Raw genomic sequence first — 115,343 nt, 5'->3', positions numbered from 1 at the left:
TGGTGTCAGAATTCGATAAGGATGAAGAGGGCAATGTGAACAATCCTCCAGAGGTTGGGAACGATATCGTACAGTTTGGTAATTCGGTAGACAAAAACCGACAGTCGGCTATCTATATCCACGCTGATGAGAGTGGCCAGCCTGCTATTGATATCATGTTCGACATTGATAGTAAGGACTGGACTGGTAAAGTTAAAACCCGTCTTGGCGGTGATATTCCCGGTGGAGATGGTGCTCGTGGATTTTACTGCGAAAACGGCATGATTAAGGGTACGGATTCCAGCGGACATACGGTTTATTGTATTCATCCTGACGGATCAGCTGAATTTGGTGACGGTTCCGCTCAATTCAACCGTGACAAGTCGGGTTATCTTGCAGGGGGTGCCATATCGTGGCGATGGGATGCAGACAAGAAAAAGTATGTGTGCACGATGGGAGATGTGATCCTTGGCTGGGATAATCTTTCCCCTGAAGTCAAGGAAAACCTGAAAGGTGCAGACGGAAAGGATGCGGTTCTATTGCAGATTGAATTCTATATGAACAATATCCGGATTAATGATATCCCGTGTGACATACATAGTGTTCCTGTTTCTGGAAATGCTATTACAGCTAGGTTGTATCGTATTAGTGGAAGTACTAAGGAAGATTATGCTCCTGACAGATGGCGTGTGTCTTATTTAAAGGAAGGTGTTGAAGTACTTTCCAGTCAACCTTTAGAATCGCTTAACTTTATAAATATATCCCTCGACATATCATCGGCATATGACAGTATTGCGGTGAAGACCTATGAAAAGTCAATTCCTGATTATGTGTTGCTCACTGAGGGTTCAATCTCCAAAGTTATGTCAAATGTACCTGATTGGCTTGTAGGATGGGATACCAATAAAGTGCAGATAGGCAGCGAGTATATGATATCTCCGAAGCTGTTTACGGGGAAGAATGCCGGAACAGCCGAGGAACCGATTTTGACCGGCATAGTCCAGGGGGATAAGTGCATTACAATTGATGGAGTTGAACGATCCGGTATCTTCGCTTTGGTGGATAATGAAGTCATTTTTGAGCTTGATCCTGAAAACAGGAAGTATAAATTCAATGGTGAGGTAAATGCGACAAGTGGAGTCTTCAAGAATATAAAGTCCCCCAATGATTCTTTTAGAATTAAAGAAAATGGAGAAATAGAGATAGTAGGTAAGATTTCCACTTCCTCGAATGGTACTCGTATAGAAATAGACCCGATTACTAATAGTCTCAAAATGTACACTCAAGACGGTATAGAAGTTGGGAGCTTGAGCTTTTTTGAAAGCGAATGGAATGGTATTGTTAATTATCTTCCACGACTTAGGCTGCGTAGATATGTAGATAATGTGTTATATAATGAAACTTCAATAGACAGTGGAACAATCTTTTGTTCTCAAAAAGTAGGTTCTGATGATTATTCCTGTTATTTGATTCCTTCTAACGGTTTGACATTTTACAAGAATAACGAGCAGACCAAGCATTATTCAAAATCGTAATAAATTAAAATCCCGTCCTACCATCACTGGCCGGGCGGGATAACGACAAAATACTAAGACCTTAACGGTCTTATGCGATAACAAAGGTAGTATTAATTCTGAAAATGTCAAGTATATGGGCTTAAACGAATGGTTGGCTATAGTCGGAACATTAGGTGGGTTCGAAGCTATACGATGGGTTATAACTTTCTGGGTAAATCGAAAAACGAATGCCCGGAAAGAAGATGCTTCCGCTGATGCGGCCGAGATACAGAATCTTTTGAATGTAATTTCTAACTTATCCGGACAACTTGATAAGTCCGATGTAAGAATGACCTCAAGAGACGGGAAAGTAGATTTCCTGTATTCTGAGAACAATAAACTAAAGGCTGAAAAGCTGGAACTTATAAAGAAGAATTATGAGTTGGAATTGCGTCTTAAAGAAGCCGAGCTAAAGAAATGTGATGTTCGTGGATGTGCCAATCGGCAGCCACCAAGTGATTATTAATAAAAGGAGGAAAAGAAATGAAGTACTTTACAATCGCTGAACTCTGTAAATCAGATACAGCCGATCAATTAGGTATTGATAACCGGTGTAAGAAGGAACATGTAGTCAATATGACTGCATTAGTAGATAACGTACTGGACCCATTACGGGAGGCATACAGTAAGCCAATCACTGTGAACAGTGGTTTCCGTTGCCCGGCACTCAATAAAGCCGTGAAAGGTTCAGCTACGAGCGACCACATGACTGGACGGGCGGCAGATATAACCGGAGGGAGCCCGGCTGAGAATAAGAAGTTGTTCTGTCTGATTCAAGAACTAGGCCTTCCCTTCGATCAATTGATTGATGAGAAACATTTCTCATGGGTACACGTGAGCTATCGGAAGGGGGCAAACCGTAAACAGGTGCTTACATTATGAGACTAACTAAAGATCAGAAACATGAATTCCTCGGATTGCTAGTCTGGGGAATTATTGGACTTGCTATAATGTCTGCTATGATGTCGCTATATTCGTGTGGAAGTCATAAGTTTGCCATGAAGCAAGAGATATCTACCCAAAAAGTAGATAGTATCAGGCAGATTAGAGATTTTGGCTTTACTTCTATGCAAGATATATCCAGCTTCTTACATAGTACTACTAGTCGGAAAATGAATTGGCGATTGTATGATACCACTAAACCTATTAATCCGGATACAGGTAAGCATCCGTTGCTGGCTGAGGGGAATACAGAAGAAAACAATAAGATTAAACAGGATACAAATGTATCAGCTGCAGACAGTGTAATGTTGAAGTCTGATAGTTCATCGTCTTCTCAAAGCCAGGAAAATGTAAGGCAGGAACAGGAGAAACAGAAAGATGAAACGACATTACCCAAGCAAATAAGTAATATGATTTGGGCCTTAATTACTTTAGTTGTTATAAGTGGCGTTGGATGGGCTATTTATAAATTAAAGAAGCACGGAAATAGTTGTAAAATAACAACTTGAATAATTCTCATCATCATATATTTGTGATATGAATATAGAAGTAACTTTAAATAAAGCTGAAATAATGCCGGAAGTATACAAAATAACTGGATACACTGGTGCTAAGAGTAAGGATGTTGAGCAAATATCTTCCTCAGAAGATGATGAAAATCTCCTGAATAGTTACTTTGGGGAAGCTGTTAGCAGTGTTGCTGATATTGTCTCCAGATACGGGTATTTATCAGAAGAAACTAATGAGTTTTCAGCTTTTTGCTTTGTGCTTCCGTCCAGTTGGAAGCAGACTGTGAAGATGGCATTAGAGAAGTCATTGAAACAATACGTTTCAAATTACATTTGTATGCAATGGTTCAACCTGACATCGAAAGAAGAGGTAACCTATTACGGAACGATATGTGATGAACAAGCTATCGCAATCAAAAAGTATCTTTTAGAACGAGAAAGACCAAAACGCAATTAATAATTAAATATCTATTTTTATGGAAGGAAGTAAAGTTATAACTCTCGAACTGACAGCTAAAAGTCTCTTCGAACAAATGAAAGAGCATTCTTACTATTTAGGCGAAGCTCTAAAAACAGATCCTAAGTTAGCAGAACTGGCAGCAAAGCTTCAGGCTAATGACGATGACGACACTGTGTTAAAGGATCTAGCTCAAGAAGGTGGAACGAAATTAGGAAATATTCTGAGCCGTGTTCTTGGGAAAACATCATACTCATGGGATGAAAATAAAACTAAAATCATTTTCACCACCAATGCTGTATCTAACTTCATGGAAACCCAAAAAGAAACTATCAAAGATAACATGCTGAGTTATCTTTCCTATTACACTTTGGCTAAGTGGCTCAATCTTATTAAGCCTGATGAAGCACCTCGTTTTGATAATCGGCTCGGTGAAATAGAAGAAGAATTAAGGTTGCTTGGGGCACAAAGAGACAAGCCTAAACGTACTTCATCTGAACCTACCACCTAATGGATTCGCTGAATATTGAAATACAGTTAAGTGCCATCTTCTCTGAAGTAGATGTTCGTACTTACTATCAGGGAGAATCTTTGAAGAAAAAGGATGTTGATTTTTCCAGCATCCAAACTTCTTCAGATGATTATGATATGCTTCGTTCACCTGTAGAAACGGCCTTAAATAATATTAGTGGCCGTCTTATTAAGCGGGTAAAATGTTTTGAATGGCAGATTGATAGTGAGAAAATCAGCATTAATTTGATACCTTATGAAAGGATTCCTCCACATGCTGATAAGATCATGGAGTTATTGAAGAAGGCTATTGGGGATTACATTGTTAATTACGTACATTATGAATGGCTTTTGACTGTAAAGCCGGAACTTGTTCCGGTTCCAGAACAGAGGAATGAAAAATTAATGTGGGATGTGGTGAAGTTTATCGGAATGATAAGTGGAATAGTCAGGAGACGAGCAACTGATTTGGGTGGAATATAATGGATAGGAGAGGGTATACCTCTCCTTTTTTATCTTAGTCTATTCTCAAAGGCTTCGGATGCAACAAATTCCATGTAGTTTAATGACACGTCGGTTCTGACACCGCCGGCCAAGGCTACCATGAAGAACTTGAATGCTTTGGATTTATTCATTTTGGTAACAAGATCGCGGATATCAACAATACTTTCTTTACCTGATATAAGGGTGAAGTGTTCAGCATCATTGGAACCTAAAATGTACAACCCAATATCAGAGAATATATTAAGGCTTTCACCTCTAAACATTACTGGTTCACCACGTAAATACAAGTCTGACATTGCGCCCTTAATCATTCCTCTTAACGCGGTCTGTATAATGCGTTTGTGAGCATTGCTCCCCATCTTTATAGGTTTAGTCAATAAGAGTATATTTGATATACTTCTATGACTATTTTGCATATCGTAAATACCAGGAGTTACTGATTCACTATCTATCAAAGCATAGCATTCGGGATATTTATTGGTGAAGTTCTTAATACAACAAGATATCTTAGACCATGTTCTTGACTCCATATTAAATAAGTAGGCATAAGGATAGTTTTTATTTGCTATGATTAGCTCATTCTCCGGATAGTTGTAACCTACTTCTGCTTTTTCAAGATATTGAGTAAACTCTACTAATGATAAAGAAAATGATCCTATAGCTGCTATCTTAGAGATGATAGGGGAAGAAGTAACACAGGATGGGAGATATCCGATCATATCATCAGATATTGATTTTGCAGTATTTCCAGCTATCATCATAAGTCCACGCTTGGAAGCAAAGATAACAGCTTGATCTATGCCTTTAATAGATTTGGGATTTATGCAGACATCGCGTGTTATTGGCGTTTGTGTTGAATAGACTAGATTGCCTGTTCCTACTGACATTGCATATACTCCATCTGTGGCAAATACATACAATGGGTGTTGTCCAAATTGCCCTTGTGATAAAGCTGTGGTATTGGAGCATAGGCCCACTATTTCTGTATTTGTTGGTTGATAAGTCTGTGATGCTGGAAATACCATTGGACTATTTAAGGCTGATACTTTGAGTACGTTACGCGCTGTATAATGTGTGTTCTCTTCTGCGGGTTTATCAGATTCGAGTTTCTGATCAATAGATATGTAATAGGAAGAAAGTATTAAACCATAACTGCTTCTATCACCAGGTATTTTCCCCCATCTTTGAGCTGGCTGGCAATAGTAGGCGATATCGAGATAGGGGTGTTTCTGGAGTGAAAATACTTTTTTGAGAGTTTCCCCGGTCGCTCCGCTGCTTGATTTAGGTGTTATAAACAGACTCATGGTATGTGCCCTTGAATCAGGATATGTAAGAAATGGAATTATTAACTGTTTTGATGATATCGTGTTTTTGACAATGGTTTCCCCTTGTTCTGTGCTAATGGCGGTACAAATCGTTAGAGTATATTCCGTATTCGATTCTTGGGTCTGGCTCTCATACCCGTACATATATCCTTTAAAATAGGAGTAGTTGATGTTAGCCAAATGCAATCTTGAATTATATACATAGTTTGTTTGGGCAGAAAAAGAGTGTTTTGTTTCGGATGTTATCAATTGCTCTTGAATAGAGATATTGTCTTTTGACCATTCATCAAGTCTCCAGGTCTGTTTACCTTTCAATGAAAATTCTGCAACTTTATAAAAACGATAGGCTTTCAGTATCTGTTCTGTTTCGTTGTTGGTTCTTTGATATTGATTGTAGGTTATGCTTCCGTATTTACTCTCTTTTTTTTCGAACCAGTCTATTGGAGAAATAAACACATCAATGGAAATTATAAGAGGGGTTAGATAAGATAAATCAAAATCATCGAAAGAGAAGTCTATTTTGGTGCCCATTGCGCCAAATTCATAAGTGTAATCCTTTAATGTGGCGTTATTAGGCTCGTTATCATAATAGAAGAAAGGATTTATTTGGCAAAATGATACTTTTTTACTATATGAGTCTCTACCCCCTCCTTTAAAGTCAAAGGTATAATCTATCTGGGTTCCGTGCTCTACCAGGAAGATGGGAGACTCCTTTATATATTCTCCGGAAGATGTTCTAAACGCATATTTAAGAAGGCAAGGACCAACAATATATTCTTCTTTGTTTAGTGTATCAATGCAATTGTCTAAATATCCAACAGCATTATAATCAGCAGTACGCATAAACTCTTCGCTGGTGAATCCATCAGATTTTCTACCACCAAGAAATTTAGAATCTGGGCAGATACTTGTGACCTTAGACATTTGCGAGATTTTAATTTGTGGTACTTCAGGGATGGAACTAACGTATTTGTATCCATCAACGTTGTTCTCAAATATCTCGTATAGTATCTGAGTATCCGTAATGAAGCATGCTATATTTCCCAGAAAGGCAATATCATTGACTTTACCAGTTAGATCGGATGATAACCACTCAAAGTGAGAGTAATCTTCATTGAGAGCCTGTATTCTCCCATCTGTTTCCAGAACAAGTATTTTTTTAGCGAGTGTATGGTAGAACACCTTTTCTGCATTTGCAAGCTCATGGATAAAAACAGGCTTTCCTATTGGTTCTACTGAACTGTTTTTGATTCGTGCATTGATAAGTTCCATGCATTGGCCGTCAGTTGATACACCTTCATCAATGCTTCGATTAATGCCGGTAAAGGGAATTTTTATAGTTTCCATTTTTTTTGTAAAGTTATATAGTTCAAGTGAATATGCAGTTGATGATTTACAACTTTGATTGTTTTTTAGGGAAACATTTCTTCTAAAAATAATAAAGGTGTTGTTTACATTGTCCATTATTCTTTTTATACGTATTTTTGAAACCAAAAAAGTATGGATAAAATAGTAGAATATTCTTTAAAAGAGATAGGCCTTATATATGCAATAATTATTTTGATAGCTACTTCTATTATAACACAGATTTTTAATATATTTACTAATTATAAGATAGCTAAAGCTCAGTTTCGATTTACTAAAGTGTACGAACAATAAGGTAAAGTTATTACAGAGTTGTATGAAAAAATAATTCGTTTTTCACATGCAATTAGTGTTTTTACTCAACGGGGACATTTGGTTAATGGTGATAGTTGGAAAAACGAGGAGGAAAAAAGGTTGAATGATTTAAATGAAATACTAGCAGACTTGAGCGGTTTTTATTACCCTAATCGAATATATCTTCCAGCCCATTTGTGTAAATGGATCGAAGACTTCATAGGAGAATATATAGGTAAAGCCCAAGACTTTGAGAATTGTAAGGCTGAAATTCGGGATTTTTAAAATAATATACATGTTAAACGGTACTTAGAAAAGAGTAGAAATCTGACAAAAGATGTAATGAAAAATTACCCATAATAATGAATGAAATAGAAATGACATTTAGAAAAATGATAGGAGTTTAATAGCTCTGTTGTTAAGTGGATAGAACTAAGGATAATCTTACAATATGTGACCAAAATATTAATAGACTTTATACGTATTGTCTGATAAAACTCACTTGTATACTCCCTTTCCATGATTACTAATAGCTCATTTTGGTAGGGGTTATGCGTTAAATCATTCAATGTAAATTACTCGACGGTCAAATAGGATATAATACCGATTGTCTGTGAGAGTGTTTATTGAAGCAAAATACTTTTTGTCTATAGAGAGCTTTGGAGGCTTATTTATTTAACTTACAATTTCAACAAGAGATACTTTTCTTTCTCAATCCAGCTAAGCCATTAAGCCAATCAATAATTTTAATTTCATATTTACTATTGTTATGTTTATACAAAAAAAACGTGTAAGATAACTTCTTACACGCATGCAATCTACTATATAATTTACCTAAATATTGTTTCTCTTTGTTCTAAATATAAACTCATTTAATAGAAGGTACACCTAATGCAAGATAGAATTCATATCCATCGTTACCTATCATCAAAGTCTTCCGCTTTCTTTTAATGTATTTGGTTTTAATTCTATTTAAAGTACTATTCACCATTTTCTGCATATATATCATATACTTATAACTAGCACCAACTTGTGGAGAGTTATTATTATATCTGAGTAATAAGGATCTCATTTTAATAAAAAACAAACTCTCACTTCTAATTGTTTCAAGTCCTATTTTTCCTTTTTCATATCGTTCTTGTAAAAAGGAAACAATTTTTCTTTTTTCTTTATTGCTACATTTAATGAATGACTCTAAAAAATCACTGGCGCTAATATTAGCCAAAAGAGGATAAGAATAACCTACAATATCCCATAAATCTTCGCAATGATTCATTCTTAATAATATACCTTCAAACTTTTTAAGTACTTCTTTATACCCTAGTTTGTTATTGATTTCCAAAACTCGATTTTCAATTTGGGGATAATAAGGATCGCTCCTGTCATAAGTAAAAAATAAATGATCCATTCCTTTAAGATAACTTGCATTGAGCTCACTTTTTTTAATCCCATCTAAAAATAAAGAGCAAAGTTTTTCACTAGTCATTTTATAATCAATGAAATGGTTTTTCTGCAAAGTAGTTAAAGTTGCGAAAAAAGCAGGATAGGCACTTAATTGAAACACACCTTCAGGTATTTTGTGTATTATTTCATTTACAGTAGTATTTATTTGTGCATCCTCAATATCCCAAAAAGCCATCAAGCTTTGCATATAAGTCTGTTCTTGGGTAACTTCTTCCTTTTTCATTCTCTGAATGATATTTTGAATATCTTCATTTATTAAATCCTTATTATAATACCCAGTTGATATATAATGGAGTAGTCCTGCACTTGAACCAAATTTTACACAGTTGTCACCTGTGTATTTTTCTTTAACATTATTCCAATAATCTTCATCATTTTCTACCATTTGTTTCACTTTAGGTTTATCAAATGAAGGGTACTCATCTCCATCCAAATCAATATTCCAAGTTATATCTTCAGTTAAGCTCTTCAACTGCATTAGTTGCTCGTTACTGATTCCATTTTTATATTCAATAGAATATAGTATAGACAAATAAAAGAAATAATCTAAAATTTGTTCCTTATAATCCAAATCATTTTGGTTATATATTTGATCATATACTTTCTCAAAAACATCTATATTAAACTTTAGAGTCCGTAAGTTATTACATAACCCTTTTGCATACATTTCACCAATATAGACCATTTTTTGCTTTAAAAAACTTCGATATGTTTCCTTTATTGGAGAAATCATACTTTCTAATATAGCAGGGATATTAGGTTCAAAATAATGAGTATATCTAATGATCTTTTCTTTACAGCTCTTATAGCCTTTACAGTTCTTGTCAAGTTCGCTCTCGTTACAAATTAATATAACCTTAAACAAGTCATTCTCAATTAGAGAATTAACAAATCCAAGAACATCCAACAATAAAGAAGAATCTAACCGTTCCAAATCATCAAAACAGAATATATATCTAGGCGATATATTAAATGGAGAAAGCAAAGTCTTGATATCTTTACCATCTATCTCACTAATATTGAAAAAGCTTAATGCTTTATTAAATAAAAGCCCTCCTATTTTTGATGCCTTACTATTAAGAATAGGATTTACTTCAGCAAATATTTTCAATATTAACTCCTCAAGATTGGTAATCCCAAATAAACTTATGTGTAATGGTTCATAACAAATTTTTTCCTCTCTTGTATCTTTATATATTTGTTCTCTTATTAATGGTTCTAATTTTACTTTCCAGTAATATGACTTACCAGCACCCCAAACACCATTAATCATTATAGCGTAATCTGCATTTTTCGAATTAATATAATCTTTAATAACATTGTCTAATTCCATCTTCTTTTTATTTATTTCTAATGTGTATTCCTTAGTTCAACGAGTATATAATTTAATATTCTGATAATATTATAAGGTCTCCAAAAATAAAAATAAAAAATGAATAAATTAGATCTATAGAAAAATTAATTTTAAATTCTATTACTTGTTCACAATAAATCCTCTTTATTAAGGTGATTGTTCTTGATTAGCCAGTCAGTGATTGATATAAGAGAAAGAAGAAAATCGTCTTTTTCTCAAATACTATATCATTCTTATGTTTAGTTTTGATTAAAATATTTCTGGGTGTTCCAGCATGTCTATTATTTGAATCACATTTTAAAAAATCCAACAATGATTACATTGGTATTCAGTCTAATTACATTTCCGACTTCATTGTAAGATAAATCTTTATCCACATATTCAATCGATTGAGCAAAAGTTGTAGACGCAATACTTATTTCCATTAAAACAAGATTAGTACAGCCACATTTAAGGCATCTTGCTTTACTTTTAAAAGTGTTCATATCTGATAGGTTATTAGCCAAACAACATCGGGCTCAGCTCGTAGTTACTTATTAAAATCTCTGTCTTACGTTTCGCCTTTGTTAAATTAGCGACTTTGAGAGGCATATCTATCTTTTCAACGTGCCATTTATTCACGGCAACAAAGTACCGGAGTGTCTGGCACCAAAAATTAGATAAGACGAACTTTCCTTTAATGCCCTGCAGGAGGGTGAGCAGTTGAAACAATTCTTCATGAGTATATCCACGGTAATGACCTTGAGTACATCCGGGATAAGGTGGATCGAGATAGAAAAATGTTTCTGGCGTATCTCTTTGCCTTATTACCTCCAGTGCATCCCTGCAGGAAATCTGTACTTCGGCCAGGCGTGAACGGAGGGTTTCGTTAAACTCCGTACGCTTGTTCCGCATAAATACTCCGGTATGGCTTCCTGCCGAACCGTTACACCATTTCCAGCCTCCGTGCATGCTTCCAGAAAAAGAACCGTTCGTTATCATCCACACAGACCAAGCGATTTCAAGTTCTCCGGCCGGAACTCGACCGTTATAGAAATCCTTTGCCTTTAGGTATTCTGTTTCCGAATGAAGAGTATTCTCTACCAGGCAGCGCAATTCGTCAAAATGTTCTTGCGCCTGCCGGTAGAAAGTTATCAATCTATCATTCTTGTCGTTTATTACCTCAAGATAACTTTTAGGCTTTTGGAAGAAAACAGCACCTCCACCAAAGAACGGTTCGCAATAAATCTTATGTGCCGGCATCATAGAAATTATTTTAGCTGCCATCTGCTGCTTGCCTCCGTAGTATGTGATTGGGGTTCTCATTTGATTCCTTTCTATCTTGTTTTACGTTAATTGATTATCAAATTCTTTAATGCAGTTGAATAGATACCCCGCCACAATTGGATTAACTGCATTTCCTATTGCTTCAAGACGGTGTACATTATAGGAAATCCCATTATCCATTCGCAAAAACTCGGAGTAATCTTCACTCCAAAACGAGCTGCCAGACATTCTGCTAAATTTCCCTCCTTGAATTTCGAATGACCGACTTTCCGGATTAAAGATTGTACCTTCATAGTGTATCTTTTCCCGTCCGATTTGGTGGGAGTCATAAGCGATACAGTAGAGCCGCTCTCTATTATGTGGAAACCCGAATACTTTATTCTGAATACACTTCCATTCTGCATTATACCCGATTTGGGAAAAGTCGCATAAGACTCGTTCGAATCCTCGAATAAGCAGCATTGGGCTGTTTTCAATGAGCACGTACTTGGGTCTAACTTCCCGTATAATTCGGAACATCTCATTCCATAACCCGGAACGGCTACCGGTGATACCTTCTCCTTTTCCGGCAATGCTGATATCTTGGCAGGGGAAGCCCCCGCTAATAATATCGACGTATTCAGGTTTTGATAATTCTTTGATGTCTTCATATTGCTTTGTATCTGGAAATACTTGTTTTAAGATGGTTCTTTGAAAATCTTCTATCTCACAATTCCACAAGGTGGGAATATTATTCATTTGTGCACCTAACTCGAATCCATCGATACCACTGAATAAACTACCATGCGTCATGATTGTATCTCTTTGGGAATTTTCATAAAGCACATCCACATGGTCTTGCCATGTCTTCCAGTAGTATGACCAAACAATGGCTGCCGTTCGATGGCCTCTAATACTTCCCTGACTGTTATCTGATCTTCGTTCCATTTGAAAATCAGAACTCCGTAGTCTTCTAAAACTCGAAAGCATTCATCGACACCTTTCTTTATTACCCTTGGCCAATCATCCGGAAGCTTTCCGTACTTCTTGGCCAACCAGCTATCTTTACCAGCTTTTAAAAGATGGGGAGGATCGAACACCACCAGTTTAAAAGATTCTTCCAAAAATGGTATATCGGTAAAATCAGATACAATGTCCGGATGGATTTTTAGGCTTCGACCATCACAAAGAGTATACTCTTCATCTCTAATGTCAGCAAACAAGGCCAAAGGGTTTTCTTTGTCGAACCAAAACATTCGGCTACCGCAACAGGCATCTAATATGATTTTCGTTTCACTCATTTTTTTATTGTATTGAGGGTTATTCATCATCGGACTCTTCATCACCCGGCTTGGATATCTTGCCATATTGCATCAGATACTCAACTGCAAGACTATTACACATGTGGCTTGCCTCTAATAGATTTACGTTTGTTTCTCCAAACAGTGTTTTGAAAATCCGACAATTTGCGTGCATTAATGCCATTCCAAATTCAACACTATTCACTTCTCTGTCACCTAAGTAATTTTCACAGTCTTCTTCTTGAAACATCTCAAAAATCTGTGCTGTGAGCATAGCAGAGTATTGAAGTATTCTTTTCTGTTTTTCATCCATAGTCTTATTCATTATTTTATAGTTTTACGCCTATTCATAAGGGTTTGTTTTACAATAATTTTTATTCTCTGACATATTCAGTAGCTTATTTAAATACTCATCTGAAAGAAGATTTTTGTTGCTAAAGTTTCCAAGCATTGAACGAGGTTCAATATTTTCATCTCTCATAAATTGCTGTATCTCGTATATATGAAAAAGTAAACCTTCACAATCTACTGCATAGTATTCAATGCCATCGTCATTACTGGCCGATACTTCGTAACCAATCCATCCACCATCTCCAATATAAGTACTTATCTCAATATTACGGCAAAAACCGTAACTGATAAGTAATAGCCTTAATACATCTTTTCCACTCATATTATTTAAGATTTTGTTTATTGATAACTTTTTGGCATTCACGTAGTTTCTTGAGCAAAAATTTGCCTGGTTGGTTAATGCCGCCTTTTTTGATTTCGACAATTAGCTTCTTACACTCTTCGAATAATCTGGGATCCTTAATATACAATCGTACTGAATCAGCATCAGATTGTGTGAGGTTTACCAGCAAGAAGACATAAGTGAAGTAATTTTCATGGGACATAACTTTTATTTGTCCGGCCCGTTCCATTCCTTGTAACTTCTGTAGGATTTCATAGAAGTTGCACATGGAAGGAGCATCTAACCATTGCTTGACGAGACTCAAACCAAATGATGATTCTTTCCCGTTTTCGGTCAGACGCATAGCTTCCCATACATCATTCTCATTTACGCCAGGTTTTCCTCTTAATGCTGATTTAATATCAAAGTGTTTTTCTAAAGGAGGAGACGAAGTTGTTCTTCCTCCTCCGGCCGACGAAGCGCCCCCGTGAGGGGGAGTTTGAGGAGGAGTTTCTTTTAGTATACTTTCTTTTAGTTTACTTTGTGGTGAAATGTCTGCATTTGTCTTATCAATGTTTACATTTTCCTCTAAAATGTGCACATTAGGGAATTTCGATACATCGATAAGCAAAAAATCACGTCGGGCTTCAACGCATTGGCGACGCTTGACTGCTTCAAAATAGCGGCTTTGTATACCACGAGAAGTTAATATCTGGAACCTTTCAAAAACCCCTTTATCAAAAAAGGAACGTTTGACCAACCCCTTTACAACTTCTTTCACCAAGTCCGAAGCAATGCCGGCACCCACTTTCCGCGAGAAAAGCAAACACTCGTCATCACCCCATTGGTAGTAATAACCTTCTTTATATATTTTGCAGAGCAAGCGAATAGCAATGTAGGCTCCCTTTATGCCAAATTCACCTTCTATAAGTGCTAACTTGTCATCATCGAAGAAATCAACGTTAAATGAAAAATAGTCGAGACCTGTTGAATTAGCCATCTGTGTAGGTTTTAAAATGCTCAATTATTGGCGGACACTTGGTTAGTTCAAAGTGAATGCAGAATCTTTTGGAGTCTGCTACTAACCGTCGTCCAGACCGTTTACATTCTGAGATTATAGGGGTATTTCCCCATTGTATTAATCGCCTCTTGCGACAATCAATACAACGTATTGCCTTTTGTTTATCCATTGATTACATGTTATTCAAATATTCTTTTATTTCATGTATGAAGTCTTCAAGAGAACGGCAGATAACATATTTGTTTCCTACCGCTTCAACTTCCTTCTGCCAGAGTTTTTGAGAATCACGCTGAATGCCGTTAGGTGTTTTCATTTCGATACAAAGTGAAGCATACCCATTCCTGGGAATAAGCAGTATCAAATCAGCAACACCTGCAAGGGCACCTTCAGCTTTCAGCTTACCACCGGTCACCTTATCACGTCTGCCACCATTAGGAACAGCAAAAAGAAGACTTTGCAGCTTAGGGTAGGCTAAACGAAACCAGTCTATGCAGGCGCATTGAATTTGATGCTCAAGATCAGCTGGCTTCTTACGAGAGGGCCGGTTACGTTCCTGCTCTAAAAACTCATCATAGGTCATGGCTATTTCTCTTCAACCTTACCTGATTCTTTAGCACCCGGCTTTTTCTTTCCTTTTGGAATCTCTTCCGAATTATCAGGGATAACACGGGTATTACGCCCGGTTTTATCAATGATAACAGCCTTGCCGGCTACTGTGATTGAAGTCCTGCAGTTATCAGGCAAAGAGGTGATGAAATGGCTTACAACAGGAGAATTTGCAGCTTCAGCTATACTATCAAGATGTTCCGGACGTTCTGCATATGGATATACATCCATAAGAGGTGTTTCAGATACTGATGCAATGATATAATCAGCCATCGTACCTTTCATGCCTTCATCCAGCTTTTTAACAGCGTCACGTAGATCGGCTGCTTGCACTAACACCTGAGTAGATGTTCTCTTTTCGGCACCACTCTTTTCATCCAGAGTAATAAAGACTAGTTTGCACTTGAACCAGCGGTCGGCGGCCTCTTCTTCACTGGGGAATAATTCGCTATAGTTGGCACGTTTGATGTCTGATACTGTAAATTCGCCTGAAATAAACGGTGTCATTTCTTCAATGATGCGTGCTTCCGCTTCCGTAAAGCTGAGTGCGTCCACCAAATAAGGTTCTGTAACCTTCTTGTTCATTCCGTTTTCCATTACTTTCTCGTAACGGACTTTACATTCAAACCATGTGTGTATCATTATTTGTTTTTCTTTTTATCCTCCATGGCACGCTTCATTTCGCTTTGCGCTATACGGAAAGGGCGAAGGGTGAACTGTGTCATTTCGGGGTTATCAATATTCTTTTCAATAAAGTATGCAAGGGCTTCCACGATAGCCCGTTGAGAGGATGCTTTAAGCGGTATCTTTTTCATAGGACTGCATGAATGCCGTGGCCAGTTCGTTGAAATAAAGCTGGTCAGTGGGTATGTCATCATCGGCAGCCATTATTTTATTGGCTATGGCTTTCTTGTCGTGGATGATGCCATAGAGACGGTGGTCGATTGTACCTCGCCCTAACAGGTAGTAGCAGGTTACATTATCCTTTTGTCCGATACGGTGCGCACGGTCTTCGCATTGCGTACAGTCCGCATATGTCCAAGGGAATTCTATGAATGCTACATTACTGGATGCTGTGAGGGTAAGTCCCACACCGGCGGCTTTGATGGAACAGATGATAAGCTGCATATCTTCACGTTGCTGGAAAGCGTCGACAGCAGCTTGTTTCATGATGGAACTGTCGCGCCCTGTAACACTTACAGCACGAGGGAAGGATTTCTTAAGTGCGTCGACAATATCATGTAACGAACAGAAAAGAATCAGTTTCTTTCCACTCTCAAGGAACACCTGTACAAAGTCTATTGCTTGTGCAACTTTTCCCTTTGCGGAAATGGAACGTAGGGTCATAAACTTAACGAGGGCTTCCATGCGCATCTTGCGTCGGATTTCTCCTTCAGGACACTGCTTATACTCACGCAGATATTTGGCAAGGTCTTCGGCTGCAGTATCATACTCTTCGCGATTAGATATATCTACATAGAGGTCCACTCGTGTCTTATCGGGTAGTTGAGTGAGCACCTTGGATTTCTCCCGTCGAATGAGGCAACGACTAAATAGTTCCTGGCTTAATTGTTCAAGATTAGAAGCGGCTTTTTCTCCTTGTGCATAATCAAGCAGAAACTGCCCCTTGCCACCAAATTCATTTAAGCGATCCATAATGGAGAGTTGGGCTACAAGGTCAGAAGGACGATTAACAACAGGAGTACCGGACAGAAGTATTATCCATTCTTTTCCGGTACATATTCCTTTAACGAATTTGGTTTGTTGGGTAGAAGCATCTTTTACACGATGGCTTTCATCAATGATTATGCTCCGAAACATAGATATTTGTGGGCAAAAAACAACATCTTTCAGACGAAAGGATTTACCACCTTTGATATCCCAGACAAAGTATTTGCGCAGGCTCTCGTAATTGACAACAGCAACATGGAACATCTTCATTTGTAGAAGATACGGCCATGTGGTACGATTGGCATTATCAAGAACAATTGCTTTCTTATTAGTAAATTTCTCTACTTCCCGTTGCCAGTTAATTTTAAGAGAGGAAGGACAAATGACAAGTGCAGGGTAGGCGCTAGCGGCATTAATGATTCCTATAGACTGTAATGTCTTTCCTAATCCCGGTTCATCACCAATGAAAAGGCGTTTCCACTTCAACCCTTGAATTATTCCTTCCAGTTGATAGGGGTAGGGGGTGATTTTGAGTTGATGTTTGATTACTTCCATACCTATCTCAGTTCTTTGGGTTTGTAATTCCAGCCATTCAGTTCATACACCCTTTTGCGTGCAGCTTCACGGTTATTATAATTAGGTTCGTTGGCAACGGATTTTGAGGTTGTTACTTTCCCGTCTGAGTAATCACATTGATATATGCGGAAATGACGCCCATGTAGAGCATAATGATATTCACCTACTTTCATGATATTGTTTTGATTATTTAAAACGTTCTATTTCATCAAGTAAATCTTGCCGGTCTGTACCACGGAGATAGAGTCTTAGGATGATATCTATACAACGGTGATAGAAACGTTCAAATTCTGTTTCATCCATTGCAGCGAAAGATATACTCTGAGGATTTATATACTCACGAAAACCATGACGAACAATTGAGTAGAGCCCAAGGTCCATCTTTAGGTAGGTACGCATATCTTCCTCGCTGTAGATGTTTAAGGCTTCATGTAGATGTTCCGGAAGATTGTCGTAAGTGAGACGTACCAATGCGAAAAACTTTTTATGAAACTCATAGTTACGTGGTTTCTTAATATCGCATAGAACAGTATCACCTATTTTTAGTCGTTTCTTTTCGTCATAGTCAGAATCATACATTGGTACAAGACCTAGGTCTGTAACACGGCAATATATTTTCATTGTTAATTTGCAAGATTGAGACACCAGTATTGGAATGCCAGTTCTTCATATTTCTCTCGTCCACGGATATATATGGCATCACCACGGTTAATATGTTTCTTGAATACGAGGCAGTTCTTTTTAGAAATTGCATAAATGAAATCGAGATTACTGTTAGCAATATCCATATACCAGGCGCGAGAGCGATCCCAATCGAAGAAATCCACGGCTTCATCAAATTGTTTTTGTGAAGTAGCAAATGTGGTTTTAAGGTCGCCACCGAAATTGCATGCGGATAAAAACCAATCCCATTTACAACGTGTGTCAAGAGTAAATGGAAAACTCCCGTATTCAAACTGTTGTGCTCTATTAACCATGAACCGCTGTGTGTCGGACAGCTCCAAAACTTTGGTGAGAAATTCATCTTTGCGAGCTTCCATTTGCAGGGATTTGTACATTTCGCGTGCGAGCCCAAATTCATCGGCCGTATATTGTACATCATCTACAGTGTATCGATATACATTGACCCGGGCCGGTTCTGTGATAATAGCATCTACGAGTGATCCAAAACGGAATGCAGCTTCTTTGTCTCCAAATTGTTGCCGTGGGTGAAGCAGATTCTTCAATTCCGTGAGGTCACTGTTACTGACCTCACGACGATTGTAATATTCATCTGGATTATGATTCATACTTTATTTAGCTTTGACTTCATCCTCATAGCTTATGTATGTGGATTGAATGAAATGAGGGTCTGTCTTATCATTGGCAAGCTTTTCACAGTGGGTTACTTGTGATTTGAATTTCTTGCTTAATTCATCAACAGTGAGCTTACATCCTTCAGTAGTCCACCATAAGTTTATTATGTCAAGAAAACCAAGAGGACTGTTAATTACTATCTTTTTTTTGACTTGTAATTTAGGCTGATAGGAAGGAGTTGCTACAGCAGCTTGCGAGAATAGTCCTGCCATTTCGTTTTGCTGTTGTTGTACTTTAAGCCTATTTCTCTCTTCCTCTTCTTTGCGCAAACGTTCTTCTTCACGTCTGCGAGCTTCCTCAGCTTCACGGAGTTTCATTTCTTCTTCACGTCTGCGAGCTTCCTCAGCAGAAGCTTGCGAGATGGCTTCCAACTCTTTTTTCTTGGAAGGTAGCATAAACAATATGTTGTCACGATTTTCGCCAATGTCAAAACGGTACTGTTCTCGGAACTTTGGAAGTAATCTAGTCATTACCTCTCTCCGTATTCCTAGAGAATCGTTTGCACTTAGTTCTGCCGGGATCATTGCACCAGAAGGAAGTAATGTGATTTTGTCTTCGGACAACGTGACAGGGAAGTTTCTTATAGCTTTTTCTTGCTGGGAGAAGTTCTCCAGCGTAATATTATTGTTTAGCGTTGTCAGTTCATTGAAACTTGCATTTAGCATACGATTGAAAGATTGCTGGTAGTCTTCTTCCACTGCAAGACGGTATCTATTCTTTGCAGCTTCGATTTGTTGGCGAAGTGCTTCTTCACGACGGCGGGCTTCAGCTTCGGCTCTCTTTTTTGCAGCGTAGTCATTACGCATTTTTTGCAGTTTTCCAGGAACAGATTCCGCCTTAGTAGGATCAACGTCATTTTCCATGCTGGTGAAGACTGTACGTATTTCATCGAATAACTTCGTAACCGGTGAGCGTTTATCATTCATCTTCTTAACAGTATTCCGTGCACGGTTGATAAATTCGGTTGCACGTTGATCGAGTTCATCATTCATTCCTCCCGCTGCTTGGATATCAGCCAGTAATTTCTTGCCTGTTTCAATGCAACGATCATGTGAGATTTGATTTTCGTTGTAGGATTGTGGAGCATTCTTCACAATCATTTCTACATTTTCCTGTTTTACTAATTCATTACTCATGACTATATAATATTATAAGGTTGTAACATTAAAATGCGCCATCGTCTGTACTGTTGGATTCTTCCGGGTTAAAGCTAACACCGGTAGAAGTGTCTTTCTCAGGACCGAATGATTGAGGTTCCGGATTTGGCTGTTCCGCTGTTTTATCCACACCATAGAGGTCATCAATGCTTGGAGTGGGGGCTTCCTGTTCAGTTGCAAGTTCGGTTCCTTTGCCTATTCTTACTTTGGGGTAGGTTTTGAAGGCGTGTTTGATACACTTGGCTATGAGAAAACCCGTATCAATGCTACCTTCATTAGACTTGTATAGTTCATTAGGACCTTTCTCTACCCATTGACGATGATCGCGGTCAAAGTATCGGTTTTGCTTTGCCGAGTAATCAGACAGGCGGGACCAGTCTTCTTCAAACATTACAGAATAATCAATCGAACCATCTGTACGGGTAATACGAAGAAAGCAAGCGATTACTTTCTTTGATTTGTGAGGTAGATTGCAGGTATATCTAACAGATTTGCGTCCATCTGTATCGGAAAACGAAAAAGTATCTTCTTCATAGACGATAACGGGATTGTCGGCATACTTGATTTGTCCGGAACGGGCGCGAAGAACCAGTTCACCATACCCCGAAATAGTTAGTGTTAAGCGAGGCTCATAGATGTCAAAGCCTTTTTCGTTTTTCCCGATTTTGGTGTTGCGCCCTTGTAGATAACAAAGAGCACGAACACCCGGCTCGACAGACAGACCACAGACTGCCAGGTCGATAAAGGCGGTGAAGATGGAGAAACGTGTTACGGCATCGCAGACTTTCTTGTTGTCAGAAAGGAAACGGTTGAAATGAATGCTTTCTCGCTCATAGGCTGCTTCGCCTGTGCCTTCACCCCAAAGAGTGTCGTAGATTTGAATAAAACGTTGTTTTACTGATGCTGATTGCACGATGTCGAGAGGATTCATTTGATTAATCTCTTCGACAGTAAGAAGAATGTTACTCATGATGTAAGTTTTTTGATTATTTATAATTGAATTGTGAGTTTCATGAAAAGTAAAAAGGCAGCACCAACCCGTGATGCCGCCCTAAACTAATCATGAATAAACGCATTACAAGAAATGCCTTAAGAATCTATACTATATTTACTCTGTTACTTGGTGAATTACTATTTTGCATTATTCAGCCAGTCTAACGCATTTTGTAGATTATTTGTATAATCAGCATTGTAGATGTATGATACTGCATTACCTGCTTTGTATTCTTGATTATTATCAGTTTCTCCTAAAACGAATTCCATGTTTGGAGTTCCTAATTTGTATACGCCTATGCAATAGGTTATACCTTTGCGCTTCACGCTCTTTTTAAGGGCTAAAAGAAAAATTTTTGTTTCCATAATTTATTGGTTAGAGTGATTTTTATAGTTCTTCTTTAGATAAAGCATAGCTTCTCTCTAATTCAAATTCATAAACTTCCACCCTGTGTCCAGCACTTTCTCCTACACGTAGTTTATACTTGGAAGACGGTTCGTAAGGTTTATTGGTATCATAATTAAAGTGAGAGGTAACTTCAACTGTTTCTACCATAAATTCCTGCACTTTATTGTTATAAATAGCCCAAACCTTTTGACCGGGCGTGAATTTTGTTTCTATTCTCATTTGATTCCTTTTCTTATCAGTTAAGAGTTAATTTCACGCTCAAATTCATCATATCCCTCACATTCGAGAAAAGCCTTTAAAGCTGTGTCCTTATAGCACATCGCATCATAGGTAGTTCTTTCCACGCACACAATATTTTGCGTATCGAGGTACATTTCCAAATGCATTATTTCCAAATTATTTTCCTTTAATAATCTGGAAATAAGTTCATTGCTTTCCGCAAAAGGGTTATCTGGTATAAGTTCTATATCAGCTTCCAAAGCATAGTCTGGGATGACTTTACCATCGACTTCAACACGATATAAATCACCTTGCCTATGTCTTATTACACCTGACTTTCCTACTACATCCGGCATGACTGGACAATCTAATATTCTCACTCTGTCACCTACTTTAAATTTTGATTCCATATTCATTTATATTTTTTTATACGTTAAACTCTATTTTCTGTTGCAGCATCACGTCTGCATAATATTGATTGAAACTTTTATCACTTATCCACCAATTAAAACCAAATTCAGCATCGGTGAAGTTACGATTGAGATATCCCGCATCAATCAGTTTTTGAATTGTTTGTATCCACTTTCGCTTCACATGAGGAAAACGCTGGCAGTCTTTTAGCTTCTGTTTGTAGTTAGACATCGGGCAAAGAATACATCCAATACGCTTATAGCCTTCATCGTATAATTTGCAGTGCGGTATATTATTTGAGTTAAGAAACTGCCAAACTTCACGTTCAGTCCAGTAAAGAATAGGCGAGACAAGAATCTTATCTTTTCCATTGACGCATGTAACCATTTTCTCTTTATGTTCTGAAAACTGGTCGAAGTTCCCACTAAATTTATGACCACTCAACTCTATCTCTTCACGTTTGGAACGTCTTGCACTTTCTTGTTTCCTTATCCCTATTAGAGTAACTTTTCCTGCACCGGACATTTCTTTAAATTCAGCACAACACCAGCGCATCGTTCGTGTAGGAATAATATGCTTTTTTAGAGCCATGTCATAAATAGACATTTTAGGCTTTATCAGTTCCACGTCTGGGTAATTCCTCTTCACAAATCGAATAACGTCCGGAGGGTCAATGCTCGTAAGGTTCATGTGAGCCTTGAATTTCACTCCTGCCATTACCGCAAGATGGTAGAGGACTTGACTATCCTTGCCGCCGGAGAAGGCTAAATAAAAGCCGTTATCCGGGTCGTAGTCAAGTGCCATCTGTTCACATTTGCGAAGCAAAGCGATGGAGTATTCTATCTTAGATTGCAGGTTCATTTGATTCCTTTCTAATCTGTTTTGAGGGTTACTGTAATGCAATACCCATTTCTTTCCGGGCTTTATTAGCTTCTTTTTCAAACATCCTTTCGTCTTCCTCAATAACCTTATCAAGCAATTCATCCATACTTTCAGCATAGACATAGAATGGATAGAAGGAGCAGGAATTAGAACAGGACTGAAAGCTGCCATCTTCTCGAAAAGAGAACTTTTGAGGAATATTAAAACTACATTCTGCCAAGAAACCAAACTTATCGTGGTCAAAAAGCAGTTCATTTAAAGAACCTTCATAACTGTCATATTCTCTTTTGGTAAGAGATGGCATAAACGAATGGAAATCTCCAAAATCCATGTTTTCCAGAAAGCTATCCATTTCACTCATGGAAGCGATATGAAATAGACTATTAATTGTGGTCATACCTTCATTTTGAAGAGTAATACCTTTCTCTTTCAATGTTTTCATTACTATCTTGTTATTAGCCAAATAAACTTGGCTGGGTTAATATTTCTTTTCCTCTTGTTGTAGGATTAAAGTCTTTGAACTGGCAACTTTTAAATGCCTGCCGTTGGTTGCACCACCATGCGAAGCGGTGTTGTTCGTCCGAAACTGGAGTATTCTTATCTAAGTCTCGGTAAGACATGGCGAACGGTGTACATCCCAAAGAATCAAGAAGTAAAGCCCTCTTTTCTGCATCCTCAATCTGCCCATCCTTCACAAGCATATAGAAGAAGAGCCTATGCGCCGATACACCGGCTTCTTTCAGATAGGCTATTGCTGTGACCACTTCATCCGTAATCGACGAACTGTCGTAGGCCATGCGCAAGTGTCTTATCCACGACACACGGGCCAACAACTTAGCTATGTTCTTATCCCTTGCGATAAGTCGGCAATCAATGCCCTGGTTGAAATCGACTTTTAACTTCATGGAGGCAATCTTCTCAATCTGTTGCACCCCCCAGTCTGATGCGATGACATTGTTATCCATCAGAATAGCAGACTTCCGGCCATCCAAGAACTCCGATATATCCGCGTGCTTGCGGATAGTCCCTTCTTTCCGGGGGACGATACAAAAGGAACACTTATTGATGCAGCCACGGGTAAGGAATCCGTAGGCTTCTGTGTGTGTGGGATAGAGAGAATAGTCAGGACAAATATGCTCAATCTCGCTCGGCAACCATTGGTCGAACATCTTATATCCGGAACCGCCTTTACACACTTCATCTGCTTGCACAACTCTTCTATCGTCAGGGGAGAAGGCAAAGACCTTGCTCATATACACACGGTCGTAGTACTCAATGCCAGAGTACCACTCCACGGCGTCTCCTTGCTGTTTGTGCCAGGCGGATAACTTCATAAGTGCCAGGTTGGGGAAGTTATGGCCATCTACGTCTACTAATCCGATGTTCATATCTTTATTGTAATTAGCATATTTCTACCGGATCGTCCGCGAACGACAACTGATTGCCTATAATTTTCTCAATTGTCCCTTCGGGAAGTGTGACACCATAGTCACTATCATTCACTTCTTCCCAATGATGCCCAGCTGAAAAATCATACGGATCATCATAAACAAGCTCTTCTCTTGTTCCATTAACCTTCCATGTATCTTCTGCTCTGTCATAAGTAGGGAGATCATTAAATACTAACTCCTCCCCATTTCTGTTTACTGCTAACCATGCCATAATAGTTCCTTTCTATTTTTGTTATTCGTTAATCATCTGAATCAGCCTGTTACTTGTTTCAAGAAGTGGGGCATCGACTCCACTCATGCGATATAAAGCAATTTTTCCTTCTTTTGTATCAGGAGATAGAACGGGACCAAAGTCAGAAATATAATCAACTATGGTACATACTCCAAAATGTTTATGAGATACTTTGTTCCCGTTCTGTAGTTTTTCAAATTCTATTTGTTTCATATTTATTTCAATATTGAATTAATTTAAACCAAGCAATTTCTTAGTTATGTCAATATCTATATAATTAGTCCATCCGGCTTTGTGTAGTATGATAGCAGCTTCTCTTATTGTTATTTTACCGGATTCGACTTTCTCTCCAACGGACTCAAAAATCGTTTTAACCCTTAATGTTTTCATTTCAATTGTTTTCATAATGATAAGTACTTAGTTAATATTCGTTCGATTGCTTCGCCATTCTCTTCGTTGATCCATTCCTTGGCAACATTCCAAGCTATACTCTTTGAAGCTTTGAAATTATCTATTCGGGTAGAATGATGGGAGAGTTTACCTTCGGTAGGTTTAAGGCCTTTGTCATGGAGTTGGCATAGTCCATTGTTAAAAAATACACAGTATTCATTGCCGGCTTTTGCTTGTAGCATGGGAATGACGTTTTTGGTAACTCCCATAATGATACCCACAGCCCAATAGGTGATTTCTAACTTGTCCCCGTATCCGGCATCAATGATTTTTTCAATGTCTTCAGGTGTTCCAAGACAAGGTGTGTGGCATTGTTCTTTACATAGTGAACATTTGCACTGACACGGCTTTCGTCCTGTCTTACGCATGATGCGCTGTAAGACAGTTTCTTTAATTAGTAAATTCATGATTGTTATATTTAGGAATAGTTATAAGATCATTAAGAAAGCCCGAAGTTCTTCGGGCTCCCGATGTTCCTTACGGGACGGCTACGCTTAGTAGGATATACGGCTTCCTGATTATATATAGATGGCAATTATTCAGATAAAACCGGTTCCTATTCTCACGAACAAGACCGGTGCAATTTAGTAATCGTAATGATTAGGCTAACAAAGAGTTTTCTACCTTTCATACCAACTAACTCGTCCTCACGGATTATTGCTCCCCGCCAAGTTGCAACACTTACGAACCCGAATCATAGACGGGGCGGGGAGAGGTTATATATAAAACTGGTTAGGGAATACTGTTTAAAAACCGCTTCGATATTCACATACCAAAAGCGGGGCTATAAATCTAAAATTTATATCATGAATTTATTAAAAGATTGCCTTCTATCTTCACAGACCGAAAGAGCATATTACTACATAAACAGACACTTTGGTTAACAAAGGATCTTGAAACCGAATACTATATAATTCATGTCCAAATGTCTACAAAAGCTCCGGGGCAGTTCCCCGGAGCAAAACACACGACTTCAGCTACTTCATAGTGACACTCATGTTGTTTTTCGGCGTCTTTCCGTCGTGTCAGCCGGAATAAATACCGGGCAGCCCGTAACAAAATGAGCTTTGGGATCACTACTTCTGCTTCATCCATCCTAAAGGCTTGTGGACGGTGCCGGAGTCGAACCGGCCTCACGGATATTGGTGCACCTCACCGTAGTTTCAGCCACGATATACATAACCGCCCGTATGTCCGTCTATTCCGGACTGTCAACATCATGAACCGCCATGTCGTCACCGTCAACTGCTGCATGATTTTGCAGGAATCCACCTCGATTGATACCCTTTGGACTTATATGGGTTTTACCATACTCTCTCAATCTACTACTTTCTTTCATAATATTGGTTGCTCCCATAACGACCTCAAATTTCCGAAAGTGGTGCGTTCATTGATACAAGACTGCGGAAAGCAAGGGATTCGAACCCCTGTAACCTTTTGGTTAACCTGTTTAGCAAACAGGTGCGATAGACCACTCTGCCAGCTTTCCATGTACCCCCGTGCTCCGAAGAACACGGGGGCTTTCTTTTTTATATTTATATATTGTAGAACACCAACTGAATGATGATTTAAAAGTCATACTTACTACTCTGATATACCTCTACAAGTTCATTATGATAGAAGCGTTTTGAGACTTCTACATAAAGCGTTTAGGCTACTCTTTTATCGCCCTCAACTCAGCATCTGCTATGTATATCAGTTTTTTAGGTGGGCACGACTGAAACCTTGCAAATCACACTGCCTATATCATTTTATATTGTTCTTCTTACCGGATTCGAACCGGTGACCTGCGCGATGAAAATCAACTAACCTTTAAACACGAGACAAACAACAAAATGAAACGCGCTGCTCTACCACTGAGCTAAAGAAGAAGTGGCCGGGAAACTCGACCTATTTATCAAAGTAATCTTGAACCGTTCGAGAGAGTTCCCTAAGTCTGGCTGTAGGATATTCTATTTTCCCAGGCCTTTTGCACGGCTGGATTTTTCCTTGTTTATACCAACGAAGTACATTACCTTTCCCGAATATCCGGAAGGCCTCATTCTGTGAGATATAGGGTTTATCGTCCGTATCCTCTTTTATAAAGGATGCAAGTTTGGCTGCTACGCTTGTAACGAACGTATCAAATGTCACAGATTTATCAATAAATTGAATTTCCATATACTCAATAGCTAAGATTGTCATAGTATTGCTTATTATTCATATATGTACGAACGATGTCTGTGTCCGTAGCATCATCACCAAGTAAAAGCACGATTTGCTCATATGCTTCTTGCGGCATTGTATAGAGGACTTCTTGATTGTAGTCCTGCCGACCTGCAATTCCTAACATTGCAAATGCCCCTACAACTGTAAGGATTATGCAGAGGATTCGGGAAATTTTATTCAGATCCATGATTTTTATGTTTTTATTATATGGAGAGAATGTACGTGTTACCTCTTAATAGTTAATGGTTTCTGTGACAATGCACATCCATATTCTTCAAGAGCTACCTTACGTATTAAGTCGGGTTGTTCCCCTTCGGTTGCAAAGCGGAGTGCATAACGCACTGTGTTCTCTGATACATTGAAGCGTTTAGCCAATTGGGGTATCACGCCTTTTTCGTACAAAATTCTGTGTCTAAAATATGCCATATTAAAAAAGGTTTATTAAATTTGCGAATTAACTATTCCGTTGAGGTTTACTCAATCGGTTGGTTGTTGATTACGGATGCAAATATAAAGGAATATATTCTTTTTATTAAAGAGATATAGAAGAATATATTCCTTTAATAACAATAATTAACGAAATGGAGAAGACAGTCAAAGAGAAAATTCAAGAATATCTTGGATATAAGGGTGTTTCGCCAACAGCGGCAGAACGTGAGCTTAAATGGGGAGTTGGGGCTCTAACCAAAGCTAAGAGTATTACCGTAGATAGAGCAAAGGAATTTCTTCTTCTGTACGATGATTTATCTGCTGAATGGCTATTGAGAGGTGAAGGTGAAATGCTAAAGTCTTCTTTGCCTGATAGTATTGCTGAAAATTCTTCATTAGTGGAAGAGCTTAAAGCTGAAATCAATATGCTTAAAGGTGAAAATCGTGTACTCCGGGAACAGGTTGGTCTCGGAGAAAGAAAGGGAAGTAGGAGTGCGTCATAATTGATATTAAAACAGGAAGAAAGGTACGTTGATTATTATGGATATTTATTATAATATTAATAATGATGAAGATTTATTAGTTTTAATGGAAAAAGAAATTCTTTCTTCATTAAATGATTTCTGTTTATCTATTTTATGTAAGGGGGGAATTTGGACTGATGTGACTGGGAAAAGAAGAGGGATTATTGAATCCTGGGAAGATGTATATAGATATTGTATCGATGGGTATCTTGTTTTAATGTTAGTTCAAATAATAAAGGCAGGGGATTATAAAAAGGAGGTGATTTATAATAAATATAAGGAAAAAGTTTATCCATCCCTAAAAAAATATGGATGTAGCGAAAAAGTATTTGGGGAAATATTTCAGAATGCATGGAAATGCAGATATACAGATAATAAAACTACTATAAAAGATAGACGAAATGTAGAAAAAATAAAGAAAGTGGGTGAATTGGCACTTAGAAATCAACCATTGTGGTTGCGAATTACAAATTGTAATATATTCCTGTTACTCTGGAATATTGCAGTTTTTATAGGGGCTATATATATCGGAAATATCTTCATAGTAGATTCAGATGGTGTAAATTCTCCTTTTATTATCTCATTATTTATGATGTATTCTGTGTTTATTGCGGCTGCTTCAGGAGCAAATCTATATTCTTATTTTATTCCCATTTGTATTGCTCTACTTATGTGTGTATTTAATATATTATTTGAAGAGCGTGCATATATTGCAATTACCACATGTAAAACATGGATGTGGATGGCCTTATTTTATCTACTTGGTTTTCCTATTTTATATATTAATTATAAGCGTATGAAGGACGCTAAAATAATATAGAGTGATTTTATGTTATGGAAAAACTTTTATTTTATGCTTTTGGATACAAGGAATTGAATTTTTCCTGATTTAGATGTTTCTGTGCCTAATATATAAACAAATTTTGGGAAATATCAAGATGTTAAGATTTAATTAATTGTATAATACTATGAGGCAAAAGAAAGCTACTAGAGCGTCTAAAAGACGCGCAAGAAAAAAGCCTGAAAAAGGTTTTAAAGGATTAGTAAATCGTATAATTAGGGCGTTGCGTCGTAATAATACGCTGACCGTTATTAGTATTGTTGCAACGGTGCTTGTTGCTGCTATTCCTTTTGGTTATACTTTACTCAAAGATAAAAAGAGTATAAAAGTTTATATAGGTGATTTTGAAATAAAAGATGATGCTTATCTTGCCTTAATATATCTTTATCCTACATCTGAAGTAAAAAGTTCTAATTTAGTAGGCGTACTTCCTATAACTTATCAAAATAATCTGTCTAATAATGTGGAAAATTTTTTTAGTGATTTGTCAACTCAATTAGAGCCAATAATGAATGCGCCTGTATTAGATGAAATAAATACAATATTGAAGAAAGCTCCTAAGACAGAGTATAAAAAAATACGTTTTAGGGAAAAAGTAGAAGTTTTAGGGGCTGAAAGGTATACTTTTCTTAAAGGAGATGATGCTGTCATAAGATATATTATACCTAATTTTAACTCACAGACTCTATTTGAGACATATGAAGAATTTACAATAGACACACAATGGTTTGATAAAAGTAAAAAAGAAGAATGGGGGGAAACAGTTGTTAGAGATTATTTTACTATTGATTTGTTTTATTCATATAAAGATATAGCAAAGTCATACCATTCAAATATTTCAATTGGTGTCGTTGATGTTAATAATCTTGATGAATTAGTCAGTTACATAGATAGTAGTGGGTGTTTTCCTTTTTATGCGAATTTGATTAATCCTGAATCTGGAGAGTGTGTAACTTTGAATAAGTGCATATTAGTTGTCCCAAGTATCTTGTATAATGAAGATACTGGGGGGTATAATATGGATAGGCAGAACTTAAAAGTTTATGAAATAGAATATAGTTCTAAAGACTTTTATTATAATAGACAGTTGACTATTAATGATGGAAGGAAGAAGAAGTATATTTCTTTTCCTGATTTAGATGTTTCTACACCTAAAAAGCATGAACTAATTAAATATGTAAATGAAAAAACTTGGGAGGATATGAGAAAGGAACAGAAAAGGGATTAGAGTAAAAGGTATAACAAACTAATGATCAAATAAAATTATGAAGATAAAGCAAGATCGAGAGCTTTTAGGAATGATTGATAAATATAACAGTTTCTTGCAAGCGGAAAAAAGAATTTGTACTCCGGTGGTCGTTTCTAAAACCAAGGGAAATCATGAGGCATCACTTTATGCAAAGGAGGTATTGTTTTCTACCGAGCCTTGGGGAAATACCTTTGTTACGTGTGAAGTAAGGAATAGGGACAATAAGGACTGCTCTCTTCAAATACTATCTGATGCATTTAAAGCGGCTGTTGTTTTACGCTATGATACGGGAGGAGGCACTCATAAGAATGATGCTCCTCATATTCCATTAGCAGAACAAAGTGTTACGACTCCTCATTTTCATAAATATGATTCAAATGGGTATTTTCTAGCCTATAAAACAGATTTGCTTAACGATCCAAAACAAGCTGAACATTTGTTTGATATTGAATTTGGTTTTCCGTATTTTTGCCAAGAAGGAAATGTATGTGCTAATGACAATCATAGTGTACCTGAAGTAAGAGTGTTCTATGATGGTGTGCTTCCGTTTGAGTTTGATAATACAGATCCGTTGGAAGGAATAAACTTTTAGACGATATGAATAGTATAATAAATGATATTATAGCTTCCTATAATTCTTTATGGAAAATAAAGATGCATGGGAATACTGTGGAAATAATTACACCGGTAGCTACTACTAATAATATATTCGTATCTGTCTTTTTGACACGTCGAGGTGAGGATTTTATTGTCACTGATGGAGGCTGGATAGATAGTGGTGTATATGAGTGCAAAACAGGAATTGAGGACCCATATTATCAGAAGCTATTTCTATATTATATGGATGATTATGAGATTCAGTATATAGAAGCAAAGAGCTATATTTACTATTATAAGAAGATATCTAATCCCAAGTTAGTTCCTAATTTGGTCTATGATTTATCTAGCTTTATTAATGCTGTTGTAAGTGCTTCTTTTATATCTTTTGAGGAAAAGAAAGAACGCGAGCATACGCACCGTTTCCGTCGTAATGCAACAAATTATATGAAGAAATTGGTGGAAGATAAATATCTAAAGACAAATTGTTCTATCCATGAGGGGCTGGGACTTATAAAATTTAGTGCGGTTGTGTTCCGGAAAAATCGTATGACGCTTGTTAATTACGTTACAGGTTCTAATGAAAGTTATTTCGTAATGAGCCTTGGCCGTTCAAATCTGAATTATGATATGGTTGAAAAGCATTCAATTAATAATCTTGTGGAACGAAAGATTACATTGATGGATGATACGACTAAGATTATAAATTCTCCTCGTATAGTTCCTTATTTAGGGGTTGTTTCTTCTAAAGAGGGGCGGATTAGCTTAAAATGGGGAGAGAAGGAACATTTAAAGGAGCTGGTGGAGTAATGAAAATGTTTATTTGGAACGATAAAATGGAATAACGAATACTGCTCAGAATGGCTCAGGGAGCCTTTAAATTTCTAAAAAGTGATGAATATTGATACTTGAAAGTTTGGAAATTGATTAGAGGAATATAGCTTATTGCTGATTATCAGATACTCATGGCTGCGGCGCAGGCGGCTATTGAAGATTTGAAGTAAAATACTCTAAAATCTTACATTTATAGGCTGTAAACCTTTTTTAAATAGGTTTACAGCCTATCTTTTTGGAAAAACATGTATCTAATAATCAAATATTTGTTTTTTCTTTGTTATCTTTGCCAGCACTTAAACTGTCTGATTACCTAATATTTTAATCACCAACTTTATGAACCTGGATTTTTCTACATTATATGCTCTTTGGGCTACTGATTTTTTTCAGAAGAATGAAATACTGCTGCTTTGTTTTGGAGTAATTATTTTATTGCTTCTGGTTATTATGATTGTTGTGTCCATCAATAAAACCAAGCGTTTGAAAACATTGCAGCAACTGAATGAAGTGGCTGAGGAAAGTAATCAATTGAAGAATGCCTTTATTGCCAATATGACGCATGAAATACGTACTCCGCTCAATGCTATCGTAGGATTTACAAATGTGCTTGCTGAAACTGATAATTTAAGTAGGGAAGAGCGGATGATTTTTCTGAAAGAAATCAATGATAATAAAAACTTCCTGGTTCAGATGATCAATGATTTATTGGATTTTTCGAAAATAGAGGCCAATACAATGGAATATAAAGATGGAGATGTGGATGTAAATGCATTGATTCAGGAAATATGTGCTGCTGAGAATGCACATCCCAGATCATCGGGTATTCAGATCGAGTTTGTAGAGAAACTGCCTCAATGTCGTTTAATGATTGATCGGGTACGTTTTGCGCAGGTGATTAATAATCTGGTAAAGAATGCATTGAAATTTACAGAACAAGGTAGTGTCAGAATTGGATACCGTCGTCTGAGTAATGATAGTTTTTACTTTTACGTAGCTGATACAGGTTGTGGTATTGATGAAGAAAGCCGCCGTGCTATTTTTGAGCGCTTTGTGAAGATGAACTATAATATTCGTGGTACAGGTTTAGGTCTTTCCATCACAAAATCCATTGTAGAGCACTATGGCGGTGGCATTGGTGTAGAGTCGAAAAAAGGAGAGGGATCTACTTTCTACTTTACTTTACCTGCCAGTGCAGAGTATAAGGAATATGGGAAATTTTAATATGGATGTTTTTTAACTTTTTAATCCGCCATTTCTTTTAGTTTCTTAAAGTGGCGGATAACGCCCAGATAATCCCGGTCTGTACAGACATTAAATTTGTTCCATAAATCACCGAGTACTACCGCACCTCCAAATCCAAAATCTTTTATTTCCAGAATATTGTCGGGAGTAATTCCACCTAAAGCCATGACTTTAGTATCGATGATTCTTTCTTTTCCTGCCGCACGCAATTCTTCGGGTGTGTAGCCGGAAAGAATTCCTTCCTTGGATATGCAGTCATAAACGGGACTCATGAATACATAGTCGTAAAAATGCTTTTTACTTTTTACTTCTTCTACAGAATGGCAGGTATAACTGACATGACCTGAATAGTCATGCGGTTCATGCGGATTGCGCGTATTTAAGTGAATGCCCATGAGGTCGAATTCTTCTTTTAGATAAAAGTGCTCATGAGTGACGATACGCCTGTGATATTTTTCTGGTATCAACGTTAAAAGTCGCTCGGAATACATTGCAGGTGTTTCCGGTTTTCGCAGATGTAGAATATCCAACCCCTCTTCAAAGAGTGCCGTGATAATCTTGTCTTCTTCCACAAAAAATGTGGGTGCTGTGACTACAATGAGCTTCATTTCTTTTGATAAACGTTTATGTTAGCAAAGTTAATGATAAAAGCTTTCAGTAGCCAACGTTTTTCTTTAAAATATGTTAGATAGGATATGCAAAACGCACCTTTGGGACTGATAATTCCCGCAGGTGCGTTTTTTTGAAAAAGAGTTTATGATGTTGTTGTTATTTCATCCGGCTGCCTACTACATTCCAATCAATGATACCCCAAAGAGCATTTACATGATCGGCACGGCGATTTTGGTAATCGAGATAGTAGGAGTGTTCCCAAACATCAAAGCCTAACAAGGGGGTAAATCCTGAACGTACAGGGTTACTGCCATTGGCTTCTTTGGTAATATGTAATTTACCATTTTTATCTACTGATAACCAAGCCCAACCTGATCCGAACAATCCTACAGCGGCAGCTGTGAATTCTTTCTTGAAGTTGTCAAAGCTTCCAAAGTCGCGTTTGATGGCTTCTGCTAATTTTCCAGTAGGCTCGTTTTGAACAGGTTTCGGAGAAAATTGCAGGAAGTAGAGAGTGTGATTTAATACTTGTCCGGCATTATTGAAAATTGCTCCATCCGGTGCAGTGGCTACTATAGTCACTAGATCTTTGTTTTCATACTCTGTACCCGGTACCAGGTTATTGAGGTTGTTTACGTATGTCTGTAAGTGTTTACCATAGTGAAAATCTATGGTTTGCTGACTGATTACAGGTTCCAATGCATTATTTGCATACGGAAGTTTCGGCATTTCGTGAGTCATAATTATAAGCATTAAAGATGTTAATAACGTATTCATAATTTGTCTTGAATTATGGTTTTGTTAATATAACGTTTGGTATCTTATAAATGTTCTCTCAGATTCTATTAATTTTTCCAAAGTAAAATATAGTTTGTCACGGAAAACCGTGATAAATAGGCCTATACGAGTGAAAAAGTCGTGAAAAGAGTTGTTTTGGTGAAAATAATATGTATTTTTAGAGACTTTTTATGAATTTGGTATTATGGATAGAACATATTTGTTGGATGAGATAACTAAAATCCGTCGGGTTATTGTTGAAAAGAGTGGAAAGTTTACTTTAAAAGAGTGCGAAAGCATTGCTGCTGCTTTGGAAGTGGATAATGTTTCATTGGTGGCTATGCTGGAGGCAATAAGGAAAGATCTGTTCCCTCAGAAGTTTGTTTTAAACTTGAAAGATGCAGAGCGCTTTCAACTTTTGCGGTCTACCCTTCAGAAGAATGTGGAACATGTTATTCTAAAGAAAATAGCTCCGGAACTGGCTGTACTTGCTGAAAACTTCAAGAAGCCTCAGGCAGATAGTGAGGTGTGCCAACAGGCTGTCAACAAGCTGCGTATTCAAATAAAACCTTATGCAGAAAAGGTGCCTAAATTGGTAAAGTACCTGAATGAATATGCTGATTTATGTGAGGCGAATTTCCTGAATGTACTTAGACTGAAAGTGCTTCGAATCAATTTACGTTTCTTGCCTTTATTGAAAGAAGCGAATGATTTGTTTGATACTTGTGACAATACTTCCGATAAAGAGTTGTATTGGAAGATGGCTGAACAGTTGTATTTGAATTTTCCATCACTGTTTAAGGAGGAAGTTTATTACTTTAGTGTTATTCGGGGTATTTTAGATGCATTTTATAGAAAGTCAGGGCAAGAGCCTATTGTACTGGATATTCCAGCGGAAATATCATTGATTGAGGAAAGTCAACCAGAGGAAGTAGAGGCTATTGAGGAAAAACCGGAAGAACTCCTTGAAGGGAGAGAGGAGGTAGTGCTTGAAGAAAGTGTTCCGGTTGCGGCATCAGTGGATATTCAGGAAGAAGAGATAGAAGAGAAAAATACTGAGATTGCGGATGAATTGGTTGAACCGGCAATAGAACAAACGGAACCGGAGATCGAACAAGTAGAACCGGAAATAGAATCGGTAGAGAGTGAACCTGCTGAAGTTGTTTCCGAACCTACTGAAGCAGAACCGGAACTTGTTGAAGCAAAATCAGAACCTACTGAGGATAAACCGGAACTTGCAGAAGCAGATGTAAAACAGGTTGAACCGGAAGTTGTACAGGCTGAACCGGAAATTAAGCAAAGTGAGCCGGTTGTTGTTGGATCAACTCAACCGGAAATAAAATCGCCAGAGCCTGAAGTGAAGCAGCCGGATCCGGAAAGAAAAGAAGAAGCCCCTGCTATTCAAAAGAAGTCCAGAAAATCTCTATATATAATAGGTGGCTGTATATTTCTGATCTTGGTTTTGATCTGTTTGTATTTTGTGTTTGCATCCAAACCTAAGCCAGTTGTTGTACCTCCGGCTATGGTTGCTGACACTATTACTGTGGTGCAGGATACCACGACTGTGGCGCCTGTTGTTACTCCTGAGGAAACTCCGGTTAAAGCTGTAGAGCAGCAAAAGCAGCCTAAAGTTGAAGAACAGCCTCAACCTAAAGCCCAGCCGGAGGCAAAGACTCCTGTTAATGAACCTCAGCAACAAGCCGAACCTGAGAAAACAGAGAAAAAAGCTCAGACTAACTCTTTGGAAGCAGCTCGGGAAGCAACGCAGAATGGTGATTACAAGAAAGCATTCGATATTTATAAATCTTTAGCCAATGCCGGAAATGCAGAAGCACAATATTGTCTGGGTATCATGTATGAGACAGGAAAAGGCGTTGATATTGATATCTTCGAAGCCGTCATGTGGTATCGGAAAGCTAAAGCGAAAGGCTTTTCAATGGCCGAGCGTAAGCTGTTGGAGCTAGGCTACAATTAGAAATTAAATTCTTATTTATTTACTATAAAAACATATCTGGTTATGAAAGGAAAGGTTTTTTCTTCTTCGCAAGATTTGTATCAAGATCAAGCGAAAATCCTTTTTGATTTTTATAAAGATGCGGCAGAAAAAATAGTGTCGCAAGAAGAAGAATTAGAAAAGGAGATGGGAGAATTAAAGAATTCGTTGACTATGAATGCTACGGGTAAGAAAAAAGCCCAGACGCAGATGTACGTAGGAATTGGAATTCTTGTTGTCGGTCTTGCATTGATAGCGGTAATAGGGTGGCTAAGTATTGCTATTGCAGTAGCCGGTCTTTATTGGGGGATGAAAAACTACAAGCTGTTTAAATCCAGCGGTAAATCCATCGATGATGTCGGAGTGGAGTTGAAAGAACTGGAAAACAAGCATCAGCAGATTTTCAGAGACTATAAGATTGAAAAGATGGGAGTGGTTTATGTCCCCGTTGCCAGTCAGGTTCCTTTCGAGAATAAGAGCTTTGTGATAGATCATACCGGAAATAGTTCAGTACAGAACTTTGAACTGCAATTAGTTAATAACCAGGGAGCACTTTCCGAGAAATTGAGAGAGCTGGATGAACTCTCCACTACAGCTCCTTTGGTAGAAGAAAGCAAGGGAGTGGAAGAAGTTTCCACAGAGGATTATTCAACATCTATACCTAAAGTGAAATTCTATGATTACTTTGGACGTATGGATCGTAATTTGCGTGACAGTGCTTATTTCTTGTCAGACTTGCATACTGTTTCTGTAGGCATGCCTGTCATTCCTCCCGATTCGCCGGTTATTTCTTATTTGAATGAATATGGTACGGCCAATCCGTCGGGAGCTCCTGTGCTGAATGTATTTGATACGGCAGCGTATGATAAAGAAATAGAGCAATTTAATTCGCTGAATGCAATGCGCCATTCATTGTCTGACCAGAGCGAGCAATTTGAAGATGTATTACGCCGCTTGATTTCAAATGTGGGGTATGCAGTACAGACAATTGCGGCAGCGAAGGTTAAATCCACTAATTCGCTGGTGGAAAGTTCTAATCAGTTGCTGTTCACCATTCTGAAAACCTCTTATAATCACTATTCACCGAAGTTGGAGAAGGATGAACTGGAGAAAATTCGCCAGACGAATTTCAACTTCCGTGATACGGTGGAGAACTACACACCTTTCCAATTGAAGGAAAGTTCACGAATGCGCTATGATATGAAGGATCATTCGTGGGTTGCAGAAGACGGAAGCCGTACGACAATGCCTTATGGTATCAGCCAGATACAAGAGGAAATCGTAGCACCTATCGTACAGAATCTGTTAGCGGAAACGCGCTTGAACCGTTTGGATATCTATAATGACATTGATAATCAGAAGCGTGATTATCTGAACCAATGGCATCGGGAAACTCAGGACTTCTATGGACGTAACCGGACTTCGGGTGATGATTTGATTAATATTATGCGTAGCAACTTGACAAAATTCCTTGCTGCACAATCCACTTTTGAACGTCTGGATCGTATGAAGGCACGGATGCTGCAACAAATGATGGATGGAGATGCTCAGGAGTTGGAGGAGAATGCAGGAGATAAGCTGGAAAGTAATTTGCAGCAATTTGCCGAACAGTCTGAATCATTCAAACAAACTCAGGAAGAGTTCAAGGAATACATGAAAGCTTTGCAGAGTGATATTAATGAACGGGCAAAAGTTTATGGATTCATTGAATTCTTTGATGCCAGTCTTCGCGATAAAATGGCAAAGGAAATCGTGGATGCTAATGATAATGTGGCTTTGTTGGATGATCGTCGCCGTCCTTTGGCAGGTATCAATCCTTTTTATGCATTTGCTTCGAATATTCCGCCTGCTCCTGCTGTTGAGGATTGTGTGGAAGAATATATGACTTTGGATATAGCTCAGATAGCTACCGACTCATTACATGAAATTGCTGAGCAAGGACAGGATGTTGTGTTCAATCACCATGCTGAATTAGTGGATGACAGCGAAGCTATGGACTATTCGGGATATGCTCCTCAAAGCGTAAAAGTGACTGAAACCGTAAACGTGGATGAACCGGCGGCACAACCCAAAGTGGCGGAAGAAGCGGAAAAAACTATTAGAATGACTCCGGTGGCTGAAATAGTGGAAACTGTAAAGCCGAAAGTTCCGGAAAATACAGAGACAACAACGGCTCCAGAAGTTCATGAGACTCCTAAAGCATCGGAGACAGCGGACGATTTGGATGATCTGAGTGATTTGGACGACTTGGATGATCTGGACGATTTGGATGACTTTAGCGATCTGGAGAAAGAGAAATAGCATTCATAAACTTGAAAATGAAAGATTATGGCAAAATATGATGTTACAGTGGATACCCGCGACATGGCCAATAAAATAGATACTGTATCTAATAAGGTCTCCGGGGTCACAACAGCAGTGGTTGCTATGGAGGCGGCTGTTATTGCTGCCGAAAGGGATGCTACGAACAAACTGTGCAAGCGGCTTAATAAAGGCTTTTTCTCTCTGGTTACTTCTCAGATAGAACAGAAAAATGCCACAGCTTTAAGTTCGGTAAATGCGTATGCGTCCGAATTGATACAGCAACAAGAGGCGTTGCTTGATTTGAAAAAGAGAATGGGAGATGACTTTGTGATTCTGTCAGAGCGTTATTCTAAGTTATTCCGAGGACTTGATGTAGCTCTGCATAACCGTATTCATGAGTTGGACAAACCCGTTATTCGATTCTGCGAGTGGGATGTTGCCATTACTTTGAACCGTCTGAATAATCTGATTGGTACCGTTCCGGTTAATCAGACGGAATCTCTGGCTACTACACAAGCTATTGCCGCCGCCCATATTAAGCGTAATGCGCAAGCTCTAATTGCACAAATGACTAATTTTCTCACTACATGCAAGCAGCAAAGCGCTAAAATGCAAAGAATAAAGCTGAATTCCTTTGTTGGCAAGTCTGTTCTTCGTTATTTGCCTGCTATCATGCTGGTGAAAAAAGGAGATAGAGGAGAAGTGGTGGAAACGAAACTGCCTTCAGGACTTGAACAATTGATTGGACAGCGCTCATGCACGAAGATACGGGAAAATATGGAACGCACGGTTGAAGGTTCCGGATGGGAAAATGTTTCTATAGAATCGCAACGGATGGTGGCCGGAAAGCTGGAGCAACTGATTGTAACTTCTGATCTAAATGAAAGAGTGAAGGAGAACATGAAGAAACTTATAGCCCGGAATGAAACCTGGCTTAATGCGAAGGAGGGTTAATTATGGGAGGACGAAGACATATCTTACATGATGTGATCCGGAAGAGCGAAACGGTGACACTCACCGTAGGTGATAAGTCAGCTTCCAAGACTGTAGTTCTGGAAGAGCCGATTGATATCTATCTGGAAATAGACGACAATCCTTATAACAGTAGCGTACATGATTGCAGTAAACACATTGAAAGCTTACGTAACTCAGTTGTGGCATGTAATGCAGCTGAAGTTGCCCATAAGATAGCCAGTACTCAGCAGATTGGTAAACATATATCCAAAGGCTTTTTGGGATATATCACTGCCAGTCTGGATATGCAAAATATGGAAGAGTGCTCGAATGTGGAAGCCGTAGTTGCCGAATTGCAGTCTCAGTCTGATGAACTTTCTAATCGTAAGTTGGTGATGATAGACGACTATGATATTCTGACTACCCGTTACTCCGCCGTTTTTGAGAATTTGGACAGGGAGTTGGTGCAGCGTATTCACATGTTGATGGAGCCTTGCTTCCGCTTTGTGGAAAGTAGCCGTAAGGAGCAGTTGCGCAACACGGACTCGTCTCTGTCGGCAATGGCATTAGTTGGGCATAAAGAGCAGTTGGATGTACAGGCACGTATTTCTGCTATCACAATGAAGCAGCGGGCTACCGGATTGATAGAGAGTGCCAAGCAATATCTGCTCGGGCAAAAGCAACTGGCTAGTCATATAGAACATGTGTTGATTGGCGGATGCAGAAATGCCCGTTGGATGTTGCCGGTGGTAGTAGTAGAGAAGACTGTTGCCGGTGGCAGTAAAGAGACTGAGATTGTGATGAATGAACAGACTGCACGTATGGGAGTCAATGACTGGAAAGTACGTCAGAATGTACAGCAAGCGTCCATGCCTGCCATGACGCAAGAAGATAAGCAGCGTATTGGAAAGCATCTGGAGAGAGAGATTCAAAGATTAGGTTCTTCAGAACATGAAAAACGGGTAGCCGGAATGATGAGGAAACTTGCCGGGAATTTTTTATCGTAAATACCGTTACTTATGTTCTATAAAATAGAAGTAGAGTTATGAAAGAATTGAAAGTAATAAGTTTGGAGAATGGAGTAATTTTAAGTGAGAATCTGGTAAAAGGTTCTATTCTCCCCCGTACATCTGCTGAACTGGAAAGGGATGTGCTGATACAGAACGATACCATTGTAGAAGGGGCTGTTTATGCCCGCAAGCTGGAAATACAGAATGGAGATGTGGAAATACTTGGTGCGGTGTTCACTAAACTTGAATTCCATATCAGCAATAATGCGAAAGGGGATATTATCTTGCGTAAGACGGTAGCCACTTCGGATTCTCTGGTGTCGTATGCTCGTGATTGCCGTCTGATGTTCATGGCTGACATCAACGGAAAGACAGTAAAATTGTGCAATGCTTTCGTTGCCGGAAGTATTTTTGCAGATGAAGTGATATTGGAGGACTGTATAGTATTGGGAGGAGTTTTTGCTACGGCTAAGTTGACCATGAAAGACTGTATAGTGGGAACTTTCAATGCGAAGAATGTAGCTGTTAGCGGGGATATAAAGTTACTGTTACCCAGTGCATTCAGTGGCGAAGAAATGCAAGTCACGAGTGAAGCCCGCCTGTTTAATCTGAGTCTGGCGGATTTGGGCGCTCTTTATAAAGGAACTCCAGAGATGGAAAATACAGGTATTATAGAGATGAATACCTATTCTGACGAGCAAGAATCTCAACTGTTTGAAGGAGACGAAAAGGTACTGGTGCATTGCTATTCGGTAGTAGGAAAGGTGTTGGCTGCGGATCTGGTCAATGTGGATAAATTGAGAAATCACTTCCTGATAGGAGCTACTGCGTTAGGAAGTCAATTGCTGAAAACCTATGATCTGGGAGTTGATGCGAATGGAGAGCTTTGTGAAATTATTCCGGAGAAGGTGGCTGATTTCTTCTTTAACCTGCTGCATGGAAAGATACAGGTTCGTACTTTGGAAGGCTCTTTTTCTATTCAGGAAATTGCGCAACGAATATCATAAAATAGAGTGATTATATAAAAAAATACCGTCCGCATAATGAAATACGGACGGTATTTTTTATAGTTATTGTTGATAGATAATCTGAATCTTTTCTGTATTCTTGGCATCTCCTCGATCTGTTTTTTGTATCCAGCGTCCGGTACTGTCATATTCATAATAGGCGTTACTGTCTATTTGGTTACCGAATTCGTCATACAAGAATATGAGTGAACCGCTGGTCTTATCACTATTGACGAGAGTCTTTTCAAATGTGATCTTTGTCAGATAACCATAAGTATCGTATTCATATACATCCACTTGTTTACTTACCTGGGTGGGTAACGGATCTTTAGGCAATGAGAATGTTTCTTCTCTCTTGATGATCTGTCCCTTCTTATTATATTGGTTGATTACGGAAGATACCGGAATGTTCTTTTCGTAAACTGTCTCTCCTGCCAGCAGACTGAGTTGTGGATGGTATTTTCTTACGATCAGTTTTCCGCTCTGATAGAAAGCGGAATCCGAAAGAATGACACCCAGTGTGCTGAAAGCACGCAGGCGTTTGTACACCTCCTTCATACCTCTTTGGTTTACCTGCACTTCTTCTACGCAGTTACCTTGCGAATCATACAAGAAATTAGTCTGTAGGGTAGTGGTTCCCTTATCTTCCGTAACTTCCTTGATACTAACCAGTCTTCCGTTCTCATCATACGTATAGGTTTTCTGAGTACTCTTTCCATTCTTCGTCTCATTGGATTTCATCAATAATCCATGGGTGTATGCCTGGATGGTAGTAGGATTACTCCATACCAATTGTTGCTCAAAAGGTACACGTAACTTGTTGGCTTTATCACGGAATTCCTTGTATTTATGAGTTAGGAGGTATTCTTTGATGAGTCCCAGTTTGCTTGGGGAGTTCACTTCCAGCTTTAGTGTTTCATAGTCAATACTGTCTTTTTTGTACTCTAGGGTATTGGTATACTTTTTATCGCCTGGACTCAAATAAGGGGCCTGTTCGTATTCTGCAATAGCCTGCTTAATGGAAGCTATGGCCTGCGCTTTGCAGATGTTACCGTAAAGATAATCATCATAAATAGAGAGAGCCTGCGCCATAGACTCCCGCTTGGAACGTCCGTTGAAGAACGTGTTGAGTCGGTCATGATCGAAAAATCTCTTAAAGTTACTGGCGGATGGTGATTTCTGTACGGTTTGGAACAACAGACGATTGTATTCTATCATGGCTTCTGCTTTATATTTACCATCTGCATATTCAGTCAGATATTTTTCGCATTTCGGAATGTTCTTGTTGCGTACGAAGTCTTTCCATAATTCCTCTTCATGTACATCATACAGATGTTTCTTGCTTTCATCGGACAATTCATATCCTGATGCTTTTACGGCATCTACCAGAGTGCTGGAATAGACTAATTTATTGGGATATTCATCTAATATGGCACTGATGTTATCTTCCATACGTTTACGTATTGCGGCCGGATCAGCATCGGCTTCCTGACAGATGGAAATAAAGTTGGCTTTGGTGGCATCTACATAGGCCTGGAAAAAATCTTTGGCAACGGTTACCTCTTGCTGATTCCAGATTTGATCGCACAAATCGATTAGTTTGACTTCTGTTTTAAAAGCTGTTGCTGTTTCAGCGTCTAATTTGTCCCGGTTTTTTGTAAATTTCTCGTTCTCATTGTTTACAAGAAATTTCAAGAGCTTTTCTACTTTACTTTGCTTTTGCGCCATTACAGGCGAAGCACATAAGAAGGCCAACAGGCAGATAAAAGAAATGTAAAGTCGCATATTTTTAATTTGTTCCATAGTTTCTTATGATTTTAGTTTGAATAACATTGTACAAATATAAAAAGATTCTTTTAATTTTGCATACATGAATGCGAATTATATCGAAGAATTGAATGAAGGACAGCGTGCTGCAGTGCTCTACAACGAGGGTCCGTCGCTGGTTATAGCCGGTGCAGGTTCCGGAAAGACACGGGTGCTGACCTACAAGATAGCATATTTGTTGGAGAATGGTTATCAGCCATGGAATATATTGGCTTTGACCTTTACCAATAAAGCTGCCCGTGAAATGAAAGAACGTATTGCCCGGCAGGTGGGAGATCAACGGGCACGTCATTTATGGATGGGTACGTTCCACTCCATATTTCTACGTATTCTGCATGCGGAAGCTGCGAATATTGGTTTTACCTCACAGTTTACTATCTATGATACGGCAGATAGTAAAAGTCTGGTACGCTCTATCATAAAAGAAATGGGGCTGGATGAGAAAGTCTACAAACCGGGTAGTGTGCAGGCACGCATCTCGAATGCGAAGAACCACTTGGTTTCTCCTGCGGGGTATGCCTCTAATAAGGAGGCTTATGAAGGTGATTGTGCTGCCAAGATGCCTGCGGTCCGGGATATTTACCATCGTTATTGGGATCGTTGCAGGCAGGCGGATGCCATGGATTTTGATGATTTGCTCTTTTATACTTTTATTCTCTTCAGAGATCATCCCGAAGTATTGGTACGCTATCAGGAACAGTTCCGCTATATTCTGGTAGATGAATATCAAGATACCAACTATGCCCAGCACAGCATTGTGTTGCAGTTGGCAAAGGATCACCAGCACGTGTGTGTGGTAGGGGATGATGCGCAGAGTATCTATTCTTTCCGGGGAGCAGATATTGACAATATATTGTATTTTACAAAAGTGTACCCCAATACGAAAGTATTCAAACTGGAACAGAACTATCGGTCTACGCAAACCATTGTCTGCGCTGCCAACAGCCTGATTGAAAAGAATGAGAGACAGATACGCAAGGAGGTCTTTTCTGAAAAGGAGAAAGGGGAAGCAATCGGTGTGTTTCAGGCATATAGTGATGTGGAAGAAGGAGATATTGTAGTCAATAAGATTGCTGAGTTGCGCCGTTCGGAGCATTACGCCTATTCTGATTTTGCCATACTTTATCGGACCAATGCGCAGAGCCGTGTATTTGAGGAAGCTATGCGTAAGCGGGGTATGCCTTATCGCATTTATGGTGGTCTATCCTTCTATCAACGTAAAGAGATTAAGGATGTGATAGCTTACTTCCGGCTGGTGGTCAATCCCAATGATGAAGAAGCATTCAAACGTATTATCAATTATCCGGCCCGTGGTATCGGAGATACGACGGTAGGTAAAATTATTACTGCTGCTACGGAAAACAATATCAGTCTTTGGGCTGTGCTTTGTGAGCCGCTGACATACGGATTGAATTTCAATAAAGGCACGCACTCTAAACTGCAAGGTTTCCGTGAACTGATTGGTGGATTTATAGAAGGGGTAGTGGAGAAGAATGCCTATGAGATTGGTACGGAAATCATCCGTCAGTCCGGTATTATTAATGATGTCTGCCAAGATAATTCACCGGAAAATCTTAGCCGCAAAGAGAATATTGAGGAATTAGTGAATGGTATGAGCGATTTCTGTGCTTTGCGCATGGAAGAGGGTAATCCGAATATTTCACTGACGGACTTTTTATCGGAAGTATCATTGCTGACTGATCAGGACTCGGACAATGGGGATGATGAGAAAATAACGCTTATGACCGTTCATTCTGCCAAAGGACTGGAATTTAGAAATGTATTTGTGGTGGGAATGGAAGAAAATCTTTTCCCCAGTGGTATGGTCGGAGATTCTCCCCGTGCGTTGGAAGAGGAGAGGCGTTTGTTTTATGTGGCTATCACTCGCGCGGAAGAACATTGTTTCCTTTCGTACGCACGTACTCGTTTCCGTTATGGGAAAATGGAATTTGGTAGTCCCAGTCGTTTTCTGAAAGATATCGACGTCCGCTTCCTCCGCTTGTCTCAGGACGCGGGGATTGGTAGTTCCCGTTCACCTCATGTTCGTGAATCATTGTATAATACGGAAAAAGAAACTCCGCAGCGTTCCAAACAGCAGATTATTGCTCCAAGTGTTCCGCGCAATCTGAAACGGGTGACTCCGGCAATCTCTTCCTCTGCACCCACCTCGGCTTCTGTAATGGCTGTGCAGCCGGGACAACTGATCGAGCATGAACGTTTCGGTCTGGGAGAAGTGATGAAAGTGGAAGGGCAGGGCGATAATGCCAAAGCTACCATTCATTTCAAAAATGCGGGCGACAAACAACTTTTATTGCGCTTTGCCCGTTTTAAGATCATTGGTTAAAAAAGAAAATATGATAGATTTCAATTGTTTCCCTTCTCCGTGCTATATCATGGATGAAGAATTGCTGAGAAAAAACCTCACCCTTATAAAAAATGTTGCTGACCGTGCCGGAGTAGAGATTATCCTGGCATTTAAGTCTTTTGCCATGTGGCGCTCGTTTCCCATATTTAGGGAATACATAGAGCATTCTACAGCAAGTTCGGTTTACGAGGCACGTCTGGCACTGGAAGAATTCGGCAGTAAGGCGCATACTTATTCTCCCGCTTATACGGAAGCTGATTTTCCTGAAATCATGCGTTGTAGTAGTCATATAACTTTTAATTCTTTGTCGCAGTTCTGTCGTTTCTATCCAAAGGTAGTGAAAGAGGGGAGTGGCATTTCTTGCGGTATTCGTATCAATCCGGAATATTCCGAAGTGGAAACGGAACTTTATAATCCCTGTGCTCCCGGCACCCGTTTCGGTATGACGGCGGATTTATTGACTGAGGTCCTGCCGCAAGGTATTGAAGGTTTCCACTGTCATTGTCATTGCGAATCTTCATCTTATGAACTGGAACGGACATTAATGCATCTGGAAGAAAAATTCTCTCGTTGGTTTCCGCAAATCAAGTGGTTGAATCTGGGAGGTGGTCATCTGATGACGCGTAAAGATTATGACGTGGAGCATCTTATTGAACTGCTGAAAGATTTGCGTGCCCGTCATCCTCATTTGCGTATTATCCTTGAACCTGGTTCTGCCTTTACTTGGCAAACCGGCGTATTGGTTTCTGAAGTAGTAGATATTGTAGAAAGTCGTGGTATCCGTACTGCCATTCTTAATGTGAGTTTTACCTGTCATATGCCCGACTGTCTTGAAATGCCTTACCAGCCTGCCGTACGTGGCGCTGAGATGGGAAATAATGGTGGTTGTCATGTGTATCGCCTGGGTGGAAATTCATGTTTGAGTGGTGACTATATGGGCGACTGGAGCTTCGACCATGAATTGCAAATCGGAGAACGTATTGTTTTCGAAGACATGATACATTATACTATGGTGAAAACAAATATGTTCAATGGAATTCACCATCCTGCTATCGCTATGTGGACCAAAGAGAGGAAAGCTGATATTTTCAAGCAATTTTCTTACGAAGATTATCGCGACAGAATGAGTTGATAATCAAAAGCCTGCCGCTTTCGCATGGTAAATGTGTATTTTTCTTCGCGAAAAAAATAAGCGGAATGTTTGCAGGTTTGGAGAAAATATCTACCTTTGCAACCGCAAACGCGGAAATAGCTCAGTTGGTAGAGCATAACCTTGCCAAGGTTAGGGTCGCGAGTTCGAGTCTCGTTTTCCGCTCAAGTACATAGATTGCAATTACCTAATGCCCAGGTGGCGGAATTGGTAGACGCGCACGTTTCAGGTGCGTGTGTCGAGAGGCATGCAGGTTCGAGTCCTGTTCTGGGCACGTTAGGTGAGGCAAGTTTTAGTTCTTTGAAGGTATGAGATAGTATGGAGAGGTGGCGGAATTGGTAGACGCGCTACTTTGAGGTGGTAGTGACAGGAATGTTGTGGGAGTTCGAGTCTCCTCCTCTTCACACGATTATCATAATGCGGAAATAGCTCAGTTGGTAGAGCATAACCTTGCCAAGGTTAGGGTCGCGAGTTCGAGTCTCGTTTTCCGCTCATTTTTTTGTTTTTGTCTGGATGACTGATAATGCCCAGGTGGCGGAATTGGTAGACGCGCACGTTTCAGGTGCGTGTGTCGAGAGGCATGCAGGTTCGAGTCCTGTTCTGGGCACTTTCTCTTTGTGAAAAGAGAGTCATCTAATGCGGAAATAGCTCAGTTGGTAGAGCATAACCTTGCCAAGGTTAGGGTCGCGAGTTCGAGTCTCGTTTTCCGCTCCATTGAGAATAAAAAAGTCCCGTAAACATTATGTTTACGGGACTTTTTTTATTGATATTCCGTTTTATTCTTTCTTCTCAAGTGAGAAACCTAACATCATGCCGTCGTAGCTACTTGCCAGTGAACTGATTGTTTTCAGCGTTGCATTGCTGCTCTTGCTGGAAAGGAAAGTGATTAGCTTTAGTAGTTTATCTGATTCAAACAGTAAATCCATGCTGCCGGATGTACAGTTAACTTTGGCATTCATGTTTATCAGTCTGACGAACTTCATGGTTACATGCTTTTCGGTGGCGTCATATACATAAGTCCCCTTCAGAGTTTTGGCTCCCAGTTTAGCGTTGAAAGTGCTGTCGGCATTGAAGGTAAAACTCATTTGTCCGGGTTTGATACCCACTTTGCTCAGTTGCTCATTGAGTTTGGCTTCGGCAGTGGTAGCGGCAACGGCTCCACCGGCTTTCATCAACAGGTTGTCTGATTCGAATTCGATAGCAGCACCGGTATACGACCATGTACCTGTCATATCAACAGTATTCTTGCCTGTAACAGCGCTGACTACTTTTTCTACATTTTCTTTGTTGAATAAATCTTTTAGCGATTGTGCCCGGCTATTGGCCGACACAAGAAGTAAGGTGGCAATAAATGCCAGTGAAAATACACTCTTTTTCATATTTATATTACTTTATTTGGTATTCAATTCTTTATTAATGCTCTCGATATAATCTAATAACTCTTTTTTGCCCATTCTGTTCTCAGAAGAGGTCACAAAATAAGGGGGAAGTTCTTCCCATTGCTCTTTTAGTTTTTTCAGATACTGCTGGATATTGGTGTTCAGCCTGCCGCCTTTCAGCTTATCCCCTTTGGTAAAGACAATGGAGAAAGGTACTCCGTGCTCGCCCAGCCATCCCATGAATTCGATATCGATGACTTGTGGTTCAAGCCGTGAGTCGATAAGCAGGAAGAGATTGGTCATCTGTTCACGTTCCAGAATATAATCTTCGATGATACGCTGTATTTGTGATTTTCCTTTTTGTCCGCGTCTGGCATAACCATAGCCAGGTAGATCGACGATGTACCAGCTTTTGTTAATAAGGAAATGATTGATGAGCATAGTCTTTCCCGGAGTGGCGGAAGTCATGGCAAGTCCTTTACGCCCTGTCAGCATATTGATGAGGCTGGATTTTCCAACGTTGGAACGTCCGATAAAGGCGTATTCAGGGAATATCCCGGGGGGACATTTTTTCACATCTGTATTACTAATGACAAATTCAGCGCTTGTAATCTCCATTTTTATGTCAAATTTAGAAAGTTTCTTACTCTTTTTCTTTTTTTCTGCGTATGCAAAGGTAGTACTTATTTCAAAATTTCGCATAACTTTTTCATGCTTGCATGAAAGTTCTGCACTCAATTTGCATTATCTTTGCCGCCAACAGTTGATTTTTTAGTATGAACGGACAATTTTCCTCGATATTATTGGAGAAGGCGGTGAGCGAGTTTGCCAAACTGCCAGGAGTGGGGCGGAAGACGGCTATGCGCCTGGTACTACACCTTCTGAGACAAGATACGGCAGTGGTAGAAGCCTTTGGTAACGCTATTGTTACACTGAAGCATGAAGTGAAATATTGCAAGGTTTGCCACAATATTTCAGATACGGAAACTTGCCGTATTTGTGCCAATCCGCAGCGGGATGCATCTACGGTTTGTGTTGTAGAGAATATCCGCGATGTCATGGCGGTAGAAGCGACGCAACAATTCCGTGGACTATATCACGTCTTGGGTGGTGTTATTTCACCAATGGACGGGGTAGGTCCGGGTGACTTGCAGATAGAAAGTCTTGTGCGGCGTGTGGCTGCCGGTGTAATCAAGGAGGTGATCCTGGCACTCAGCACTACGATGGAAGGTGACACAACTAACTTCTATATTTATCGTAAGCTTGAAAAGATGGGGGTAAAGCTAAGTGTGATTGCCCGTGGCATTTCGGTGGGCGATGAGTTGGAATATGCGGACGAAGTCACTCTGGGACGTAGTATTGTAAACCGGACGCTTTTTACGGGAACGAATTAAATTATTGTTATTAAGTTTATTGTTTATAAGAGAATGGAAGAACAGATAAAACACGTTGCGAGTCGTTTAAAAGTAATATTTATCAGTTTCTGGTTGCTGCCGGTGATATGGATCATAGTAGGTGAAACCGGTGGAGATTGGGTAGGTATATATGCCGCTGATGTCCGTACGACTTATTTTGCAGAAACGTTGTCTATTTTGCTGGTTGCCGCTTGCGTGCCGGTTTCTCTGAAACTTTTCGCCTGGGTGCTGGTGCGGAAGATTGATAAAGTTAGTTTGCCTGAAGCTTTACGTTTATATTCTTTCTGGAGTAAAGTTCGGGTAGCTCTGCTTTCGCTGCCGGTATGGGTAGGCCTTGCAGTTTATTATCTTACATTGAGTAATAAAGGTTTGCTTTGTGCTTTTATTGCTCTTACGGCTTCGCTGTTCTGTTTGCCCGGTGAAGGACGCTTACGTAAAGAATTGCATATCAATAAAGAGGAGGAAGCATGAAATTCTCTGTTGTCATAGTCAATTACAATGTAAAGTATTATCTGGAACAGTGCCTCTGTTCCTTATACAAGGCTATTGACAATCTTTCAGCCGAAATTTTTGTAGTGGATAATGCGTCCGTCGATGATTCGGAGGCATACCTTACCGAACGCTTCCCGCGTATTACCTATATATATAATAAGGAGAATGTTGGTTTTGCCCGTGCTAACAACCAGGCCATTCGTCAAGCGAAGGGAGAATACGTGCTGTTGCTGAATCCTGATACAGTATTGCCGGAGCGGACTTTGGAAGAAGCGCTTCTGTTTATGGACGCTCATCCCCGTGCTGGAGCCGCCGGTGTGAAAATGCTGACGGATGACGGACGTTTTCTGCGGGAATCAAAGCGTGGATATCCTACTTTGGCAGCCACTTTTGGTAAACTGTCCGGCTTGGGAAAACTTTTCCCCCGTTCCAAAGGTTTAGGCGGGTATTATTGTAATGCCTTGGATGCGGATGCCATTCACCGGGTGGAAGTATTGGCAGGTGCATTCATGTTGCTGCGCCGTTCTGCATTGGAAAAATCCGGATTACTGGATGAAGACTTCTTTATGTATGGTGAAGATATAGATTTGTCCTGCCGGATTGAGGAGGCGGGATATGAAAATTACTACTTGCCTTATCCTATATTGCATTATAAGGGAGAAAGTACATCGAAAGATACCTATCACCATGTGCGTGTATTTTGTGGAGCAATGGATATTTTCTTTCGCAAGCATGGTAAACGTTATGGGCTCTTGGGGCATTGGATTGTCCGGATCGGTATCCATTTACAGATGTATATTCGTTTGCTGATGCTTTCTTTGAGACGTATATTCAGTTTCCCGGGGAAAAAAGCGAAAGTTCCCTTCCTTAAAGGACAAGCTTTCCCTCGTTTTCTTGTTTTCGGTGAAGAAGCCACTATTCATAGTTTGCGTGGACTTTTCAAACGTAACGGGCTGATCGGAAAGCATCATTTCGTTGTAGCGAACGAAGCATCTGCCGCTGATGGACATGCCAGTCCATTCATTTCGCTGAAAGGTTTCACGCATGTGGTGTATGATTGCCGTGCCTTTTCTTTTTCTACAATTATCCGCTTGCTGTCCCGCCATCGGAAAATGGGATTGCGTCTCGGAATTTATAATCCGGAAAGTCGCGTACTGGTGACTCCCGAAAAATGTTATCTCTGATCATGAAACATATTTATTTTGTAAACGAACGTATTCGCCTTCGTGCTATGGAACCGGAGGATCTGGAACTGATTTGTGAAATGGAAAACGATCCGCAACAGTGGGATATCAGTAACTTCACCGTACCCTATTCACGCTATGTGATGAAGCAATATATGGAGAATTCACAATGCGATATGTTTTCCGATAAGCAGCTACGTATGATGGTGGTGCGCCTTGAAGATCATGCTACGATAGGAACGATTGATATTACAGACTTTTCTCCGATGCATGCACGCGGAGAAGTGGGTATCGTTATCCGGAAAGAGTTTCGTGGTGCAGGCTATGCCAAAGATGCATTGACGCTACTTTGTGACTATGCTTTCGACTTTCTGCGTATGAAACAGTTGGTTGTTCATATTGCCACGGATAATGAGGCGAGCATGCGTTTGTTCGCCTCTTGCGGCTTTGTTCAGTGTGGGTTGTTAAAAGATTGGCTGTGTGTAGAAGGTTATTTCAAAGATGTTGCATTATTGCAGTGCATCCGGGCTGATTAGTTCAATGTGGGTATCTGCGGGAAGCGTGACCATGTTTGATATTTGCCTCCCAGTTCTCCCAAAACATTTTTCCAAAGTTCTGCGCTTCCCTTTTCATCCATAAGGGAAGCGATGTTTGTCGATCCTATCAGCCAAGTGTTTTCTTTAATTTCCTGACATAGCTGGTCATGTTCCCAGCCTGAATATCCCAAGAAGAAGCGTATCTTTCCGGTGATGTCATTGCCTTCCAAAATATAACGGCGGATGGCATCAAAATCTCCGTTCAGATAGAATCCTTTTCCTATTTGCAGAGAATCTTCTACACCTTTTAGTGTATGAAGGTAAAACAGCGTATCGGTACATAACGGGCCGCCTTTATAAATAGGTATATTTTCCACATTTTTGAATTCTTTCAATACGTCGTTGAGATATAACGGGAGAGGTTTGTTCAGCACCAATCCCATTGTACCATCCAGCGTATGGTCTACCAGCAAGATAATAGAACGTCCGAACATCTCGTCATAGAGGAAAGGTTCGGATATCAGTACTTTTCCACGTGAAGGTAATACGTGGTTCGTTTCAATTTTGAATATGTCTGTGTTAGTATCCATGCCACTAATATACAGACAAATCCTTTAAAAACAAATATTATTTCTCTTTTTTCACTGATAGAGTTTTTATATATGTTATATAACAGGTTTTTATTAGAGAGAAATTGGTTACTTTTGCAAATTGTTATCTCTTTATTGTAAATCATGAAATTGACTATCTATAATTATATCTGTTTTTTTGTTTTTGGTTGTTTTTTTTCGTATAGTAGTTCTTGTTGTGCTTTTGTTGCGGACGATGTGAACCATCGGCTTGAAGTACTTATCGCCCGGAAAAGTATAATGGGGCGTGTTGTAGATGGAGACGGTGTGCCTTTACCGGGAGCTACAGTGTTGGAAAAAGGTACTTCGAATGGTGGAGTGACGGATTTGGAAGGCAAATTTGCACTGACGGTTGCTGATGATGCGGTGCTGAGATTCTCTTTTATGGGATATAAGACGCGGGAGATAAGCGTAAAAGGATATACATTTCTGGATATTGTATTAGAGGAAGATGCGGTGGAACTGGATAAAATAGTTGTGACTGCATTGGGTATCGAAAAGAAGGAGCACTCTCTTTCCTATGCAATGAGCCAGGTGAAAAGTGAAGAACTGACACGGGTTAAAATGCCCAATCTGATAACTTCATTGACCGGTAAGGCTGCCGGTGTGCAGGTTAATCAGGTATCATCGGGACTGGGTGCTTCCGCTAAAGTAAACATTCGCGGAATCCGCTCGGTAGCCGGGGAGAACCAACCTCTTTATGTAATTGACGGTGTTCCTATGTTAAATTCAACTTCGGAACAGGCTTTCAGTGCCATTGGCGGAACTGCTAATGCAGGTAACCGCGATGGCGGTGACGGTATCTCAAACTTAAACTCGGAGGATATAGAAAGCATAAGTATTCTGAAAGGGGCTCCTGCAGCGGCACTTTATGGTAGCCAGGCAGGTAACGGTGTGATCTTGATTACGACCAAGAAAGGTAAATCACAAGGACAACGGAGCATATCATTTTCTACCAGTCTGATGTTCGATAAAGCATCTTCTTTACCCGAAATGCAAAGTCGTTATGGAGTAAGTGATGGGGTAGATAGTTGGGGGGAACGAAAAGACTTGCCGAAATACGATAATTTGAATGATTTCTTCTCTACCGGAGTGACTTCCATTACTTCCGTATCCGTAAGTCATGGCAATGAGAAATTGCAGAATTATTTTTCATATGCCAATACTACCGGTAAAGGGATTATTGATAAAAATCGCTTATCCAAGCATAATATTACATTCAGGGAAACTTCTGTGATGTTCAATAATCGTTTGAAACTGGATGGTAATGTGAACCTGATGCGACAGGTATCTAAAAACAAGCCGACAGTTGGCGGATTTTATATGAATCCGTTAGTGGGACTTTATCGGTTCCCCCGTGGAGAGGACTTGTCGTATTATAGGGATAATTTCGAAGTGTACGATGAAAGTAGAAATCTGAATATACAGAACTGGCATACTTCCTATGAAGATTTTGAGCAGAATCCGTATTGGATAACGAACCGCATACAAACTAAAGAAGTGCGTATGCATGCCATTGTCTCCTTATCGGCAAACTTGCAAGTAAATGACTGGTTGACGGTACAGGCCCGTGGCAATGTGGATTGCATTGACGATAAAGTCCGTCAGAAATTTTATGCTTCTACAGCTCCGGCGTTAGCCGGTGCTAACGGACGTTACCTGGAAATGGATTATCAGGATCTCCAGTTTTATGGTGACCTGATGCTTATGGTGAAGAAGAAATGGGGCTATTTCTCAGTAAATGGTGCATTGGGGGGAAGTATTACTGATAAGACTACTAATTCTACCCGTTATGATTCCAAAACAGCTTCTTTGTACTATGCCAATGTATTCACTCTGGCAAATATTATAATGAACGGTTCAGCAGCTCTTGATCAGAAAATTGATTCACACCGCCAGCTGCAATCGCTGTTTGCTACGGCGCAGGTGGGTTATAAAGAGAGTGCCTATATAGATTTGACGGCCCGTAATGACTGGTCTTCCACTTTATCACATACCAAGCACGAAGGCAGGGGATATTTTTATCCTTCAGTTGGTACTTCGTTGATCCTAAGTCGTCTGCTGACTTTACCTGAATGGGTGTCGTATGCAAAGGTGCGTGCAGCTTATAGTATGGTGGGAAATGATATTCCTTTGTATATTACGAATTCCGTTTCCCATATCACTGCCGGTGGTGAATATCTGGCGAATGATGCGGCACCTTTCAAGGAAATGGAACCGGAGATGAATTATTCGTGGGAAATTGGTGCGGAAGGACGTTTTCTGAATAGCCGTATCGGGTTTAATATCACTTTCTATAGAACAAATACTCATAACCAGTTTTTTAAATTGCCTACGCTGGCGGGTGACAAATATGCTTACCGCTATGTGAATGCCGGTAACATTCAGAATCAGGGATGGGAAATCGCATTGGACGCTACTCCTGTGATGGCAAAAGATTTTATGTGGAGTACTACTCTTAATTTTGCTTCTAACAGGAACAAAATAGTTGCTTTGCATGAAGATTTGAAAGAATTTGTTTATGGTCCCACCAGTTTCTCTTCCAGCTATGCCATGAAACTGATAAAAGGCGGATCGATTGGCGACATTTATGGAAAAGCTTTTGTCAGAGATGCTTCCGGTAATATTGTTTATGAGACGGAAGGGAATAATGCAGGATTGCCAAAAGTAGAAGGTGACGGGAATACGGTAAAAGTTGGAAACTCCAATCCGAAGTTCCAGCTGGGATGGAATCATACGCTTTCTTATAAGGACTTGTCTCTCTATTTCCTGGTAGATTGTCGTTACGGCGGTAAGGTGCTTTCGCAAACTCAGGCAGATATGGACTTGTATGGTGTATCGGAAATTACCGGAAAAGCCCGTGATGATGGTTATGTTATGCTGGAGGGGCAGCGGATAGAGAACGTGAAGGGATTCTATAAGATTGTAGGCGGACGCGCAGGGACAACGGAATATTATATGTATGATGCGACCAACATCCGGTTGAGAGAACTTTCATTGTCTTATCAGTTGCCTGCTTCCTGGATGGAAAAAACTAAAGTCCTGAAGAAAGCGCAGGTATCTTTTATAGCCCGCAATTTGTTTTTCCTTTATAAGAAGGCACCTTTTGATCCGGATCTGGTATTATCTACCGGTAATGATAATCAAGGTATTGATGTGTATGGGATGCCAACAACGCGCAGTTGGGGCTTTTCATTGAAGTGTGAATTTTAATGGGAGAGGGGAGGATTGATATGAAAAGATATAGTTGGATATTCGGTGCTCTGTTAGTTCTGGCTTCTTGCACGGGTGACTTTAAGGATATCAATACGGATTTATCTGGAATTACGGATGAAGATTTGCAGATTGATTATAATGAACATGGTATTCGTCTGGGAGTGATTCAGCAGGGCATTTACTTCAATTATGATTATGGAAAGGGTAAGAACTGGCCTTTCCAGTTGACGCAGAACCTGAATGCAGACATGTTCAGTGGATATATGCATGATGGAAAACCATTGAATGGAGGTAGCCATAATTCGGACTATAATTTGCAAGATGGTTGGAACAGTGCAATGTGGGGACATACCTACTCGTATATTTTTCCACAGATATACCAGTCGGAGAATGCAACGCGTGAGAAGCATCCCGGTTTCTTCGGAGTCACCAAAATTCTGAAAGTGGAAGTGATGCATCGCGTTACGGATTACTATGGTCCTATCATTTATTCACGGTTTGCTGACCCTAACGCAGAATATATGCCTGATACACAAGAAGCGGTTTATAAAGAGTTCTTTTGTGAATTAGATACGGCTGTGAGTACCCTTACCGGTTATGTGGGGTCAAATCCGGGAGCAGCTGAGTTTTCCCGTTTTGATATATTGATGGATGGCGAATACATTTCGTGGATAAGGTTTGCCAATTCGTTGAGAATGCGGCTTGCGATGCGAATAGCTACAGTGGATAGAGAGAAAGCCCGTTCAGAGTTCCTGAAAGCTTTTAATAATGAATATGGAACGTTGGAAGCGGAAAATGAACCGGTGGCGGTATCTACAAAGAAAGGGTATACCAATCCGTTGGGAGAACTCAATCTGGTGTGGAATGAAACTTATATGAGCGCTCCGATGGAGTCTATCATGAACGGTTATGAAGATCCTCGGCGTACAGTCTTTTTTACCACATGTCAGGATGAGTCGTTTAAAGGACAGTATCGTGGAATCCGGCAAGGGACTTGCTTCTCTCACAGCAATTATATGGGTCTGTCGAAACTGAAGACTACTCAGTCAACGGATGCGGTTCTTATGACTGCTGCTGAGGTATGGTTTCTGCGTGCCGAAGCCGCTTTGAGAAACTGGACGAGTGAAGATGCCGGTACATGCTATGAAAAAGGAATTACTTCCTCCCTGCATCAGTATGGTATCATGCAGACTGATTCGTATTTGAATAGTGATAAATTGCCAATTGATTTTGTAGATACATTTGATGCTGACAATAATATAAAAGCCTATTGTAAAGTCTCACCGAAGTGGATTGAAACAGCTGACCGGGATGCGAAGTTGGAGAAGATCATTACGCAGAAATGGCTGGCAATGTTTCCTGAAGGATGTGAAGCCTGGGCGGAACAGCGCAGAACCGGATATCCACGTCTTTTTCCTGTTCGTTTCAATCATAGTAAGGATGGCTGCGTTGATACGGAAATAATGATTCGCCGTTTAAACTTTCCCGGAGGATTACAAACGGAAAATCCGGAACAATACCGTGCATTGGTGAAAGCTTTGGGAGGAGATGATAATGCCGGTACCCGTTTGTGGTGGGATACCGGCACTAATTGGTAAGTTTTTTCTTTTATTCTATTATACCGGATGGTTTTCTGCAAAGATCGCCATCCGTTCTTCTAATTGTGCATATTGGTGATCCTGGATGAATGAAGTACAGGCACGCAAACCTTCCTGATGGCTACCAGTGGTAATCAGTGATATGGCGCTGACACCATAGTACATCAATTCCTTAGCCAGTTCGCCGCTGGTCATCCCCGGATAACCGATAGTAAAGTAGAAGCCGTCGGCTACGGGATTACCAAGGTCATTGTCATATACCAGATGAAAACCGTGGCGCAGGAAAATCTCTTTCAGTTTGTGAGCGCGTTCACCGTATATTTTCACTTCGTCAAGGAAGTTGTACCGTCCTTCGTTAGCAGCCTTCAGCATGGCGGCAAGCGCGTATTGTGCCGAATGACTCGTACCGGAGGAGAGGGCGTAGAGTACACGGTGAATGAATACTGTACCGAATGTACCGCCACCATAGCGTTTTGTCAATCCGGGATAAGAGCGGTGATAGAGCTTGTTTGAAATGCAGCTGACACCGATACGCTGTCCGGCATAGCTGAATGCTTTAGAGCCGGAAATAAGCAATACATAGTTGTCCGTATAATGTGCCACTGATGGTTGATAAGGTGCTTGGAATGGTTTGCTCAAATCTTGCCGGAAGTCCATAGCGAAGTAAGCCAGATCTTCCAGAACAATAACATCATATTGCGTAGCAAGTTCTCCGATGATACGTAGCTCTTCTTCTTTCAGGCAAATCCAGCTGGGATTGTTCGGGTTGGAATAGACGATAGCGGAGATATTCCCTTTCTTGAGGTAACTTTCCAGTTTCTCCTTCAATTTGTCGCCGCGGAAATCATATACATCGAAAGTCTCGAACTTTTGTCCCATAACGACTAGCTGTTGCTTCTGTACGGGAAATCCCGGGTCAATAAACAATATCGTATCTTTCTTTTCGTCACATTGACTGCAAGTGAGGAACGAAGCAAAGGTGCCTTGCATGGAGCCGGTAACAGGTACACAACCTTCCGGTTGCAAATCTACATTAATAAATGCTTTTATAAAACGTGAAGCTTCTTCTTTCAGTGCAGGCAATCCGTTGATGTCAGGATAAAGACTGGCAATTCCTTTTTGCAGAGCTTCTATTTCAGCTTTTACACCTACAGCCGAAGGGGGAAGTCCCGGCACACCCATTTCCATTTTTATAAATTCTATACCAGATTCAGCTTCTGCCTTGGCGGCAATCGCCTTTACTTCGCGGATGGTTGCTTTTCCAAAGTCTGCAATCTGAAATGTTTCGATGGTTTCGTCAATCAGTTTACGTTCAATAGGAGTATTTCTCATGGTTTTTCTCGCTTTTAATTGATTTTGATTTGTCATTCGAATTTTTTTTGCCACACAAAGGTAATATAAATATCTTATAATCAAGCCTACTTTAAAAAAGATGAAAAATATTTCTTTCAAGCTATTGCAGGTTTCAAAAAAACACCTACCTTTGCAACCGCAATCGAGAGAGAGAAAGCAATAAAAGAAATGAAATTATGGTGCGTTAGTTCAGTTGGTTAGAATACATGCCTGTCACGCATGGGGTCACGGGTTCGAGTCCCGTACGCACCGCTCAGTCCTAAATTAGAAGTCCTAATTCTGTTAAGAATTAGGACTTTTTTATTCTTTAAAAAGAAGGAAACATAATTGGGATATTAAACAATTTCAGAATCCTTTGCAAGAGAATTGCATAATACAATTGATGGTATATTAAAATATATATATCCCATATTATCATTACAATAATATGGGAGATATATAAAAATCCTATTGATAAAGTCTGTTGTATGATGTTTTATATATTCTTTTTCCAATGAAGAAATGAATTCTTATCGACTTTATCTTTTCCTATTAATTGCAGGTTGTAGGAGTTTAAGCCCGCATAGCGGTATTCGCCATAATTGATGCCACCCAGCAAATCTATGTTCAGAAATGCGCGGACAAGCTTCAAGCCGCATTTCTCTATTTTTTCGACTATACATTTTCCTCCTAAAAGGTTCATTAGTAGATAAGCTGAAACTTCGTAAGCACACCAGCCGCATTCTTCCAGATACAGATGGATGCAGCTTTCATTAGATTGTTCTTTTTCAAATACTTCAGAAACTTCTTTTTTCATGATAATCTATTTATTTATTTAGGTCTATATTATATGGTACGATCAATCGGAACTTACTTTTCCTATATTTAAAACAAACTTCCGGACCTACTGTTTTCCCAAGAGCTGAAACTATTCAGATTATTAACAGTATAAAAGAGAACATAACAAAATGCTATGTGTCTCTGTACTAACGCATGAACAAAGACTTCAGACCATCGAACATACCTGGAAGGGCTATTGTACCATGCACTTCATCCGGGAACTTTTTGTATATAGCACGCAGATGCTGGCTCTTCATCTCTGGAATGATTCTTTCTCCTAAACTGTCAGCCAATGCAAACTGGTCTAATTTCACATTAGGACGTTGGCGGGTAGCAAAGGCGACATAGAGTTGTTTTCCCGAAAAATCTTTCTGACCAACTTCTTTCTCGGCTTGCTTCAGGAAAACTCCCCGGTCCCACCATAAACTGGGATCTATTGCCATAAAGGTATCAAACGACTCAGGATAGTCGAGTAGAACCTGTAGGGTAAATAAACCTGCGTATGAATGTCCTACTAAGAAATTACGGCCGTTAGCAGAAACTTTTTTTTCTATTTCCGGGCGCAGCTCTTCAGTTAAGAAACGATAGAAAGCCTTCATTCCTCCACCTTTTGGAGTGTCTCCGGGCTGAATACTGCCATCCCGTCGTGCAGCCGAACTGGTAGGGGTGAAATCTCTGGTACGGTCTGTATTCAAAACAGCGACTACAACACAAGGGGGTAATGAAGAAACCCTTGAAGAAGCAAAGAAACGGGTAAAACCTACTACGGAATGGAAAAATACATCTCCATCCAATAAGTAGAGAACCGGGTAGTCTTTTTCTTCTTCACCCGGTTGTTTTTCCGGTTCATAAATCCAGTACATCCTTTCTTCATTCAGTATGTTGGAGAATAAAGAATGGCGGGTTCCTATATTAATAGAGTCCTTCCCTTGTACCGGTAGAGAAGACGTCCAAGCTATCGTAATAAGCAATACTATATAAAGACTTTTCATTTTATCTGATTCTTGTTACAAAGTTGGAAGAAAATATTGGTTTTATCAATCCCTACTTATGGGTATTTTGGGTAGGATTATTCGCCAAAGTTGGTCATAAATCTCTATCTTTTTCTTTTTTTGTTACACACTTCTACCATTACCCTAATTCAGACTTTTCTTTTTTGACGAATAAGTCGTTTGTAATCGGTTCTATATCAACCGTATAATAAGGCTACACCCTTTGTCTGGAATGGCTACACCCTTTTGTACTTAGGGCTACACCATCCGGACTAAAGGGTGTAGCTATCCTGATATTTGGCTAATGAGACAAAGGCATAGCTTCTCTTTGAAGTAAACAGTGTGTGATTTACTTTTATATCGTGATTTAATTCTTTTATAGTTGTAATATTCTATATATTCATCCAGAGAGAGCCTTCATGAAGGCTTCTGGTGATTCAAATTCTTTAGAATATAAAGCAATGTTATGTCGCATATAAAGCAATGCTTTTGAATAGAACATTGCTTCTTTTAGGACAAAACATTGCTTCTTAAAATACTATTGATATAATATTGGAAATATATTTACTAAATCAATCCTGATCGGCAAGGTTCTGGTGAGCAAATAGGGGTCATTTTGGTGTCAGGGTCACCTATACACGCATTTTTGGAGAGTGTATGGCTTGAATCTATTAGCAACTTATTGATTAATAGAGTATTATTTGTATTTTGTGTTTATACTTTTTATGTCTTTTCGCATGTTCTTCAATTCTCTCTTTTCTGCACTGTAAGAGTAGATGCTTAGATTGTGAAATATGTATACATATACCGTCTATGCGGAATTTTTTGTCGTAATTTGAGCTTGTTCTCTTTTTTTTCTTAAATATAAACATATCGATACTTCCTTTTTCTGTTTTTTTGCCTCCAAATGCGTGTATAGGTGACCCTGACCCCAAAATGACCCTAAAATGATATTTTTCTCTCGCTTAATATGTTGAATGTCAGTAGATAATGTTCCATTAATCCTTTCATTCAAGATTTGTCAGTAAATGGTTTTATGTCAGAAACAGAGCTGAATATTTCTATGTTAATGCTATGAAAATACATTACTTCTATCTGCTCTTTTCGGTAATCGGTTGAAAATGAAACTTTCTATTTTCATATAATTGATACGGAGCGAAGCGGCACAGATGTGAACCACGGTATCGCCGGGCAATGCATTAGATTGTGGCAACGACCTTGCCGACTAACTCAATAAGCAATTTTAGAGAAATATACTGTAGTTTAAGATTCATATGTTTAATAAATATAATTTTATTAATTTTCTCCATTCTTTATTGTCCCTATTCTTTTTTTATTTAATTTTGTCTGCACTATTTTATGTGGGAATGTAAGCTCAAACCATAATAAATAACAAATCAATAATGACACAAATAGTTGAATTAAAAGGTACGGAGAAACGGTTGTATCAACTGGTCGCTCCATTGGTTATGAATCCTGTAGTATTGAAACAGAACTATAATTATCCTTTTCGCACTTCGGAAAACTTTATATGGTTTGTTGCGGTGGAAGGAAAAGAAATAGTTGGCTTTATACCGCTGGAACATAAGAAATCGGAAGCAATTATTAATAACTATTATATAAAGGAGAATAATGCGGAAGTATTAAAAGCTCTTTTGGAGAAAGTTATAGACAGCACAGATGAAGATAAGCGTTTGAGCTCAGTTACATTTATTGAGCATCAAAGAGTATTCCAGGAATTAGGCTTTTCTGTGGAGAAAGAATGGAAACGCTATGTAAAAATGAATAAGGAGAAATAGAATGGGGGAGGCTCAGAAGAATGTATATGAATTAGCACAGGAACGGCTGCATATTATATTTAAAGAATTTGATAATATCTGTGTATCCTTTTCAGGAGGAAAAGACAGTGGTGTGTTATTGAATTTATGTATTGATTACATCCGGCGCAATAATCTGAAGCGTAAACTTTGTGTTTACCATATGGATTATGAAATCCAGTATAGCATGACTATCGATTACGTGGACCGTATTCTGGAAGCCAATAAGGATATTTTGGATGTATATCGTGTGTGCGTACCTTTCAAGGTAACCACCTGTACATCTATGTATCAGAATTATTGGCGTCCTTGGGATCCGGAACAGCGGGATATATGGGTACGGAAAATGCCGGAAGGCAGTATGACTGTAGAGGACTTCCCTTTTTATACGGATGCAATGTGGGACTACGAGTTTCAGATGCATTTTGCCAAATGGTTGCATACAAGAAAAGATGCGATACGATCCTGTTTCCTCATAGGTATTCGTACGCAGGAAAGTTTCAATCGCTGGCGCAGCATTCACCTTGCCCGGAAATATCAGATGTATCATAATTACCGGTGGACTTCTAAAATCGGAAATGATATCTTCAATGCTTATCCTGTTTTCGACTGGAAAACGACAGATATCTGGGTAGCCAATGGAAGGTTTGGCTGGGACTATAATCATTTATATGATTTATATTATAAAGCAGGTGTAAACATTGAGCGCCAGCGTGTAGCAAGCCCCTTCCTTTGTGAGGCTCAGGAAAGTCTTCGCCTTTATAAAGTGATTGATCCCAGTACATGGGGCAAGATGGTAGGCCGTGTTAATGGGGTGAACTTTACCGGAATTTATGGTGGAACACATGCTATGGGCTGGCAAAGCGTCCGCCTGCCGAAGGGGTATACCTGGAAAGAATTCATGCAATTTCTGCTCTCTACCTTACCCGAAACTACCCGGCGCAATTATTTGAAGAAACTGACTGTCAGTATTGAGTTTTGGCGTACAAAAGGCGGGTGTCTTGCTGAGGAGACCATTGAGAAACTAAGAAAAGCCGGGGTGTCATTGGAAGTGGTGAATACTACCAATTATAAGACGCATAAGAAGCCTGTTAAAATGGACTATCTGGATGATATAGACATTTCTGAATTTCGTGAAATCCCCACGTATAAGAGAATGTGTGTATGTATTCTGAAGAATGATCATGCTTGCAAATATATGGGTTTTGCCTTAAATAAGGAGGAAGCATACAAACGAGATAAAATAATGGAACAATTCAAAAATATGATGTTATGAGTGTAGATCAAAGTCCGGTATATGCCGTAAAAGCTGTGCCGGTGGAGAAAATAGTGGCGAATGATTATAATCCCAACATAGTGGCGCCACCTGAGATGAAATTACTGGAACTTTCTATTTGGGAGGATGGTTTTACGATGCCTTGCGTATGTTACTATGATAACGAAACCGACCGTTATATACTGGTAGACGGGTATCATCGTTATAGTGTATTGAGAAGCTCCAAGCGAATTTATCAGCGGGAAAACGGTTTGTTGCCTGTAGTGGTGATTGATAAAGAATTATCCAATCGAATGGCATCTACCATCCGGCATAACCGGGCACGAGGCTCGCACAATATCGAACTGATGTGTCACATCGTGGCCGAACTGGATAAAGCGGGTATGTCCGATCAATGGATTATGAAAAATATAGGCATGGATCGTGATGAACTTCTTCGTCTGAAGCAGATTTCCGGCTTGGCGGATTTGTTCTCGGATAAAAGTTTTAGTATTCCAAATCCGATTGAAACGCCGGTTCCCGAAGAATAAAATGCCCGTTTGGGGCATTTTTGTTTCTATTATGTTCTTTTGTTATCATTAACAAGTGAAATATCTTGTTACAAACTTGCATAAGTTAACCAAATCTCCTACTTTTGCCATCATAAACAAACGAATAGGTTTCATAAGTCTTCGGACATTATAAAAAACTTACATGAAAAATATATTGGTTAGCGGTGGTGCTGGTTTTATAGGGTCGCACTTATGCACACGGTTGATAAATGAAGGACATCATGTGATATGTCTTGACAATCTATTTACCGGCGCGGAAGCAAATATCGAGCATCTGAAAAGCAATTCTTTTTTTGAGTTTGTGCATCACGATGTGGAATTTCCCTATCATACCGAAACTCTTGATGAAATATACAATTTAGCTTGCCCGGCATCACCGATACATTACCAATATGATGCAATCAAAACGATTAAGACTTCTGTATTGGGAGCCATTAATATGCTGGGATTGGCAAAGAAGACGAATGCCAAGATTCTACAAGCTTCTACCAGTGAAATATATGGTGATCCGGTAGTGCATCCTCAGGTAGAAGATTATTGGGGAAACGTAAATCCAATAGGCATCCGTTCTTGTTATGATGAAGGGAAGCGCTGTTCTGAAACTTTGTTTATGGATTATCACCGGCAAAACAACATTCGTATTAAAATTATTCGTATCTTTAACACGTATGGTCCACGGATGCTGCCGAATGATGGAAGAGTGGTTTCCAATTTTGTGGTTCAGGCATTGCAGGATCATGATATAACTATCTATGGAACAGGAGATCAGACGCGAAGTTTTCAATATATCGATGACCTCATAGAGGGAATGGTGAGAATGATGAACACGGAGGATGAATTTATTGGTCCGGTGAACCTTGGAAATCCGAATGAATTTTCTATCCTCGAGTTAGCGGAAAAAGTGATTCAGTTGACAGGATCGAAGTCGAAGTTGGTGTTCAAACCACTTCCGCATGATGATCCTAAACAACGTCAGCCGGATATCACGCTGGCAAAAGAGAAGCTGAACTGGAAGCCTACCATTGAACTGGAAGACGGTTTGAAGCGGATTGTGGAATATTTTAAGGAATATCGTAAATAGATTATATAGATAAACGGGAAAACAATATTGTATAAGATGAATATGGAAATTAATCCTTCTGAGTACAAAATTCTCATCGTTGACGATGTGATGTCCAACGTATTATTGTTGAAGGTACTCTTGACAAATGAAAAATTTGCAATCGCTACGGCAAGTAACGGTCGGCAAGCATTAGAGCAGGTAGATAAGGAAAACCCGGATTTGGTGTTGCTGGACGTGATGATGCCGGATATGAGTGGTTTTGAGGTAGCGCAACATTTGAAAGCAAATCCCAAAACCGCAGATATTCCTATCATCTTCCTGACTGCACTGAACAGCACGACGGATATTGTAAAAGGTTTCCAGGTGGGAGCAAATGACTTTATCTCCAAACCTTTTAACAAGGAAGAGCTGATTATCCGTGTAACCCACCAGATTTCGTTGGTAGCTGCCAAACGTATTATTTTGAATAAGACCGAAGAACTGCAACGTACCATTGCGGGACGTGACAAACTTTATTCGGTGATTGCTCATGATTTACGGTCTCCTATGGGCTCCATCAAGATGGTGCTGAATATGTTGATACTGAATCTGCCGTCCGAGAAAATCGGTGCCGAGATGTATGAACTGCTGACAATGGCAAACCAGACGACAGAAGATGTATTCTCTCTGCTGGATAACTTGCTGAAGTGGACCAAGAGCCAGATTGGTAAGCTGAATGTAGTATATCAGGATATTGATGTAGTAGAAGTTGTGGATGGCGTGATCGACATATTCAATATGGTAGCCGGTATGAAGAAGATTACAATCCGTGAAGAGAAACCGGAGAAGTTAGCCGTATCTGCCGACATTGATATGCTGAAGACCGTAGTACGCAATCTGATAAGCAATGCTATTAAGTTTAGTAACGAGAACTCTGAGGTGCTGGTGAAACTGGAAGCGAAAGATGGTATGGCAATAGTCAGCGTGCAAGATCACGGTTGCGGTATTGACGAGGAAGGACAAAAGAAATTGCTGCATACCGATACACACTTCAGTACATTCGGCACCAACAACGAAGAAGGTTCCGGCTTGGGATTGTTGTTGTGCCAGGACTTTGTGGTGAAGAATGGTGGTAAGTTGTGGTTTACTTCGAAGAAGGGTGAAGGATCTATATTCAGTTTTTCAGTTCCGTTGAAAAAATAAATGATACAATAAAGAAAAACAAAACAGACCGTCTGTTCCAGGTGAACGGACGGTCTGTTTTGTTTATTAGCGCCTGCACAGGTCTCTGAAATCACAGAACCCACATTTCCTTTTATCTTCAGTTTGTGTGAAGGGTTCCTCCGGATTGTATATTTCTTGTAAGAGGTTTTGCAGACGTTCGCGAAACTCATCTTCATAGAAAGCGAAGTTGTTGACCGGTATTTTAGGTTGGCGTGCTTCCCCCATTTCAATTACAGGAGAATAGGTTTCCGATGCTGCACGGTGAATGTAGAGCAGGGAAGGGGCAACCTTCAACGATTGTTTACGGCACATGATGGAAGCGTATAGGAAAGTCTGGAAAATATAGTTCGGACGCCCGTCGGCAGGAGTGAACAGTTGCTCTATATTCTCGGGAGTTTTGGGGCTGCCACCGGTTTTATAGTCTACAATACGCAAGGTATCGCCCTTACTGTCCATGCGGTCGATGGTACCACCAATGTTCAGGGCCAGTTTTCCTTGTGGAGTTTCTATTTCCATGATCTCGTTTACCGGTTCTTCCATGCCTTCCATGGCGAAAGGAGCATATTGCAGGTCGTTGCGCAACAATTGGCGGAGATAGGATGCAATCACTTTGGCATTAATAAGTTGCGTACCATTATATTCAGGCCTTTCTGTGGGGAGAACGTGGAAAAACTCTTCTTTGAAAGCTGTATCTACATAATTCTGTAATTTCACGTCATTACGTAACAGTTGCTCCAGGTCTTCTTTTCGTATTTCTTTTCCATTCGCAGTCAGATCCTTATATGCCAATTCGGCCGAGCGGTGGAAAATAGTACCGAACAGTGCGGAGTCTATTTCAGCACTTACTTCATCGGGAGCTTTTAATCCGGCCACATAACGATAGTAGAATTTCAAACGGCAATCCAGATAAGCATTGAGAGCGGAAGGAGAGAACAGTGCTTTGGGATGGCGGACGAGATTATATTTCTCACACATTCTCGCAATAATTTCCGGTGTTTTCTCTATACGGATTTCCCTGCCGCTTTGAGGAGATTGTCCGGCTTCCAGATATTCGCGTGAAATATCGTGCGGTGATTCAACAAGAAATTGCAGCATGAAACGGGACATTTCTCCACGGTTCAGTCCATCAGAAGATGTATTATATAATAAGGTGATATTTTCAGCGCGTTGTATCAGTCGGTAAAAGTAATATGCATAGACCGCATTCTTATGTTCGATGGTGGTCATGCCGAAAGCTTTCCGCAGATTGTAAGGAATGAAGGATGATTCTCCACTGGCTTTGGGCAGCTGACCTTCGTTGAGGGAGAGCATGATGAGGTTGCGGAAATCAAGGTTACGTGTTTCCAGCACTCCCATTACCTGCATACCGATGGCGGGTTCACCGTGGAACGGGATATTAGAGGTTGCAAGCAAGCGGCAAATAAGACGTTTTAATGTGTCGATTTGCAGATTTAGCTCTCCACTGTCGATAAGATTGAGCAGACGGTTGATGAGGGTATAGCTCTTGAATAAGGACTCCCGGTAAAGCTGATTGAAAATATCATCTGTTTCCTGTTCTTGCCGGTAGAGGATGGAGACTTCGCGAAGTGTATCCGTCAGGTATTGGCAGAGGGCTGAAATGCCGGTCTGCGGAGTGAATATCTGTTCCAGAAACCCATCTTGCTTCAATTCGGAAGGCAGGGGATAGAAGCGATTGTCTTTTGTCAGCTGTTTCTCCAGTTTTTCTGCAGAGGGGGACAATTGGCGTGTATAGGGATGTTTCAATACAGCCTGGACGGCTTCGTATGAATAACGTCCTGTATCTCTGCGATAGCCATTGGTTTGCAGTTCTATGAGTGCACTGATGAAACTGTATACAGGGGTCTGTGCCAGCGGAAATCCCATCGTGATATTGACATTCTTTACTTCCGATGGTATGGAGTGGAGTACGGGTAATAAAAGAGATTCATTACAAAGTACCACAGCATTCTCTTTTTCCTGGGTTGGTGTACCCGATGGATCGTTTTTCATTACGGAACGTACCCATTCCGGCAAATAGCGTGCCTGTGCATTTTCGGTAGGAGCGGAGATGAAACGTACATTTTTAGGGTGTCTTAATACATCGAATGCGGTTTCGGGTAGTTCGTTGGGGAAGATTTTCAGGTTGCGGAGAATGAATTCGCCGGCTTCATGTGTGCAAGGCGGAGTCTTCTCACGGGGTAAACGGGTATAAAACAAGTCATAATCCCAATAGAACAATGCTTTGCCGGCATCACGCAGACGCTCAAAAAAGCGGGTTTCCACTTTATTCAATACATTGAAACCAACGAAAACATACCGGTCATATTTCAGCTTTTCCGGTTGCAGTTCTTCCATGACGTAGCGATACATCATGCCCTCGTAAGCAATGCCGAGTTCTGCGAGATTGTCGCGGTAGCAGTGATAGATATCGCCTAATTTATCCCACAAGGAGATGAACTTCTCTTTCAGTTGTGTGCGTCGCTCGATGGAGAAGTTTTGAAAGAACTGACGGATGGCTTCTTCCTGTTCGGAGTCAAGGAAGTCGTAATCATCCATGATATTTTTCAGGTCTTGCAGATTGGAGAACAGGCGGTCGGCATCAACAAGATTTTTATCGACATCATCGAAATCGCTGATAAGAAGTTCTCCCCAGAAATAGAAATCATCGAGTGTTTCTTCACTACGGGTTTCTTCACGAAAAACTTTATAGAGTTCACAAACCAGGCGGATGGGGTCGCCCAGCTTCCATGGAGAAAGCTGTCGGAACAGTTCGCTGATGCTGACGTAAGCGGGAGACCATAAAGGGCGGTCACTTTGTGCCGCCAAATGCTCGTTGAAGAAAAGGCTGGCACGTTTGTTCGGAAAAACAATGGCGACCCGTGAAAGATCATTTCCTATCTTTTGGTGTAAATCTTGGGCAACTAATTGAAGAAAAGTTTGCATCTTAATCTTTTGTTTTTGATAACTATTAGTGTAAACTCACCATTCGCATCTGCTAGAGTACCATTTGTAGTTTCTTTTTCAGAGACATTGGCCCCGACAATTGGTTTTTGAGTCAGACTGTCTGTAACTGTACCTTTGATTAAAAAGAGTGAGTCCTTATCCGTCGACACGCTCTGACACTCAAGTTTGATATCTGAGATGTTCTTTGCTGACTGGCCTGGTGAGTTGGCGCAGGCGTTCATTGCAATAATCCCTGCGGACAATCCTAATAGGGTGATCGCTTTTCCCGCCATGCGTCGTCGTTCCAGGTGATGTTCCAGATATCGTACTTCTGATTCACATTTGGGACATGTGCCTGTACAATCTCCTTTATATTGACATTCGGAAGTGATATATTCGATATCATTTGCTTCGGCAATTTGCCGGCGAATGTCTTTTAATATCTTGCAAGTTTGCTTTCCTCGTACCATGATTATTCTGATTTATAATTGCCCTTATATCTACTGCAATCGAAACATGACCGGGACGGTATATTCCACGCGTACGGGTTGTCCCGCTACCGTACCGGGTTTCCATTTGGGGAATTCCCTGACTACGCGCAGAGCCTCTTTATCTAAATACGGATCAATGCCTCTGAGGATTCTGGCATTTGTGATACTCCCATCCTTTTCGATGACAAATCTGACTGTGGTTCGTCCTTGAGTTCCGTTACCTTGATAAATGGGAAGTTTCAGGTCTAATTTTTTGCTTATGAATTGCATCAGTGCAGCCATGCCTCCGGGAAATTCGGGCATTGTATCCGGTGCATCATATTCATTTGTACCATATATTGTAGTATCTTTCGCGATAACCTCCTGTACGAGAGAGTCCGGTGGGAGGACTCTTATAACCGGTTTTTCCTGTATTTCCGGAGTTACTATATAATAACCATGCGGAGCTTCGGAATGGATCGGCTCTGCACAGGCAGGTTGTGGTATCATTGTTGCCAATCCCGCGGATATTCCAAGTATGGTAATCGCTTTTCCTGCCATGTGTTTACGTGCCAGTTGTTGCTCCAGATACTGCACTTCTGCCTCGCATTTGGGACATGTGCCTATACAATCTCCTTTATATTGACATTCGGAAGTGATATATTCGATATCATTTGCTTCGGCAATTTGCCGACGAATGTCTTTTAATATTTTGCAAGTTTGCTTTCCTCGTACCATGATTCTTTATACTTTTTCTATTAAATCTTCTTCTACGTACCACAGGTATCCTTTTATGTTCTCTTTCGGGTATCCCATGCGTGTGAGCAGTTGCATATATCCCTGCACTTGCTTATTATATTTCTTGTTCTGTTTTCCGAATTTGAAGTCCACGACAACAATTTCGTTGTCGCGCATCATGACGCGGTCCGGTCGGCGGGTTCGGAGTTCCCCTTTTTCTTGCCAGATGATGTCGCACTCGTTGAACAATTGCCAGTCTTCCGAATACCAGTCCTGCACTTGGGGAATGGAAAAGGCATGCCGTGTCAGTTCCCGGATTTCATTTTCTGTTTCCGGTTTGCCGATGATGCCTTCGAATATAAGTTGGTCGATGGCGTTGTCGATGTCCTCTTCTGTTTCAATGGCTGAGAAAAGAGTATGCAGCAAGCGTCCCCGGTTTATGAAGCGATTGTCCGATTCATCTTCGTCAACTCCCTGAATGAAATCGGCTGAACGGTTTGACTGCCGGAATTCGATTTCATGCCTCATGCTCTCCATGTGTACCGGGAGCTTGTCTGGCTTTTGAGCAAGGCGGTTGACTGAGGTTTTGGCGGTCGTTGTCGGTTTGGTATCTTCCGATGGGCAGAGCATTCCGCTTTCGTAAGGTTCTTCCTCGTCCCAGTTTTCATTACCTTCCCGGGCGGCCACGTGTGGCAGTGCATTGGCAAGCAGCTCGGACATTGTTCCTTTCTGGCCTTTTTTACTCCAAAGGATGAGATTCTTTCCGGCACGGGTAAATGCTACATAGAGCAGATTCAGGTTATCCACCCAAAGTTGCAGACGTTCGTTAAGATACTCTTGCCTGTATACTGATTCTGCCATGGTAGAGGAATAATTGACCGGAACAATGTCGAGCGCGCTGAAAGGTGATTCGGAAGGTGAGCACCATATTAATTGATTATTGGTCTCATTCTCCAACTTCCAGTCGCAAAAGGGGATTAAGACGGTATGGAATTCCAGTCCTTTTGACTTGTGAATGGAAAGGATACGAATGCCATCCATTTCTCCGCTGGGGATTGTTTTGTTACATAAGGTTTCGTCCCAATAGCGGATAAATACATCCAGATCCGATGAGTTGTTTTGCAGGTATTCCGTCACGGCATCGAAAAAAGAAAAGAGATATGCATCCTGTTCTTTGATCCGGTTCATCTCAAACAGGCTGAACAGTTCTTCCAGTAATTCGTATAATGGCATTAGACGGAGAGGTTCTATGCGGTTGACGAATGCCTCGGGCAATACATCTTCAGGTCGGGAAGTTAGTATATCGTCCCACTTCGTTTCAGGCGTATTTGCTCCTTCCTTCGCAATTCGCTCTTCTTTGCTTCCTTTCGTAATCTGTAATTCGTAATTTATAATTAACGAGGCTCTTGCTACTTTATCATCAGGATTGGAAAGGTAACGTAAAGCATCCATCAACATGCACAATGCTTGTGAAGCATTCAGCCGGAAAGCTTCGTCTGAAACAATAGGCAGATGCATTGTTTTGTCGAAGTAATCGGCAATGGGAGGAATGTTTTTATTCTTGCGAACGAGGATGGTGATATCGTTTAATTTTACACCGGCAGCCAGTAGTCTCTGTACTTCTTCGCCTAAAGAGATGATGGTCAGATCCGTATAATCGTGTTCTTCGTCCGGTTCCAGGAAAGTTGCCTTGATGTATCCTTTGGCTTCGGTTCGTGGAGATTCCTGTGCCACGTCGGCATAAGCTTGCTGCAACGGGCGGCAATCTTCCTGTAATTCTTTCAGATGGAGCATATTCAGGTACTCCACTGCGGCCGTAAACAAACTGTTGTTGAAGCGGATGATATTTGTTTCGCTTCGACGGTTTGTCTTTAAAGTTTCTACACGTACAGGGTAGGGAATAGGTGTTTTTTTGGTACCCAGTGCATTCAATATTCCCCAGTCTCCGTTTCGCCAACGGTAAATGGATTGTTTCACGTCACCTACAATCAAGCTGTCGGCTCCTTGTGAAAGACCTTCGAGCAATAATATTTTGAAGTTATCCCATTGCATCCGGCTGGTGTCCTGGAATTCATCGATCATTACGTTCCGGATATTGGCACCGATTTTCTCGAATACGAATGAAGAGTCTCCATCCCGTACCAGGTTATGGAGCAAGGCGTTGGTGTCTGACAACAGGAAACGGTTATGTTCGCGGTTCAGCTCCCGTACTTCTTCGTCAATGTGGGCAAGCAATTGCAATTTGTTCAGGTGTTGCAGTGATAACCGGCAACTGTTTACGGTCTTGTTGTTGCGAGGTCTGAATGTTTCTGCATCCTGCAATAAAGGAAGCAGACTTGTTTCTGCCAGGTGGATGATGTCATTCTTTCGGGTTGAAGTTTTGGTGGCCCAATTCTTTGCGTCATCCAAGCTGTTTTTCAGAGTGGCGTTCAGCACATCTTTATCCGATAACCGCCCGTCACGCAATTTACGGAAATAACTGCCTATGCCTCGCGTTCCGCCTTTCAGGTCTTCGGCGGTGAGTGCATGTGATTCCAATTCTCCGATGAACTGGTCGTAGAAGCTTTTCATTTGTTCCAGAGCCTCGGTCTCCATTTCCCGCAACACATTACGGTACAGTTTGATTATATCCGGTTCTTTCAGTTGTTGCCGGAGCCCTTCACCGCGTTCTATGTAACCTTCGTCGAATATATTCCAGCCGAATCGCTTGATCTCGTCGGATACATTCCAGCGTTTGTCGTCGGCAATGCGCTCGTTGATATAATCCAGCAACCAAGCCAGGACAGGGGAGGAGGGCGTCAGTTTTTCTATGAGGCTGTCCACGGCATCGCTCAGTACGTCGGCGTTGTTCAGTTCTATATTCAGGTTCGGACTTAGTTCCAGTTCCCGTGCCAGATTGCGCATTACGGACTGGAAGAAGGAGTCGATGGTTTCTACACGAAAACGGCTGTAATCATGCAGCATGTATTGCAATGCTGTTCCCGCTGCCCGACGGATGTCAGAGTCAGATAAGTTTTTCTGTTGTAAATCTTCCCGGATACGGTTCAGGTAGGGCTCTGATGCCGGATCACTTAACCAGATACCGTAAAGTTGTTGCAGAATACGTTCTTTCATTTCTGCCGTAGCTTTATTGGTAAAAGTTACGGCCAGTATTTGCCGATAAGCCCTTGGATTCAGTATCAGGTGTTTGATATACTCTACAGCAAGGGTGAATGTCTTTCCTGAGCCGGCTGAGGCTTTATATACTAATAATTCCATGTAGATTTGCTGGATTGAACTTTTGTACAAACATACGCAAAAATGTGAAATTATTGGGGATTGGTGGGAATTAATTTGTTTCTGTAGGGTTATGAGTTAAATGATAATTTAGCGAAATGAAGAATGAAGAATTACCTTGCGGCATGCTTGCATAGCGCAGCCAAATTCTTCATTCTTCATTCTTAGTTCTTCATTAAATTATCGATAAATACTATTTCACCTCTTCCAGATAAAGCACTCTGCTTGAATAATCATTCTGCTTATGATAATCCACCTTATGATTATAAGGTATCTCCAAACCATTCGCCATCAGATAAGCACCACTGAATGTCTTTCCCTCAAAACTCAGAGGATCATTATCTATCCGGTTCAGTTCATGCACTTTGTAAAGTTTATCGGGAGAGAGTCCTGCCATTTTCACTCGTGGCAGATGCTGGTTGACAAAGTGTTCTGTCTTCCACCAATAGAACACCGACTTATCCTTCTCGGGCGTTACATACATCATAGAAGCTACTCCCAACTTATCATACGGAGACATCAAACGATAGATATCACCCAGTTGCACCACCGGACGGATCGTTTTATATTCAGCGATGGCATTCTTACAAAGTGCCTTCTCTTCCTCTGTCATATTCTTTGGTTGTATTTCCATACCCAGGCGACCACTCATCGCTACGTCAATGCGATATTTTAAAGGAATGGTGCGGAAAGTCTGGTGGTTGGGAGCGGCACTGATATGCGATGCCATGGCAATGGCTGGGAAGAAATACGAAGTTCCCCATTGCATATAGACACGTTGCAGGGCATCCGTATTATCACTTACCCAAAACTCATCGAAGTAGGGTAGGATGCCATAGTTGGCACGACCACCGCCGCTGGCGCAAGCCTGTATGGTAAGGTCCGGATATTTAGCGCGTATTCGCTGGCATATTTTCTCAAAGCCACGGTGGAATTCAATATACATGTGGCTTTGATTGTCTTTCGTCAGATAATTGGAACCATGGTTTAAGATGGACATATTGGCATCCCATTTGATGTAGTCGATTTCCGGGTAGTTACTCATAAGATCATCTACAATCTTGAAGACAAATTCTTGTACCTGCGGATTGGCAAGATCCAGCACTACTTGTGTACCACCACGTCCCTGCACCACGTCACGTTCGGGAGCCTTAATCACCCAGTCCGGATGTTTCTCATAAAGTTCACTGGTCGTGTTGGCCATTTCCGGCTCTATCCAGATGCCAAACTTGATACCGTTCTTTTGTGCGTCTTTCAGCAGACCATCAATGCCATTGGGTAACTTATTCTTATCCACTACCCAGTCTCCAAGAGAAGAACTGTCATTCTTACGCGGATATTTGTCGCCAAACCAACCGTCATCCATCACGAACAGTTCACCACCCATGGAAGCGATATCATTCATCATCTGATCCATCCCCGTCTGGTTAATGTCGAAGTAGACACCTTCCCAGCTATTCAGCAAAATCTTGCGGGGAATAGTGCCGTGAGCCAATTTGTGCAGGCGCGCCCAGCGATGGAAGTTCCGGCTACTTCCGCTTAATCCTTCATTACTGTAAGTTAAAGCAAGTTCGGGAGTACGGAAAATCTCATCTTTCTTTAATGAGTAAGCTGAATTTTCTTCGTTGATTCCGGCAAAGAACCGATGATATTCATCGTCGTGCGTATCAATGCGCAGTTTGTAGTTGCCACTATAACAGAGGGCGGCGCCAATGACACAACCCGTATTTTCCTGTGGCTTTCCATCCAGTGAGAACATGACTTCGGCATGCGAGGTGTGCGAGTTTCGTACTCCGTCCTTATTCTTTATTACTTTCATGCCGGGTTCCAATGCCTCTTGACATAAACGTCCCTCGTTCGCCCATGATCCGTAAAGATGAGATAGCCAGACATCGCCCCGACGAATAGGTAAGAAGGCAGAGGCAAACTGATTGAGTAAAACCGGTTTCTTTTCCTGATGTCGGATTTCTGTCCATGTCTCGATGACATCTGCATCTTGATAGGCTTTATAATACACGTTTACATAGAAAGGATATACCTTGTCTTTCAGTTCGATGGCAGTGATCTCCGCATTTCCTTCCTTGCTCGTTTTTACCTGTACGATTTCCATCTGCAAAGTCATGTTGCCGTCGGCATGTTTTACGGCTAAAGCGGATTCTCCGGGACAGTTAAGTCCATACACAGGATAAGCGGGCATGTCCGGAGTTCCTGTAAGATTTATATTCTGCAAATCTACCTCCGAGAGTTTATCTCCATAGTATACATGTTTCAGCTCACCACCGACAGGTGCCGAGAGTACCAGAGAGGTTTCAGGGGTAGATACGCATACATTTTGTGAAAACAGACTGCCGGTCAGCAGTAACGTTCCAAACAATACATTCATTCGTTTTCTGATGCTCATGTTTTTCTTCTTTTTAGATTTCTGAATATTAATAAGTGCGGCAAAGATAGGCAATTCCGATAAGATGAATTGATAGTGTTTTATCATATACTGATAGTCTGTTGTCTGATTTTCCAGTGCATACCAGGCGTATGGGCATAAAAAAAGGAGTACCGCTGTACTCCAACCTTTGTTAACCTTAAATCTAATACTATGAAAAACACAGTGCAAAGATACGTACTTCCAAAATAACTGCAAATTATCCAAGAAAAAAAGTATGTTTAATAACATTTATTAGTGAAAATCCGCGCTTCTTCTATGTATTTTAAGAAAAGTAGTATTAGATTTTTTCTTTCAGCATATCTTCCATTTTCAGTAATTCGTCACGATATTGTGCCGCTTCAATGAAGTCAAGCTTCTTGGCAGCTTCCTGCATAAGCTTTCTGGTACGTTCGATGCTCTTTTCCAATTGCGGGCGAGACATGTATTGTACAATCGGGTCGGCGGCAATATGGGCAGAGCTTTCTTGTTCGATGTAGGGGCGGGGAGTGATCGTCGCTCCTTTTTCGATATAACTGTCTTCTGTAGGAGCATTTGATGCAAATACATTCAGATTCTTCCCTTTCTTGATTTGTTGAGGCGTGATGCCATGCTCTTCATTATATTTCAACTGCTTTTCGCGGCGACGGTTCGTTTCATCAATTGTCAGTCGCATACTATCGGTGATACGGTCGGCGTACATGATTACCATTCCGTTTACATTTCGGGCGGCACGTCCGGCAGTCTGAGTCAGCGAGCGGTGAGAACGTAGGAAGCCTTCCTTATCTGCATCAAGAATGGCTACAAGTGACACTTCCGGTAAGTCCAGTCCTTCACGCAGCAGGTTGACGCCGATAAGGACGTCATAGATGCCTTCACGCAAATCACTCATAATCTTTACGCGCTCCAAGGTATCTACATCACTGTGGATGTAGTTACACTTCACATTGTTATTCAGTAAGAATTCTGTTAACTCTTCCGCCATTCTCTTGGTAAGCGTTGTTACCAGTGTGCGTTCGTTCTTCTCGATCCGTATCTGGATTTCCTCCATGAGATCATCTATCTGGTTATGGCTGGGACGTACTTCGATTATAGGATCTAACAATCCGGTAGGACGAATTACTTGTTCCACAACTATACCTTCCGACTGGATAAGTTCATAGTCGGCAGGTGTCGCACTCACATAAATCACTTGTTTTGCCATTTCCGCAAATTCTTCGAACTTCAACGGACGATTGTCCATGGCGGCCGGAAGACGGAAACCATATTCCACAAGGTTTATTTTACGTGCGCGGTCGCCCCCATACATGGCTCGAATCTGCGGTACACTGACGTGGCTTTCATCAATGACAATCAGAAAATCTTCCGGGAAGAAATCCAATAAACAGTAAGGACGACTACCGGCCTTACGCCCATCGAAATAGCGCGAATAGTTTTCTATGCCTGAACAGTGCCCTAATTCGCGTATCATTTCCATATCATAGGTAACCCGCTCCTGAAGACGTTTCGCTTCAAAGGGACGTCCCTCATTTTCAAACCATTGCACTTGTTTGCGCAAGTCGTCTTCAATTTCATGAATGGCTCGCAGCGTGGCTTCCTTAGTGGTCATGAACAGATTAGCGGGATATATCTTATATGCATCAAAGCGGGCGATGGTAACACCGCTTATCGGATCGACTTCTTCGATGCTGTCTACGTCATCTCCCCAGAAAATGATACGCAGCAGATTATCGGCATACGCCAGATAAATGTCTACTGTATCTCCTTTCACACGGAAGTTACCACGATTCAGGTCAATGTCATTGCGTACATAAAGACTGTCCACCAAACGACGTAGAAAAACGTTCCGACTGAATGCTTTTCCTTGCTGCACTTCTATCACATTGTTATAGAAGTCGGACGGATTTCCCATACCATAAATGCAGGATACAGAAGACACGACCACTACGTCTTTCCGGCCCGAGAGTAGGGAAGAAGTAGCGGCAAGGCGCAGTTTATCTATTTCATCATTGATGGCAAGGTCCTTTTCTATATATGTATCAGAAGACGGAAGATAAGCTTCCGGCTGATAATAATCATAATAAGAAACGTAGTATTCTACGGCATTATTGGGGAAGAAAGACTTAAATTCACTGTAAAGTTGTGCGGCCAACGTTTTATTATGGCTTAATATTAACGTTGGTTTATTGATGTTAGCAATAACATTAGCTATGGTGAACGTTTTTCCCGAACCGGTGACACCAAGTAAAGTTTGTGCCGGAACTCCCTGAAGTACGCCCTCAGTGAGCTCTGCAATAGCTTCCGGCTGATCACCGGTGGGCTTATAGGCGGATGTTAATTCAAATTTATTCATTTTCTCTCCTTATGGCCGGCAATATTCGGGAAAATACTTGAGATAAACAAAATTTTTTTATTCCTTTGCAGGAAATAAGAATTAATAATAACCATCAATGTAATACAACAAAGACATGATTTGGAATGAAAGCATCGAATGTATGGATCGTGAAAGCCTCCGTAAAATCCAAAGCATTCGCCTCAAAAAGATCGTGGAGCATGTTTATCACAACACTCCTTTCTACCGTAAGAAAATGCAGGAACTGGGGATCACCCCGGACGATATTAATAGCATAGATGATATCGTAAAACTTCCTTTTACTACCAAATATGACTTGCGCGATAATTATCCTTTCGGACTTTGTGCCGTACCTATGAGCCAGATCGTACGTATTCATGCTTCGTCCGGTACTACAGGCAAACCTACCGTAGTGGGATATACCCGCAAGGACCTTTCGTCTTGGGCAGAATGTCTTTCGCGTGCTTTTACGGCTTATGGTGCGGATAGTTCCGACTTTTTTCATGTAGCCTACGGGTATGGCCTGTTTACAGGCGGATTGGGCGCTCATGCAGGTGCTGAGAATATAGGCGCTTCCGTAATTCCGATGTCAAGCGGAAACACGGAAAAGCAAATTACTTTAATGCATGATTTTGGTTCTACGGTACTTTGTTGTACGCCATCTTATGCTCTCTATCTGGCGGATGCCATTAAAGATTCCGGTTTGCCCCGCGAAGAATTCAAACTGAAAATAGGGGCTTTCGGCGCAGAACCCTGGACAGAGAATATGCGTAATGAGATTGAAGAAAAACTGGGCATTAAAGCCTATGACATCTATGGATTGAGTGAGATCGCTGGTCCCGGCGTGGGGTATGAGTGTGAATGCCAGCATGGCACTCACCTTAACGAAGACCATTACTTCCCCGAAATCATCAATCCGAATACCTTGGAACCGGCTGCTCCCGGTGAGACAGGCGAACTTGTATTCACCCATCTGACCAAAGAAGGTATGCCTCTGTTGCGTTACCGTACCAAAGATCTTACCGCCCTGCATTATGAAAAATGTACTTGTGGACGTACGCTGGTTCGTATGGATCGTATTCTGGGCCGTAGTGACGATATGCTCATTATCCGTGGTGTTAATGTATTCCCGACTCAGATCGAGTCTGTTATCCTTGAAATGGAGGAATTTGAACCGCATTATCTTTTGATAGTGGACCGTAAAAATAATACCGATACCATGGAATTACAGGTTGAAGTGCGTCCGGAATATTATTCAGATGAAATCAACAAGATGCTGGCGTTAAAGAAAAAATTGGCCAGTCGTCTTCAAAGTGTCCTGGGCTTGGGTGTGGATGTCCGTTTGGTAGAACCTCGCAGCATTGAACGTAGTGTTGGTAAAGCTAAACGGGTGATTGATAATCGGAAACTGTAAAAATATGAAGGGCTAAATATGCAGTATTAGGTATTAAGTATAAATCACTACTTCGCGAGTGCTAATACTTCATGCTAAACGCTTAATACCTCATACCTAATACTTCATATTTAATACTTCATACCTCATATTTAATACTTCATATTTTAATTATTTAAACTTATGGTAGCAAAACAACTTTCTATTTTCCTTGAGAATAAGTCTGGTCGTCTGACAGAAGTGACTGAAGTGCTTGCGAAAGAAGGTGTCAATCTTTCCGCTCTCTGTATTGCCGAGAATGCTGATTTTGGTATTCTTCGTGGCATTGTATCTGAACCGGATAAAGCATATAAAGCTTTAAAAGATAATCATTTTGCCGTGAATGTGACGGATGTGGTGGGCATTAGTTGTCCTAATATTCCGGGTTCGCTGTCAAAAGTCCTGCGTTTTTTGTCTGATGAGGGTGTTTTCATTGAATATATGTATTCATTTGCCAATGGTGAAACGGCGAATGTCATTATTCGTCCCAACGATATGGAAAACTGTATTCGTGTACTGACTGAAAAGAAAGTAGATTTGCTTGCGGCGAGCGATTTGTATAAATTATAATGACTGTTTTTTCAGACTGTTCATTATCCCGGTTCGTCGTGAATTGATTGGCGTTTGTCGGTCATTTCCTGGTTTTTGAAAAATTAAGGTTCGTATCATTGGTTTATTCGGTGCGAACCTTTATCTTTGCACATTATTTGAAAAGCTAAGAATGAAGAAGAATATCTTAATAACTTTGCTTGCGGCAGTGTTGCTCTCCTCGTGTGGAGAATACAATAAGCTGTTAAAGAGCACCGACTATGAGTATAAGTATGAGGCGGCAAAGAACTACTTCGCAAAAGGACAGTATAATCGTGCTGCAACATTGCTTAATGAGTTAATTGCTATCCTTAAGGGTACGGACAAGGCAGAGGAATCCCTCTATATGCTGGGTATGAGCTATTATAATCAGAAAGACTATCAGACAGCCGCCCAAACATTCGTTCAATATTTTAATGTATATCCTCGCGGTACGTTTACCGAACTGGCACGTTTCCATGCAGGAAAAGCATTGTATCTGGATACTCCTGAACCGCGTCTTGATCAGTCTGGTACTTATGCCGCTATTCAGCAATTACAAATGTTCATGGAGTACTTCCCGCAAAGTTCAAAGAAGGAAGAAGCTCAGGATATGATATTTAAGTTGCAGGATAAATTGGTGATGAAAGAATATCTTTCAGCCAAATTGTACTATAACTTGGGTAATTATCTGGGAAACAATTATCAATCTTGTGTAATTACTGCGCAAAACGCTTTGAAGGACTACCCTTATACAAACCTTCGCGAAGACTTGTCTATTCTTATTTTGCGTGCCAAATATGAAATGGCCATATATAGTGTGGAAGATAAGAGAGCAGAGCGTTATCGTGAAACGGTGGATGAATATTACGCTTTCAAGAACGAGTTTCCTGAAAGTAAATATATGAAGGAAGCCGATAGAATCTTTAAAGATTCAGAGAAGATATTGAATGAAGATAAACAGAGTTAGGATAATATTAATTTAGATATTTATGGATTACAAGAAAACTAATGCTCCCAGCAGCACGGTTACTCGTGACATGATGGAGTTGTGTGCAGATACCGGTAACGTGTACGAAACCGTATCTATTATAGGTAAGCGTGCAAATCAGATCAGTGTGGAAATCAAAAGTGATCTTTCCAAGAAGCTGTCAGAGTTTGCTTCCTATAATGATAACCTGGAAGAGGTATTCGAAAATCGGGAGCAGATTGAAATTTCACGCTATTATGAGAAATTGCCGAAGCCGACATTGATCGCAACGCAAGAGTACGTTGAAGGTAAGATCTACTATCGTAACCCGGCTAAAGAAAAAGAAAAATTACAGTAAATGAAATTACTGCAAAGGTGTGCCCGAGTAAAGTTTGCTTGGGCACACCTTTGTTGCTTTAACAAAGAAAAGGAACTATGATACAACGAATTCAATCTGTTTATTTATTGATTGTGACAGGCTTGCTGATAGCAGCTATGTGTTTGCCGGTAGGGCGATTTATTGCTTCGGATGGAGTTACTGCATTTGTTTTTAAGCCATTGGGTGTGACGTTGGCAGGTGATGCCTTTCAATCTACATGGGGATTATTTGGAATTTTGTTTTTGAGTACTGTTGTGGCATTCTGTACTATTTTCCTGTTTCGTAACCGGATGTTGCAAGTTCGTATGACGGTATTCAACAGTATTTTATTGATTGGATATTATGCGGCATTTTTCGTATTTATGTTTATGTTGAAAGATGATTTGGATGCAATGTCTTTCCAATTAGGTTGGGCACTTTGTCTTCCCGCAATTTCTATTGTTTTGAATTATTTGTCTTTCCGCGCTATTTATCGTGATGAAGTAATGGTGAAAGCAGCGGATAGTTTCAGATTGAGAAAATAAGAGAAAGCAGACAAAAGAGAAACGTCCCGGGATTTTGTACAGAAGTCTCGGGACGTTTCTTTTTTGTATTGGGGATTTCTTTTTCTGTATTGAGTAATTTAATTTATTCTTCCGTATTAGGAAATTTATTTTTTGAGATCAAACAGATAGGTTATTTTCGCTACTATAGTGCCGTGTGCTGAACGGGAGAAATAGTCTTTCTTGGTGCTTTTGTAGAAGTCGGACAGGGCATAGTAGTACCTGCCCTCTACAAGGAAATTACCGGCTTTGGTACGTAGTTCCAATCCGGCACCACCGGTAATACCATAATCGAATTTGTTTTCTACATTCTTATCGTGTTGTTCAGGAGTAGAGGTATAGTTGTTCCATGCGTCATTCTTCTTTCTGGTATCACTGATAAAAAAGCCTATTTGCGGACCTGCATGAACGAAAAATTGTACTCCACGGTCTCTGCCGAATGCCAGATGTGCCAGAAGCGGTATCTCTACGTAATTCATCTTGCGTATATATTCCAGTTCGGGGTGATCTTCATCGAATTCACTCCAACCATGTTGAGAAAAGTTCAGTTCGACTTGTGCGCCACAAATCATGCTGAAGTATTTCTCGGAGATATAGCGTGCTGTTAAGCCTCCGTTGATACCCATCAGGCTTTTTTGCCGGACCGTAGGAGAGAAGCTGACGCTATTGATATTGATACCGCCGTTGAAGCCTACTGCAAAATTCCGGCGTTGTTCGCCAATCTGTGCATGACTGGGCAAAGCCCATGCGGCAAGCAGCAAGGCAGCCCCTATACTATTTTTTATCTTCATTGTCTTTGGATTTAAAACTTCTGTAATCAATCATAATCCAGTTTTACCAACTCGTAATTCTTGGTGAAACGTACAAAGAATACTTTTTTGTTGATGAATCCACCCCAATTGTTTACACGTTGGAATTTGAATCCGGTCTGGATAGGCACCAGATCCATGCGTTGCATGTTCTTTTCTAATTCAGAACCATAACGCGACAGACCTTTCAGGAAGAAATAACCGGTATCGAAGCCCAACATTCCGAATTTGGGATAGCGTTCGTCCATTTCCTTACCGTACCATCTGCGATAACTCTTGGTGAAATTGATGGCGGCAGGTAACAGGTTGTTGGTATAGAATGATGAATAGAAGTAAGTATCCAGTTCGAAGAATGCTTCCAAGTGATCTTTTGTATAAGTTTGCCATTCCGGATAACCGAACAAATGAATATTGCTTTCCGGATTATCGCGAACCAACAAAGTCAATTGGGGAAGTATCTTTATCAAAGTCATATTGTTTCCCGAAGTGGGAATGAATATATTTTCCCGGTCGGTACGTAATACTGTTTTCAGAGATTCTACCGTTGCATCCTCTTTCAATGATTTCATAGGAATGGAGCGGTTTTTCAGTTCGTCTTTCAGACCTTTGATAAATTCTACTTTATCTTTTGTACCCGTGCTGGCTTCTATAAAGATTACGTTGGCATTCGGGAACTGACGTACGAAGTGATCGTACACTTCAGAATAGAGGTATGATTGAGGAGTATTAATCTGATAAATAGATGGGTTGCGGAATACGTTATTATCTTTGGAAGTAAATGGCACTACCAGGCGGATATCATTCTTCTGTGCAAAATCTGCCAAAGGTTTGACTTGCTGTTGGTGTAACGGCCCAAAGATAATATCCATATCTTTCATTTCTTTTTTGGAAAGAATGGAGTTCAGAGACGCATTCTCAGGTCCTGAGTTGTAAGTGTATAGATCAATGGATACTCCACTGCGTTTCAAACTGTCTACGGCCATGAGGAATCCTTCGTAGTACTCTACCATGCGTGCCGCTTCACTTTTGGAAACATCCAGGAAAGGAAGGATAAGAGCGGCTTTGATAGTGCTGAAGCGTTCTGTTTCTTTTTTATTTTCGCTGAATAATTCACTGTTGCTGGGTGCTACCTGCGGTTGCGCGGGTTTCTCTACTTGTGCGATAGGATAAGGGATACATAGGAAAGTACCTTTTTTAATCTTATCTTCACCTTGCAATTCAGGGTTGGCGGCTATTAATTCTGCCTCTGAGATGCCATATTCACGACTGATGCTGTATACGGTTTCTTTCCGTTTTACCTTATGCATATCCCGGCAACGTGATTGTACGGGACCTTGGATGGTGGGGATGGCGACTTCTGTAACATTTTCAGTGGTGACCACATCGGTTTCGCTGGCAGAAGGTATGCGTATTACCTGCCCGATGCGGAAGTTTTCCGCACTCAGTCCGGGATTGGCATCACAAATGGCTTTGGCAGACACACCGTACTTGACGGTTAGCCGATAGAGCGTTTCACCTTGTTCTATGGTGTGAAAGGTCTCTGTCTGAGTATTGGCAGCTGTCCGTGGAATACGGAGAGTGCGTCCTACAAATATTTTTTCATCGCTTCCTGGATTCAACTTCACGATGTCCGACTGTGTGACACCATACATACTGGATATGGAATAAAGGCTTTGCCCTTTTTCAATGGTATGCAGAAAATATGACTGGTTCTCTTGCGCAATTGCTCCGAGACTGCATGCGCTGGCAAGCAGCAAAGAGCAGAAAATCCGGTTAATCGTTCTCATTCGATATCGTTGGTTTACGTTTACAATTTCCCAAAGTAGCTGCAAAGGTAAGAATTTTGCCTAAAATTAACGAAAGGAATGCGTTAAGAAATAATATTGTGCATTTTAAAACTGAAAAATCCTATGTATCCGCTGATATTCGCTTGGAAACCGTTATTTTTGCAGGTATTATGCGATGCGGATTGTTTTCATATATCGTTTGTGCGGCAATGTTGCTGCTTGGACATTTACCGGTGTGGGCTGACGGGGGAAAGACAGAACTGTTGGATATGTCTCCCGTGGCAATCTTGCTTTCTGAAAACGGAGCAATTCATGAAGAGAAAGTTACCATTTCTCCAGATGATACATATACCGGCGCTGCTCCTCTTGAATTCCGATTCGTGTGGAGAGACGAAGATTCCAGAGGAGAATCGGACGAAACGGTAAATCTGCGTTATGAGTGGAATTTTTCTCGCGACGCTGCTTTCAACGATATCTTTCTGACACGTTTTGATGCTGAAACTATTTATAGTTTTCAGGAGTCAGGCATGTTTTATGTCCGTCTGATTATAACGGATATTGAGACGGAAGAAACGAATATTTCCGGTACTTTTATGATCCGCATTACTGAATCGGAGCTTAAAGTGCCGAATGCTTTTTCTCCTAATGGCGACGGAGTAAATGATGTGTTTCGTGTAAAGCACAAGTCGCTGGTTCGCTTCAATGCGTATGTTTTCAACCGCTGGGGACAGGAACTTTACCGCTGGGGATTGCAGAATATAGATGCAGGATGGGACGGTACTGCGCATGGAAAGAATGTTCCTGAAGGTGTTTATTTTATAGTGGTAGAAGCGGAGGGAGCCGATGGAGTTAACTACAAGATTAAAAGTGATATTAATATATTAAGATAAATGACAGAAGAAACAGAATACATCAATGTATATGGTGCGCGCGTGCACAACCTAAAAAATATCGATGCGGAAATTCCCCGTAACAGTCTTACCGTTATTACGGGATTGAGCGGAAGCGGTAAGTCGTCCTTGGCATTCGACACGATTTTTGCCGAAGGACAACGCCGGTATATCGAAACATTTTCTGCGTATGCCCGCAATTTCCTGGGAAATCTGGAACGTCCCGATGTCGATAAGATTATGGGATTGAGCCCGGTTATTTCTATTGAACAAAAAACTACGAATAAGAATCCCCGTTCTACAGTAGGTACTACGACGGAGATTTATGATTATTTGCGTTTGCTTTATGCACGTGCCGGTATAGCCTATTCCTATCTTTCAGGTGAAAGAATGGTAAAATACACTGAAGAGCAAATCCTTGATTTGATCCTGAATGATTATAAAGGCAAGAAAATTTATATTCTGGCTCCATTAGTCCGTACTCGTAAGGGACATTATAAGGAACTGTTCGAACAGGTGCGTAAGAAAGGGTATCTCTATGTTCGTGTAGACGGTGAAATCAGGGAGGCATTACCCGGCATGAAGCTGGATCGCTATAAGAATCATGATATAGAAGTGGTTATTGATAAGCTGGTTGTGACGGATAAAGATGATGTTCGTCTGAAAAACAGTGTGGCTACCGCGATGCAGCAAGGTGACGGCTTGTTGATGATACTTGATTTGCAATCTGAAAATGTTCGTCACTATAGTAAACGGTTAATGTGTCCTGTTACCGGGTTGTCCTACCGTGAGCCGGCACCCCACAATTTTTCATTCAACTCTCCGCAAGGTGCTTGCCCTAAATGTAAGGGATTGGGAGTTGTGAATCAGATTGATGTGGAAAAAGTGATTCCGGACCGGGAACTTTCTATATACGAAGGAGCTGTCATTCCATTAGGTAAGTACAAGAATAGCATGATTTTCTGGCAGATTGCCGCTTTATTGGAGAAATATGAAGCTACCCTGAAGACTCCTGTTAAGGAATTGCCGGATGAAGCCATTGATGAAATTCTCTACGGTTCGGATGAGCGTATTAAGATTAAAAGCTCTCTTATCGGCACTTCCTCCGATTACTTTGTAACGTTTGAGGGTGTGGTGAAGTATATTCAGATGTTACAGGAAAAGGATGCTTCCGCCACTGCGCAAAAGTGGGCGGAACAGTTTGCTAAGACTACTGTATGCCCTGAATGTAAAGGGGCGAGATTGAATAAAGAAGCCCTTCATTTCCGTATCCATGATAAGAATATCTATGAACTGTCTTGTATGGATATCAATGAGCTTTACGACTGGTTGATGAATGTTGATCAGTATCTGGATAATAAGCAGAAACAAATTGCTGTTGAAATATTGAAAGAAATCCGCACCCGTTTGAAATTCCTGTTGGATGTAGGGCTGGATTACCTTGCTCTTGACCGTGGTTCTGTAACCCTTTCCGGTGGTGAGAGCCAGCGTATCCGTTTGGCTACCCAAATCGGTTCGCAATTGGTGAATGTGCTTTATATCCTTGATGAGCCTAGTATTGGCTTGCATCAGCGGGATAATCAGCGGCTTATTCATTCTCTGAAGGAGCTGAGGGATATCGGTAACTCCGTCATTGTTGTGGAGCATGATAAGGATATGATGATGGCTGCCGATTATGTGATTGATATGGGTCCGAAAGCCGGACGCTTGGGTGGTGAGGTTGTTTTTGCAGGAACTCCGAAGGAAATGTTGGAGACACATACGCTGACATCACAATATCTCAATGGTGAACGTGAGATAGAAATGCCCAAAAAACGTCGTGAAGGTAATGGACATAGCCTTTGGCTGCGTGGTGCACGGGGGAATAACCTGAAAGGGGTGGATGTGGAATTTCCTCTTGGTAAGTTGATTTGTGTCACCGGTGTATCCGGTAGCGGAAAATCTACGCTTATCAACGAAACATTGCAACCTATTCTTTCGCAGAAGTTCTATCGCTCGCTTCAGGATCCCTTGGAATACGATAGCATCGAAGGATTGGAAAACATCGATAAGGTGGTAAATGTGGATCAGTCTCCGTTGGGACGTACGCCGCGTTCTAATCCGGCCACTTATACGGGAGTCTTTTCTGATATTCGTAATTTGTTTGTAGGCTTACCGGAAGCCAAGATACGCGGTTATAAACCGGGGCGCTTCTCCTTTAATGTGAGTGGCGGACGTTGTGAAGCATGCCAGGGAAATGGTTACAAAACAATTGAAATGAACTTCCTGCCCGATGTATATGTACCCTGTGAAGTCTGTCATGGCAAACGCTATAATCGTGAGACATTGGAAGTGCGCTTCAAGGGAAAATCTATTGCTGATGTACTGGATATGACCATTAACCGTGCAGTGGAGTTCTTTGAAAATGTGCCGCAGATTCTGAATAAGATTAAGGTGATACAGGAAGTCGGTCTGGGATATATAAAGTTGGGACAATCTTCCACCACACTTTCCGGTGGTGAAAGCCAACGTGTGAAATTGGCTACGGAACTTTCCAAGCGAGATACGGGAAAAACCCTTTATATCCTTGATGAGCCTACTACCGGACTTCACTTCGAGGACATTCGTGTACTGATGAATGTGCTTAATAAATTAGTGGACAAAGGTAACACAGTGATTGTCATCGAGCACAATCTGGATGTTATCAAGATGGCTGATTATATTATCGATATGGGTCCTGACGGTGGTAAGGGTGGGGGGCAACTCCTCAGCTGCGGCACACCGGAAGAAGTGGCGAAAAGTAAGAAGGGATATACTCCTAAATTCCTGAAAGAAGAATTGAAAGGATAAGTTATGAAAATCAATAAGACGAATGCGGCGAGGCTTTTGGATAAAGCCAAAATACCATACGAACTCATTCCCTATGAAGTGGATGAAAACGATTTAAGCGCTATTCATGTGGCGGACAGTTTGGGAGAGAATATCGAACAGGTATTCAAAACCCTTGTCCTGCATGGCGATAAGAATGGCTATTTCGTATGTGTCATCCCCGGTGAGCATGAGGTAGATTTAAAATTGGCGGCTAAGGCCTCCGGTAATAAGAAGTGTGATCTTATTCCGATGAAAGAATTACTTCCTTTGACGGGATATATTCGTGGTGGATGTACTCCTGTCGGCATGAAGAAAACTTTTCCTACATACATTCATGAATCTTGTCTCAATTATCCTTATATTTACATAAGCGCAGGTCAGCGTGGCCTGCAGCTTAAACTTGATCCAAATGATTTAATTAAGGAGGTTCATGCTGAAGTTTGCATCCTTTTTCATGACTAATTTCACTTTTTTACAGGTTATTTCAGCAAAATGTATATATTTGCATTTAATAAACGAAAATCAATCTAATTACTAATTTAAAAACTTATATCTATGTTCAACAAACATCCTAAAGGTCTGGTCGCCGCAGCACTCGCCAATATGGGCGAACGTTTCGGATTTTACATTATGATGGCAGTCCTTACTCTGTTTATCTCTGCGAAATTCGGTTTGTCCGAAACTGTGACCGGATATATTTATTCTGCTTTTTATGCATCAATTTATATATTGGCATTGGCAGGCGGTCTGATTGCGGATAAAACTAAAAACTTTAAAGGTACTATTTTGGCTGGCTTGGTCTTAATGGCTATTGGTTATTTGATAATAGCCATACCTACTCCTACGCCTGTTCCCAGTATGGCACTTTATTTAACTTTAACCTGCTTCGGACTTTTAGTTATTGCTTTCGGTAATGGTTTGTTCAAAGGAAACCTTCAGGCATTAGTAGGACAGATGTACGATAATCCCGCATATTCTAATTTGCGTGATGCTGGTTTCCAGATTTTCTATATGTTCATTAATATCGGTGGTTTTTTTGCTCCTTTCATTGCTATTGGCGTAAGAAACTGGTGGTTGAAAGTGAACAACTTCGACTACGATGCAACGTTGCCTGAACTTTGCCATCAGTATATTGATTTAGGAGATAAGATGCCGGCTCAAGCCATGGAGAATCTGACTACTCTTTCTAATAGTGTAACTTTGGATGGACAAGCTGTTACAGATCTTCATGTTTTTGCTAACAGCTACCTGGATGTCTTCAATCGTGGTTTCCAATATGCGTTTATGGCTGCTATTGTTGCGATGTTGATTTCTTTGGTGATCTATATTATCAATAAGAACCGTTTCCCTGACCCGGCACAGAAAGTTGTAGCAGGTAAGGGCAATAATCAGGCTGTCAGCAAAGAGGAAATAACAATGAGTGCAACTGAAATCAAACAGCGTATTTATGCTTTGTTTGCAGTGTTTGGAGTTGTGATCTTCTTCTGGTTGTCTTTCCATCAGAATGGTTATTCACTGACTTATTTTGCAAGAGACTATGTTGATTTGAGTATTATTAATATTGATTTAGGCTTTACACAAATAAAAGGTGCTGAGATTTTCCAGAGTGTTAATCCGTTCTTTGTAGTCTTCCTGACGCCATTTATTATGTGGTTATTCGGATCGTTGAAGAAAAGAGGTAAAGAACCTTCTACTCCTATGAAGATTGCTATTGGTATGGGTATCGCTGCATTGGCCTATGTGTTCCTGACTGTATTCTCACTTACATTGCCGACTAAAGACATATTAGGTACAATGTCTGCTGCTGAAGTAAGTGCTATTCGTGTTACTCCTTGGGTTATGATAGGTTTGTACTTTATCCTAACGGTTGCCGAATTGTTTATTTCCCCGCTGGGATTATCATTCGTATCTAAGGTAGCTCCACCGCATTTACAAGGCTTAATGCAAGGTTGCTGGTTGGCTGCAACGGCTGTTGGTAATTCATTGCTGTTTATTGGTGGTATTCTGTATACCACTGTTCCAATGTGGGCTTGCTGGCTGGTGTTTGTAGGTGCCACAGGTGCATCAATGATTGTTATGCTCTCTATGGTGAAATGGCTGGAGCGTGTGGCAAAATAGTGATAGAATAATATAAAAAGATAAAGGCTGCGCAAGATTCTCTTTTGAACTGCGCAGCCTTTAATTTTTTTATTTCTAATTGATTTCCAGCCCCATTATGAAGTCATTCATATAATATCCGTTCCCTATCGGGAAATCCCCTTCCCTCAGTTTTTTCATTCCCATACGTTCATAGAAATTCAGCGCTTTGTTGTTGCGGTTCACATTTAATTCCATCAAGCATGGGCCGGGATGTACTTCCTTGATATATTTGACGGCTTCATGGAATAAGAAGCTACCGCAATGTGATCCTTGAAAGGAGGGGAGTACATATATTTTCTGTAAATGGAAGAGGTCTTCACCTTGTTGTTGCACAGATACATAACCACACACTTCGTTGTCCTTGTATCCAATGAAATATACATGCCCTTCTTCTTCCATTTGCTTGCGGATGTTCTCTATGGAGTACATCCATTCCATCATATAATCGTTTTGCTCCGGTGAAAGTATGTCCTTGTAAGTCTCCGGAAATATCTGCCATGCGAGTTTATGAATCAACTCACAATCGGCTGTAGTTGCTTTTCTGATAGTTAACATAGTTCGTTGTATTTATATCTTTTCCGCAAAGATACATTTTTCTCTTATATGTTATTCTCCCCCTTGGTGCTTTATTAATAAGGTGTGAATAGATAACCGTGTTAATTAAACAAAATATAAGGTACTTTGTATTGCATAGTACTGTGATAATACATATATTTGTGTCATACAAAGAAAAGCTCTATTTCAATCAGTTGCTATCTTTGATGTATAATAGAAAATTGTCGAATCGTAAACCAATAAGAGATGGACGTAAATAATGTAAAGTCGCAAATGCGTAAGGGCATGTTAGAGTATTGCATCATGCTATTGCTTCACAAAGAACCGGCCTACGCTTCGGATATTATCCAGAAACTTAAAGAAGCCAAGCTCATTGTAGTGGAAGGAACGCTATACCCCTTGCTCACTCGTCTGAAGAATGACGATCTATTAAGTTACGAATGGATAGAGTCCACACAAGGACCACCACGTAAATATTACAAGCTCACCCCAAAAGGGGAAGTTTTTCTTGGAGAGTTGGAAGTCTCCTGGCGTGAGTTGAATGAAACAGTGAATCATATAGCCAACTATTAGATTCAAGATATTAAAAACCTCGTATCAGTATAAATTTAAAAAACGAATAGCAATGAAAAAGACATTAACAGTAAATTTGGGCGGAACTGTTTTCCACATTGATGAAGACGCCTATCGCCTTTTGGATAACTATCTATGCAATCTGAAACTGCACTTTAGAAGACAGGCTGGTGCTGACGAGATTGTAAATGACATCGAACTTCGCATCTCTGAACTTTTTTCAGAGAAGCTGACTGCTGGCTCTCAGGTGATCACTATAGCCGATGCAGAAGAAGTAATCAATCGGATGGGGAAACCTGAAGAAATGGAAACAGGAACTGAGGAGAATGCTGCTTCCGGTGAAGGTTATGGTTCCGGCTCTTGGAATAGTGATACTAATTCTTCTTATACTTCAACCCGTCGCCGTTTATATCGCAATCCGGATGATAAAATGCTGGGTGGCGTGATAGGGGGACTTAGTGTTTATTTAGGCTGGGATTCCACCTGGTTCCGTTTGATTCTTGTTTTTTGCGCAATCTTTGGTTTCAAGTTCTTGATCCCTATCTATATCATTTGCTGGATAGTGATTCCCGAAGCTCGTACGGCGGCTGAAAAGTTGAATATGCGCGGCGAAGCTGTTACGGTAGAGAACATTGGAAAGACTGTAACTGATGGTTTTGAGAGAGTTTCAAATAATGTAAACGATTATATGAAGTCTGATAAACCTCGTTCTTCTATGCAAAGGACCGGTGATACGTTGTTAATGATTGTCGGTTGGTTCCTGAAGATTTGTCTGGTTATTGTGGCTATCATTTGCAGTCCGGTACTGTTTGTTTTCGGTATTGTATTTGTGGCTTTGCTCTTTGCCGCTATTGCAGTTGCTATTGGTGGTGGTGCAGCGTTGATGTCTTGGTTCCCGGCTATTGATTTTGTATTACCTACATCTCCTTTGTCAGCCATCGTACTATATATTGCAGGTATCCTCGTAGTGGGTATTCCTCTGGTTAGCCTTGTTTTCGCAATCTTCCGTCCGGTATTCAATTGGCAGCCCATGGTTTCCGGGTTGAAATGGACATTGCTTATTCTGTGGATTGTTAGTGCTACCATCTTCTTTATCTGCTATACCATGCAAGGATTTACATTCCCGGAATTGCTGATGCGAGGGTAACAGATTGTTATTTTAGTTTTTCTGGGGGCTTGGAGATATTTTAAAGAATATCTCCAAGCTATTTTAATTAACCATAAATATAAATATTATGAATCGGACACGTTTTTATTATCTTGACTTATTACGGGTTTTCCTGACTATGCTGGTATTCTATCATCACTCTGCGATTGCTTTCGGAGCTTCTGGTGGATGGTATTACATATCGAAGGAAACAACTACCGGCTTGACTCAAGGGTTGCTGTCAGCATCTATGGCTATTGACCAATCCTATTTTATGAGTCTTTTCTTTTTTATCTCTGCCTACCTGATGCCCTTTTCTTTTGATCGTAAAGGCATGAAATCTTTTATATACGATCGCTTTAACCGTTTGGGTATTCCTCTTTTGATTTATAGTTTTCTGATTAATCCTCTATTAGTATATTGGATATACGGTGTGTGGGGAAGACCGGGTTTTGGACCGATGTGGTTTGTGTTTACACTGTTGGTTTTTGAATTGAGTTATGCTGTTTATCGCCATTTCTGTACGAAGCGGTTGGTACTGAATTGGAAATATCCTGCAATAATGGGTGTTCTTATATTTATGGTAGTGACGGGTGCCGCAGCATTCCTCATTCGTCTTTATGTTCCTGTAGGAAGTGAAGTTTTAGGATTGCAGCTGGGGTTCTTTCCTTTATATATAGGTATGTATTTGTTGGGGATTGTAGCGTATCGTAATCATTGGCTGGATAAAATTTGTGTGAAGAATGCACTTCCCTGGTTTTTTATAGCACTTCTCTGTGGTATTCCTTCTTTATTGATTGTAATGAGTAGCTTTTCAGAACAGATGGATTTATTCTCGGGTGGATGGAATTTGCAGGCTTTATTTTATGCCTTTTGGGAACCTGTTATGTGTGTGAGTATTTGCTATTTTCTGTTAGCATACGGGAAGGCTCATTGGAACAAGCCGATACCTTTGGTTCAGAAATTGTCCACTGATAGTTATGCGGCTTATTTTATTCATCCGGCAATTGTAGTGGGTTGTGTGTGTATTATGGAGCTTTTGCCGGTTTCTCCTTTGATGAGATTGGCACTGGTTTGTGCAGTTGGTATTCCGTGCTGCTTCATTGCAGCAAGAATAGTCCGGTTAATGTTGGGAAAGGTGGGCGTAAAAATGTAGTACTCAACTATCTTGAGCTAACTCTTCGAATTTTCCATCTTTATTTCATCTCTATAAGTTCGGCTAATGTGGCATCAAAGAAACCATCAGGAAATTCTGGTTCAAAACGTCCATATTTGTTCAACTGAATTTTCTCAAACGAGGCTGTAAATCGGTCATGGTCGGAAGATTATTCTTCCGACCATGACCGATTTACAGCCCCCTATATTCCCTTTCCGCATTGAAGCAAGGACAAGGTTTCATGGGATTCAGGTCATGATGACCCACAATCAGAGCGCGTGGAAAGATACGCTTCAATTCGCGGAGCAGTGCAAGCAGTGAAGCTTTTTGCTCTAAGGTGCGAGTGTCGGATGGCTGACTGTCGGCATCCAAACCTCCTTCATAACAGATACCGATGGAGTGCCGGTTATGATTGAGGCAATGTGCACCAACTTTTTCCGGTGGGCGGCCACGGTGAATCTCACCGTCACGAGTCACGTAGAAATGGTAGCCGATGTCACTGAAGCTGCGGTGGCGAATGTGATCGCGGCGGCAATCTTCGAAGCTCAGGTCCACACCCTGAGGCGTGGCCGAGCAATGAATAATGAGTAGGGTAATCGTGCGCATGTCTACTTGCAGGCGCCTAACCCTAAAGCTCCCGCAATGGCGGTGGCTACGGTGATGATTACTTTGAGGACAATGGCCCATACGTTTTTCGACTTTCTTTCTTCGTTCATGAGAGATAAAGATTTATAGTTCATGATTTATGCGGACGCGGGGTTTATCCCAATGGATTTTCATCGAGCCCACCGTCTCCTCCGGAACCGCCGCCGGGAGTGTTGCCGGATGAGCTGCCTTCCACGGTGTACATGGAAGCCTCCTTCATTTGCCCTTCCAGGTTAATCTGAGCATTGCTCAGTTCACCCGTGGCACGGGCACGGAGTTTCAACCCCTTTACGTTATTAGCCAATGTGAAGTCGGCGGCAGATTTTGCGCCTTTTTTGCTGACAATCCCTACGGAGAAAATTGCCAGATCATCCATTTTTACATTCTTGCCATCCAGAATCAGTTCCTTGGTACAGGAAACCATGTCTGTCAACACTCCCTTGATGACACCACTCGAGTAGGGAGTGTTGTGGTTGGACATGTGTTTGGCAAGTCTCTCGATGTCGAACGTCTCTTCAATTACGGGACGCGCATACCAGAGACCTTTCAGCGGGCTGTTTTCGCCCGTCACTTGATACTTTTTGTAACGAATCATAGTTTGATAAATAATTTAAATGATTAAACAATTATAATTTTAAAGATTCACGAGGTTGAACTCAACAGTGCAAAGGTAACACTGTGAGTATAGGCGTTTGTCTCTTTCGGACTGTTAGAGTCGATTAAGGTCTGTTTTAGTCTGTTATTTACATATATATCTTTGATAATGTCATGATTTATGTCTATCTTTGATGAAATATAACACATGAATATCAGATATGAACTCTTTTGAAATCCGTACCTATGGGCGTACTGAACTTGCCCAACTCTATTGTCCCGATCTCTGTCCGGAGTCTGCCTATCGTAAGTTGAAACATTGGATTGATCTTTATCCCGGTTTGCGTGCCGGCCTGTCCGCCCTGGGGCTTTCTCCCCGTTCACGTTCTTATACGCCTGCCCAGGTGAGCCTGATAGTAGGCGCGCTGGGGGAGCCCTGAGGCTATGCTTGGCATCGTAAAGGTGAGCTTGAGCGGCGTAAAGGTTGATTTGAGCGGTGCAAAGGTGAGGTTCGGCAGCGCAAAGGAGAACGGAGGATTGGTACAGTTGGTACAGAAGTTCGTCGGTCTTCTGGCACACACACACATGTGCGCACGTACGCGTTTTATATTATAGTGCACGTTGTTATATCAAGGTTTTTGATAAGTTCCTTTTCCATCCATATTCTCCACCAGCCCGTTTTTCAACATCCGTTTCAGCCAGGTTGAAGCGGTGGCAGTTTTTATACCCATCTCTTCAGCCTTTTGCAGGAATTCAATCCGTGTGAATCTCTTTTTCATGCACTGCACCAGTGCGTCCCGGTCGGCATTGCCCCGACGGGTTACTTCGGTGGCGGGCAGGAAGGAAAGGATATGGGTGGCGTGGCGATATAGACATTCGGCCATCGACAGCACGGCGTGGAAATCATCTTCGGTGATGTCGAGGTTCCATAAGCTTACGATGTGGTCTTTCAGATTATCGGCAGAAGTACCGGGGTCGGGCGAAAGGTGTGGTGACGTGGCTATATCTCCGCTTTCAAGCATACGCAGCATGGCCACCACTTCCATGATGCGGCAGATGTTGATAGCCAGACGTGCCACGCTGCCCGACATTTCGCTGCCGTTTGTCAGTTCGGAGCGGGTGAAGAGTTGGGAGAACTGTCGGTTGAATTCCTCTTTCTGACCGTCGGAGAGATGTAGGGTGAAAATTCCTCCCATATGGATGGTCTTCAGCTTTTCTTTCCATTCCATCCCCATCTTGGTGAAGGGTTCTTCCAGATCTCGGTCGTTTCGGTCAAACTGGTTTTGCCAGTGTCGTATGGAGGGCATGTAGTAGAAAATCTGTCGTGAGAAAAGCCCGTTTTCGGCAGTAGGTATCAGTGACTTCACTTGTGAGGGAGTGCCGGATATGAGTACCGAGAGATACGTTTTCTTTACTTCACGGTATTCCCTGTCGGTGCGCCGGTTGTAGGCCACCCGGTCGTGGTCGAAAGCCTTTCGCAGAGTGTCGCTCCAGTGTCCGTAGTCCGAGCCGATGGCGGAGGATATGGTGTCGGCTTCGCTTTCGTATATCAGTCCGATGCCATCGGAGTCCATCAGATTTTGCAGGATGCCCGTTCCCGTGTTGTTTCCTGAGATGAGGAACATTTTGTTGGACGGCAGTGTCGGAACCTCGGCTTTCGCCCGTTCTTTTCCCAATGCGTCGTACTTTGCCTTGTCGCGTTGGTAGCACGCCATTCTTTCTGCCACCTGCTTGCGTATCTCATCGTGAAAAGGTTCTACCAGCAGGCGTACCAGCGACAGGACTCCCTTTCCGGATGCGGAGTTGGCCGAAGTGAAAGTCTGCATGCAGGGCGATATCATCTTTCCTCCGTATGCGCACCGGACGTGCGGCCCCATGGTGGCTCCCAATACGTTGAGCGCTCCCAGCAGCAGAACGTCGCTCTGGGCATCGGAGGTGGCGCAACTCATGATGTGTTCCAGAGGATAAGGCCACCGGATGTTCTTGTCGAAAGTGGGCAAAGGAGACAGCGGAGCGCTGCCCGACGAAGTCTCTTCTTCACAAGAGAAGTCATTTTTCTCTTGTGAGCACACCTCTTTCACGCGTGTGCGTGTGTGTGTGCCAGAAGGGGGGCGAACTTCTGTACCAACTGTACCAACAGTGCCTGGATTTTCATATTCGATTTTCACGCCGCACAGCTCTGCCAGATGGAAGGCGGTGCCTATGTGTACGTCGTTGTGTCCGGTCTTCAGGGCGTTGCTGAATAGTCGTTCTGCTGCTTGATGGTCATACTTTGATGAGAGGCTGCACAGGGTGAGAAAATCCTGACGTCCTGCCTCGCCGCAGTCGGTGGCGATGGCAAAGGCGAGTTGGATATACTCTTGATAGGTGGGGGCGATGTCTGCTCCCGCATTTCTGATGGCTTCGGTCAGGAGATGCAATGAAGATAATGGTTCCATTTTGAGTTTCTAAGTTTTTGAGTTTTTAAGTTGTTAAGTTTTTGAATTGTCAACTGTCAATTGTCAACTGTCAATTCTTCTCATCAACGCTTCCGGGTCATGGCACAGGAAACAGGAGCGTACGAGGTCTTTTCCTGAGGTATCCACTCCTTTTCCCGGTTGCGGATGGTCGGTGTCGTACATGCAGTGTACATAGCTCATCGCCCAGCGGATTCCATCTGTGGCGCTTTGTCCGGGTGCGCAGGGTACGAAGGCTTTCACGCCCTTTCCGGTGGGACTGATGAACACTAACACGGGGTGTAGATAGGGATCTTCGAATAGTAGTTGGCGCAGTTTTCGGGCTTCCTCATTGGATTCGAGATGGTCTACGTCCACTACTACGAGTCCGGACGTTTCTTCTATACAGTCGCTCCTACGTCGGGTGAAGACTCCGCATGGGGTCACGTAGGGCAGTGTCTGCTGCTTCAATAGGCGGCAGACACTGTCGTCACCCTGCTGTACGGCGTTTCGTACATCGAGAGTGAGCGCGGCAAGTTTCGCGTTTGAAGTGACTAACTTGTATACTTCGCTGAGTTCCACTGTGCGTAGTGGAGTCAGTGTGGCGTTTTTTACGATCCTTCCTGTTGTTTTGTCCTTTATCGGAGAGATAGGGGGCATGAATAGTGACATTCTAAAAGAGTTTTCCATTGCGTTGCTTTTTAAATTTCGTGCAAAGGTCGCCTCTTTCTTTGGAATGAACTATTATGGATTTAATTTCACGTCATATCCATAAGGATCTATGTTTGCCGTATCTTCCTGTTTTATCACTGCCCACACTTTTCTTAGCTCTGTTCTTAAACTGCTTAATTTCAGTGGAGTATCTCTTCCTTTATCCTGTTTTAATATATTTCCACTTGCGAATAAATGTGCTGCTAAATCATTGATTGTTTTGATTCCAAGTCCTCTATAAGCCCCTAATTTGAAGGCTCTGAGTATGCCTACGTATGCATAGGTGTTAATTCCGAAATACTTCCGTTCAGCCAGCCATTCTTCCTCAATTATGCTGACATTACTCACTGTTTTTCTACTTGTATTTCTTTGATTTACAATATTGTATGTCTTGTCTGTCTTATTTATTTGGGTATGCCATTTAAGTTTTTTGTTTTTCTTTATACTTTCCATTTGATTTACATATTGATTGCTTATTAACTGATATTTGCAATGTTTAAAAAGATACAAAAGTATAAGATAAAGATGAAGGGTGAAAATCGATTATGCAATAAGTGAAAAAAAAAGTCACTTTTTTGATGGTAAGTTGCTGATCTATAGTTGTTTTATACGTAATTCTTGGGAGTGCCCAAAAAACGTTCGTTTAATGTGCACAAAGATAAATGTGTTTTTTTAACTGACAAAATGTTTGATGAAAAATATTTTTATAATACCTGCTTTGTCTATCTAAGTTGTTGAATATAAGTTATAAAGGTTTTATAAAAATATTAGTTAATATCAATTCTTTTTATACCTATCTCAATTCTGGATATTTTAAAAATATTTACGCACATTAAACGAACGATTAAAAGATGATATTTCTATTTAACTAGTTCGTTTATAGCTTTTTACCTTCGAGGTAATGAACTACTGCATAAAATCTGTTGGCAAGAGGGACGCATTGCTTGTCATATTTTACATAAAGCGTTCGCAAGTGATTGAAACTCAGGAGTGTGTAAGGGTTTCGAAGCCCCAAGAGAACACCCTTTTCTGAAATAACCCCTAAAATGGAAGTGGATAAAGAAATCGAAATATGGTATGCGATGCGTGCCACCTACCGTAGAGAGCCAGATGCTATGCGTCTACTTGAAAAAGAGGGGATAGGCTGTTTTGTTCCTATGCAATATAAGATCAGCATAAAGAAAGGGAAGAAGGTTCGTGCCTTGGTTCCGGTGATCCATAACTTGCTTTTTGTTCATGCCCGCCCTTCTGATGTGAAGCGTATAAAATCTCAGGTAACTTATTTGCAATATATCACCGATACCCGTAGCGGTCAAAAGATTATCATCTCGGACAGCGAGATGCAGCGGTTCATTGCCGTTGCCGGTACCTATAATGACCATCTTCTGTATTTCCAGCCTGATGAACTGAACCTGTCTAAAGGTACTAAAGTTCGTGTCACAGGTGGTGATTTCGAGGGTCAGGAAGGAATTTTCCTGAAAGTGAAAGGTGCGCGTGATCGCCGTGTGGTTGTCGAGATACAAGGCGTCATCGCTGTTGCCATGGCTACTATCCACCCGGATCTTATAGAAGTCATCAAATAGTTGACGGTCGGCCATTGCTTTTGGGATGGCTGATAAATCATAAATCATAAATCATTATGTCTCTTTCTGAAGAAATAGCTGTCCTTCAGCGTGCGGCGCACGATCTGATGTATTTGGGTATGGACGGGAGTCCTGTCTATAGCGACGATCTTTCCCGTCGTAATGGCGAGGTTTATCGCCTGACCACGGCATTGTATAATTCCGGTGTAAAAGGCTCCACAGTTGAAGAACAGGCGGATGTTTGTCTTGCTCTCTTGATGGGTTATAGTGCTTCCTTCGTTGATCATGGTGAAAAACAGAAACATGTTCAGGAAGTGTTGGATCGTTGCTGGGATATCCTCGATACTCTTCCCGCTTCGTTATTAAAACTTCGCTTGCTCACTGCTTGCTATGGTGAAGTGTTCGATGAGTCTTTAGCTGACGAGGGGCGTGCCATTATCGCTTCTTGGGATTCATCATCGCTCACAGTTGAACAAATGGAAGCTGCCGAGGAGTTTCAAAATGCGGTCAATAATCCTTATCCGTGGGAATATGTTGATGAATAAAATGCCTCTACATATATCTTTTGAAACAATATGGAAGTTATAAAAACATTAATAGAGGGCGTTGTCATCATTGAACCTCGTCTTTTTAAAGATGATCGCGGTTACTTTTTTGAATCCTTCAACCAAAGAGAATTTGAAGAAAAAGTTTGTAAGACGACGTTTGTGCAGGATAATGAATCCAAATCGTCTTATGGTGTCATTCGTGGTTTGCATTTTCAGAAACCGCCTTTTGCTCAGAGCAAGTTGGTGCGCGTAGTGAAAGGAGCTGCTTTGGATGTTGCTGTGGATATTAGAAAAGGTTCTCCGACTTTCGGACAGCATGTAGCTGTAGAGCTTACAGAAGAAAATCATCGTCAGTTCTTTATCCCCAGAGGCTTTGCACATGGTTTCAGTGTGTTGAGTGAGGAAGTGATATTTCAATATAAGTGTGATAATTTTTATGCTCCGGAAAGTGAAAGTGCTTTGGCGTGGGATGATCCGGATTTGGGAATTGATTGGAGGATACCAATAGATAAGATTCTTTTGAGTGAAAAGGATAACAGGCATCCTAGGTTGGTAGAGATTGGATGAATATTTCAATATTTAATCAAATAAAAGTAAGTGCTCAAATTAGGTACTGGGAGTGTGTGTCTTTGTTGCGAACTTAAAATTAAATTCGATATATAGTAATGGATGTGTTGGAAGATTTTGTTTTTTTAGACTGAGTCGAATCATTGCCCCAGTGCATATTGATTAATGGTATAAATGAGATAAATGAAAATTTTAGTTACTGGTTCTGTTGGTTTTATAGGCTCCTACGTATGTAAACAATTGCTTTCTAGGGGAGATGAAGTAGTTGGTTTGGATAATATAAATAGTTATTATGATGTCGATTTGAAATATGGCCGTTTAGAGACTTTAGGCATTGATAAAAGTTCTGTTGATTGGTATAAATTTGTCCCAAGTAGTGCATATAAGCATTTTCGGTTTGTCCGTATGAATTTGGAAGACAAACAGGCTATGCAAATGCTTTTTGCCAATGAGCATTTTGACAAGGTTGTAAACCTGGCTGCTCAAGCAGGAGTGCGTTATTCCATAGAGAACCCGTATGCTTATGTAGAAAGTAATATAGATGGTTTCTTGAATGTGTTGGAAGGTTGCCGGCATTATCAGGTGAAACATTTGATTTATGCCAGTTCCAGTAGTGTTTATGGTTTGAATGGGAAGGTTCCTTTTTCGGAAAAAGACAGTATAGCGCATCCTGTGAGTCTTTATGCAGCGACAAAGAAATCAAATGAATTAATGGCTCATACTTACAGCCATTTATATGGTATTCCTTCTACCGGTTTACGGTTCTTTACGGTTTATGGTCCTTGGGGGCGTCCGGATATGTCACCTTTCCTTTTTGCCGATGCTATGTTGCACGGGAGGCCGATAAAGGTTTTCAATAATGGAGATATGCTGCGCGATTTCACTTATATTGATGATATCGTTGAAGGGATTCTTCGTGTAATAGACCACATTCCTGTTCCTGATATTGACTGGAGTGCCCAGGCTCCTGATCCCAGTTCTTCTACTGCTCCTTACAAAATATATAATATCGGTAATTCACATCCTGTGAAGCTTATGGACTTTATCCACGCTATAGAAGAAGCGATAGGCCGTCCGGCTGAGAAGATATATCTTCCGATGCAGCCGGGAGACGTTTATCAAACGAATGCGGATACTTCGGCTTTGCAGGATGAGTTAGGGTTTAAGCCTGATAAGCCGATTAAAGAGGGAGTTCAGGAGACGATAGACTGGTATCGTTCTTTTTATCAATTGTAATTAAAAGTGAACTAAGATAGTATGAAAATAGCAATAGTTGGTACCGGCTATGTCGGTTTGGTGACAGGTACCTGTTTTTCGGAAATGGGGATTGACGTGACTTGTGTGGATGTGCAGGACAGTAAGATAGAAAATCTGAAGAAAGGTATTATTCCCATTTATGAGCCGGGCTTGGAAGATATGGTTCATCGTAACTATACTGCGGGCCGTCTGAAATTTACAACGGACTTGAAGGAGTGTCTGGATGATGTAGAGGTTATGTTTAGTGCAGTTGGTACTCCTCCTGATGAGGATGGCAGTGCTGATTTGAAATATGTACTGGAAGTTGCGCGTACTATTGGATGCAATATGAATAAGTATGTACTGGTTGTAACTAAGAGTACGGTTCCTGTGGGTACCGCACAAAAGGTAAAGTCTGCCATTCAGGAAGAACTTGACAAGCGTAATGTAAAGATAGAGTTTGATGTGGCTTCCAATCCCGAGTTTCTGAAAGAAGGTGATGCGGTAGATGATTTTATGAAGCCCGACCGTGTGGTGGTAGGTGTGGAATCGGAAAAGGCCAAGGCTATAATGGAGCGTCTTTACAAGCCTTTTATGATGAATAATTATCGGTTGATATTTACTGATATTCCGAGTGCGGAAATGATAAAGTATGCTGCTAATTCTATGTTGGCTACACGGATTAGCTTTATGAATGATATCGCTAACCTCTGTGAGCTGGTTGGTGCTGATGTGAATATGGTTCGCAAAGGTATTGGTGCGGATAGTCGTATTGGCAGTAAATTTTTGTATCCCGGTTGTGGATATGGTGGCTCTTGTTTTCCGAAGGATGTGAAGGCGTTGATAAAGACTGCGGAAAAGAATGGTTATCCGATGCGTGTTTTGAAGGCTGTTGAAGAGGTGAATGAGAGACAAAAGAGTATTCTTTTTGATAAATTGCTGAAGCATTATAATGGAGACTTGGAAGGTAAGCAAATCGCTTTATGGGGTTTGGCTTTCAAGCCTGAAACGGATGATATGAGAGAGGCTCCGGCATTGGTTTTGATTGATAGGTTGATAGAGGCTGGTGCAAGCGTGAAGGTTTATGATCCGATTGCGATGGATGAATGTAAGCGTAGGATAGGGGATAAGGTTGTCTATGCTACGGATATGTATGATGCGGTATTGGATGCGGATGCGTTGCTGTTGGTGACGGAGTGGAAGGAGTTTAGGATGCCGAGTTGGGGGGTGTTGAAGAAGACGATGAGGCAGGCAGTGGTGGTTGATGGACGAAATATCTATGAAAAGAGAGAAGTGATGGAGGTTGGAATATATTATTTTTGTATAGGTAAATAGACTCCACTTTTATATCTGTTTATAGATTCTGTTTGCAATATTTGGTATTATAGTTTACATTTTAAATATGTCATAAATATAATCAGTAATGCGTATTTTACATTATTTATATGGTTTGAATATAGGAGGGGTTGAAACTACTCTGACGAATTTGCTTCCCTTTTTGGATTCAAACGAATTTCAAATAGATTTTTGTATACAAAATTCGGATATTACTAATATACATTTAAGGGAGATGATTGATAAACGTGGAGGTAAAATATTTGTTTTACCGCCTTTCTTCAAGCATCCACTTGAGCATAAAAGACAATTAGGAAAATTATTAGACAAAGGATACGACTGTATACATATTCATGCGAATGCCCTTTTGAATACGACACCAATTATTGAAGCGCATTCCAGAAATATAAATATCATCCTTCATTCAAGGAATACCCAAAATAATGTAGGGGGTATTATAGGAAAGTGTCTTCACTACTATAATCGTTATAAAATAAAGAATGTTCCCTATAAATGTTTTGCTTGCGGTCCCGAGGCAGGAATATGGATGCATGGGAACAAGGCATTTGAAGTTATAGACAACGGAGTTGATAGCAAAACATTTGTTTTTCCTCAAAAAGTATTTGAAGAATTAAAAACTAAATTGGGTATAAAAGCTAAGATAATTGGACATGTTGGCCGGTTTGTAGAGGCGAAAAATCACGTTTTTATATTAGAACTTTTCAGCCGATATTTTAAACTTCATGGTGATGTAAGTCTTGTTTTGGTGGGGGACGGGCCATTACTGGAAAAAATGAAAGAATATGCATCTAAGTTAGGTATATCGGAGCAAGTGCATTTTTTAGGGAGTCGAAGCGATGTCAAATGTCTTTTGGGTATTTTTGATAGTTTCTTATTTCCGTCAAAATTTGAAGGGCTTCCCAATGCGATTGTTGAGGCGCAAGCAGCTGGGCTTCGGATAGTTACATCTACTGTCGTAACGCGAGCCGTTGATGTGACAGGTAATGTCCGTTTTTTAGACTTAAACGCTCCATTGGAAGATTGGATAAAGGCAATAGACTGGTCATTGCAGGATTACGATCGTGAAAAAGCAAGGCGGAAAATTGAAAATACCAAGTTTGATATTAGTTTATCTGCTGATAAACTGAAGGCGATATATAGACAACTAAAAAAGGGAAATCGGGTATGTTAGCATTAGTACTAATGCTTTTTTTATTGACTATTTTTGCACTTGTTTCATCTAATTGCGATCCTATGGCTCCATTTCCATTGGTATGTGAGTCTTTTCTTCTTACTTCTTTAATAGCTTTGTCTAATGTTATTGGTACTCCGGTTGACATAAGCTTTGAAACGTCCTTATTCATAGTAAGTGCGCTAGCAGCATTTGCCCTTTCGTTCTTTTTGGGTAGTGCTTATAGTACCACGATTGCAGGAAAACAGTATAGTAACTATATGGTGATTTTGCGCTTGCCTAAAAAGAAAATCACATTTATTTATCTTATATTTTGTGTTTTCATATTGTATTTGGGAATTCAAAATGCAATGAGTACAGCTCTTTCAGTTAGCATAAATGCTGATTATAGCAATATGATGGAATATAATAGGGCTGCTTCGGTTCATGGTACGATAGAGTCTAGAAATATGGCATTAACGCTTGTCTCATTTTTCGTTCAAGTAAGTGGTTACTTTTATTCCTATTTTTTGATTCAGAAAATTGTAATCGGAGAAGAAAAGGTCGGTACGTCACTGTTGCAGAGTAAATTGGAAATGATTGTTATTCTTGTTTCTTTGCTCGTTAGTGCATTGGGATCAGGACGTACCTTTATGCTTCAATATATTTGTTTTGTTTTTATTGTCGCTTATTACCTTAATATATTCAAAAGTAAAAGGACTCGATTGAGCTTAAATCGTCTTTTTAGTGTGATTAAAAGGATGTTTCTAGCATTTGTTATATTTTTTACAGTGTTCCAAACATTGGGCCTTTTGACAGGAAAAACTGGAAAATCCTCGTGGGATGAGATGCTTTTTGGGTATAGTGGAGCGGCCATAATAGCATTAGATCGGAGTCTTGAAGTATATAAACCTGATAGTAGGTTTTTTGGAGAGGAAACATTCTTTGGCTTTTATGGACTTTTAAATGCTTGCGGAATGTCTGTGCCCAATGATATTCATTTTTTGCCATTTGTTTCCGTAGGGAAAGGCAAATCGACTAATATTTATACAGCTCTTAGAACGTATTATTATGACTTTGGTTTAGTTGGTGTGTATATAATAGAGTGTCTAATCGGTTTTTTTGCTGGAATTGCTTATCATTTGTTACGGAAATGGGGCGGACACCCCATATATTTAATGCTTTATTCATTTCTAATTTATGGAATTGCTATGCAAGGAATAGGCGAATGTTTAATTCGTTTTGTTTTGAGTATTAGTCAGTTAGTCTATATTATAATCTTTTCTTTATTGGTGTTATTATACGGAAAACGAACATTATTCACTCAATATGAACATAGGTCAGTTAGGTAGAAATCTAAAAGTTGCCTTTACAGCCCAGATAATATCCCTTGTTCAAAGTTGTGTTGTTACTCTTTTACTTCCCAAATTCTTAGGTGTGGAAGGGTATTCATTTTGGCAGTTATTCATTTTTTACTCTGCTTATGTTGGCTTTTTTCATTGCGGAATAAACGATGGCGTTTATCTTAAATATAGTGGCTTAGATTTTAGCGAAATGAATCGCAATGCTGTTAGCGGGCAGTTTCGCATAGTTGTGATGATACAGATAATTTTTGCAGTAATAATAACCATTATACTGATTCTTGCTCCAATGACATACGAAAGGAGAATCATATTTTTTTTTAGTGTTATCTATATGGTTATTTTCAATTGTTCAATGTATATGGGTTATATCTTTCAAGCTGCAAATCATACACATTGGTATTCTTTTTCTGTGATAATTGACAAACTTTTTTTTCTATTATCTTTAATAGTACTTATTTTATTGGGAATTAGAGATATATACATATTTCTATGTGTTTTTATAGTCGGTTCTTTACTTAATTTATGCTATAGTCTTTATAAAGGTCGCTATTTTCTGTCAAAAATATCAGTGCCATATAAAAAAATATGGCCGGAGTTGAAAGATTCTATAAAGGTTGGAGTCACTCTAATGCTATCTGGAATAGCTTCTTTGCTGATTGCGGGAATCGACCGATTTTTTATAGATAGCCATTGGGGTATTATTGTTTTTGGTAAAGTTTCTTTGGCTCTTTCTCTTACTGCGTTTGCTCTTGTCTTTATCCGGCAGGTTTCAATGGTTTTCTCCCCGGCTCTGCGATGTACATCAGATGACGGAAAGTTATATGCTTACATTAATATGTTCCGATTTTGCTTTTTCTTAATGCCGTGGATATATTTTCTGATGATACCGGGCAAATGGCTGATAAATCTATGGCTACCGAATTATGCAGATAGTGTTGCATATTTAGCAATTCTATTGCCTATGTGCATATTCGATGCTAAGATGAATCTGGTATTTATTACTTACTTTAAGGTATTAAGGCGTGAAAAGGAAATGATGTATGTAAATTATCTTATACTTGCGCTTAGTGTTCTTTTCGGAGTTATTAGCGTCTATGTTTTCAATTCATTGGTGCTGACTCTTATTAGTATGGTTGCTATAGGGGCGATTAGATGTTTTATTTCAGAACAAATTATAGGAAAATTCATGAAAGTAAAAACGATGTCAATGTCGCTATATGAGTTATTGTTTGCAGTATTTCACATTTTTATTTCCTTGTACACTGAGAATTGGATAGTCTTGATATGTGGCTTGGGATTGATACTAATGATACAAAATATTGTTTTCAGAGACTCCTTGAAAAGTCTTTTAAGCGCAACTTATTTTATTATGAAATCTAAATCGGTTCGAAAATGAAAGAATCTAAAAAAAGAATGCTGATCACTGCACCTGACAGTATGATTAGAGCCTTCTTGAAACCTCATATTGAGGCTTTAATTAATGACGGATGGGAAATAGATATAGCATGTTCTGATTATATTGGAGGAGGAGATACGTTACGTAATATTTTTAATGAGAATATCAAATTTTACACAGTTGGTTTAGCGAGAAGCCCTTTCAAGGTTTGTCGTAATCTCAAAGGTTTGCGTGAAGTCAAAGCAATAGTAGATTCAGGCAATTACGACGTGATATGGACACATGGTCCAGTGATGAGTGTAGTAACACGTATAGCTGCGAGAGAAGCACGTCGGAAAGGATCTAAAGTGTGGTATTTGGCTCATGGATTCCATTTTTTTAGCGAAGCTCCTCTGATAAATTGGATATTATATTATCCCATTGAGTACATAATGTCTGGATATGTAGATATGCTTATGACAATAAACGAGGAGGACTATACAAGAGCATTAAAATTTAAGGCTCGGAATGTTAGAAAAATTCATGGAATAGGATTGGATGTGAAGAAATTCATAGACCATATTTTAAGTGTAGATTTTTATAAGAAATTAAGAAAATCAATCGGAATATCAGATGATGACGTCATGATTCTCTCTGTCGGTAAGCTTAAAATTCATAAGAATCAGAAGGTTATTATAAAGGCTATTGCTAAATGCGATCTAAATAATGTTCATTATGTTGTGTGTGGTAAAGGACCTGACAAAACAAAACTTGAGCTTCTTGCCTCTAGTCTGAACATAAGGCAAAAGGTGCATTTTTTAGGTTTTAGAAAAGATATAGCTGATTTATGTAGAGTGGCCGATATATTTGTTCATCCGTCAGTTAGAGAAGGTTTGGGTATTGCTCCTTTGGAAGCTATGGCATCCGGGCTTCCATTGATAAGCTCAACCGTTGGAGGAATAAAAGACTATGCCCATGATGGTGAAACAGGATTTTGCTTATCTCCGTATGACGTGGATGGATTTGCAAAAGCTTTAATGATACTTATTTCAGATAAATCTCTGCGTAGAACTTTTGGTGAGCATAATGCAAAAGTAGCCATGCGCTATGACATTGAATGTGCGAAAACGGTGATTCTTAGTACTGCTCGTGAGCTATTAAACGAAAAGTTAGGTAAAGTAAATCAATAATTCTATGATTCATAGTTCATCGCGTTCTACAATCTTGATGCTTTGGCCCAGTTTATCTGATGACTTTCCAAAGTACATAAATCAGAATTTCCCGAATTTAGTTGATCATGAGCCTCTTTATGGTTCTTGTGGTCTTTTGAAGAGAGCTAAACGATATGTTCTTTCTGTCTGTGGCCTATCCACTAAATCCTATTTAAGTAGTTGGATTGATAGATTAAACTCCTATCAAAGTATTATCATAAATGCAAACGTTATTAATAGCACTGTTCCAGCGACCCTAAGAAAGATAGGTTATAGAGGAAGAATAATATATTGGTATTGGAATCCTGTAGACGGGAAAACATCTCCGAAGCCGTCCAAATCACTGAGGAAGCATAGCGAGTTATGGAGTTTTACTCAATCTGACTGTATACGATACAATTTGAGATTTAATTCTACTTACTATTTTATGAACCCTGAGTCTGTGACAACCAACAATGGAACAATTTATTTTGTTGGACGCGACAAAGGTCGTTATGAGGAGTTATGCACTCTTAAATCGAAAATAGAACAATTGGGAATTAAAACTGATTTTCATATAATTGCGGATAAAAAAAGTCCAAAAGGAAATAATTATTCGCCTTTTATTGCCTATTCAGATGTAATTGCGATTATAAAAAAATCTGGTGCAATATTGGAAATATTACAGGAAGGTCAAGAGGGGTATTCATTAAGAGTGATGGAAAGTCTCTTTTTTAACAAGAAATTGATTAGCAATAATCCTCTTCTAAAATATGCCCCATTCTATAACTCGAATAACATTTTTATTATAGATAATTCGAATTTAGAAGGATTAGCAGATTTTATGTCTCGTCCTTTTGTTCAGGTGAAGAGTGGGTTTATAGATTATTATCGATTCGATAATTGGCTCAGTAGATTTGAAATGTAAGCACTTGCTTTAGGCTTTTTTAAAAAGATTTACTTTTTGTGCTTTTATTAGAATCTTCACTAATCATTGCTCAATACAAGCTGTCAATATCATATCTGTTTTCAACTTCTACTCATAATCGTTTTATTATGTACTCCTGTTTTTTCAAACGAGGAATAGACTTCATTCTTGCGTTTTGTGTATTGTCCATCATCTGGCCAATACTGTTGTTTATCACCCTTTGGCTACACTTTGCCAATAAGGGTGCAGGTGCTTTCTTTTGGCAGGATCGTCCGGGCCAGTCAGGTAAGATTTTTAAAGTTATCAAATTTAAAACGATGACTGACGAATGTGACGAAGATGGTAATTTATTACCGGATGAGAAACGTTTGACTAAAATAGGAAAGTTTGTACGTTCTACTTCTATTGATGAATTACCGCAATTGCTTAATGTATTGAAAGGTGATATGGCTTTGGTTGGTCCTCGTCCTTTGAGAACATATTATTTACCTTTATACTCTAAAGAACAGATGAGACGCCATGAAGTACGTCCAGGAATAACTGGCTGGGCACAGATTAATGGAAGAAATAATTTGAGTTGGACAAAAAAGTTTGAACTGGATGTTTGGTATGTAGATCATTGTTCTTTTTATTTAGATATGAAAATTGCATTTGCTACAATAAGAAAAGTTTTTATTAAGGAAGGGATATCAAAAGAGGGAGAGGCTACTACTGTGCCTTTTAACGGGCATAATTAAAGGAAAAGAATATGAAAAGTGTTATTATTGGTGCAGGCACTTATGGAGAAGTCTATTTAGCTTATCTTCAAGAAGCTGGTATTGAAATTGTAGGTTTTTTGGATGACGATCCTAGGTATATCAACCAAAAGGTATATGGCATTCCTGTGTTGGGGAAATTGGATTTTCTTGCTTGTTTGAAAGATGAATATGATGTTGAAGCTGTTTATTGTCCTTTAGGAAATAATAAATTGCGGGTTGAAATATTAAAATGTGCGTTAAGTCTGGGATATGAGGTTCCTAATTTTATTCATTCTACAGTGGTGCTTTCTCCTAATGTTAAAATTGGAGATAAGGGGATATATATTCTTCCTAAAACGGTAATTATGCCTTGGTGTAACATACATGACTTTGTAATGATGAGCGTTAATAGTGTAGTTTCTCATCATACTATTTTAGAAGAAGGAGTATTTCTTTCCTTTGGAGTAAATTTTGGTGCTTCAATTATTGCACATAAGTATGCTTATATAGGCATTAGTGCTACTGTAATAACTGGTGTACATGAATTAGGAGAAAACTGTCTTATTGGTGCTGGTGCCGTAGTTATTAAAGATGTACCAACAAATGCTGTAATGGCAGGTATACCTGCAAAAGTTTTAAAATATAGGGAATAGATATTTATAAATTCCTAATGATTGTTTTGAAATTGGGTAAGTTGTTGTGTTGGTTATTTATCCCTTATTACCTAAGGTCGAAATAACTCTTTTTTACTTCTTGATATTGTTTCTTTTTTAATCATAATAATTTAATGGACAAGAGAATTTATCTTTGCCTTGCTCACATGAGCGGCAAGGAGCAGGCTTTTATAAAGGAAGCTTTCGATACTAACTGGGTTGTTCCTTTAGGCCCCAATGTGAATGCTTTCGAAGATGAACTGAAACATTTTGTGGGACAGGATAAGGAGGTTGTTGCTTTATCTGCTGGTACGGCAGCTATCCATCTGGGATTAATCCAACTTGGTGTAGGAGCCGGCGACGAGGTGATCTGCCAGTCGTTTACATTCTGTGCGTCAGCCAATCCTGTTGCTTATCAGGGGGCAACTCCTGTATTTATAGACAGTGAGGAGGATACCTGGAATATGGACCCTGTTTTGCTGGAAGAAGCTATCAAAGACAGAATCGCAAAGACAGGTAAGAAGCCGAAAGCTATTCTTCCTGTTCATCTTTACGGTATGCCTGCCAGAATTGATGAGATTTGCGCAATAGCCGCTAAATATGAAATCCCTGTGTTGGAGGATGCTGCAGAGGCTTTGGGTTCTGAGTTCAAGGGCCAGAAGTGCGGTACGTTCGGTACCTTTGGTGTGTTGTCTTTTAATGGTAATAAGATGATCACTACTTCGGGTGGCGGGGCTTTGATTGTTCCTGATGAAAGCGCCAAGAAGCAGACTATGTTTTATGCTACGCAGGCTCGTGAACCTTTCCCTCATTACCAGCATGAAAAGATCGGTTATAATTATCGTATGAGTAATATTTGTGCTGGCATCGGTCGTGGTCAGATGACTGTATTGGATGAGCATATTGCACATCACCGCCATGTACATGCTCTTTACGAGAAGGCTTTTGAAGGTGTGGACGGTATAACGTTGAAATCTAATCCTGATGGTCGTTTCAACGCTAATTATTGGCTTTCTACTATTCTGATAGATCCTGTGAAGACTGGCACAAACTATGATGAAGTCCGCCGTAACCTGGATGAACGGGGAATTGAGACTCGTCCCTTGTGGAAACCTATGCATTTACAACCTGTCTATGCCCATAATCCTTGTTATGTGAATGGCGTTTCTGAACGTTTGTTTAATATGGGTCTATGTATTCCTGCTGGTCCTTGGGTGACGGATGAAGATGTGGCTTATATTGTGGAACAGATAAAAGGATGTTGCAAGAAATAATAGCCGCGAAATATTACAGTTTTATTAAAAAAGCCGGAATGATTCATAGAGCTCATTCCGGCTTTTTTCTTTATGTCTTCTTGTTGATTAAATAATTAGTGTTATATTTGTATTTAGTATTAATAATGGTAGTAAATTAGATTATGAATACATCAGATGCCATTGATATATTGCGGAAATTTAAAGTCAATTTTGCTGATAAATATGGCATAAAGACTTTAGGCCTTTTTGGTTCATTTGCTCGAAAGCAGCAAAAAGAAACGAGTGATTTGGACGTAGTAGTAACTTTGGAAGAGTCGGACTTTTTTACTTTAGTCGCTATTAAGGAGGAATTGGAGAAATTAACTAATTATAAAGTTGATGTCGTCAATTTCAGAGAATCGTTAAGAGAATCATTTAAAACTAACATTTTGAAAGATGCAATATTCGTCTAAAGAAAACGTTATTGAATGCTTGACTATAATTATAGAGAAATCGAATTTAGTAATAGAACGAAATGAAAAAATAACTTCGTTTCATGATTTCTTGAGTTCATCTACTAATATGGAAAAGTTTGATGCTGCGTGTATGCTTATTCAGGTTATTGGTGAAACTGCTCGGAAAATTGATGATTGGACTGTTTCTAAGCTTTTTTCAAATTATCCACAAGTATATTGGAAAGGAGTTTTTGCTTTAAGAAATATTATTTCGCATGAATATGGGAATGTAGATCCGGAAAACATTTTTAAGATCATAAAAATACACTTGCCTGAATTGATTGCTTGTGTAAAGACTATTTTAAAAGACATGGAAACTTGTAAATATAATAATTTGTTTGTTGAAAAATAAGTGTATTATATTAGAAACGTCTAAAGTTTATTTCGTAAGCACTCAATTATAAGCAGTCATTTTAGGCTTTGACAGGTCTAAAATGACTGCTTACATTGTATATGGCGAAATCTTCATCGTCATTCATCTTATTTTTGAAATATAAATCGTACCTTTGTCATACACCAATTAGGCTTTAGTGAATGGAACAGATGCGTAAACTGCCGATAGGCATACAAACTTTTGATAAACTGCGTGAGGTTGTTCCAAGGTTTGGCCATTGAAAAGTTAGAAACCAAATGGGAACAATATCCTGTGTTACATCTTGACTTGAATGCCCGGAAATATGAGACAGCTGCTGATTTGGTAGCTATGCTTAATCAGTATTTAGAAAAGTGGGAATTACTCTATGGTTCAGAGAAAAAAGATCGAAGTCCGGAAGAACGTTTTGCTTATATAATAGAGCAGGCATGTATACAGACAGGAAAACAAGTGGTTATCTTGATTGATGAATATGACAAACCATTAAAGTTTGCCCAAGTAAGCGTGTTCAGTGACTTGAATCAACTGAATGATATCAGTATGAAATCTCCCTATGCAGCACTGTGTGGCATTACCCGAGAAGAGTTGTAGCAGACCTTTCTTCCGGAACTGGAGTGTCTTGTCAAACGGAGAGGGAGATCGTTGCAAGAAGTGATTGATTTAATGGAACGTCAATACGATGGTTATCATTTTCATCCGGAAGGTGCAGGGATGTTCAAACCGTTCAGTGTGTTGAATGCATTTGCTGCGGAAGAATTGGGTTACTATTGGTTTCAGACCGGAACTCCTACTTATTTGGTTGATTTGCTGAAGCAGAGCGATTACGATATACGTCTATTGATAGATGGGGTAGAAGTGTTAGCTTCCGCTTTCTCTGAATATCGTGCAGAATCGAGAAATCCCCTTCCAATGATTTACCAAAGGTTATTTGACTATTAAGGGGTATGATGATGATGTGAAATTGTATACTTTAGGCTTTCCTAATGATGAAGTCCGTTATGGTTTTCTGAATTTTCTGGTGCCCCTACTGTACAAATGTATCTAATGATGAATCCGGTTTTCATATTGCTAAGTTTATGCGTGAATTGAAGAGTGGTGATGTGGGGGCATTCATGGAATAGAATAAAGAAAGGCGATGAAGATCAAATCTTCATCGCCTTTCTTATATATCATATTGGAATTTTTACTTCTTCATTCTCAGCACCCGAATTCCCGTCCAGTTATCATTACTTTGCAGCATCTGCCCCAGAGCAACCTTAGAAACCACCACTTTCTTCTCTTTAGAAGAAGCATGCAACAAACAAAGTTTACCATCAATATAGAAAGCAATGCCCATGTGAGCTACATCCAATCCCGGAGTATTAGTCGTAATGGCAATAATATCTCCATTCTTAATCCAAGGCAGACCGTTGAACGGCAACTGATCTTTGGGAACATAATGAAATTCCTGACCATTCAATGACTTCTCGATCTCTTTCATTTTTGCTACATTTTCCGGAGAATTATTCAACTGTTTATACAGTTCCGGATGAGAAGACATGTAAGAAAGAGAAACTTTCTGGGTGTATGGACTGTAAGTCGTTGTTACGTCTTCCAGGAAACCGTTGCGAATACCATTATTTACCCAGTCTGCAATGTAGTGCAGGCGTGAAGGATAGCCGTTGATTTTTCCATCACGGTAGCGGATCTTCTGCAGGTTGGTAGCAAAATCACCTTCAGCTACCTGTCCGTCTTCGGTAGGAGAGAGGGCCATGGCGAGAGTATATTCTACAAAAGTAGTGCAATCTACTTCATC

114 protein-coding genes, 10 tRNA genes and 3 pseudogenes (2 of these 127 cut by a window edge) are annotated in these 115,343 nt (G+C 40.3%); 68 read left to right on the top strand and 59 right to left on the bottom strand.

Annotated elements, in window-relative coordinates; translation table 11 throughout:
- The 7 genes from VYM24_RS19790 to VYM24_RS19760 all read left to right on the top strand — a co-directional run.
- Positions 1–1,514: the 3' portion of a hypothetical protein gene (locus VYM24_RS19790; RefSeq protein ID WP_330940729.1), read on the top strand. The gene continues 457 nt to the left of window position 1, outside the view; the window shows 1,514 of its 1,971 coding nt (coding positions 458–1,971); its start codon lies off the left edge, out of view; its stop codon occupies positions 1,512–1,514.
- 115 nt (positions 1,515–1,629) lie between these two features.
- Complete coding sequence (locus VYM24_RS19785) at positions 1,630–2,001, top strand: hypothetical protein (RefSeq protein WP_330940728.1); 372 nt, start codon at positions 1,630–1,632, stop codon at positions 1,999–2,001.
- A gap of 17 nt (positions 2,002–2,018) precedes the next feature.
- A complete protein-coding gene (locus VYM24_RS19780; RefSeq protein ID WP_330940727.1) occupies positions 2,019–2,417 on the top strand; it encodes a D-Ala-D-Ala carboxypeptidase family metallohydrolase in 399 nt (132 codons plus the stop codon).
- Complete coding sequence (locus VYM24_RS19775) at positions 2,414–2,986, top strand: hypothetical protein (protein WP_330940726.1); 573 nt, start codon at positions 2,414–2,416, stop codon at positions 2,984–2,986. Before VYM24_RS19780 ends, VYM24_RS19775 begins: the two co-directional genes overlap by 4 nt.
- Positions 2,987–3,014: 28 nt before the next feature.
- On the top strand, positions 3,015–3,443 hold the full coding sequence (locus VYM24_RS19770) for a hypothetical protein (RefSeq protein ID WP_330940725.1): 429 nt from the start codon (positions 3,015–3,017) through the stop codon (positions 3,441–3,443).
- A 19-nt stretch (positions 3,444–3,462) separates the two neighbouring features.
- Entirely contained in the window at positions 3,463–3,954 is a 492-nt protein-coding gene (locus tag VYM24_RS19765) for a hypothetical protein (protein ID WP_044270417.1), read from the top strand.
- The gene (locus VYM24_RS19760; RefSeq protein ID WP_330940724.1) at positions 3,954–4,436 is read left to right on the top strand and encodes a hypothetical protein; all 483 of its coding nucleotides are present in this window, start codon (positions 3,954–3,956) and stop codon (positions 4,434–4,436) included. The genes VYM24_RS19765 and VYM24_RS19760 overlap by 1 nt, the downstream gene beginning before the upstream one ends.
- A gap of 29 nt (positions 4,437–4,465) precedes the next feature.
- On the opposite strand, the gene VYM24_RS19755 is transcribed toward VYM24_RS19760, so the two are convergent.
- From VYM24_RS19755 to VYM24_RS19595, 33 genes are all read right to left on the bottom strand, one after another.
- Positions 4,466–7,129, bottom strand: coding sequence for a hypothetical protein (locus VYM24_RS19755; RefSeq protein WP_330940723.1), 2,664 nt, complete (start codon positions 7,127–7,129; stop codon positions 4,466–4,468).
- 1,180 nt (positions 7,130–8,309) lie between these two features.
- Complete coding sequence (locus VYM24_RS19750; protein ID WP_330940722.1) at positions 8,310–10,238, bottom strand: P-loop NTPase fold protein; 1,929 nt, start codon at positions 10,236–10,238, stop codon at positions 8,310–8,312.
- Between the two features lie 519 nt (positions 10,239–10,757).
- Positions 10,758–11,564 (bottom strand): DNA adenine methylase, encoded by an 807-nt coding sequence (locus VYM24_RS19745; protein ID WP_330940721.1) that lies wholly within the window; start codon positions 11,562–11,564, stop codon positions 10,758–10,760.
- 21 nt (positions 11,565–11,585) lie between these two features.
- Positions 11,586–12,317 (bottom strand): DNA cytosine methyltransferase, encoded by a 732-nt coding sequence (locus tag VYM24_RS19740; RefSeq protein WP_330940720.1) that lies wholly within the window; start codon positions 12,315–12,317, stop codon positions 11,586–11,588.
- Positions 12,314–12,805, bottom strand: a complete 492-nt coding sequence (locus tag VYM24_RS19735; protein WP_330940719.1) for a methyltransferase — start codon at positions 12,803–12,805, stop codon at positions 12,314–12,316. The genes VYM24_RS19740 and VYM24_RS19735 overlap by 4 nt, the downstream gene beginning before the upstream one ends.
- A gap of 19 nt (positions 12,806–12,824) precedes the next feature.
- Positions 12,825–13,118: a hypothetical protein gene (locus tag VYM24_RS19730; RefSeq protein ID WP_330940718.1), complete on the bottom strand. Its 294-nt coding sequence runs from the start codon at positions 13,116–13,118 to the stop codon at positions 12,825–12,827.
- Positions 13,119–13,148: 30 nt separating this feature from the next.
- Positions 13,149–13,478 (bottom strand): hypothetical protein, encoded by a 330-nt coding sequence (locus VYM24_RS19725; RefSeq protein ID WP_330940717.1) that lies wholly within the window; start codon positions 13,476–13,478, stop codon positions 13,149–13,151.
- 1 nt (position 13,479) lies between these two features.
- Positions 13,480–14,478 carry a DUF4373 domain-containing protein gene (locus VYM24_RS19720; RefSeq protein ID WP_330940716.1) on the bottom strand — a complete coding sequence of 333 codons (999 nt, stop codon included), beginning with the start codon at positions 14,476–14,478 and terminating at the stop codon, positions 13,480–13,482.
- A 193-nt stretch (positions 14,479–14,671) separates the two neighbouring features.
- A complete protein-coding gene (locus VYM24_RS19715) occupies positions 14,672–15,079 on the bottom strand; it encodes a VRR-NUC domain-containing protein (RefSeq protein WP_330940715.1) in 408 nt (135 codons plus the stop codon).
- A gap of 2 nt (positions 15,080–15,081) precedes the next feature.
- A complete protein-coding gene (locus VYM24_RS19710; RefSeq protein WP_330940714.1) occupies positions 15,082–15,747 on the bottom strand; it encodes a DUF4494 domain-containing protein in 666 nt (221 codons plus the stop codon).
- Complete coding sequence (locus VYM24_RS19705) at positions 15,747–15,920, bottom strand: hypothetical protein (RefSeq protein WP_165602131.1); 174 nt, start codon at positions 15,918–15,920, stop codon at positions 15,747–15,749. Before VYM24_RS19705 ends, VYM24_RS19710 begins: the two co-directional genes overlap by 1 nt.
- Entirely contained in the window at positions 15,901–17,331 is a 1,431-nt protein-coding gene (locus tag VYM24_RS19700) for a DEAD/DEAH box helicase (RefSeq protein WP_060408221.1), read from the bottom strand. Before VYM24_RS19700 ends, VYM24_RS19705 begins: the two co-directional genes overlap by 20 nt.
- A gap of 2 nt (positions 17,332–17,333) precedes the next feature.
- On the bottom strand, positions 17,334–17,525 hold the full coding sequence (locus VYM24_RS19695; RefSeq protein WP_330940713.1) for a hypothetical protein: 192 nt from the start codon (positions 17,523–17,525) through the stop codon (positions 17,334–17,336).
- Between the two features lie 13 nt (positions 17,526–17,538).
- Positions 17,539–17,931: a DUF1367 family protein gene (locus VYM24_RS19690; protein ID WP_425286612.1), complete on the bottom strand. Its 393-nt coding sequence runs from the start codon at positions 17,929–17,931 to the stop codon at positions 17,539–17,541.
- 44 nt (positions 17,932–17,975) lie between these two features.
- Entirely contained in the window at positions 17,976–18,641 is a 666-nt protein-coding gene (locus VYM24_RS19685) for a hypothetical protein (RefSeq protein WP_330940711.1), read from the bottom strand.
- Positions 18,642–18,644: 3 nt separating this feature from the next.
- Positions 18,645–19,844 (bottom strand): hypothetical protein, encoded by a 1,200-nt coding sequence (locus tag VYM24_RS19680; protein WP_330940710.1) that lies wholly within the window; start codon positions 19,842–19,844, stop codon positions 18,645–18,647.
- Positions 19,845–19,872: 28 nt separating this feature from the next.
- Entirely contained in the window at positions 19,873–20,835 is a 963-nt protein-coding gene (locus VYM24_RS19675; protein ID WP_060408226.1) for a recombinase RecT, read from the bottom strand.
- Between the two features lie 161 nt (positions 20,836–20,996).
- Positions 20,997–21,224 (bottom strand): hypothetical protein, encoded by a 228-nt coding sequence (locus VYM24_RS19670; protein ID WP_330940709.1) that lies wholly within the window; start codon positions 21,222–21,224, stop codon positions 20,997–20,999.
- A 22-nt stretch (positions 21,225–21,246) separates the two neighbouring features.
- Positions 21,247–21,486 carry a hypothetical protein gene (locus VYM24_RS19665; RefSeq protein ID WP_330940708.1) on the bottom strand — a complete coding sequence of 80 codons (240 nt, stop codon included), beginning with the start codon at positions 21,484–21,486 and terminating at the stop codon, positions 21,247–21,249.
- A gap of 20 nt (positions 21,487–21,506) precedes the next feature.
- A complete protein-coding gene (locus tag VYM24_RS19660) occupies positions 21,507–21,896 on the bottom strand; it encodes a nitrile hydratase subunit beta (RefSeq protein ID WP_227073084.1) in 390 nt (129 codons plus the stop codon).
- A gap of 16 nt (positions 21,897–21,912) precedes the next feature.
- Positions 21,913–22,758: a phosphoadenosine phosphosulfate reductase family protein gene (locus VYM24_RS19655; protein WP_330940707.1), complete on the bottom strand. Its 846-nt coding sequence runs from the start codon at positions 22,756–22,758 to the stop codon at positions 21,913–21,915.
- Between the two features lie 28 nt (positions 22,759–22,786).
- A complete protein-coding gene (locus VYM24_RS19650; protein ID WP_330940706.1) occupies positions 22,787–23,221 on the bottom strand; it encodes a hypothetical protein in 435 nt (144 codons plus the stop codon).
- 13 nt (positions 23,222–23,234) lie between these two features.
- Complete coding sequence (locus tag VYM24_RS19645; RefSeq protein WP_330940705.1) at positions 23,235–24,167, bottom strand: radical SAM protein; 933 nt, start codon at positions 24,165–24,167, stop codon at positions 23,235–23,237.
- Between the two features lie 13 nt (positions 24,168–24,180).
- Complete coding sequence (locus VYM24_RS19640; RefSeq protein ID WP_330940704.1) at positions 24,181–24,441, bottom strand: hypothetical protein; 261 nt, start codon at positions 24,439–24,441, stop codon at positions 24,181–24,183.
- Between the two features lie 21 nt (positions 24,442–24,462).
- Positions 24,463–24,675, bottom strand: coding sequence for a hypothetical protein (locus VYM24_RS19635; RefSeq protein ID WP_330940703.1), 213 nt, complete (start codon positions 24,673–24,675; stop codon positions 24,463–24,465).
- Between the two features lie 18 nt (positions 24,676–24,693).
- Positions 24,694–24,867 carry a hypothetical protein gene (locus VYM24_RS19630; protein ID WP_330940702.1) on the bottom strand — a complete coding sequence of 58 codons (174 nt, stop codon included), beginning with the start codon at positions 24,865–24,867 and terminating at the stop codon, positions 24,694–24,696.
- Positions 24,864–25,319, bottom strand: coding sequence for a hypothetical protein (locus tag VYM24_RS19625; RefSeq protein WP_044270368.1), 456 nt, complete (start codon positions 25,317–25,319; stop codon positions 24,864–24,866). The genes VYM24_RS19630 and VYM24_RS19625 overlap by 4 nt, the downstream gene beginning before the upstream one ends.
- A 700-nt stretch (positions 25,320–26,019) precedes the next feature.
- Positions 26,020–26,100, bottom strand: a tRNA-OTHER gene (locus VYM24_RS19620).
- Between the two features lie 216 nt (positions 26,101–26,316).
- A tRNA-Ser gene (locus VYM24_RS19615) sits at positions 26,317–26,401 on the bottom strand.
- Between the two features lie 270 nt (positions 26,402–26,671).
- Positions 26,672–26,783, bottom strand: a tRNA-OTHER gene (locus tag VYM24_RS19610).
- A 19-nt stretch (positions 26,784–26,802) separates the two neighbouring features.
- A complete protein-coding gene (locus VYM24_RS19605) occupies positions 26,803–27,096 on the bottom strand; it encodes a hypothetical protein (protein WP_330940701.1) in 294 nt (97 codons plus the stop codon).
- Entirely contained in the window at positions 27,077–27,307 is a 231-nt protein-coding gene (locus VYM24_RS19600) for a hypothetical protein (RefSeq protein ID WP_330940700.1), read from the bottom strand. Before VYM24_RS19600 ends, VYM24_RS19605 begins: the two co-directional genes overlap by 20 nt.
- 38 nt (positions 27,308–27,345) lie before the next feature.
- Complete coding sequence (locus tag VYM24_RS19595) at positions 27,346–27,546, bottom strand: hypothetical protein (protein ID WP_330940699.1); 201 nt, start codon at positions 27,544–27,546, stop codon at positions 27,346–27,348.
- Positions 27,547–27,701: 155 nt separating this feature from the next.
- On the opposite strand from VYM24_RS19595, the gene VYM24_RS19590 reads away from it, so the two are divergent.
- The 6 genes from VYM24_RS19590 to VYM24_RS19565 all read left to right on the top strand — a co-directional run bounded on the left by VYM24_RS19590 (position 27,702) and on the right by VYM24_RS19565 (position 32,815).
- Positions 27,702–28,052: a hypothetical protein gene (locus VYM24_RS19590; RefSeq protein WP_330940698.1), complete on the top strand. Its 351-nt coding sequence runs from the start codon at positions 27,702–27,704 to the stop codon at positions 28,050–28,052.
- A gap of 37 nt (positions 28,053–28,089) precedes the next feature.
- Positions 28,090–28,893 (top strand): hypothetical protein, encoded by an 804-nt coding sequence (locus VYM24_RS19585; protein WP_330940697.1) that lies wholly within the window; start codon positions 28,090–28,092, stop codon positions 28,891–28,893.
- Positions 28,894–29,041: 148 nt separating this feature from the next.
- Positions 29,042–30,142, top strand: a complete 1,101-nt coding sequence (locus VYM24_RS19580; protein WP_330940696.1) for a hypothetical protein — start codon at positions 29,042–29,044, stop codon at positions 30,140–30,142.
- A gap of 37 nt (positions 30,143–30,179) precedes the next feature.
- Positions 30,180–30,755, top strand: coding sequence for a hypothetical protein (locus tag VYM24_RS19575; protein ID WP_330940695.1), 576 nt, complete (start codon positions 30,180–30,182; stop codon positions 30,753–30,755).
- 5 nt (positions 30,756–30,760) lie between these two features.
- Positions 30,761–31,570, top strand: coding sequence for a hypothetical protein (locus tag VYM24_RS19570; RefSeq protein ID WP_330940694.1), 810 nt, complete (start codon positions 30,761–30,763; stop codon positions 31,568–31,570).
- Between the two features lie 360 nt (positions 31,571–31,930).
- On the top strand, positions 31,931–32,815 hold the full coding sequence (locus VYM24_RS19565; RefSeq protein WP_291551431.1) for a sensor histidine kinase: 885 nt from the start codon (positions 31,931–31,933) through the stop codon (positions 32,813–32,815).
- A 20-nt stretch (positions 32,816–32,835) separates the two neighbouring features.
- Here the strand turns inward: VYM24_RS19565 and VYM24_RS19560 are convergent, their stop codons facing one another.
- Entirely contained in the window at positions 32,836–33,444 is a 609-nt protein-coding gene (locus VYM24_RS19560) for a thiamine phosphate synthase (protein ID WP_007213801.1), read from the bottom strand.
- Between the two features lie 160 nt (positions 33,445–33,604).
- Positions 33,605–34,225: a superoxide dismutase gene (locus tag VYM24_RS19555; RefSeq protein ID WP_330940693.1), complete on the bottom strand. Its 621-nt coding sequence runs from the start codon at positions 34,223–34,225 to the stop codon at positions 33,605–33,607.
- Positions 34,226–34,430: 205 nt separating this feature from the next.
- Between VYM24_RS19555 and VYM24_RS19550 the strand changes: the two genes are divergently transcribed.
- The 5 genes from VYM24_RS19550 to VYM24_RS19530 are packed head-to-tail and all read left to right on the top strand — an operon-like array spanning position 34,431 to position 41,493.
- Positions 34,431–36,200 carry a tetratricopeptide repeat protein gene (locus VYM24_RS19550; protein WP_330940692.1) on the top strand — a complete coding sequence of 590 codons (1,770 nt, stop codon included), beginning with the start codon at positions 34,431–34,433 and terminating at the stop codon, positions 36,198–36,200.
- A gap of 42 nt (positions 36,201–36,242) precedes the next feature.
- A complete protein-coding gene (locus tag VYM24_RS19545) occupies positions 36,243–38,519 on the top strand; it encodes a hypothetical protein (protein WP_291551438.1) in 2,277 nt (758 codons plus the stop codon).
- 27 nt (positions 38,520–38,546) lie between these two features.
- The gene (locus tag VYM24_RS19540) at positions 38,547–39,476 is read left to right on the top strand and encodes a hypothetical protein (RefSeq protein ID WP_330940691.1); all 930 of its coding nucleotides are present in this window, start codon (positions 38,547–38,549) and stop codon (positions 39,474–39,476) included.
- Between the two features lie 2 nt (positions 39,477–39,478).
- The gene (locus tag VYM24_RS19535; protein WP_299090204.1) at positions 39,479–40,483 is read left to right on the top strand and encodes a hypothetical protein; all 1,005 of its coding nucleotides are present in this window, start codon (positions 39,479–39,481) and stop codon (positions 40,481–40,483) included.
- Between the two features lie 38 nt (positions 40,484–40,521).
- Positions 40,522–41,493: a hypothetical protein gene (locus tag VYM24_RS19530; RefSeq protein ID WP_291551443.1), complete on the top strand. Its 972-nt coding sequence runs from the start codon at positions 40,522–40,524 to the stop codon at positions 41,491–41,493.
- Between the two features lie 63 nt (positions 41,494–41,556).
- Here the strand turns inward: VYM24_RS19530 and VYM24_RS19525 are convergent, their stop codons facing one another.
- Entirely contained in the window at positions 41,557–43,296 is a 1,740-nt protein-coding gene (locus tag VYM24_RS19525) for a hypothetical protein (RefSeq protein WP_291551444.1), read from the bottom strand.
- A 67-nt stretch (positions 43,297–43,363) separates the two neighbouring features.
- On the opposite strand from VYM24_RS19525, the gene VYM24_RS19520 reads away from it, so the two are divergent.
- The 8 genes from VYM24_RS19520 (at position 43,364) to VYM24_RS19485 (ending at position 47,549) form a co-directional block, all read left to right on the top strand.
- On the top strand, positions 43,364–45,664 hold the full coding sequence (locus VYM24_RS19520) for an ATP-dependent helicase (RefSeq protein WP_291551447.1): 2,301 nt from the start codon (positions 43,364–43,366) through the stop codon (positions 45,662–45,664).
- 10 nt (positions 45,665–45,674) lie between these two features.
- Complete coding sequence (gene nspC, locus VYM24_RS19515; RefSeq protein WP_291551448.1) at positions 45,675–46,817, top strand: carboxynorspermidine decarboxylase; 1,143 nt, start codon at positions 45,675–45,677, stop codon at positions 46,815–46,817.
- 110 nt (positions 46,818–46,927) lie between these two features.
- Positions 46,928–47,000: transfer RNA gene (locus VYM24_RS19510), tRNA-Gly, on the top strand.
- A 27-nt stretch (positions 47,001–47,027) separates the two neighbouring features.
- Positions 47,028–47,109 (top strand) — tRNA-Leu (locus VYM24_RS19505).
- Positions 47,110–47,155: 46 nt separating this feature from the next.
- Positions 47,156–47,239 (top strand) — tRNA-Leu (locus VYM24_RS19500).
- 15 nt (positions 47,240–47,254) lie between these two features.
- Positions 47,255–47,327: transfer RNA gene (locus VYM24_RS19495), tRNA-Gly, on the top strand.
- 33 nt (positions 47,328–47,360) lie between these two features.
- Positions 47,361–47,442 (top strand) — tRNA-Leu (locus VYM24_RS19490).
- A 31-nt stretch (positions 47,443–47,473) separates the two neighbouring features.
- Positions 47,474–47,549: transfer RNA gene (locus tag VYM24_RS19485), tRNA-Gly, on the top strand.
- A 62-nt stretch (positions 47,550–47,611) separates the two neighbouring features.
- Here the strand turns inward: VYM24_RS19485 and VYM24_RS19480 are convergent.
- Both VYM24_RS19480 and yihA read right to left on the bottom strand, forming a co-directional pair.
- Entirely contained in the window at positions 47,612–48,214 is a 603-nt protein-coding gene (locus VYM24_RS19480; RefSeq protein ID WP_291551450.1) for a DUF4923 family protein, read from the bottom strand.
- A gap of 12 nt (positions 48,215–48,226) precedes the next feature.
- Positions 48,227–48,832: a ribosome biogenesis GTP-binding protein YihA/YsxC gene (gene yihA / locus VYM24_RS19475; protein WP_044270330.1), complete on the bottom strand. Its 606-nt coding sequence runs from the start codon at positions 48,830–48,832 to the stop codon at positions 48,227–48,229.
- A 158-nt stretch (positions 48,833–48,990) separates the two neighbouring features.
- On the opposite strand from yihA, the gene recR reads away from it, so the two are divergent.
- Genes recR through VYM24_RS19455 form a run of 4 tightly spaced genes read left to right on the top strand, consistent with a single transcriptional unit; the run spans position 48,991 to position 51,841 of the window.
- The gene (gene recR / locus VYM24_RS19470) at positions 48,991–49,608 is read left to right on the top strand and encodes a recombination mediator RecR (RefSeq protein ID WP_330940690.1); all 618 of its coding nucleotides are present in this window, start codon (positions 48,991–48,993) and stop codon (positions 49,606–49,608) included.
- Between the two features lie 33 nt (positions 49,609–49,641).
- Positions 49,642–50,100: a hypothetical protein gene (locus tag VYM24_RS19465; protein ID WP_291551452.1), complete on the top strand. Its 459-nt coding sequence runs from the start codon at positions 49,642–49,644 to the stop codon at positions 50,098–50,100.
- Positions 50,097–51,305: a glycosyltransferase family 2 protein gene (locus tag VYM24_RS19460; RefSeq protein ID WP_330940689.1), complete on the top strand. Its 1,209-nt coding sequence runs from the start codon at positions 50,097–50,099 to the stop codon at positions 51,303–51,305. Before VYM24_RS19465 ends, VYM24_RS19460 begins: the two co-directional genes overlap by 4 nt.
- A gap of 2 nt (positions 51,306–51,307) precedes the next feature.
- Positions 51,308–51,841, top strand: coding sequence for a GNAT family N-acetyltransferase (locus VYM24_RS19455; RefSeq protein ID WP_291551455.1), 534 nt, complete (start codon positions 51,308–51,310; stop codon positions 51,839–51,841).
- On the opposite strand, the gene VYM24_RS19450 is transcribed toward VYM24_RS19455, so the two are convergent.
- Positions 51,838–52,431, bottom strand: coding sequence for a YqgE/AlgH family protein (locus VYM24_RS19450; RefSeq protein WP_291551457.1), 594 nt, complete (start codon positions 52,429–52,431; stop codon positions 51,838–51,840). The genes VYM24_RS19455 and VYM24_RS19450 overlap by 4 nt on opposite strands.
- 279 nt (positions 52,432–52,710) lie before the next feature.
- On the opposite strand from VYM24_RS19450, the gene VYM24_RS19445 reads away from it, so the two are divergent.
- Both VYM24_RS19445 and VYM24_RS19440 read left to right on the top strand, forming a co-directional pair.
- Positions 52,711–55,683: a SusC/RagA family TonB-linked outer membrane protein gene (locus VYM24_RS19445; RefSeq protein ID WP_330942278.1), complete on the top strand. Its 2,973-nt coding sequence runs from the start codon at positions 52,711–52,713 to the stop codon at positions 55,681–55,683.
- A gap of 20 nt (positions 55,684–55,703) precedes the next feature.
- A complete protein-coding gene (locus VYM24_RS19440) occupies positions 55,704–57,284 on the top strand; it encodes a SusD/RagB family nutrient-binding outer membrane lipoprotein (protein WP_330940688.1) in 1,581 nt (526 codons plus the stop codon).
- Positions 57,285–57,302: 18 nt separating this feature from the next.
- On the opposite strand, the gene VYM24_RS19435 is transcribed toward VYM24_RS19440, so the two are convergent.
- On the bottom strand, positions 57,303–58,616 hold the full coding sequence (locus VYM24_RS19435; RefSeq protein ID WP_330940687.1) for a pyridoxal phosphate-dependent aminotransferase: 1,314 nt from the start codon (positions 58,614–58,616) through the stop codon (positions 57,303–57,305).
- A gap of 199 nt (positions 58,617–58,815) precedes the next feature.
- Here VYM24_RS19435 and VYM24_RS19430 point away from each other — a divergent pair.
- Positions 58,816–58,889: transfer RNA gene (locus VYM24_RS19430), tRNA-Asp, on the top strand.
- 223 nt (positions 58,890–59,112) lie between these two features.
- Here the strand turns inward: VYM24_RS19430 and VYM24_RS19425 are convergent.
- From VYM24_RS19425 to VYM24_RS25430, 3 genes and pseudogenes are all read right to left on the bottom strand, one after another.
- Positions 59,113–59,433: a hypothetical protein gene (locus VYM24_RS19425; protein ID WP_022209107.1), complete on the bottom strand. Its 321-nt coding sequence runs from the start codon at positions 59,431–59,433 to the stop codon at positions 59,113–59,115.
- A 169-nt stretch (positions 59,434–59,602) separates the two neighbouring features.
- Positions 59,603–60,448 (bottom strand): alpha/beta hydrolase, encoded by an 846-nt coding sequence (locus tag VYM24_RS19420; protein WP_299093138.1) that lies wholly within the window; start codon positions 60,446–60,448, stop codon positions 59,603–59,605.
- A gap of 285 nt (positions 60,449–60,733) precedes the next feature.
- A pseudogene (locus tag VYM24_RS25430) lies at positions 60,734–60,859 on the bottom strand (hypothetical protein); the annotation flags it as partial.
- 992 nt (positions 60,860–61,851) lie between these two features.
- On the opposite strand from VYM24_RS25430, the gene VYM24_RS19415 reads away from it, so the two are divergent.
- The 5 genes from VYM24_RS19415 (at position 61,852) to VYM24_RS19395 (ending at position 66,337) form a co-directional block, all read left to right on the top strand.
- Positions 61,852–62,247: a hypothetical protein gene (locus VYM24_RS19415; RefSeq protein WP_044270291.1), complete on the top strand. Its 396-nt coding sequence runs from the start codon at positions 61,852–61,854 to the stop codon at positions 62,245–62,247.
- A gap of 1 nt (position 62,248) precedes the next feature.
- Positions 62,249–63,541, top strand: a complete 1,293-nt coding sequence (locus VYM24_RS19410) for a DUF3440 domain-containing protein (protein ID WP_291551467.1) — start codon at positions 62,249–62,251, stop codon at positions 63,539–63,541.
- Positions 63,538–64,071: an IbrB-like domain-containing protein gene (locus tag VYM24_RS19405; RefSeq protein WP_217716214.1), complete on the top strand. Its 534-nt coding sequence runs from the start codon at positions 63,538–63,540 to the stop codon at positions 64,069–64,071. The genes VYM24_RS19410 and VYM24_RS19405 overlap by 4 nt, the downstream gene beginning before the upstream one ends.
- 163 nt (positions 64,072–64,234) lie before the next feature.
- Positions 64,235–65,173 (top strand): UDP-glucuronic acid decarboxylase family protein, encoded by a 939-nt coding sequence (locus tag VYM24_RS19400; protein WP_299093143.1) that lies wholly within the window; start codon positions 64,235–64,237, stop codon positions 65,171–65,173.
- Positions 65,174–65,209: 36 nt separating this feature from the next.
- On the top strand, positions 65,210–66,337 hold the full coding sequence (locus VYM24_RS19395) for an ATP-binding response regulator (protein WP_291551469.1): 1,128 nt from the start codon (positions 65,210–65,212) through the stop codon (positions 66,335–66,337).
- A 66-nt stretch (positions 66,338–66,403) separates the two neighbouring features.
- Here the strand turns inward: VYM24_RS19395 and VYM24_RS19390 are convergent, their stop codons facing one another.
- The 6 genes and pseudogenes from VYM24_RS19390 to uvrB form a co-directional block, all read right to left on the bottom strand.
- A complete protein-coding gene (locus tag VYM24_RS19390) occupies positions 66,404–69,301 on the bottom strand; it encodes a PD-(D/E)XK nuclease family protein (protein ID WP_330940686.1) in 2,898 nt (965 codons plus the stop codon).
- 20 nt (positions 69,302–69,321) lie between these two features.
- A pseudogene (locus tag VYM24_RS19385) lies at positions 69,322–69,771 on the bottom strand (carboxypeptidase-like regulatory domain-containing protein); the annotation flags it as partial.
- Between the two features lie 30 nt (positions 69,772–69,801).
- The gene (locus tag VYM24_RS19380; RefSeq protein WP_330940685.1) at positions 69,802–70,509 is read right to left on the bottom strand and encodes an energy transducer TonB; all 708 of its coding nucleotides are present in this window, start codon (positions 70,507–70,509) and stop codon (positions 69,802–69,804) included.
- Positions 70,510–70,515: 6 nt separating this feature from the next.
- On the bottom strand, positions 70,516–73,767 hold the full coding sequence (locus VYM24_RS19375) for a UvrD-helicase domain-containing protein (protein WP_330940684.1): 3,252 nt from the start codon (positions 73,765–73,767) through the stop codon (positions 70,516–70,518).
- 211 nt (positions 73,768–73,978) lie between these two features.
- The gene (locus VYM24_RS19370; RefSeq protein WP_291551474.1) at positions 73,979–76,186 is read right to left on the bottom strand and encodes an alpha-galactosidase; all 2,208 of its coding nucleotides are present in this window, start codon (positions 76,184–76,186) and stop codon (positions 73,979–73,981) included.
- A 319-nt stretch (positions 76,187–76,505) separates the two neighbouring features.
- Positions 76,506–78,557 (bottom strand): excinuclease ABC subunit UvrB, encoded by a 2,052-nt coding sequence (gene uvrB, locus VYM24_RS19365; protein ID WP_299093155.1) that lies wholly within the window; start codon positions 78,555–78,557, stop codon positions 76,506–76,508.
- Between the two features lie 115 nt (positions 78,558–78,672).
- Here uvrB and VYM24_RS19360 point away from each other — a divergent pair, with 115 nt between their 5' ends.
- The 5 genes from VYM24_RS19360 to VYM24_RS19340 all read left to right on the top strand — a co-directional run bounded on the left by VYM24_RS19360 (position 78,673) and on the right by VYM24_RS19340 (position 82,429).
- Entirely contained in the window at positions 78,673–79,971 is a 1,299-nt protein-coding gene (locus VYM24_RS19360; RefSeq protein ID WP_299093156.1) for a phenylacetate--CoA ligase family protein, read from the top strand.
- 162 nt (positions 79,972–80,133) lie between these two features.
- The gene (locus VYM24_RS19355; RefSeq protein ID WP_291551477.1) at positions 80,134–80,559 is read left to right on the top strand and encodes an amino acid-binding protein; all 426 of its coding nucleotides are present in this window, start codon (positions 80,134–80,136) and stop codon (positions 80,557–80,559) included.
- Between the two features lie 151 nt (positions 80,560–80,710).
- Positions 80,711–81,526 (top strand): outer membrane protein assembly factor BamD, encoded by an 816-nt coding sequence (locus tag VYM24_RS19350; RefSeq protein ID WP_007213881.1) that lies wholly within the window; start codon positions 80,711–80,713, stop codon positions 81,524–81,526.
- Positions 81,527–81,548: 22 nt separating this feature from the next.
- Positions 81,549–81,884: a DNA-directed RNA polymerase subunit omega gene (locus tag VYM24_RS19345; protein WP_007213882.1), complete on the top strand. Its 336-nt coding sequence runs from the start codon at positions 81,549–81,551 to the stop codon at positions 81,882–81,884.
- Positions 81,885–81,961: 77 nt separating this feature from the next.
- On the top strand, positions 81,962–82,429 hold the full coding sequence (locus tag VYM24_RS19340; RefSeq protein WP_291551478.1) for a DUF4293 domain-containing protein: 468 nt from the start codon (positions 81,962–81,964) through the stop codon (positions 82,427–82,429).
- A gap of 125 nt (positions 82,430–82,554) precedes the next feature.
- Here VYM24_RS19340 and VYM24_RS19335 read toward each other — a convergent pair whose 3' ends face one another.
- Together VYM24_RS19335 and VYM24_RS19330 are read right to left on the bottom strand one after the other, a co-directional pair.
- Positions 82,555–83,238, bottom strand: coding sequence for a porin family protein (locus tag VYM24_RS19335; protein WP_330940683.1), 684 nt, complete (start codon positions 83,236–83,238; stop codon positions 82,555–82,557).
- Positions 83,239–83,264: 26 nt separating this feature from the next.
- Positions 83,265–85,043 carry a LysM peptidoglycan-binding domain-containing protein gene (locus VYM24_RS19330; protein ID WP_330940682.1) on the bottom strand — a complete coding sequence of 593 codons (1,779 nt, stop codon included), beginning with the start codon at positions 85,041–85,043 and terminating at the stop codon, positions 83,265–83,267.
- Between the two features lie 56 nt (positions 85,044–85,099).
- On the opposite strand from VYM24_RS19330, the gene VYM24_RS19325 reads away from it, so the two are divergent.
- From VYM24_RS19325 to VYM24_RS19310, 4 genes are all read left to right on the top strand, one after another.
- Entirely contained in the window at positions 85,100–85,933 is an 834-nt protein-coding gene (locus VYM24_RS19325; protein ID WP_330940681.1) for a T9SS type B sorting domain-containing protein, read from the top strand.
- Positions 85,934–88,762, top strand: a complete 2,829-nt coding sequence (uvrA, locus tag VYM24_RS19320) for an excinuclease ABC subunit UvrA (protein ID WP_044270264.1) — start codon at positions 85,934–85,936, stop codon at positions 88,760–88,762. It begins immediately after the preceding gene.
- A 3-nt stretch (positions 88,763–88,765) separates the two neighbouring features.
- Entirely contained in the window at positions 88,766–89,245 is a 480-nt protein-coding gene (gene ybaK, locus VYM24_RS19315) for a Cys-tRNA(Pro) deacylase (protein ID WP_330940680.1), read from the top strand.
- A gap of 93 nt (positions 89,246–89,338) precedes the next feature.
- A complete protein-coding gene (locus tag VYM24_RS19310; protein ID WP_291551482.1) occupies positions 89,339–90,901 on the top strand; it encodes a peptide MFS transporter in 1,563 nt (520 codons plus the stop codon).
- Between the two features lie 75 nt (positions 90,902–90,976).
- On the opposite strand, the gene VYM24_RS19305 is transcribed toward VYM24_RS19310, so the two are convergent.
- On the bottom strand, positions 90,977–91,477 hold the full coding sequence (locus tag VYM24_RS19305) for a GNAT family N-acetyltransferase (RefSeq protein WP_291551483.1): 501 nt from the start codon (positions 91,475–91,477) through the stop codon (positions 90,977–90,979).
- A 246-nt stretch (positions 91,478–91,723) separates the two neighbouring features.
- Here VYM24_RS19305 and VYM24_RS19300 point away from each other — a divergent pair, with 246 nt between their 5' ends.
- The 3 genes from VYM24_RS19300 to VYM24_RS19290 all read left to right on the top strand — a co-directional run bounded on the left by VYM24_RS19300 (position 91,724) and on the right by VYM24_RS19290 (position 94,353).
- The gene (locus VYM24_RS19300) at positions 91,724–92,050 is read left to right on the top strand and encodes a PadR family transcriptional regulator (protein WP_007218263.1); all 327 of its coding nucleotides are present in this window, start codon (positions 91,724–91,726) and stop codon (positions 92,048–92,050) included.
- A gap of 52 nt (positions 92,051–92,102) precedes the next feature.
- Entirely contained in the window at positions 92,103–93,197 is a 1,095-nt protein-coding gene (locus VYM24_RS19295) for a PspC domain-containing protein (protein WP_330940679.1), read from the top strand.
- A gap of 88 nt (positions 93,198–93,285) precedes the next feature.
- Positions 93,286–94,353 (top strand): acyltransferase, encoded by a 1,068-nt coding sequence (locus VYM24_RS19290; RefSeq protein WP_330940678.1) that lies wholly within the window; start codon positions 93,286–93,288, stop codon positions 94,351–94,353.
- Between the two features lie 192 nt (positions 94,354–94,545).
- On the opposite strand, the gene VYM24_RS19285 is transcribed toward VYM24_RS19290, so the two are convergent.
- The 3 genes from VYM24_RS19285 to VYM24_RS19275 are packed head-to-tail and all read right to left on the bottom strand — an operon-like array spanning position 94,546 to position 95,593.
- Positions 94,546–94,959 (bottom strand): N-acetylmuramoyl-L-alanine amidase, encoded by a 414-nt coding sequence (locus VYM24_RS19285; protein WP_330940677.1) that lies wholly within the window; start codon positions 94,957–94,959, stop codon positions 94,546–94,548.
- Positions 94,960–94,961: 2 nt separating this feature from the next.
- Complete coding sequence (locus VYM24_RS19280; protein WP_330940676.1) at positions 94,962–95,069, bottom strand: smalltalk protein; 108 nt, start codon at positions 95,067–95,069, stop codon at positions 94,962–94,964.
- 44 nt (positions 95,070–95,113) lie between these two features.
- Positions 95,114–95,593, bottom strand: coding sequence for an HU family DNA-binding protein (locus VYM24_RS19275; RefSeq protein WP_330940675.1), 480 nt, complete (start codon positions 95,591–95,593; stop codon positions 95,114–95,116).
- Positions 95,594–95,813: 220 nt separating this feature from the next.
- On the opposite strand from VYM24_RS19275, the gene VYM24_RS19270 reads away from it, so the two are divergent.
- Together VYM24_RS19270 and VYM24_RS19265 are read left to right on the top strand one after the other, a co-directional pair.
- The gene (locus VYM24_RS19270) at positions 95,814–96,032 is read left to right on the top strand and encodes a DUF4248 domain-containing protein (RefSeq protein ID WP_007213500.1); all 219 of its coding nucleotides are present in this window, start codon (positions 95,814–95,816) and stop codon (positions 96,030–96,032) included.
- Between the two features lie 4 nt (positions 96,033–96,036).
- Entirely contained in the window at positions 96,037–96,207 is a 171-nt protein-coding gene (locus VYM24_RS19265) for a hypothetical protein (RefSeq protein WP_330940674.1), read from the top strand.
- A gap of 14 nt (positions 96,208–96,221) precedes the next feature.
- On the opposite strand, the gene VYM24_RS19260 is transcribed toward VYM24_RS19265, so the two are convergent.
- From VYM24_RS19260 to VYM24_RS19250, 3 genes are all read right to left on the bottom strand, one after another.
- Complete coding sequence (locus VYM24_RS19260; protein ID WP_330940673.1) at positions 96,222–98,030, bottom strand: DUF3987 domain-containing protein; 1,809 nt, start codon at positions 98,028–98,030, stop codon at positions 96,222–96,224.
- A 63-nt stretch (positions 98,031–98,093) separates the two neighbouring features.
- The gene (locus tag VYM24_RS19255; RefSeq protein WP_291551491.1) at positions 98,094–98,717 is read right to left on the bottom strand and encodes a BT4734/BF3469 family protein; all 624 of its coding nucleotides are present in this window, start codon (positions 98,715–98,717) and stop codon (positions 98,094–98,096) included.
- Positions 98,718–98,771: 54 nt separating this feature from the next.
- Positions 98,772–99,191 (bottom strand): hypothetical protein, encoded by a 420-nt coding sequence (locus tag VYM24_RS19250; RefSeq protein WP_291551493.1) that lies wholly within the window; start codon positions 99,189–99,191, stop codon positions 98,772–98,774.
- Between the two features lie 593 nt (positions 99,192–99,784).
- Between VYM24_RS19250 and VYM24_RS19245 the strand changes: the two genes are divergently transcribed.
- The 16 genes and pseudogenes from VYM24_RS19245 to VYM24_RS19170 form a co-directional block, all read left to right on the top strand.
- On the top strand, positions 99,785–100,321 hold the full coding sequence (locus VYM24_RS19245) for a UpxY family transcription antiterminator (RefSeq protein WP_291551494.1): 537 nt from the start codon (positions 99,785–99,787) through the stop codon (positions 100,319–100,321).
- A gap of 56 nt (positions 100,322–100,377) precedes the next feature.
- Positions 100,378–100,866 (top strand): UpxZ family transcription anti-terminator antagonist, encoded by a 489-nt coding sequence (locus VYM24_RS19240; RefSeq protein WP_291551496.1) that lies wholly within the window; start codon positions 100,378–100,380, stop codon positions 100,864–100,866.
- 30 nt (positions 100,867–100,896) lie between these two features.
- On the top strand, positions 100,897–101,436 hold the full coding sequence (gene rfbC, locus VYM24_RS19235) for a dTDP-4-dehydrorhamnose 3,5-epimerase (RefSeq protein ID WP_291551498.1): 540 nt from the start codon (positions 100,897–100,899) through the stop codon (positions 101,434–101,436).
- 183 nt (positions 101,437–101,619) lie between these two features.
- Positions 101,620–102,672, top strand: a complete 1,053-nt coding sequence (locus VYM24_RS19230; protein ID WP_291551500.1) for an NAD-dependent epimerase — start codon at positions 101,620–101,622, stop codon at positions 102,670–102,672.
- Between the two features lie 21 nt (positions 102,673–102,693).
- Entirely contained in the window at positions 102,694–104,007 is a 1,314-nt protein-coding gene (locus VYM24_RS19225) for a UDP-glucose dehydrogenase family protein (protein WP_330940672.1), read from the top strand.
- Positions 104,008–104,095: 88 nt separating this feature from the next.
- Positions 104,096–105,199 carry a glycosyltransferase gene (locus VYM24_RS19220; protein WP_291551503.1) on the top strand — a complete coding sequence of 368 codons (1,104 nt, stop codon included), beginning with the start codon at positions 104,096–104,098 and terminating at the stop codon, positions 105,197–105,199.
- Entirely contained in the window at positions 105,193–106,530 is a 1,338-nt protein-coding gene (locus tag VYM24_RS19215) for an O-antigen polymerase (RefSeq protein ID WP_299092818.1), read from the top strand. The genes VYM24_RS19220 and VYM24_RS19215 overlap by 7 nt, the downstream gene beginning before the upstream one ends.
- A complete protein-coding gene (locus tag VYM24_RS19210) occupies positions 106,508–107,938 on the top strand; it encodes an MATE family efflux transporter (RefSeq protein ID WP_330940671.1) in 1,431 nt (476 codons plus the stop codon). The genes VYM24_RS19215 and VYM24_RS19210 overlap by 23 nt, the downstream gene beginning before the upstream one ends.
- A complete protein-coding gene (locus VYM24_RS19205; protein ID WP_330940670.1) occupies positions 107,935–109,107 on the top strand; it encodes a glycosyltransferase in 1,173 nt (390 codons plus the stop codon). The genes VYM24_RS19210 and VYM24_RS19205 overlap by 4 nt, the downstream gene beginning before the upstream one ends.
- A gap of 4 nt (positions 109,108–109,111) precedes the next feature.
- A complete protein-coding gene (locus VYM24_RS19200; RefSeq protein WP_299092812.1) occupies positions 109,112–110,035 on the top strand; it encodes a WaaS/CpsH family glycosyltransferase in 924 nt (307 codons plus the stop codon).
- A gap of 128 nt (positions 110,036–110,163) precedes the next feature.
- Complete coding sequence (locus tag VYM24_RS19195) at positions 110,164–110,772, top strand: sugar transferase (RefSeq protein WP_291551603.1); 609 nt, start codon at positions 110,164–110,166, stop codon at positions 110,770–110,772.
- Between the two features lie 11 nt (positions 110,773–110,783).
- On the top strand, positions 110,784–111,425 hold the full coding sequence (locus VYM24_RS19190) for an acetyltransferase (protein ID WP_330940669.1): 642 nt from the start codon (positions 110,784–110,786) through the stop codon (positions 111,423–111,425).
- Between the two features lie 134 nt (positions 111,426–111,559).
- Positions 111,560–112,699, top strand: a complete 1,140-nt coding sequence (locus VYM24_RS19185; protein ID WP_330940668.1) for a DegT/DnrJ/EryC1/StrS family aminotransferase — start codon at positions 111,560–111,562, stop codon at positions 112,697–112,699.
- Between the two features lie 143 nt (positions 112,700–112,842).
- Positions 112,843–113,133 carry a nucleotidyltransferase family protein gene (locus VYM24_RS19180; RefSeq protein ID WP_291551519.1) on the top strand — a complete coding sequence of 97 codons (291 nt, stop codon included), beginning with the start codon at positions 112,843–112,845 and terminating at the stop codon, positions 113,131–113,133.
- Positions 113,117–113,527 carry a HepT-like ribonuclease domain-containing protein gene (locus VYM24_RS19175; protein ID WP_291551521.1) on the top strand — a complete coding sequence of 137 codons (411 nt, stop codon included), beginning with the start codon at positions 113,117–113,119 and terminating at the stop codon, positions 113,525–113,527. Before VYM24_RS19180 ends, VYM24_RS19175 begins: the two co-directional genes overlap by 17 nt.
- 182 nt (positions 113,528–113,709) lie before the next feature.
- A pseudogene (locus VYM24_RS19170) lies at positions 113,710–114,666 on the top strand (AAA family ATPase); the annotation flags it as partial.
- 65 nt (positions 114,667–114,731) lie between these two features.
- Here VYM24_RS19170 and VYM24_RS19165 read toward each other — a convergent pair.
- Positions 114,732–115,343, bottom strand: partial view of an N-acetylmuramoyl-L-alanine amidase-like domain-containing protein gene (locus tag VYM24_RS19165; protein ID WP_291551524.1) — the 3' portion only. 174 nt of this gene lie beyond the right edge of the window; the window shows 612 of its 786 coding nt (coding positions 175–786); its start codon lies beyond the right edge, outside the window — the gene reads right to left on this strand; its stop codon occupies positions 114,732–114,734.

It is taken from the genome of Bacteroides sp. MSB163 (genome assembly GCF_036416795.1).
In the GTDB taxonomy this organism is placed as follows: Bacteria; Bacteroidota; Bacteroidia; order Bacteroidales; family Bacteroidaceae; genus Bacteroides; species Bacteroides maternus.
Note: the sequence above shows the minus strand (reverse complement) of the source record. Positions and strands in the feature narration are given on the sequence as shown.

Bases quoted from the DNA above. Each gene is read 5' to 3' on its own strand.
- VYM24_RS19785 (WP_330940728.1), top strand. From the start codon at position 1,630: ATGGGCTTAAACGAATGGTTGGCTATAGTCGGAACATTAGGTGGGTTC.
- VYM24_RS19780 (WP_330940727.1), top strand. From the start codon at position 2,019: ATGAAGTACTTTACAATCGCTGAACTCTGTAAATCAGATACAGCCGAT.
- VYM24_RS19775 (WP_330940726.1), top strand. From the start codon at position 2,414: ATGAGACTAACTAAAGATCAGAAACATGAATTCCTCGGATTGCTAGTC.
- VYM24_RS19770 (WP_330940725.1), top strand. From the start codon at position 3,015: ATGAATATAGAAGTAACTTTAAATAAAGCTGAAATAATGCCGGAAGTA.
- VYM24_RS19765 (WP_044270417.1), top strand. From the start codon at position 3,463: ATGGAAGGAAGTAAAGTTATAACTCTCGAACTGACAGCTAAAAGTCTC.
- VYM24_RS19760 (WP_330940724.1), top strand. From the start codon at position 3,954: ATGGATTCGCTGAATATTGAAATACAGTTAAGTGCCATCTTCTCTGAA.
- VYM24_RS19755 (WP_330940723.1), bottom strand. From the start codon at position 7,129: ATGGAAACTATAAAAATTCCCTTTACCGGCATTAATCGAAGCATTGAT.
- VYM24_RS19750 (WP_330940722.1), bottom strand. From the start codon at position 10,238: ATGGAATTAGACAATGTTATTAAAGATTATATTAATTCGAAAAATGCA.
- VYM24_RS19745 (WP_330940721.1), bottom strand. From the start codon at position 11,564: ATGAGAACCCCAATCACATACTACGGAGGCAAGCAGCAGATGGCAGCT.
- VYM24_RS19740 (WP_330940720.1), bottom strand. From the start codon at position 12,317: ATGACGCATGGTAGTTTATTCAGTGGTATCGATGGATTCGAGTTAGGT.
- VYM24_RS19735 (WP_330940719.1), bottom strand. From the start codon at position 12,805: ATGAGTGAAACGAAAATCATATTAGATGCCTGTTGCGGTAGCCGAATG.
- VYM24_RS19730 (WP_330940718.1), bottom strand. From the start codon at position 13,118: ATGGATGAAAAACAGAAAAGAATACTTCAATACTCTGCTATGCTCACA.
- VYM24_RS19725 (WP_330940717.1), bottom strand. From the start codon at position 13,478: ATGAGTGGAAAAGATGTATTAAGGCTATTACTTATCAGTTACGGTTTT.
- VYM24_RS19720 (WP_330940716.1), bottom strand. From the start codon at position 14,478: ATGGCTAATTCAACAGGTCTCGACTATTTTTCATTTAACGTTGATTTC.
- VYM24_RS19715 (WP_330940715.1), bottom strand. From the start codon at position 15,079: ATGACCTATGATGAGTTTTTAGAGCAGGAACGTAACCGGCCCTCTCGT.
- VYM24_RS19710 (WP_330940714.1), bottom strand. From the start codon at position 15,747: ATGATACACACATGGTTTGAATGTAAAGTCCGTTACGAGAAAGTAATG.
- VYM24_RS19705 (WP_165602131.1), bottom strand. From the start codon at position 15,920: ATGAAAAAGATACCGCTTAAAGCATCCTCTCAACGGGCTATCGTGGAA.
- VYM24_RS19700 (WP_060408221.1), bottom strand. From the start codon at position 17,331: ATGGAAGTAATCAAACATCAACTCAAAATCACCCCCTACCCCTATCAA.
- VYM24_RS19695 (WP_330940713.1), bottom strand. From the start codon at position 17,525: ATGAAAGTAGGTGAATATCATTATGCTCTACATGGGCGTCATTTCCGC.
- VYM24_RS19690 (WP_425286612.1), bottom strand. From the start codon at position 17,931: ATGTATGATTCTGACTATGACGAAAAGAAACGACTAAAAATAGGTGAT.
- VYM24_RS19685 (WP_330940711.1), bottom strand. From the start codon at position 18,641: ATGAATCATAATCCAGATGAATATTACAATCGTCGTGAGGTCAGTAAC.
- VYM24_RS19680 (WP_330940710.1), bottom strand. From the start codon at position 19,844: ATGAGTAATGAATTAGTAAAACAGGAAAATGTAGAAATGATTGTGAAG.
- VYM24_RS19675 (WP_060408226.1), bottom strand. From the start codon at position 20,835: ATGAGTAACATTCTTCTTACTGTCGAAGAGATTAATCAAATGAATCCT.
- VYM24_RS19670 (WP_330940709.1), bottom strand. From the start codon at position 21,224: ATGGAAACAAAAATTTTTCTTTTAGCCCTTAAAAAGAGCGTGAAGCGC.
- VYM24_RS19665 (WP_330940708.1), bottom strand. From the start codon at position 21,486: ATGAGAATAGAAACAAAATTCACGCCCGGTCAAAAGGTTTGGGCTATT.
- VYM24_RS19660 (WP_227073084.1), bottom strand. From the start codon at position 21,896: ATGGAATCAAAATTTAAAGTAGGTGACAGAGTGAGAATATTAGATTGT.
- VYM24_RS19655 (WP_330940707.1), bottom strand. From the start codon at position 22,758: ATGAACCTGCAATCTAAGATAGAATACTCCATCGCTTTGCTTCGCAAA.
- VYM24_RS19650 (WP_330940706.1), bottom strand. From the start codon at position 23,221: ATGAAAACATTGAAAGAGAAAGGTATTACTCTTCAAAATGAAGGTATG.
- VYM24_RS19645 (WP_330940705.1), bottom strand. From the start codon at position 24,167: ATGAACATCGGATTAGTAGACGTAGATGGCCATAACTTCCCCAACCTG.
- VYM24_RS19640 (WP_330940704.1), bottom strand. From the start codon at position 24,441: ATGGCATGGTTAGCAGTAAACAGAAATGGGGAGGAGTTAGTATTTAAT.
- VYM24_RS19635 (WP_330940703.1), bottom strand. From the start codon at position 24,675: ATGAAACAAATAGAATTTGAAAAACTACAGAACGGGAACAAAGTATCT.
- VYM24_RS19630 (WP_330940702.1), bottom strand. From the start codon at position 24,867: ATGAAAACAATTGAAATGAAAACATTAAGGGTTAAAACGATTTTTGAG.
- VYM24_RS19625 (WP_044270368.1), bottom strand. From the start codon at position 25,319: ATGAATTTACTAATTAAAGAAACTGTCTTACAGCGCATCATGCGTAAG.
- VYM24_RS19605 (WP_330940701.1), bottom strand. From the start codon at position 27,096: ATGACAATCTTAGCTATTGAGTATATGGAAATTCAATTTATTGATAAA.
- VYM24_RS19600 (WP_330940700.1), bottom strand. From the start codon at position 27,307: ATGGATCTGAATAAAATTTCCCGAATCCTCTGCATAATCCTTACAGTT.
- VYM24_RS19595 (WP_330940699.1), bottom strand. From the start codon at position 27,546: ATGGCATATTTTAGACACAGAATTTTGTACGAAAAAGGCGTGATACCC.
- VYM24_RS19590 (WP_330940698.1), top strand. From the start codon at position 27,702: ATGGAGAAGACAGTCAAAGAGAAAATTCAAGAATATCTTGGATATAAG.
- VYM24_RS19585 (WP_330940697.1), top strand. From the start codon at position 28,090: ATGGATATTTATTATAATATTAATAATGATGAAGATTTATTAGTTTTA.
- VYM24_RS19580 (WP_330940696.1), top strand. From the start codon at position 29,042: ATGAGGCAAAAGAAAGCTACTAGAGCGTCTAAAAGACGCGCAAGAAAA.
- VYM24_RS19575 (WP_330940695.1), top strand. From the start codon at position 30,180: ATGAAGATAAAGCAAGATCGAGAGCTTTTAGGAATGATTGATAAATAT.
- VYM24_RS19570 (WP_330940694.1), top strand. From the start codon at position 30,761: ATGAATAGTATAATAAATGATATTATAGCTTCCTATAATTCTTTATGG.
- VYM24_RS19565 (WP_291551431.1), top strand. From the start codon at position 31,931: ATGAACCTGGATTTTTCTACATTATATGCTCTTTGGGCTACTGATTTT.
- VYM24_RS19560 (WP_007213801.1), bottom strand. From the start codon at position 33,444: ATGAAGCTCATTGTAGTCACAGCACCCACATTTTTTGTGGAAGAAGAC.
- VYM24_RS19555 (WP_330940693.1), bottom strand. From the start codon at position 34,225: ATGAATACGTTATTAACATCTTTAATGCTTATAATTATGACTCACGAA.
- VYM24_RS19550 (WP_330940692.1), top strand. From the start codon at position 34,431: ATGGATAGAACATATTTGTTGGATGAGATAACTAAAATCCGTCGGGTT.
- VYM24_RS19545 (WP_291551438.1), top strand. From the start codon at position 36,243: ATGAAAGGAAAGGTTTTTTCTTCTTCGCAAGATTTGTATCAAGATCAA.
- VYM24_RS19540 (WP_330940691.1), top strand. From the start codon at position 38,547: ATGGCAAAATATGATGTTACAGTGGATACCCGCGACATGGCCAATAAA.
- VYM24_RS19535 (WP_299090204.1), top strand. From the start codon at position 39,479: ATGGGAGGACGAAGACATATCTTACATGATGTGATCCGGAAGAGCGAA.
- VYM24_RS19530 (WP_291551443.1), top strand. From the start codon at position 40,522: ATGAAAGAATTGAAAGTAATAAGTTTGGAGAATGGAGTAATTTTAAGT.
- VYM24_RS19525 (WP_291551444.1), bottom strand. From the start codon at position 43,296: ATGGAACAAATTAAAAATATGCGACTTTACATTTCTTTTATCTGCCTG.
- VYM24_RS19520 (WP_291551447.1), top strand. From the start codon at position 43,364: ATGAATGCGAATTATATCGAAGAATTGAATGAAGGACAGCGTGCTGCA.
- nspC (WP_291551448.1), top strand. From the start codon at position 45,675: ATGATAGATTTCAATTGTTTCCCTTCTCCGTGCTATATCATGGATGAA.
- VYM24_RS19480 (WP_291551450.1), bottom strand. From the start codon at position 48,214: ATGAAAAAGAGTGTATTTTCACTGGCATTTATTGCCACCTTACTTCTT.
- yihA (WP_044270330.1), bottom strand. From the start codon at position 48,832: ATGGAGATTACAAGCGCTGAATTTGTCATTAGTAATACAGATGTGAAA.
- recR (WP_330940690.1), top strand. From the start codon at position 48,991: ATGAACGGACAATTTTCCTCGATATTATTGGAGAAGGCGGTGAGCGAG.
- VYM24_RS19465 (WP_291551452.1), top strand. From the start codon at position 49,642: ATGGAAGAACAGATAAAACACGTTGCGAGTCGTTTAAAAGTAATATTT.
- VYM24_RS19460 (WP_330940689.1), top strand. From the start codon at position 50,097: ATGAAATTCTCTGTTGTCATAGTCAATTACAATGTAAAGTATTATCTG.
- VYM24_RS19455 (WP_291551455.1), top strand. From the start codon at position 51,308: ATGAAACATATTTATTTTGTAAACGAACGTATTCGCCTTCGTGCTATG.
- VYM24_RS19450 (WP_291551457.1), bottom strand. From the start codon at position 52,431: ATGGATACTAACACAGACATATTCAAAATTGAAACGAACCACGTATTA.
- VYM24_RS19445 (WP_330942278.1), top strand. From the start codon at position 52,711: ATGGGGCGTGTTGTAGATGGAGACGGTGTGCCTTTACCGGGAGCTACA.
- VYM24_RS19440 (WP_330940688.1), top strand. From the start codon at position 55,704: ATGAAAAGATATAGTTGGATATTCGGTGCTCTGTTAGTTCTGGCTTCT.
- VYM24_RS19435 (WP_330940687.1), bottom strand. From the start codon at position 58,616: ATGAGAAATACTCCTATTGAACGTAAACTGATTGACGAAACCATCGAA.
- VYM24_RS19425 (WP_022209107.1), bottom strand. From the start codon at position 59,433: ATGAAAAAAGAAGTTTCTGAAGTATTTGAAAAAGAACAATCTAATGAA.
- VYM24_RS19420 (WP_299093138.1), bottom strand. From the start codon at position 60,448: ATGAAAAGTCTTTATATAGTATTGCTTATTACGATAGCTTGGACGTCT.
- VYM24_RS19415 (WP_044270291.1), top strand. From the start codon at position 61,852: ATGACACAAATAGTTGAATTAAAAGGTACGGAGAAACGGTTGTATCAA.
- VYM24_RS19410 (WP_291551467.1), top strand. From the start codon at position 62,249: ATGGGGGAGGCTCAGAAGAATGTATATGAATTAGCACAGGAACGGCTG.
- VYM24_RS19405 (WP_217716214.1), top strand. From the start codon at position 63,538: ATGAGTGTAGATCAAAGTCCGGTATATGCCGTAAAAGCTGTGCCGGTG.
- VYM24_RS19400 (WP_299093143.1), top strand. From the start codon at position 64,235: ATGAAAAATATATTGGTTAGCGGTGGTGCTGGTTTTATAGGGTCGCAC.
- VYM24_RS19395 (WP_291551469.1), top strand. From the start codon at position 65,210: ATGAATATGGAAATTAATCCTTCTGAGTACAAAATTCTCATCGTTGAC.
- VYM24_RS19390 (WP_330940686.1), bottom strand. From the start codon at position 69,301: ATGCAAACTTTTCTTCAATTAGTTGCCCAAGATTTACACCAAAAGATA.
- VYM24_RS19380 (WP_330940685.1), bottom strand. From the start codon at position 70,509: ATGGTACGAGGAAAGCAAACTTGCAAAATATTAAAAGACATTCGTCGG.
- VYM24_RS19375 (WP_330940684.1), bottom strand. From the start codon at position 73,767: ATGGAATTATTAGTATATAAAGCCTCAGCCGGCTCAGGAAAGACATTC.
- VYM24_RS19370 (WP_291551474.1), bottom strand. From the start codon at position 76,186: ATGAGCATCAGAAAACGAATGAATGTATTGTTTGGAACGTTACTGCTG.
- uvrB (WP_299093155.1), bottom strand. From the start codon at position 78,557: ATGAATAAATTTGAATTAACATCCGCCTATAAGCCCACCGGTGATCAG.
- VYM24_RS19360 (WP_299093156.1), top strand. From the start codon at position 78,673: ATGATTTGGAATGAAAGCATCGAATGTATGGATCGTGAAAGCCTCCGT.
- VYM24_RS19355 (WP_291551477.1), top strand. From the start codon at position 80,134: ATGGTAGCAAAACAACTTTCTATTTTCCTTGAGAATAAGTCTGGTCGT.
- VYM24_RS19350 (WP_007213881.1), top strand. From the start codon at position 80,711: ATGAAGAAGAATATCTTAATAACTTTGCTTGCGGCAGTGTTGCTCTCC.
- VYM24_RS19345 (WP_007213882.1), top strand. From the start codon at position 81,549: ATGGATTACAAGAAAACTAATGCTCCCAGCAGCACGGTTACTCGTGAC.
- VYM24_RS19340 (WP_291551478.1), top strand. From the start codon at position 81,962: ATGATACAACGAATTCAATCTGTTTATTTATTGATTGTGACAGGCTTG.
- VYM24_RS19335 (WP_330940683.1), bottom strand. From the start codon at position 83,238: ATGAAGATAAAAAATAGTATAGGGGCTGCCTTGCTGCTTGCCGCATGG.
- VYM24_RS19330 (WP_330940682.1), bottom strand. From the start codon at position 85,043: ATGAGAACGATTAACCGGATTTTCTGCTCTTTGCTGCTTGCCAGCGCA.
- uvrA (WP_044270264.1), top strand. From the start codon at position 85,934: ATGACAGAAGAAACAGAATACATCAATGTATATGGTGCGCGCGTGCAC.
- ybaK (WP_330940680.1), top strand. From the start codon at position 88,766: ATGAAAATCAATAAGACGAATGCGGCGAGGCTTTTGGATAAAGCCAAA.
- VYM24_RS19310 (WP_291551482.1), top strand. From the start codon at position 89,339: ATGTTCAACAAACATCCTAAAGGTCTGGTCGCCGCAGCACTCGCCAAT.
- VYM24_RS19305 (WP_291551483.1), bottom strand. From the start codon at position 91,477: ATGTTAACTATCAGAAAAGCAACTACAGCCGATTGTGAGTTGATTCAT.
- VYM24_RS19300 (WP_007218263.1), top strand. From the start codon at position 91,724: ATGGACGTAAATAATGTAAAGTCGCAAATGCGTAAGGGCATGTTAGAG.
- VYM24_RS19295 (WP_330940679.1), top strand. From the start codon at position 92,103: ATGAAAAAGACATTAACAGTAAATTTGGGCGGAACTGTTTTCCACATT.
- VYM24_RS19290 (WP_330940678.1), top strand. From the start codon at position 93,286: ATGAATCGGACACGTTTTTATTATCTTGACTTATTACGGGTTTTCCTG.
- VYM24_RS19285 (WP_330940677.1), bottom strand. From the start codon at position 94,959: ATGCGCACGATTACCCTACTCATTATTCATTGCTCGGCCACGCCTCAG.
- VYM24_RS19280 (WP_330940676.1), bottom strand. From the start codon at position 95,069: ATGAACGAAGAAAGAAAGTCGAAAAACGTATGGGCCATTGTCCTCAAA.
- VYM24_RS19275 (WP_330940675.1), bottom strand. From the start codon at position 95,593: ATGATTCGTTACAAAAAGTATCAAGTGACGGGCGAAAACAGCCCGCTG.
- VYM24_RS19270 (WP_007213500.1), top strand. From the start codon at position 95,814: ATGAACTCTTTTGAAATCCGTACCTATGGGCGTACTGAACTTGCCCAA.
- VYM24_RS19265 (WP_330940674.1), top strand. From the start codon at position 96,037: ATGCTTGGCATCGTAAAGGTGAGCTTGAGCGGCGTAAAGGTTGATTTG.
- VYM24_RS19260 (WP_330940673.1), bottom strand. From the start codon at position 98,030: ATGGAACCATTATCTTCATTGCATCTCCTGACCGAAGCCATCAGAAAT.
- VYM24_RS19255 (WP_291551491.1), bottom strand. From the start codon at position 98,717: ATGGAAAACTCTTTTAGAATGTCACTATTCATGCCCCCTATCTCTCCG.
- VYM24_RS19250 (WP_291551493.1), bottom strand. From the start codon at position 99,191: ATGGAAAGTATAAAGAAAAACAAAAAACTTAAATGGCATACCCAAATA.
- VYM24_RS19245 (WP_291551494.1), top strand. From the start codon at position 99,785: ATGGAAGTGGATAAAGAAATCGAAATATGGTATGCGATGCGTGCCACC.
- VYM24_RS19240 (WP_291551496.1), top strand. From the start codon at position 100,378: ATGTCTCTTTCTGAAGAAATAGCTGTCCTTCAGCGTGCGGCGCACGAT.
- rfbC (WP_291551498.1), top strand. From the start codon at position 100,897: ATGGAAGTTATAAAAACATTAATAGAGGGCGTTGTCATCATTGAACCT.
- VYM24_RS19230 (WP_291551500.1), top strand. From the start codon at position 101,620: ATGAAAATTTTAGTTACTGGTTCTGTTGGTTTTATAGGCTCCTACGTA.
- VYM24_RS19225 (WP_330940672.1), top strand. From the start codon at position 102,694: ATGAAAATAGCAATAGTTGGTACCGGCTATGTCGGTTTGGTGACAGGT.
- VYM24_RS19220 (WP_291551503.1), top strand. From the start codon at position 104,096: ATGCGTATTTTACATTATTTATATGGTTTGAATATAGGAGGGGTTGAA.
- VYM24_RS19215 (WP_299092818.1), top strand. From the start codon at position 105,193: ATGTTAGCATTAGTACTAATGCTTTTTTTATTGACTATTTTTGCACTT.
- VYM24_RS19210 (WP_330940671.1), top strand. From the start codon at position 106,508: ATGAACATAGGTCAGTTAGGTAGAAATCTAAAAGTTGCCTTTACAGCC.
- VYM24_RS19205 (WP_330940670.1), top strand. From the start codon at position 107,935: ATGAAAGAATCTAAAAAAAGAATGCTGATCACTGCACCTGACAGTATG.
- VYM24_RS19200 (WP_299092812.1), top strand. From the start codon at position 109,112: ATGATTCATAGTTCATCGCGTTCTACAATCTTGATGCTTTGGCCCAGT.
- VYM24_RS19195 (WP_291551603.1), top strand. From the start codon at position 110,164: ATGTACTCCTGTTTTTTCAAACGAGGAATAGACTTCATTCTTGCGTTT.
- VYM24_RS19190 (WP_330940669.1), top strand. From the start codon at position 110,784: ATGAAAAGTGTTATTATTGGTGCAGGCACTTATGGAGAAGTCTATTTA.
- VYM24_RS19185 (WP_330940668.1), top strand. From the start codon at position 111,560: ATGGACAAGAGAATTTATCTTTGCCTTGCTCACATGAGCGGCAAGGAG.
- VYM24_RS19180 (WP_291551519.1), top strand. From the start codon at position 112,843: ATGAATACATCAGATGCCATTGATATATTGCGGAAATTTAAAGTCAAT.
- VYM24_RS19175 (WP_291551521.1), top strand. From the start codon at position 113,117: ATGCAATATTCGTCTAAAGAAAACGTTATTGAATGCTTGACTATAATT.